Source organism: Brevundimonas sp. SORGH_AS_0993 (assembly GCF_030818545.1).
Taxonomy (GTDB): domain Bacteria; phylum Pseudomonadota; class Alphaproteobacteria; order Caulobacterales; family Caulobacteraceae; genus Brevundimonas.
In genome coordinates this window covers 1687387-1798630 of the sequence record NZ_JAUTAH010000001.1, presented here as the reverse complement: position 1 = coordinate 1798630, position 111244 = coordinate 1687387, and the positions used below count along the sequence as shown (strand labels likewise).

Genomic DNA, 111244 nt, shown 5'->3' with positions numbered 1-111244 from the left:
ATGAACCAGATGCTGCGCGGCGTGGTGACGGGCGGTTCGGGCCGTTCGGCCGCCATTCCCGGCCGCGACCTGGCGGGCAAGACCGGCACGACCTCGGACTACAAGGACGCCTGGTTCGTCGGCTACACGGGTGGTTTCGTCACCGCCGTCTGGGTGGGCAAGGACGACAACACCGCCATGCGCGGCGTGACGGGCGGCTCTTCGCCCGCCGCCATCTGGCGCGGCTTCATGTCGGCGGCCCTGCCGCGTCTGGACGCGCCGTCGATCCCCAACGGCCCGCCCATGCCCGAAGGCTGGGTGGCGCCCGATCCGGTCGGCGACCTGATCGCCGGCCTGGACCAGAACGGCCAGCCGGCCGAGCCGGTCGATCCCGAACTGGGCGAACCCTATGTGGAGGAGAACCCCCCGTCTCCGCCCAAGACCCTGGCGCCGTCCGGCGGCCTCAAACAGCCGGTCGTCCGCCCGACCTCGCCCCAGCCTGGCCAGCCCCCCGAAACCCGCGCCGCGCCCGAGAAGAAGCCGGAAGCCCTGTTCTTCTGATCTACCGCCCCACGGCGTGAAGCGCGCCGCCGTGGTCGCGCAGCCATTTGCGGCAGGGTCTGTGATCCCCGATTAAACGCTCGACCACGGCCCAATAGGCCGGGCTGTGGTCGGCGTGGACCAGATGGGCGACCTCGTGGGCGGCGAGGTAGTCGATGACCGGGGGCGGGGCCATGATGACGCGCCACGAATAGCGGATGGTGCGGTTGTGTGGGCTGCACGAGCCCCAGCGCGACCGGGTGTCGGCGATGCCCATTTTCACCGGACCCTGGCCCAGGGTGCGCAGATGGTGGTCGGTGCGTTCCAGCAGGGTATCGCGCGCCTCGCGCTTCAACAGGTTCTCGACCCGACGGGCATAGGCCTCGCCCTCGCCGCCCGAGCGGATGACGGTTCCCTCCTCGACCAGGCGGGCGGCGCCGGCGCCGGGCGCGGCCTCCAGCCGTACAGGCCGACCGCGCAGGGAGATGACCTGGCCTGGCTCCAGCGGGCGGCTCCTGGGGCGGACGGCAAGCCGTTCGCTGATCCAGACGGCCTTGGATCGGGCGAAGGCGACGGCCTGGGTCAGGCCGCGCTCGGTCGGGGCGATGACCACGGCCTCGCCGGCGCGCGCATCGATCCGCACCGACAGGCGGCGGGCGCGGGGATTGACCGACAGTCTCAGGGTCGGGCCGGAACGTTCGTCCCCGCCGGCCCCGCTTTCGTCAAGCGGCAGCCGCTGACCGTTGCGGTACGCCACCGACTGCCTCGTTCTGGGCGATGAAATCGCGGACGCGGGGATAGATTTCGTCACGGAAGCGACGGCCGTTGAACACGCCGTAGTGGCCCACGCCCGGCTGGACGTAGAGGACGCGGCGATCCTCGGGAATATTGGGGCACAGGCCGTGCGCGGCCTGGGTCTGGCCGACGCCGGAGATGTCGTCCTTCTCGCCCTCGACCGTCATCAGGCCGATGTCGGTGATCTGGGTCAGATCGACCTTGCGTCCGCGATGTTCCAACAGGCCGCGCGCCAGCAGATGCTGCTGGAAGACGATGTCGATGGTCTGGAGGTAGAACTCCTCGGTCAGGTCCAGCACGGACAGATATTCGTCGTAGAATTCCTCGTGCTTCTCGACCCCATCGCCGTCGCCGTCGATCAGGCTGTTGAAATAGTCCCAGTGGGCGTCGCGGTGACGCGCCTCGTTCATCGACATGAAGCTGTAGAGCTGGACGAAGCCCGGATAGACGCGCCGCCCGAACCCCGCATAGGGCAGGGGCACGGTGTGGATCATGTTCGACCTGAACCAGGTGAAGGGCTTTTCCTCGGCCAGCTGATTGGTGACGGTCGGCGACAGGCGCGCGTCGATCGGCGAACCCATGAAGGTCATGGACAGCGGCCGGTTCTCGTCGCCGTCCTCGGCCATCACCGCGCCTGCGGCCAGAACGGGCGGGCCGGGCTGGCAGACGCCGACGACATGGGCGCGACCGCCGATCTCGGCCAGCATCAGACGGACGTGGTCGATATAGTCGAAGAAGTCGAACCGGCCTTCGAGCATCGGAACCTGTCGGGCGTTGACCCAGTCGGTGACATAGACGTCGTGGTCCTGAAGGAATGCCTCGACCGTGCCCCGCAGCAGGGTGGCGTAGTGGCCCGACAGGGGCGCGACGATCAGGACGGCCGGGCCGGAGGCGGGCTTTTTGGCGCGCTTCAGGTCGCCGATGTTGCGGGCGAAGCGGACCAGGCGGCACCATGGGCTCTGCCAGATCACCTGTTCGGTGGTGCGCACGGGCTTGCCGCCGATGTCGATGGTCTCAAGCTTCCAGGCCGGCTTGCCGTAGCGGCGGGTGACGCTCTCGAACAATTCGGCCGAGGCGTAGGCCGTGCGGCCGATGGCGGTGTCGGAGGCGGGGTTGAGCGGCGAAGTCCAGAACTGGCGGGCCATCTGGGCGCCGATCCGGAACGGCAGGGCCGACTGATAGGCGAGTTCGTGAAAGGCGTAGAGCATGACGATCCGTGGCGGCTGAACGCCGTTTGCGCAGGGCAACATAGAACGCGCCGCCCTGCAAAAGGATTTATGAGCGGGTGCAAGAGGCTTCCCGCTCAACGCCCGTCATCCGGGGCCTCGCGCCTTGAGGATGAAGGGCGGGGGCTTCTACCCCCGCGCCATGGCGTCCTCGACGATCCTGGTCGACTTGTCGGGCCCCAGGCCATAGGCGACGGCCGTGCGGAACCGGCCGTCCGGTCCCATCAGATAGACGGTCAGGCCGTGGTTCATCGTATAGGTCTCGCCTTCGCCGACCTTTTCGTAGAAGGCGCGATAGGCTTTGGCCGCGGTCGCCACCTGGTCCGGCGTGCCGGTCAGGCCGATGGTCCCCTTGGGAAACCCGTCGGAGGACAGATAGTCCTTCAACTGCCGGGGCGTGTCGCGCTGGGGGTCCACGGTGACGAAGACGATCTGCAGATCCTTGGCCTTGTCGCCCAGCCGTTGCTGCACGGCGGCCAGTTCGGCCAGGGTGGTCGGGCAGAATTCGGGGCAGTAGGTGAAGCCGAAGAAGACCAGGCTCCATTTGCCGTTCAGGATCGTCTGATCGACCGGGCGACCGTCCTGGTTCACCAGATCGAAGTTCCCGCCGATCAGGGGCTGGCCCGAGGCGGCGACCTGGGGCCCCGACGCCGCGCGATCACGCCCGTTGACGACGACCACGGTGACGATGGCCAGGGCGGCGGCGATGGCGATGCAGGCGCCGGCGAAAAGCAGAATGGAACGGCGCGGCATGACGGCCTCTCACGAAACGGACTGCAGCGGTCTATAGAGGGGCCGTGACCCCGACAGAAGCCCGCATCGCGCCGCAGCCCGCGCCTCCTATCGCGCCCTCGTCCGATCCGCTGGACGGGTGGCGCGACACGCCGCGTCGGGGGCGGGGCTTCTCGCTGCGGACCCTGATCGTGCTGCGCTGGCTGACCATCGTGGGGCAGAGCGCGGCGGTTCTGACGGCGTCGGTAGGGTTGCATTTTCCGCTGCCGCTGTGGCCCTGCCTGATCGTCATCGCCTTCAGCGCAGCGGTGAACGTGGGGGCCATGGCGCGGGTGCGCAGGCTGGAGGCCAGCCTGCCCGACGGCCGCCAGACGGCGATCCACCTGGGCTTCGACATCTTTCAGCTGGGCGTACTGTTGGCCCTGACCGGGGGTCTGGAAAACCCCTTCTGCCTGCTGCTGGTGGCGCCGGTGACGATCGCGGCGGCCTGCCTGCCGGCGCGGCCCGCCCTGATTCTGGGTCTTCTGGCCCTGGCGGCGGTCGGCCTGCTGTTCTTCTGGTCCGAGCCCCTGCCGTGGCGCGCGCACGAACATTTCCACCTGCCGCTGCTCTATCGGCTGGGCATGGCCATGGCCCTGGTGACGGGGGTGGTCTTCACCGCCGTCTACGCCTGGCGGGTAGCGGCCGACGCCGAGAAGCTGGAGCTGGCCCTGGCCACGACCCAGGACGTGCTGCAGCGCGAACAGAGGCTGGCGGCGCTCGGCGGTCTGGCGGCGGCGGCGGCGCACGAGCTCGGCACGCCGTTGGCGACGATCCAGGTCGTGGCCAAGGAGCTGCAGCGCGCGTCCGCCCCCGACAGCGACGCAGCCGAGGATGCGGCCCTGATCCTGCAACAGGCCGAACGGTGTCGGGGCATACTGGCCCAGCTGTCGCAACAGCCCGAGGGCGACGACGCCCTATACGCCGACGTGGCGCTGAAGGCCCTGCTGGAAGAGGTGGTGGAGCCGCACCGGGGCTTCGACCTGGCGTTCGATGTCCTGGTCAGGACGCCGCCCGGCCAGCCCGCGCCGCGCGTGCGCCGGATGCCCGAGGTGGTGCACGGCCTGTCGGCCCTGGTCGAGAACGCCGCCGACTTCGCCGCCTCCACCGTGCGGGTCCAGGCGGTGGTCGACGCCGGCTGGATCGTGATCGAAATCCTGGATGACGGGCCGGGCTTCGCCGGCGACATTCTGCCCCGCCTGGGAGAGCCCTATGTGACCAGCCGGCCCCAGGGCAAGGCGCGTCAGGCCCTGGCCGCCCAGATCGCGGCGGCCGCCCGTCCGTCCAAGCCGCGCGCCACGGTCGAGCCGCCGATCGCCCCCAGCCAGGGCGGCATGGGCCTGGGCTTCTTCATCGCGCGGACCCTGCTGGAACGCACTGGCGGCGCGGTCAGCGTCGGCCAGGGCCTGGCCCATGCCGAGGGTTCGGCCGAGGCCAGGGGCGCGGGGCGCGGCGCCCGTGTCTCCGTGCGCTGGGCCCGCCCGGCCCTTGAAGTGGCCAGCTGAGCCGTTGGGTCGAAGCGTCGCAGGCGGAACCTTGGCCTTGACGCGGACGCTACCGTTCCCGACCTGAAGACGCAGGAGAGACATCCATGCCCGAACTAGAAGCCCGCATCGCCGCCCTGCCCGATAGGTCCCTGCTGCTGCTGGACGACGACCAGGCGCTGCGCACCCGCATGGGCCGGGCGCTGGAGGCGCGCGGCTTTCAGGTGACGACGGCCGAATCCGTGGCCGAGGCGACCCAGGTTCTGCGCGACAAGGCGCCGGCTTTCGCCGTTCTGGACATGCGGCTGGAGGACGGCAACGGGCTGAAGATCGTCGAGGCGGTGCGCGAAAAGCGCCAGGACGCCCGCATCGTCATGCTGACCGGCTATGGCGCCATCGCCACGGCGGTGGCGGCGGTCAAGGCCGGGGCGGTCGATTATCTGTCCAAGCCCGCCGACGCCGACGACGTGGTCAAGGCCCTCCTGGCGACCGGCGACGCACCCGAGCCGCCCGAAAACCCGATGAGCGCCGACCGGGTCCGCTGGGAGCATATCCAGCGCGTCTATGAGCTTTGCGACCACAACGTCTCTGAGACCGCGCGTCGCCTGGGGATGCACCGCCGCACCCTGCAACGCATCCTGGCCAAACGCGCGCCGCGGTAGGGGCGCGCGGCCATACGGCTGAGCGATCGCCCGGCCCGTCGTTTAAGGGCTCTTCGGCTTCGCTCAGCCTCGGGATGACGGCGCCGGCCGATCTAATCCTCGTCGTCGTCCTCGACGCTGTCGGGAATCTCCGGCGTGACGACGGTGGGGGCGATGGTCTTGATCTCGCCCAGCTTGGCGCCGGGGAAGGCCAGCAGCACCGCCTTGATGAAGGGGTCGGCCTCGACCTGTTCGCGTTCGGCGGCGCGGGCCTTCTTCTGCTGTTCGATCAGGGTTTCGCCGCCGCCCTGGCCGTTGGCGGCGATCAGCCAGGTGCGGCCGGTCCATTCCTTCAACCGGCCCGACAGACGCCGCGCCAGATCGACGGGCGCGCCCTCGACGCTTTCATAGACGATGGCGCCGGGCTTGAAGGAGACGGGTTTGACGAACCGCTCCACATCCATCTGCAGCCCGACTTCGCGCTTCTGACCGATCAGGGCGACGACCTGTTCGAAGCTCTGGGGGTCGGGCAGGGCGGGGGCCGCGACGGGCCGGGCCGCCAACTGGGCCGAGGCGCCCCCGCCCCCGCCCATGCCGCCGCCGCGCGGACCCGCGCCGCCGCCGATCGGTTCGCCGGACTGCAGCCGTTTCAGCGCCTCCTCCGGTCCCGGCAGGTCGGCGGCGTAGGCCAGACGGACCAGGGCCATTTCCACCGCGTCGGCCGGATTGGGCGCGCGCCGCACCTCGTCCAGCGCCTTCAGCAGCATCTGCCAGGTGCGCGACAGGGTGGCGGCGGGAATGGCCGCGCCCAGGGCCGCCAGCTTCTGGGCCTGATCGTTGGGCAGGCGCGTCGCGTTCGGCCCCAGCATCTTGGCCACCGAAGCCGCGTGGCAATGTTCCAACAGATCGTTCGTCACCTGCACCGGATCGGCGCCAAAGCCGTACAGGGTGCGGAAGTTTTCCAGCGCCTCGGGCGTGCGGCCGGCCATGACGCTTTCGAACAGGGCGATGGTCTGGGTCCGGTCGGCCAGGCCCAGCATGTCGCGCACCGTCTCGGTCATGACCGTCTGACCCCGCTCGGCCTGGACCAGGGCCTGGTCCAGCAACGACAGGCCGTCGCGCACCGACCCCTCGGCGGCGCGGGAGATCAGGGCCAGGGCGTCGGCCTCGATCTTCATGCCTTCGCGGTCGGCGATCCGGCCCAGGTGTTCGACCAGGATTTCCGGCTCGACCCGGCGCAGGTCGAACCGCTGGCACCGGCTCAGGATCGTCACCGGCACCTTGCGGATCTCGGTGGTGGCGAAGATGAATTTGGCGTGGGGCGGCGGCTCCTCCAGCGTCTTCAGCAGGGCGTTGAACGCCTGCGTCGACAGCATGTGGACCTCGTCCAGCACATAGACCTTGTAGCGCGCCTCGACCGGCGCATAACGGACGCTTTCCAGGATGTCGCGGATGTCGTTGACGCCGGTGTGCGACGCCGCGTCCATCTCCATCACGTCCATGTGCTGACCGGCCATGATGGCCGCGTCGTGCCGGCCATGGGCGGTCAGAGCCAGGGACGGCTTGTCGATGGCGTCCGTCTCGTTGTTCAGGGCGCGGGCCAACAGGCGGGCGGTGGTCGTCTTGCCGACGCCGCGCACCCCGGTCAGCATGAAGGCGTGGGCGATCCGGCCCGTGGCGAAGGCGTTGGTCAGCGTCCTGACCATCGCCTCCTGCCCGATCAGGTCCTCGAAGGTGCGCGGCCGGTATTTGCGCGCCAGCACCTGATAGGCGGCGTCTTCGGCCCGGGGCTCCGCCTCGACGGGTTCGGATTTGACGGCGACAGGCGCAGCCACGGGTTCGGGCCCAGGAGATGGCGCGCCGAACATGTCGTCGGTGTTCTCGTCGCGTTCGACGACGTCGTCCTCTTCCCAGGGCGGGCCGTCGAGATTCGTGTCGCTGTCCGTCATGGGAGAAAGTCTTACAGCGGGTCAGGAGCGGGAAGAAGCGATTCAATCTTCCTTCTCCCCTCGGCGGAGAAGGAATGGGCGCGTCCAAAAGCGCTCAAGCAGTGAGCCGCCGCGCGGCGAGCGATAGCGCAAAAAAGAAGGAGAGGTAGAGACCGCGACCCGAAGGGGAATTCGTTGTGGCTGCTGCCTTCCGGCCCTGACCAGGTTGGCGAAGCCTTCGCCCGCGATCTCCGAGCGGGGATATGACGGGTGCGGCCGACGGAATCAAGAGCTACAAGGTCGCATGGCCTTTCAGAACACCTTCGCCGGCAATCCGCTCGATCGGGCCGGGGACCTGCGCAACGACCCGGACTGGATCGCCGAACAGGCCGCCAAGCCCTACGCCCAGGCCATGATCCTGTGGGAAGGCCGCCCGCTGATCGAGGAGGGGCCGGACGGGCCGCGTCTGGCCTGGGTGTCGATGCCCCACGCGCGCGACCTGGTGCGCGACCGCGCGCTGTTCATGGGGCTCTGGAAGGACGAGCCGGCCTTCGCCGTCGAGTTCGAAGGCTCCCTCGACCCGGCCGAGGGGCCGGTGCGGGGCCTGGGCGTCTTTCACGAGATGCGGGCGGCGGCGGCGGTCCTGCCGGCCGGCGACGCGGCCATGGCGGGCGGGGCCAAGAGCCTGTTCGACTGGCGGCGGCGTCACGGCTTCTGCGCCAACTGCGGCGGCCTGACCCAGACGGCGTCGGGCGGCTGGAAGCGGGTCTGCCCGGCCTGCGGCGCCGAACATTTCCCCCGCGTCGATCCCGTCACCATCATGCTGCCGGTCTATGAGGGCGGGACCGAGCCGGTTTGCCTTGTGGGGCGACAGGCCGCCTGGCCCGCCGGCCGGATGTCGGCCCTGGCCGGCTTTCTGGAGCCGGGCGAGACGATCGAGGAGGCCTGCGCGCGCGAGGTCAAGGAAGAGGCCGGCCTGACCGTGGTGTCGACCGTCTATCACTCCAGCCAGCCTTGGCCCTTCCCGTCGCAGCTGATGATCGGCCTGATCGCCCAGGTGTCGGACGATCAGGCCCGGCCGGACCAGACCGAGCTGGAGGCCGTCGCCTGGCTGACGCGGGCCGAGGCCAGGGCCGTGATCGCGGGCGACCATACGACCATTCAGGCCCCGCCGCCCTTCGCCATCGCGCACAATCTGATCAAGGCCTGGGCCGAGGCGGGCTGAAGCCCCTTCCCAAGCGGAGGTGCAGCCGCCATCTAGCGGCCATGACCGACACCCTCTCCGCCGCCACCGCCTCGACCGCCGCCGCTTCCGGTAACACGGGGGGCAAGATTCCCGTCACCGTCCTCACCGGCTATCTCGGCGCGGGCAAGACGACCCTGTTGAACCGCATCCTCACCGAGGACCACGGCAAACGGTACGCCGTCATCGTCAACGAGTTCGGCGAGATCGGCATCGACAACGACCTGGTGGTCGGCGCCGACGAGGATGTGTTCGAAATGAACAACGGCTGCGTCTGCTGCACGGTGCGCGGCGACCTGATCCGCGTCGTGGCCGGCCTGATGAAGCGCCAGCGCCCCGGAAAGCCCGCCTTCGACGCCATCATCGTGGAGACGACGGGGCTCGCCGACCCCGGCCCGGTGGCCCAGACCTTCTTCGTGGACGAGGACGTCAAGGCCAAGACCCAGTTGGACAGCGTCACCGCCCTGGTCGACGCCAAACACGTCATGGCCCGTCTGGACGATTCGAAGGAGGCGCGCGAGCAGGTGGCCTTCGCCGACCGAATCATCCTGAACAAGGTGGACCTGGCGACGCCGGAAGAGCTGGACGCCGTGGAGGCCCGCCTGCGCGGCCTGAACCCCCTGGCCCCCATCGTGCGGGCCCAGCGGTCGAACGTGCCGCTGGATCAGGTGCTGGGCCTGGGCGCCTTCGATCTGGACCGGATTCTGGAGGTCAGGCCGGACTGGGTGAACCCGCCGCACGGCGCCAACGGCCATGTGCATGACGATCACTGCGGTCACGATCATGGCCACGACCACCACGACCATGACCACACGCATCACGACCACGATCATCATCATGGGGCTCGCGGCCACGCCCACCAGGACGACATCAGGGGGATTTCCCTGTCGCTGGACCGCCCTCTGGACGGGACGAAGTTCACCGCCTGGCTGGATCGGCTGCTGGGCGAGCAGGGCCAGAACATCCTGCGCGCCAAGGGCATCATCGACGTCAAGGGCGAGGATCGCCGCCTAGTCTTCCAGGCGGTGCACATGATTCTGGAAGGCGACCTGCAACGCGAGTGGGGCGTCGCCGAACGCCGCTGGAGCCGCGCCGTCTTCATCGGCCGCGATCTGGACGAGGCCGAACTGCGTCGCGGTTTCGAAGCCTGCGCGGCCTGAAAAACTTAAAGCTTCAGGCCGGCCTGGCCGGCCAGATCGGCCAGCTTGACCATGGGGCGGGGGCCCCAGTGGGCGATGACCTCGCTGGCGGCCAGCGAGCCCAGCTTGCCGGCCTCTTCCAGCGTCAGGCCGCGCGCCAGGCCCAGAAGGAAGCCGGCGGCGTACTGATCGCCGGCGCCGGTGGTGTCGATCACCTTGTCGACCGGGAAGGCCGCGACGACGACGCGGTCCTGACCCTGGATCACGACTGACCCCTGCTCGCCGCGCGTGACCGCCGCGATATCGACGAGGGCGGCCAGTCTGGCGGCGGCGGCGTCGAAGTCGTCCGTCTCGAACAGGGCGCCCAGTTCGGCTTCGTTGGCCAGGACGATGTCGGCGGACTGGGTGATGAAGTCCAGCAGTTCGGCGCGCCAGCGGGTGACGACAAAGGTGTCCGACAGGGTGATGGCGACCTTGCGCCCGGCCTGGTGCGCTGCGGCGGCGGCGCGTTCGAAGGCGGCGCGGGCCGGCGCCGGGTCGAACAGATAGCCCTCCAGATAGACGATCCGGCTGTCGCCGATCAGGCCCTGGTCGATGTCGTCGGCGTAAAGCTGGTTCGCGGCGCCCAGGAAGGTCGCCATGGTGCGCGCGCCGTCGGGCAGGACATTGATCAGGCAGCGGCCGGTGCCGAAGCCCTGGTCCGCGCCGCCGGTCAGGACCGGGGTGTCGAAATGCACGCCCGCCGCGCGGATGTCATGGGTGAACACCTGGCCCAGCGTATCGTCCGCCACCTTGCCGATATAGGCCGCGCGCCCGCCGAACGAACCGACGCCCGCCACGGTGTTGCCGGCCGAGCCGCCCGACGCCTCCACCCCCGGCGCCATGGCGTCGTACAGGGCGGCGCTGCGTTCGGCGTCGACCAGCTGCATGGAGTTGGGCGCCAGGTCCTGGGCCGTCAGGAAGGCGGCGTCGCAGGGGCTGAGGACATCGACGATGGCGTTGCCGACGGCGCAGACGTCGTATTGGGCGGTGTTCTGGGTCATGGGCGCGCCTTAGCGGTTGCAGACCGGCGCGTCACCCGAAAACCTATAAGGAAGCCCTTATATGTGTCGGCGTGGTGCGATAGGCAGGGCGCATGACCCAGATCGCCGTCCTGACCCCCGACCCCGCCGACAAATCCTACATCGGCCGCTGGCCCGAGGTGCTGGCGCGCCTGAAGGCGACGCTGGAGGGAACGGGGCCAACGGTCACGGCCACCGCCTGGACCGATCATGTCGACGACGCCTCGGGGCTTGGAGCCTACGATCTGATCCTGCCGGTCATCGCCTGGGGCTATCACCGCGATCACGGCCGCTGGCTGACGGCCTGCGAGACCTGGAGCCATGCCGGCCTGCCGGTCGCCAACCCGGCCGAGGTGCTGCGTTGGAACTCCGACAAGACCTATCTGGCGCGGCTGGAGGACAGGGGCGTGCCGATTCCGCCGACGCGCTGGACCGACCGGATCACCCAGGACCAGGTGGACGCCGCCTTCGCCGAGACGGGGGCGCCGGTGCTGATCGTCAAGCCGACCGTCTCGGCCGGGGCCTTCCGCACCCTGCGTCTGACCCCCGGTCAGCGGCTGACGGACGCGCCGGAGGGGGCGGCGATGATCCAGCCCTATCTGCAATCCATCGAGACGGAGGGCGAGACCTCGCTGCTGTTCTTCGGCGGCCGGTTCAGCCACGCGGTCAACAAGCGGCCCGTGCCCGGCGACTTCCGCATCCAGATGCAGTTCGGCGGCCTTTACCGGACCGTGACGCCGGACGCCGAGGCGACGGCCCTGGCCGAGCAGGTGCTGGCGGCCATCGCCGAGCCGCTGCTGTACGCCCGAATCGACATGGCGCGCGACGACGCCGGGCGGTGGGTGCTGATGGAGGCCGAACTGATCGAGCCCGACTTCTATCTGGACCACGATCCGGCGAACGGCGCGGGCTTCGCCGCCGCCGTGGCCGCGCGCCTGAACCTCTAGGCCGCCACGCCCAGCGCGATCAGCCCAGCGCGCTCAGCCCAGCGCGCTCAGGCCCGCGCGCGAGGGGCACAGGTCGGCGATCAGGCACGACAGGCATTTGGGCTTCTTCGCCGTGCAGGTGTAGCGGCCGTGCAGGATCAGCCAGTGGTGGGCCTTGGGCAACCACTCTTCGGGCACGACCTTGAACAGCTGGGCCTCGACCTTGTCGGGCGTTCCGGCGTTGGCCAGACCCAGCCGGTGCGAGACGCGAAAGACGTGGGTGTCCACCGCGATGGCCGCCTCGATCCCCAGTTCGTTCAGCACGACCGACGCGGTCTTGCGCCCCACGCCCGGCAGGGCCTGCAGGTCGGCGCGGTTCAGCGGAACCTGGCCCCCATGCTGTTCCAGCACGATGCGGCTCAGGGCTATGACGTTGCGGGCCTTGCCCCGGTACAGGCCGATGGAGGCGATGTAGGGGATCAGCCCCTCTTCCCCCAGGGCCAGCATCTTCGCCGGCGTGTCGGCGACCGGAAACAGACGGTCGGTCGCCTTGTTGACCGACACATCCGTGGCCTGGGCCGACAGGGCGACGGCGACGACCAGGGTGAAGGGGTTGGAGAAGTTCAGCTCGGTCTTCGGCTCGGGCATGACGCGCGCCAGCCGCTCGAAGATCGCTTCCACCCGATCCTCGTCCGGCGGCCAGCGCAGCACCGGAATCGGCGCGCCGGTCATGACGGCGGGGCGTTTGGCGGCGGTCTTTGGCCGGGTCGGCTTCATGGTCCCGCTGTCGCCGCTGGGGCCGGACGGGTCAAGGGCGCCGCAGCCCCGGTTTTTCTTTCGCGGGTCATTGATTTCTGGACGGCTGAGTCCATTTTAGCGCCGCTACAAAACGCCGCACCCTCCCCCGGAACGCCCCATGTCGCCTCAACTCAAGAAACGCCTGCCGCTGTTCGCCGCGGTCCTGGTCGGTCTCGCCCTGATCGCCGGGGGGATCGTCTGGTGGCTGAACGGTCAGCGGTGGGAGAACACCGACAACGCCTTCGTCCAGGCCGACACCACCCTGGTCAGCCCCCAGCTGTCGGGTCGGGTGGTCGAGGTGCTGGTCGGCGACAATCAGCGGGTCGAGGCCGGCCAGGTCCTGGTTCGCCTGGACGATTCCGACCAGAAGGCCCAACTGGCCCAGGCCGAGGCCAATCTGGCCGCCGCCCTCGCCGCCGTGGGCCATGTCGACGCCCAGGCCGATCAGGAGCAGGCCGCCATCGCCGCCCGCGCCGCCGCCGTAAGCCAGGCGCGCGCCCAGGCGGGCCTGGCCCAGGCCGAGGTCGACCGTTACGGCAAGCTGGCGCAGCAGGGCTGGGTCTCGCAGCAACGCATCCAGACCGAGCGCGCCTCGGCCGCCACCGCCGCCGCCGGCGTGGATCAGGCCCAGGCGGCCCTGGTCGCCGAACAGCGCACGGCCGGCGTCCTGGGCTCGACCCGCCAGCAGAGCGTGGCCGCCGTCGAACAGGCCCAGGCCCTGGTCGATCAGGCCCGCATCGCCCTGGAACGCACCGTGATCCGCGCGCCTGTCGCCGGCGTCGTCGGCGCCCGCAGCGTGCGCGCCGGCCAGTTCGTCAACGCCGGCACGCAGCTGCTGTCCATCGTGCCGCTGAGCCACACCTATATCGTCGCCAATTTCAAGGAGACGCAGCTGGCCAGGGTGCGGCTGGGTCAGAAGGTTGAGATTTCGGCCGACGCCTTCCCCGGCCGCAAGATCGAGGGTCGGATCGACAGCTTTTCCCCGGCCACGGGGGCCGAGTTCGCCCTGATCCCGGTCGAGAACGCCACCGGCAACTTCACCAAGATCACCCAGCGGGTGCCCGTCCGCATCGTTCTCGGCGGGGCCGACCGGGGCCTGGTGCTGCGGCCCGGCCTGTCGGTGGACGTCAAGGTCGATCTGAAGAGCCCGGGCGGCCAGAGCTTCGCCGAGGCGGTCGGGACGGTCGCGGCCGCCCAGGCCGGCGGCGCAGGCGCGGCTCAAGGGGCGCCCCGCCCGTGACCGACGCCGCCCCCGCCGCTTCCGGCGGGGCCCCTTCCGCCGCCAGGGCCCCCGTCGCCGGCCAGCCTGAGATCAACTGGACCATGCTGCTGCTGGGCTTCGCCGGCATGGTGGTGGGCCAGTTCATGGCCATTCTGGATATCCAGATCGTCGCCGCCTCCCTGCCGCAGATCCAGGCCGGGGTCGGCGCCTCGGCCGACGAGATCAGCTGGATCCAGACCGCCTATCTGATCCCCGAGGTGGTGATGATCCCCCTGTCGGGCTTCCTGTCGCGGCTGTGGGGCACCCAGCGGCTGTTTCTGGCGTCGTGCGCCGGTTTCGTGCTGATGAGCGTGGCGACCGGCCTGTCGACCTCCATCGACACCATGATCCTGTTTCGGGCCATTCAGGGCTTCGTCGGCGGGGCCATGATCCCGACCGTCTTCGCCGTGGCCTTCACCGCCTTTCCGCCCGAGCGGCGGGTGACGGCCAGCGTGGTCATGGGACTGATCGTCACCCTGGCGCCCACCGTGGGTCCGACCCTGGGCGGGCATCTGACCGAATGGCTGAGCTGGCGCTGGCTGTTCTTCATCAACGTCGGACCCGGACTGATCGTCCTGTTCCTGGTCGGCCGCTACGGGAATTTCGACAAGGGCGATCCATCCCTGGCCAAGGGGTTCGACTGGTGGGGCCTGGGCCTGATGGCGATCTTCCTGATGTCGATGCAATTCGTGCTGGAAGAGGGCGCCAAGAACGACTGGTTCGACGACAATCTGATCCTGATACTGACTGTCGTGGCGGCCGTCGCCGGGCCGGTCTTCGTCTGGCGGTCCCTCAGCTACCGCCAGCCGATCGTGGAGTTGCGGGCCTTCGGCAATCGCAACTTCCTGGTCGGTTTCATCATGACCTTCACCGTCGGCTTCGCCCTGTTCGGCGGCACCTTCCTGTTGCCGCTGTTCCTGGGACGGGTGCTGCAATATTCCTCGTCGGAAGTGGGCACGACCATGGTGGTGTCGGGCCTGGCCATGTTCGCCACCGGCCCCTTCGCCGGGCGGCTGGTGCGCAAGCTGGACGCGCGTGTGCTGATGTTCGGCGGCTTCATGATGTGCGCCTGGGGCATGTGGGAGGCGCGGGTCGTTACGGACAACTGGGGCTTCTGGGAGTTCGCCTCGGTCCAGGCTTTCCGCGGCGTCGGCGTCATGCTGGCCATGATCGCGTCGCAGCAGGTGACGATGGCGACCCTGCCGCCGCACATGATCAAGAACGCTTCGGGCCTGGTGAACCTGTCCCGGAACGTCGGCGGCGCCTTCGGCCTGGCGATCCTGAACACCAGCCTGACGTCCAACACCGCCCTGCACATGGCCGAACTGACCAGCGCCATCGGCCAGGGCGACCAGGCCATGCGCGGCATGCTGGCCGGCATGGCCCAGCGTTTCTCCGGCGCCATCGACCCGACCGCCTCGGCCTTGAAGGCGGTCTATGGCCTGTTGCAGAAGCAGGCGACCACCCTGGCCTTCGGAGACGCCTTCGCCCTGCTGGCGATCATGTGCGCGGGCGCGGCCTTCGTGACCCTTCTGGCCCAGCCCGTGAAGGCCCAGGCAGGCGCGCCGCCGTCGGACGCCCACTGATGGCGCGCCGGCAGGGCCAGATCGACGAACGCAAGCGCCAGGCGGTGCTGGACGCCGCCGGCACCCTGTTCGCGGACAAGGGGATGGCGGTGTCGATGGAGGAGATCGCCCGCGTCGCCGGGGTGGCGAAACAGACCCTCTACAACCGCTTCGCCTCAAAGGCCGAGATCGCCCGCGCCCTGGCCAACCAGCGGGCGGACGCCATCGTCGCGCCCCTGAAGGAAGCTGGCGAACCGGCCCAGGTGCTGGAGGCCCTGGCCCTCAGCCTGCTGGAGCGGATCTGCCATCCCGACAAGACCAGTTCGATACGAGGGGTGGTGCTGATGTCGGCGGAGGCCCCCGACATCGCCCAAGCGGTCTATGAGGGCGGGCCGCTGCGCAGTCTGAACCTTCTGTCGGCCTGGCTGGCGGATCAGACCCGCGCCGGACGGTTGGACGTGGCCGATCCCGACGACGCGGCCGAGATGTTCACCGGCATGGTGCTGGGCCACGGCCATCTGCGCGCCATGCTGAACGCCCCGCAACTGGACGCGGCGCGTCGCGCCCGCCGCGCCCGCAACGCCGCGCGTCTGTTCCTGGCCGCCTATGGCCCCAAGGTTTCTGTCGCTTCGACGGCGGCTTCCAGCGCATAGTCGGTCGTCGCCGCCACAGGTCTCCGCGAGAATGCACCCATGCTGATCCACCTTTCCGCCTGGCCCGAGATCGAGGCGCGTCTGGCCGCCGACACGCCGCTGGCCAGGACGGTGGTGGGTGCCCATCGGCTCCAACGAGCAGCACGGGCCGACGGGGCTTCTGGGCACCGACTGGATGTGCCCGGAGATCATCGCCCACGCCGCCGAGCGGGCGGACGAGGCCCTGACGGTCGCCCCGACCTTCAACATCGGCATGGCCCAGCATCACCTGGCCTTCGCCGGCACCATCTCCCTGCGTCCCTCGACCTTCATGAGCGCCATCACCGACTGGGTCTCGTCGCTGAGCCGGCACGGGTTCGAGCGGATCTACTTCCTGAACGGCCACGGCGGGAACGTCGCCACCATCGAGGCGACCTTCGCCGAGATCTACGCCGAATGGAGCTTCCGTGGCGGCCCCCTCAGGCAGCACGACGCCGCGCAACGTGCGCTAGAGCAGGAGAACGCGCCGCCCTTCGTGCTGAAGCTGCGGAACTGGTGGGACCTGCCGGGCGTGACGGGCCTGTGCAACAGCCTGTTCCCGACGGGCCACGGCATGCACGCCACCCCGTCCGAGATCGCCGTGACCCAGGCGGCCTATCCCGACCACCTGAAGTCTGCGCCGTACAGCCCGCAGATCGCGCCGAACGGGCCGATCCGCGACGCCCTGGACTATCGCGCGCGCTTCCCCGACGGGCGGATCGGCTCGGACCCGGCCCAGGCCAGTCCCGAGAAGGGCCGGCGGATCATCGACGCCGCAGCGCCGGCCCTGCTGCGCGACGTGGCCGGCTTCGCCGCCGAGGTCCGGCCCTGACCCGCCGGCGCGATCCCGCCGTCGTCGGCGCCGAACTGTTGGCCGCCTCGGCCGAGGTGATCGCCGCGCGCACCACCCGCATGGCGCTGGACCTGACCAACCCCCAGGGTCAGGATCTGGTCGAACTGTCCCTGATGGGCACGGAGAAGGCCGAGGCGGCGGCGGCCTCGGCGGCCGCCCTGGCGGCCAGCGCGGGCGTCATCGGCCGGCGGCTGGGCCAGGCGGCGCTGGACGAAGGGGCCAAGGCCCTGGATGCGGCGGAGGCGATGATGACGGCGGGCGACGCCGCGACGGCGGCCGAGGTCCAGCTGCGCTACATGGCCGGCTGGTGGGGCCGGGCGGCGGGTCAGGCCCTGGCCCTCAACGCGGCCCTGATGAAGGCCCAGGCCGAGGCCGTGGCCCCCATCCACAGGACGGCGACGGCCAACGCCCGGCGGCTGCGTAAACAGTCCTAGAGCAGCGCCTTCAGCCGATAGAGCGCCTCCAGCGCCTCGCGCGGGGTCAGGTCGTCGGGATCGACGTCGCGGAACGCCAGTTCCAGAGGCGAGGGGCCGCGCACGGGTTCCGGCTCGGCGACGGCGAACAGGGGCAGGTCGTCCAGGCGGGCGGCGGCGGCCTTTTCGCCTTCCAGACGCTCCAGCACCGAACGGGCGCGGGCGACCACGGATGTCGGCACGCCCGCCAGCTTGGCCACCTGCACGCCATAGGAGCGGTCGGCCGCGCCGGGCGCCGCCTCGTGCAGGAAGACCAGATCGCCGTTCCACTCCTTGGCCACCATCGACAGGTTGCAGACGTGGTCCAGCCGCGTCTCCAACTGGGCCAGTTCGTGATAGTGGGTGGCGAACAGGGTGCGGGCGCGATTGGTCTCGTGCAGGGCCTCGGCCGTGGCCCAGGCGATTGCCAGACCGTCGTAGGTGGCGGTGCCGCGCCCGATCTCGTCCAGCACGACGAAGCTCTTGGGCGTGGCCTGGGTCAGGATGGCGGCCGTCTCGACCATCTCCATCATGAAGGTGGAGCGGCCGCGCGCCAGGTCGTCGCCTGCGCCGACGCGGCTGAACAGCCGGTCCACCACGCCCAGCCGCATCGCGCGGGCAGGCACGAAGGCGCCGGCCTGGGCCAGAATGACCAGAAGCGCGTTCTGGCGCAGGAAGGTCGATTTACCCGCCATGTTCGGGCCGGTGACGATGGCGAGGCGCGATCCGTCCTGGCCCGACCCGTCCAGCCGGGCGTTGTTCGGAGTGTAGGGCGCGCCTTGCGCCTTGACCGCCGCCTCGACGACGGGATGGCGGCCGGCCTCGACGCAGAAGGTCAGGGTGTCGTCCACGGCGGGGCGGACGGCGCCGACCTCCTGCGCCCATTCGGCGAGGGCGGCGTGGGCGTCCAGTTCGGCCAGGGCTTCGGCGACCGCCTGAAGCGGCTGGGCCAGGGCTGCGACCTCGCGCCGCCAGGTCTCGAAGGTCTCGGCCTCGATGGCCAGGGCCCGGTGGCCGGCCTGGCTGATCTTGGCGTCCAGTTCCGACAGTTCGACGGTAGTGAAGCGGACCTGATTGGCGAGTGTCTGGCGGTGAATGAAGGGGCTGTCGGGTCCGGCGCGGAGTAAGGATTCGGCGGCCTTGGCGCTGGTTTCGAGGAAATAACCGAGGACGGCGTTGTGCTTGATCTTGAACGGCACGCCGGACTCGGCGACGGCGCGGGCTTCCAGATCGGCGACGACGCGGCGGCTGTCGTCGCGCAGGGTGCGGGCGGCATCCAGTTCGGGGCGATAGTCGGGGCGCACGAAGCCGCCGTCGCGGGCCAGGTGCGACGGCTCGTCCACCAGGCCGTCGATCAGGTCGGCCTTCAGCCGCGAGACGTCGGGCGAAAGGGTCAGGCGGTCCAGCGCCAGGGCGATGCGGCGCGGCTGGCCGGTCAGAGGATCGACCTGACCGACGAACAGACCGGCGACGCCCTCGGCGATCGACAGGCCGGTGCGCACGGCCGCCAGGTCGCGCGGGCCGCCCCGACCCAGCGCCAGTCGTCCGACGGCGCGGGCGATGTCCGACGACGCCTTCAGCGCCTCGCGCAGATCGCGACGCAGGTCGCGGCGCTCCAAGAGCCATTCGACGGCATCGAGCTGTTCGTTGATGGAGAGCGGATCGCGCAGGGGCCGGGCGATGCGTTCGGCCAGGGCGCGGGCCCCGCCCGAGGTCACGGTGCGGTCGATGCAGGCCAGAAGCGAGCCTTCCCGCTCGCCGCGCTGGGTGCGGTCGATCTCAAGACTGGCGCGGGTCGCCGGGTCGATGGCCAAAAAGCCGCTTTCGCCCAGACGGCGGGGCGGGGCCAGGGCGGGAACCTTGCCCGCCTGGGTGGTCTCCAGATAGGCGGCGATCAGGCCAAGCGCAGAGACCTCGGCTTCCTCGAAGGTGCCGAAACCGTCGAGCGCCGAGACGCCGTACAGCCGTTCGACGCGGGCGCGGGCGGCCTGGGGTTCCGCGATGGCGCCGGCGAGCGCCTGGACCACACCGCCCGAGCCATCCAGCGCATCGCGGGTCGCCTCGTCCGAATACATCCGGTCGGTGACGAGGACTTCGGACGGGCGGAAGGCGGCCAGGGCCGCGCCCAAATCCTCGATGGCGCAGGCGACGCTGTCGACCGCGCCGGACGACAGTTCCACCACGGCGACGGCGGCCCGACCCTTTCGCACCGCGACCGCCGCCAGCCGGTTGGCGCCGCGCGCGTCCAGCAGGCTGTCCTCGGTCAGGGTGCCGGGGGTGACGACCCGGACCACGCCGCGCTGGACCACCGCCTTGCCGCCGCGCTTCTTGGCCTCGGCGGGGTCTTCCAGCTGTTCGCAGATGGCGACCTTGTGGCCGATGCGGATCAGCCGGGCCAGATAGCCCTCCATCGCATGGACCGGCACCCCGGCCATGGGGATGTCCTCGCCCTGATGCTTGCCGCGCTTGGTCAGGGTGATGCCCAGCGCGGCCGCCGCGACCTCGGCGTCCTTGAAGAACAGCTCGTAGAAATCGCCCATGCGGAAGAAGAGGATGGCGTCCGGCTGGCCCGCCTTGGCCGTCAGATATTGCGCCATGAACGGCGTCGCGCCCTCCAGCGAGGCGGCGATTTCGGGGGGATGGGAGACGGGCGCGTTCATGTGGCGCGGAAAGTGACGGAAGCCGCTTCCAGGCTCAAGCAATTTGCTGGCGTGTCGGCGCCTGCCTGTCTAGCTTTGCTTTGACCCCTCAAGGTGAAGGAAGATCGGCAATGACCGAAGCCCGCCCGATCCGAAAGCTGACCAAAGCGCTGCGGATCACTTTGGCGATCAATATCGTCGCCAGCGCTGGTTGCGCCTTGGGCTATGGTCTCCACGCCGCCGTCGCGTCCCGCTACGATCCAGGAGCTTATGTAGGATCGTTCGATCTTCTAGAAGGGGCGCAGGTCGCCGATCTTCTGTTGATGTGTTCAGGGTTGGCGCTGTTGCCTGTCGGGCTGGTCGCCGGATTTCTTGCCCTGAAATGGAGCTATCGCTCAAACGCCAATGCTCACGTCTTTTCGCGGGGATTGGAGAATACGCCGCAATGGGCGATCTGGTGGTGGTTCATTCCCTTCGCCGCTCTTTTCAAGCCTTTCGCCGTCATCAGCGAGGTCTGGCGTGCGGCGTTGCAACCGGATCGCTGGAAGCCGCTGAAGGACCCGGTCCGCCTGAGATGGTGGTGGGCGGCGCACCTGCTCACGAGCGCCTTGGCGATCGCTGGGTCGGCGATGGAGCGATCGGCCGCGACTGCGAGTCAGGTAGTAATCACCGACATCGTCTCGGCGGCTGGAATGTTGGCTCAAGTGATTTCGACGCTGCTTTATCTGAGCGTGATCGGCCGTATAGAGCCGTTGCAGACCGCCCTGATCGCGCAGGGTCGTCGTCGCCCGGAAGCCACAAACACGCCGTCATGGGCGCCGTGAAACGGCAAGGCTCTTGTCCGGGAAGCTGGCCCCTGCGATAGGCCGCGTCAGGCGGTTTAGGGAACACGGTGTGACGCCGTGGCTGTGCCCGCAACTGTAGGCGGCGAGAGCGTCGTCCGTCCGGGGTCAGACGACCTCGGCGCCACTGGGTGACTGGGAAGGCGAGGACGGCGGTTTACGACCCGCAAGCCAGGAGACCTGGCCGCCAACGTCGCTCGTCGCTGTCCGGGACCAGGCAGGGGCGCGGGGACTCTTCTCGTCGCAGCGACCCGACCTTGCGCCGCCCGGACCCTTGAGGTCCGGCGGGTCGGTTCGCTCATGACGGTCTCTCGCGCGCATTCGCGGGACCGGAAACGGGGATCTCGCTCAAATGAAGCGTTCCATTCTTCTTTCGACGGCGTCTATCGCCGCCGCCTTCGCCGCGCCCGCCTTCGCCGCCCCCGCCGATTCTGGCGACGCGACCCAGCTAGACGAAGTCGTCGTCACCGCCACCCGCCTGCCGGCCATCGTCGCCGACACGCCCGGCGCCCGCGTCATCGACGGCAAGACCATCGAACAGCGCGGCGCAATCTTCGCCGCCGACATCCTGGCCGACGTGCCGGGCCTGTCGGTGACGCGCACCGGCGCCTTTGGGGGTGTCGCCCAGGTGCGGATGCGCGGCGCCGGGCCGGGCAAGACCCTGGTTCTGGTGGACGGCGCGCCGGTCAACGATGCGGCCGAGCCGAACGGCGCCTATGACTTCTCCAGTTTCGAACTAGCGGACATCGAGCGCATCGAGGTCCTCAGCGGCCCGCAGTCGTCGCTGTGGGGTTCGGACGCCATCGGCGGCGTGATCGCCTTCACGACCCGGGAGATCGACGGCCTGCGCGCCGAGGCCGAGGCCGGGAGCTTCTCGACCGTGCGGGGCCGGGTGTCGGCGGGCGTCGCCAACGACACCTACGCCTTCAACGCCTATGTTTCGCGCTTCCAGACCGACGGGATTTCGGCCGCGGACAAGGCGAACGGCAATCCGGAGGCCGACGGTTTCCGCAGCACGACCCTGGGCGCCAAGGGCCGCTACGCCCTGTCCGATGCGGTCAAGGTCGACGGCGCCGTGCGCTGGAACAAGTCCAAGGCCGACATCGACGGCTTCCCGGCGCCGACCTACGCCCTGGCCGACACCAATGACACCCAGAACAGCGAGCAGTGGTCCGGCTATGGCCGGGTGACGGCCCAGGCGTTCGGCCTGAACCATCAGTTCAGCGTCTCGGCCTCGGACCTGGACCGCACCTCCTACAGCGGCGGCTTCGGCTCGACCTTCAGCGGCGACCGTCAGGCCTATCGCTGGCAGGCGGACGGCAAGACGCAGGACGTGGATTACGCCTTCGGCGTCGAGCGCAACGAGGCCTCGGCGGCTCTGTCGTCGGGCCGGTCGCGCGACCTGTCGATCACCTCGGTGTTCGGCGTGGCCAAATACGACGTCGGCGCGCTGAACCTGACCGGCGGCCTGCGTTACGACGACACCGACCACTTCGGCTCCAAGACGACGGGGCGGGTGTCGGCGGCCTATGCCCTGTCCGGCGGCTTCATCCTTTCGGGCGCCTATGGCACGGGCTTCAAGGCGCCGACGGTCAGCCAGGCGGTCTGCGACTACTGCTATGCGCCGCTGCCCTGGCCCGAGCTGAAGCCGGAAACGGCCGACAGCGTCGAAGTGGCCCTGGGCTGGGCCTCGGCCGACGGCCGCTTCGACGGCCGCGCGACCCTGTATCGCCTGAACGTGGAGGACCAGATCACCTATTCGGCCGGCCGCTACATCAATGTGGCCAAGACGCGGTCGGACGGGTTCGAGCTGGAAGGCCGCGCTCTCTTGGGCGGCGGTTTCGACCTGACCCTGGCCTATGCCTGGACCGACGCCGAGGATCGCACGACGGGCGCGCGCCTGCTGCGCGTGCCCGAGCATGCCGGTTCGGCGACCCTGGGCTGGACGGGGGATCGCCTGTCCGGCGCCCTGACGGTTCGCGCGGAAGGCGATCAGGACGATTCCGGCGGCTTCTCCACCGTGGTCCGCAAGGGCTTCGTCACGGCCAATCTGAACGCCGCCTATGCGCTGACGGATTCCGTCACCCTGACGGCGCGGATCGAGAACCTGGCCGACGAACACTATCAGCAGGTGTTCGGTTACGGCGAGCCGGGCCGGTCCGGCTACGTCGGCATCAAGCTGCGCTACTGATCCGGGCGCGGGCGCCGGCGGTCAGGGCCGCCGGCGCCTCCAGCGCCAGGGACGCCCAGTCCAGGTCCGGGCAGGGGGCGTGGGCGGCGGCCAGGATCGCGCGCAGTTCGGCGGCCGAGGCGACGCTGGCCACCACCTTGTCCACGCCCTTCAGCGAAAGCGCATAGCCCAGGGCCGCCTGCATGGGGTCGCACCGCCGTTCCGCCAGACGCCGACGGGTGCGCGACAGGGCCTGGGCGTGGTCGGCCAGTTCGGGCGGCAGATCCTCTCCGCCCGCGAACAGGACGCCGCCGGCGAAAACGGACGACAGATGAACCGCCGCGCCGGCTTCGGCGATGGCTTCCAGAACCCCGTCCTGGGCGGCGCGCTGATCCAGAAGGCTGCACGGCACCTGGACCACGTCCGCCTCCAGCCGCCGGGCCAGAAGCGCCGGGCCGTCCTCGACGGCGGCGCAGAAACCGATGGCGCGGAACAGCCCCCTGTCCTTCAGGCTGCGCAGCCGGTCCCACAGGGCGCGGCCCTCGGCGCCCGCCAGTTCGGCGGCGTTCGAGACCAGAAGCGCCTCGCCGCGCGGCAGACCCATCCGTTCCAGGGATCGACGCGCCCGCGCCTCGATCCGGTCCAGCCCCTCGCTCAGCGGCACGGTGCGAACCGTGACCTGGAAGGGGGAGGGGAAGGGCCAGGCCTGGCCCAGGAGACGTTCGCCGTCGCCTTCGGGCCGGGTCGCGATCAGGCGAACCCCGGCGTCGGCCCCCGTCTGCAGCAGGAACCGCATCGCCTCCTCTCGCGCGCCAGCGGGCGCGGCCATGAAGGGATTGGGCGCGCGCTCGGGCTGCGTCACCACGGCCAGGGCCAGGCGATGGGTGGGCGAGGACGCCGAGGGTGTGGCGGGGGAATGCGGCACGGGCCCACCATGCGCGCACAATGCTTAAGGGACGCTGAGCGAGACCTTACGCGAACCTTACTTATACACCGTCGGTATGCGTCAGATGTCGGCGTCCGGCTGTCGGTCGGGATGGGCGTCGGCGAAGGCGGGGCGGGCCAGCGCGCGCGTCTCGATGGCGGTCAGGCCGGCCCAGGCGCCCGTGTCGACATTGAACCGCCGCGCCGAATAAAGCTGTGGAATCAAATAGCAATCCGCCAGGGTGGGGGCGTCGCCGAAGCAGAACCCCCCGCCGTCGCGCGCGACCAGGGCCTCCAGGGCGTCGAAGCCCGGCGTGATCCAGCGCGCGGCCCAGGCGTCGATGGTCGCCTGATCCGCGCCGAATTCCTTTCTCAGGGCGCCGAGCACCCGCAGATTGTTCAACGGATGAATGTCGCAGCCGACGACGGCGGCCATCGCGCGAACATGGGCGCGGTCGGCGGCGCCGGCCGGCAGCAGGGGCGGCTCGGGGTGGGCTTCTTCCAGCCATTCCAGGATGGCCGGGCTCTGGATCAGCACGGCGTCGCCGACCTGAAGCGCCGGCACCATCCCTTGCGGATTCAGGGCCACATAGTCGGCCGCCTTCTGCGCGCCCTTCCTCAGGTCGCGGGCGGCCAGGTCGTAGCCTAGCCCCTTCAGGTTCAGGGCGATCCGCACCCGGTAGCTGGCGCCCGAGCGCCAATAGCCATGCAGGATCATCAGACCACCTCGAACGACAGGGGCGCCAGGCCCTCTATGGTCACGTCCACCCGGTCGCCGCGCACCACCGGCCCGACGCCCGACGGGGTGCCGGTGAAGATCAGGTCCCCGGCCCGAAGGGTCCACAGCCGCGCCGCCGCCTCGACGATCCGCAGCGGGTTCAGGATCATGTCGTCCAGCGTCCCCGACTGTTTCGTCTCGCCGTTCACAGTCAGACTGATGGCCCCCGCCGGCGCCGGCAGCGCGCCCAGGGTCAGGGCGCCGCAGGGCGCGGACTGATCGAACCCCTTGGCGGCGTCCCAGGGGCGTCCGGTCTTCTTGGCCTCGGCCTGGAGGTCGCGTCGCGTCAGGTCGCATCCCGCCGCCCAGCCCACGATGACGCCCCCCTCGCCAATGGCCGCGACCAGTTCGGCCTCGTAATGCAGGCTCTCGGTGGCCGAGGGATAGGCGGGGTTGCGGCCGTCGCTGACCACGGCGTCGGCGGGCTTGCAGAAGAAGAAGGGCGTCTGCTTGTCAGGGTCCGAGCCCATCTCGCGCGCATGGGCGGCGTAGTTCTGGCCGACGCACAGGATACGGCGGACGGGAAAGCGTCGGTCGTCGCCGACGATGGGCAGGGACGGGGTCGCGGGGGGCGCAAACAGCCATTGGATCATGGCGCGCAAACTAGCCCGCCGAAAACGGCGTGACGAGGGGCCGCGCGCGTTCGGCGAACGGAACCCCTCAGGGGGTGTGGCGTTGGGGGACGGGGACCCCTATTCTATCGCAAAGCTTGAAACCCCGGAGCGCGCATCATGGCCACCACCAAGGCACGAGAAGACATCAAGGCCGACCTGAAGGCCCTCAAGGAGGATCTGAAGACCGGCGCCCGCGAAGAGACCCAGCGCCTGCGTGAAAAGGCCGCGGAAGCCGAGACCCGCCTGCGCGCCAAGGGCGAGGAAGTGCGCGAACAGGCGCGCGGCTATTACGAAACCGCCCGCGAGCGCGGCCGCGAATATTACGACGACGCCGCCGAGCGTCTGGACGAGGCGCAACGCTATGTCGTCGAGCGGGTGCAGGAACGTCCGCTGCAATCGACCGCCATCGCCCTGGGCGTCGGCGTGCTGCTGGGCCTGCTGCTGGCCGGCCGCCGTCGCTGATGTTCAAGGGCATCGTCAAACGGGTGGTGGCGACGGCCATCGTCGCCGCCAGTGTCTTCCTGGCCGTGATCTTCCTGGGTCTGTGCGTCTTCTATGGCCTCAGCCTGGTGATGACGCCGCTGGGGGCCGCCGCGATCACCTTCGGCGTCTTCGCCCTGGTCGCCCTGATCGTCGCCCTGATCTTCCTGCGGGGAGACAGCGACGACGAGGAGGACGAGGACGCTCCCGACGGTCTGGTCGGCAAGCTGCTTCATCTGGTGCGTGAGCGGCCGATCATCGGCGCGGTCGGCGGCCTGGGCGCGGCCTTCCTCCTGCTGCGCAACCCGGCCCTGGCCGCCATCGTCGCCAGCATGGTGGCCGATCGCAAGATGGACCAGGGCGGCTACGGCCGTCGGCGCCGTCGCTGAAGCCGGGAGCGCCTGACGCATCGACGGCGTGGACGTGGCGGCGCGACTCGGATTTAGGGCGCGGCGAAAGCCGAAGACATCATGGGGCGACGCTTCGGCGTCGCCCCATTCTTTTTGTCGCCATCGCCTCAGAAAAAGAACTTTACATCTCAAAGTAAATGGGCGAGAGTGGCGTATCGACATTCGGAGGCGCTCATGACCCGCGACACTCAAGCCGTTCAAGACGACATCGCCTATCTGCGCGGTCTGGCGCACGAAGGCCGAAACGCGCCGCTGCTGGCGGGCCCGATCCTGGTGACGGCCGGCGTCGTCTTCGGCGGGGCCAATCTGTGCCAATGGGCCATCCAGAGCGGATTGATCAACGTCAATCCCTGGGCCCAGCTGTGGCTCTGGGTCGCCGCCGGCGTGATCTTCGCCGGGGCCGTGACGGTGCTGATCGGCCGGATCAAGACCAAGCCGGGCTTCCATTCGGCCAGCAACCGTTCGGTCGGCGCGGCGTGGGAGGCCGTGGGCTACGGCATCTTCGTGACTTGGCTGTCTCTGGTCGCCTTGTCGGTGAAGACCGGCCACTGGTCGTGGATGTCGGTCATGCCGACGACGGTGCTGGTCGCCTATGGATCGGCCTGGATGGTCGGCGCGGCCATGACCCGAACCCGCTGGATGTCGCTGACGGCGCTGGCCTCCTACGCCGGGGCGGTGGCCGTGGCCTGGTTCGTGACCGATCCGCTGATCTTCCCGGTCTTCACGGCGGTCCTGATCGCGGTGGCCCTGATCCCCGGCCTGATCCTGATGCGGCAGGAACCGTCGGAGATCGTCTGATCATGGCCGACGATTTCGACATCGGCCGGATCGACGACGTCATTCACGGCCGTATCCGCCTGGGGATCATGGCCTATCTGTCGGGCGCGGACTCCGCCGACTTCAACACCCTGAAGACCCGGCTTCAGACGACGGACGGCAATCTGTCGGTCCATCTGCGAAAGCTGGAGGAGGCCGGTCTGGTCGCCGTGGAAAAGAGCTTCAACGGTCGAAAGCCCCTGACCCAGGCCCGGCTGACAGAGGCGGGCCGAACCGCCTTTCTGGACTATCTCGATGCGATGGCGGCGCTGTTGCCGACGCGCTAAGGAGCCGGGATGACCAGCCGTCTCCACAGCTTCGAACGCATCGACAATGTCCGGGACTACGGCGACTACGACACGGCGGCCGGGCGGCGCATCCGTTCGGGCCTTCTGTTGCGTTCGGCCCACCATGCCCGCGCGACCGACGCCGATCTGGCCCGGCTGAAGGCCATGGATGTCCGCACCATCGTCGATCTGCGCCGGCCCGGAGAGCGGCGGGACCAGCCGTCGCGGCGCTATGACGGTTTCGCCGGTCGGGTGATCGAAGGCGGTGTCGACGACGGGGTGGAGGCGCCGCACCTCACCTTCCTGAAGACCCAGGACCTGACGCCCGATTCCGGCCGTCGATTCATGACCCGGACCTATCGCGCCCTGCCGTTCGACGCCGCCCATCTGGACGTCTTCGGCCGTTATTTCCGGGCCCTGGGCGAGGCCGAGGGGGCGGTGCTGATCCACTGCGCGGCGGGCAAGGACCGGACGGGCGTGCTGGCGGCCCTGACGCATCACCTGCTGGGCGTGGGGCGTGACGATCTGATCGCGGACTATCTGCTGACCAATACGGCGGTCGATCTGCCGGGCCGCGCCCCCGCCATCGCCAAACAGTTGCACGCCCTGACCGGCCGCCTGGCGTCCGAGGATGCGTTGGTCGCCTTTCTGGGCGTCGAGCCCGTCTATCTTGAGGCCGCCTTCGAGGCCATCCAGACGGATTTCGGCTCCATCGACGCCTATCTGGAGCGGGCTCTGAACGTCGATGGAGCCTTGCGCGACCGGATCGTCGCCCGGCTGTCGGCTTGAACGCGCCCCTGACCGAGAGCGTCGTCCTGTCGGCGCCCTGGACCGAGCCGGTTCAGGTCGCGGCCGGCCTGGGAGACGGCGACGGCGTCCTGATCCTGCTGTCGGACGGGGGACCCGGCGGGCGCTGGTCGCACATCGGGGCCCAGCCGGATCTGACGCGGACGGGGCCGCTCGAGGACGCCGCGCCCTTCGCCGCCCTGCGCCAGGAGGCGTTCGGGCCGGGGACCGTGGGTCTGGCCGCCTATGACGCCGGGGCGCGACCGGCGACGGGGCCACGCGACACGGTGTGGCCCGACCTGATGCTGGCCCGCTATCCGGCCCTGCTGACCTTCGATCATCACGCACGGACGGTTCGCGCCGTCGGGCGGGGCGCGACGACGGAAAAGGCCCGGATCGCGGCGCGCAAGGCGCTGGCCTGGCGGGATCGGGCGACGCTGTTTCAGACGCCCTCGCCGCCGGCCGAGACCTTTGACGCCGAGGCGCCGCCCCAGGTCTATCGGGACGCCGTGGCCGACGTGGTCGCTCGCATCGCGGCGGGCGAACTGTTCCAGGCCAATGTCGCGCGCGCCTGGTCCGGCGTCCTGACGCCCGAAGGCCGACCCTTCGACGTCTTTCTGCGCCTTCAGACGCAACGCGCCGCGCCGTTCGGGGCCTATTGGCGGTTGGGCGACCGGGCGATCGTCTCGAACTCGCCCGAGCTGTTTCTGGCCTTCGACGCCCGAACGCGCCGGGTGGAGGCGCGGCCGATCAAGGGCACCCGCGCCCGCGCCGACGATCCCGCCAAGGACGCCGCCCTGGCTGCCGACCTGATCGCCAGCGCCAAGGACCGCGCCGAGAACCTGATGATCGTCGATTTGATGCGGAACGATCTGTCGCGCGTCTGCACGCCCGGTTCGGTCAAGGTCGAGCGGCTGTTCGCGGTCGAGAGCCATCCCACCGTCCATCATCTGGTCTCGACCGTGACGGGCGCCGCGACGGCAGGCGTGGGCGCGGCGGACCTTCTGGAGGCCACCTTTCCGCCCGGCTCGATCACCGGGGCCCCCAAGCATCAGGCGATGAAGGTGATCGCGGGCCACGAGCCGCCGCGCGGGCCCTGGTGCGGGTCCCTGTTTCTGATCGAGGCGGACGGCGGCTTGACCGCCTCTGTCCTGATCCGCACGGCGGGCTTTCAGCGGATCGGCGGTCGCTGGCGCTATCGCACCCTAGCCGGCGCTGGCCTGGTCGCGGACAGCGATCCCGACGCCGAGCGGCTGGAGACCGAGGCCAAGATCGAGGCCCTGCGCGACGCCCTGGTCGGTCAGCAGCCGGTGCAGGGAACGGTTTCGACGGTGCGCGGCCGCAGATAGGCCACCCGTTTGAAGTGGAAGAGGCCGGGCGCCATCTGGCTGAACGACGACTGGTAGTCGTAGAAGGTCTCCGACACGATGACCGACTCGCCGTTTTCCAGCATATCGGCCGGCACGTCGGCGTCCTGGGGCTTCAACTTGTCGCTCATGCCCTTGGTCCGGCTCCAGTCGACCTTGTAGGTGTTGGCCGAAACGCGGGTCACGCTGCTGACGCGCTGTTTCAGCGTGGCGGTCGGGAAGGGGCTCATGATCAGTTCGCCGATGGCGAAGATGTCGGAAATCTGGGCCGGGGTGGTGGCGTCGGTCTGGGACACCAGGTCCGCGACCATGGAGGCTGTGTGGCCGGTGCGCTTCAACGCCATATAGCCCTGACAATATTCGATCATGCCGAAGTAGAGCAGGATCATGATCGGCGCCAGGAAGGCGAATTCGATCGCCGCGCCGCCGCGCGTGTCGCCGCCCATGGATCGTAAGGCGCGCCTAGACATTCCACGGCTCGTTGCGGAAGGCGGTGGCGGCGCTGAGCAGCAGGGCGCCGTTCTTCAGGCGCGATCCGGCCTGGCTGAGAAGCGGCGTCACCAGGGGCTGCTGATACCAGGCCCGCACCAGGATCAGATCGCCCGGCTGGCCCCCGTCATAGATGACCTGCTTCGGATCCATCTCGCCGTCCCTGATCGGATTGGGCGGGTTGGGGGTGGTGAACTGCGGAATGACCCGCACATCGACTGTCAGCCGATCGCGGCAGTCGCTGTTGAAGACGCCCATCCGCTCGCAAACGGCGGACTTGAACTTGGTCTGGTCGAACTTCTGGCTGGACGCCTGGCCCGTGCGCACCAGGCGGCTGGTCTCCACCACGGCGTTCTCCAGCAGGGAGTCCACGACGAAGGCCAGACCCAGCTCCAGCATGGCGAAGATCATGAAGAAGAAGGGCAGGGCCACGAAGGCGAATTCCACCGCCGCCGCGCCCTCGCGCCGACGTCCGCCGCGCATCCTCGATTTGCCCCGCGCGATCACCGATCGGCTCAGGGCGCCGTCGGACCGGAGCTGGTGGAAGGCACGGTGCGAACGCTGGGCGCGCAGGTGGACGCGCAGGTCATTTCGGTCGCCTGGGCGCCGCGCCAGACCCGCACCGATCCGGTGTTGCCGCCGCTGACGACGATTTCGCGCTGGAACAGGGTGCGGCCGACGCCGTCGACGGCCACGACCTCGGTGATGCCGTAGCCCTTGCCGACGATGAACAGGGTGTTGGCGTCGACCACCGACACGTCCGCGATCTGAGGATTGCCCACGATGACGGAGGCGGCGGCGCCGCGCAGCTGCACGCGGGCGGAACGGTCGATCTCGACATTCAGCGCGCCGTCGGCGCCGCTGCGCGCCTGGGCGGCCAAAGGAAGGACGGCCGTGGCGGCGACGGTCAGGGCGGCGATCAGCGCGGCGGCGGGACGTGACATCGGCGGCTTCTTCTAAACGGCGCGCACAGGCGCGGACGCCCGCAGGATGCGCCAGACTTTCTCAACAAAGGCTGAAGCGACGGCACGAGAATTTTCTTTGGTAAATTCGAGCGTAACCACAAGTCGTGACTCAGGCTTAACGGCCGTGTGCGATTGTCATCCTGCGTTTGGGGGTCAAGCGGGCCACCGGCTCCCCCCGCCAAGTAGCTCGCTAGACATTTTTGAAAAGGAACCTACCCATGACCAAGTTCATCTCGCGTTTCGCCAACGACGAATCGGGCGCCACCGCCATCGAATACGGCCTGATCGCCGCCCTGGTCGCTGTCGCCCTGATCGGCATTCTGACGACCATGAGCGGCAAGCTGCACCAGACCTTCTCGAAGGTTTCCACGACCCTGGACAACGCTTCCAAGTAAGTCGCATCCAAGAGATCGCGGAAGGGCCGAAGCGCAAGCTTCGGCCCTTTTGCTTTGGGGCGCGTCCATCGGCGTTCACGCATAATAGACGTGAGATCAGATCGCGTTGTGTTCCGTGATCTTCGTCAAGATTTCTAGACTGCATTCTATTGGATGTTGAAATCGACCGGAGATTAATCTCCGGATTTTGGTTAATACGTCGTCACAACGCCGCATGACTAGTTTTTAAGACAAGCGTGGCAGTATGGCCTTGCTTTCGGGGGTCGGGCCATTGGCTCCCTTCCGCCAATCGAACCGCTTCGAAATATTGAATGAGGACCAATCCATGACCCAGTTTTTCTCTCGCTTCGCCAACGACGAATCGGGCGCCACCGCCATCGAATACGGCCTGATCGCCGCCCTCGTCGCTGTCTCCCTGATCGGCATTCTGACGACCATGAGCGGCAAGCTGAACCAGACCTTCTCCAAGGTCTCCACGACCCTGGACAAGGCTTCCAAGTAAGCTGCGTCGGACGATGTCCACGCAAGGGCCGAAGCGCACGCTTCGGCCCTTTTGCTTTGTCGGAAACCCAACCTTAAGTCCTGCCGGGTAAGGTCGAGGTCATGGACGCTCTTCTGCTCATTCTACTCGGCATGTTTCCGGCGCTCGTCATCGTCGGCGGTCTGAACGACCTGACGACCATGAAAATTCCAAACTGGATTTCATTGGCCCTGGTCGCCCTGTTTTTCCCGGCGGCCTTGCTGGCCGGCGTCGCACCCATGGACATTGCGGCGCATGTCGGCGTCGGCGTCGCCGCCCTTCTGGTCGGCATGGCCATGTTCGCCCTGAACTGGATCGGCGGCGGCGACGCCAAGCTGCTGGCGGCGGGCTGTCTGTGGATGGGCGTGTCCGGCGCGCTGCCGTTCCTCTTGTGGACCGGCGTGGCCGGCGGCGGTTTCTGCCTGCTGCTGATGAGCGCGCGGACCTATTACCCGGCGATCGCGCCCTTGGTGTCCCAGGCCTGGATTGTCCGCCTGATGCAGCCCAAGGGCGATATTCCCTATGGCGTGGCCATCGCCATCGGCGCCCTGATCGCCCTGCCCGAAAGCGGTGTTGCGGTCGCCTACATCGCCGGTCGATAGGGCCGCAACGTCTTAAAAAAAAGGCTGGCGAATCGGCGTTCTGGGCCGCTTAGGAAGCGTTAACCCTCTGGCGTCATGATTGTTAACGGTAGGGTGTGGGGGAACTCATCCTCGGTTTCACGCCTGCCGGAGACCTCTCTGGATGAAGCCTGCGCGCATCGTCGTCATCTGCATCGCCGCCGTGTCCGCCATCGGCCTGGCCCTGGTCGTTCGCACCATGGTCTCCTCGTCGCATCGGCCCGCGGCGCCCGCCGCGGCCGCGCCCGTCGAGAACAGGCCCATGACCCGCGTTCTGGTGGCGAACGCCGATTTGACGCCGGGCAAGCGCCTGACCGAGGCCGATCTTCAGTGGAAGGACTGGCCCATCGACGAGGTCGATCCCGCCTTCATCACCGACGGCTCCAACTCCGCGCCGGCCAAGGACGCCAAGCCGGCGGACGCCGTGGGCAAGGCCGACGCCGCCGTGCAGCGGATGGCCCGCGCCGCCTCCGACCTGGCCGGACCGGGCGTGAAGTCCGACTATATCGGTTCGGTGGTGCGCGAACGCATCCTGGCGGGCGAGCCGATCCTGCCGCGCAAGATCGTCCGCGCGGGCGACAGCGGCTACATGGCCGCCTATCTGGAGCCGGGCATGCGCGCCATGGCCATCGGCGTCACCGTGGAATCGGCGGCCGGGGGCTTCATCCTGCCGGGCGACCGGGTCGATGTGGTCATGACGCGAGAGATCGAAACCGTCACCGCCGCCGGCGGAACCTCCAAGAAGACCTTCGTGTCCGACGTGGTCATGCAGAACATCAAGGTCCTGGCCATCGACCAGACCACCCGCGCCGGTCCCGACGCCCAGTCGGTGGTCGGGGCCACCGCGACCCTCGAGGTCCGCCCGCAGGACGCCGAGCTTCTGGCCAAGGCCAAGTCGGAAGGCGAACTGTCCTTGTCCCTGCGCTCCTACGCCGACACCGGCGGACCGTCCGGATCGGTCGGCCGCGGCGCGGCCGATGCGTCCGCGCCGCGTTCGGTCCGCATCTATCGCGGCGGCGCGCCCGAGGTGGTGGTGACGCCATGAGAAATCCGATGATGCGCCCGATGATGCGAAAGACCGCCGCCCTGGCCTGCGCCCTGCTGACGGCCGGCGCCCTGGCGCCCGCCTCCGTGGCCCAGACCCGCGCAGCCGTGGCGATGGGCGCGACGCCGCAGATGATCAACCTGCCGCGCGGCTCCTCCTTCGCGGTCGACCTGCCGGCGGACGCCCGCGACGTGATCGTGTCGAACCCGCAGGTGGCCGAGGCTATGCTGCATTCGCCGCGCCGCATCACCGTGATCGGCATCGCGCCGGGAGAGACGGACGCCGTCTTCCTGGACGCCGCCGGCCGCACGATCCTGACCCTGCGCATCCGCGTCGATGCGGGCGTCAGCGCCCTGCAGGACACCCTGAATCGTTTGTTTCCCAGCGGCGCCATCCGGGCCGAAGCCGTCAACGACAGCGTCATCCTGACCGGAACGGCCGAGTCCCCGTCCGATTCGACCCAGGCGGCCCGCGTCGCCGGCGCCTTCGTCTCGGCCCCCGAGAAGGTGATGAACCTGATCACCGTGCCGGGGTCGGACCAGGTCACGCTGAAGGTCCGCGTGGTCGAGGTTCAGCGCAACGCCATCAAGCAGCTGGGTTTCAACACCTCGGCGGTGGTCGGAAGGCTGGGCGACGCGCAATGGCTTTTGGGCAACGCCGCGACCTGGGGCGTGAACGGCGCGCTTCTGGGCGGCCTTAGCGCTGGAACCTCGATCGACACGACCAAGAACTATCAGATGCAGGCGCCGTGCACCGGGCCGGGGTGGCCGGCCGGGGCGCTATGTCCTGTCACGGTCAACGGGCCGCAGGACGCCGCCAACTGGGATACGGCCCAGCCGGGCACGGGGCCTGGCTCCGACGGCCTCAACAAGGGCGAGGCCACGCTGAAGGCGTTCGAGCGGGTCGGCCTGCTGCGCACGCTCGCCGAACCCAATCTGACGTCGGTGAACGGCGAGGCCGCCAGCTTCCTGGCCGGGGGGGAGTTCCCCGTGCCGGCCAGCCGCGACTCTCAGGGCCAGATCACGGTTCAGTACAAGCCTTACGGCGTCGCCCTGTCCTTCCGCCCGGTGGTCCTGTCGGGCGGGCGCATCAGCCTGCAGGTCAAGGTCGAGGTTTCGGAACTGGCTTCCCAGGGCGGCCTGACCATCGGCGCGGGCACGGCGTCGTCGATAACCCTGCCGGGCCTGACGGTCCGCCGCAGCGAAAACACCATCGAAATCCCCTCCGGCGGATCGATGATGATCGCCGGCCTGCTCCAGGAAAACAGCCGTCAGACCGTGGACGCCCTGCCCGGCGTCACCAACCTGCCCGTCCTGGGGCAGTTGTTCCGGTCGCGGGACTATCTGATGGGCGAAACGGAGCTGGTGGTCATCGTCGAACCCTATCTGGTCAGTCCGACCGCGCCGTCGCGCCTGCAGACGCCGGCCGACGGTCTGCGTATCGCAACCGACTCCCAGACGATCTTCTTCGGACAACTGAACCAGGTTTACGGCCTGCCGAAGACGGCTCCGGCCGGTTCCGTCGGCTATGTGATCGAGTAAGCGCCATGACACGCACCCTGATTGCCGCTCTTCTGACCACCGGCGCCCTGACGCTGGGCGCCTGCGTCGGCGGCCCCGCCAGCCTGGGCGGTGAACCGCCCCTGACGCCGACGGCGCGTTACCAGCTTCAGGTCGAGCCGGATCTGGATCGCATCGCCCTGGCCGTGCACGACACCGGCCTTTCGCCCAATCAGCGGGCGGCGCTGGAGGCTTTGGTCGGTCGCTGGCGCGCGGGCGCGGACGCCGCCCTGGTCGTCGAGGCGCCGGCGGGCGAAGACCCGGTCGCGTTGAAGGCCGCCTACGATGTCCGCAACGCCCTGGCGAACCTGGGCGTGCCGACGGAGCGCCTTCAGCTGGTCAGCTACGCCGCCCCCGATCCCAGGGCGCCGGTCCTGGCCGGCTATCAGACGGTGCGCGCCGTCGTGCCGCAATGCGGCACGGCCTGGGGCAACCTGGGTCGGACCGGCGACAACCAGTCGGCCTCGAACTTCGGCTGCGCGGTGACGGCCAACCTGGCCGCACAGATCGCCGACCCGCGCGACATTCAGGCGCCGCGCGCCATGACGCCCGCGTCGGCGGCGCGCCGCACGGTGGTGTTCGACCTGTACCGCGCCGGCAAGTCGACCTCGGCCGACCGTGAACAGCTTGTCCGCGACTCGGTCGTTTCTCGGGCGGTGAACTAAGCCATGACTCCAGCCCACGCTCCTCGCCCCTTCGAAGCCTTCGACGATCCGTTCGATGCGGAGATGACGTTTGACGCGCCGCCGCAGGATCGCGCCGCAGTCGCCCCGGCGCCCTTCGGCTCCGGCCCCTTGTCCGACGGGCCTGCGGCGCCGACCGAAATCTATAATCCGGTCGGCGACGTCGTGGCCCAGGCTCAGGCCGGTCTGGCCGACGCCGGCCTCATCGCCGCGCCCGAGATCGAAACCATGCCCCCCGCCGTGGTGGGCGAAACGGGCCTGGCGCCGGTGGGCGCCATCGGCGAGGTGTCGGTGCCGCGCATCGCCATCCACGTCTTCGCCGAACGTCAGGACACCCTGGCCTCGGCCGAGCGCGCGGCCCAGGATCGTCGTCTGTCGCGCGCCACGACCCAGATTCGCGTGGGCGGCGTCGCCGCCGCCGTGGAGGCTTATCGGCACGAGCCGACCCCGCCCCTGATCATCGTCGAATGCCTGCTCGATCCGCACGGCCTGCTGGCCGAGATCGACACCCTGGCCGAGGTCTGCGATGCGGGCACCAAGGTCATCGTCATCGGCCGGACCAACGACATCCTGCTGTTCCGCGAACTGATGCGGCGCGGGGTCAGCGAGTATCTGGTCGCGCCGCTGCAGCCGCTGCAGCTGATCGCGGCCATCGGCGGCCTGTTCAACGACCCGGCCCAGCCCTTCGTCGGCCGGTCGATCGCCTTCGTCGGCGCGCGCGGCGGGGCCGGCGCCTCGGCCGTGGCGCACAACACCGCCTACGCCATCTCCGAGAAGATCGGCGCCAATACGGTGATCGTCGACTACGACCTGCCGTTCGGCACCGCCGGCCTGGACTTCAACCAGGATCCGCTGAACGGGGTCGCCGACGCCCTGGGCCAGCCCGACCGGCTGGACTCGACCCTGCTGGATCGGATGATGATCCGCTGCACGGACAAGCTGAGCCTGTTCGCCGCGCCCGCCAGTCTGGACACGGACTGGGACATCTCGACCGAGGCGTTCGAGGAGGTCACGACCCGCATCCGCTCCACCGCGCCGTTCGTGGTTCTGGACCTGCCCCACCTGTGGTCGCCCTGGATGCGCCGCATCCTGATCAGCGCCGACGAGGTGGTGGTGGTGGCGACGCCGGACCTGGCGTCCCTGCGCAACGCCAAGAACATGATCGACCTGATCCGGCACGGCCGTCCGAACGACGCGCCGCCCCGCCTGGTGCTGAACCAGGTGGGCGTGCCCGGCCGTCCCGAAATCCCGGCCAAGGATTTCGGCGCGGCCCTGGGCGTGCACCCCAGCCTGGTCATTCCGTTCGACGCCAAGACCTTCGGTTCGGCCGCCAACAACGGCCAGATGATCCTGGACGCCGGCGCCAAGACCAAGTCCGCCGAGGCGTTCCAGACCCTGGCCCAGATCGTGTCGCGGCGCGAACTGCCGGTCGCGGCCAACCCCAAGGCCAGGGCGGGCAAGGCGCCCAAGGCGGCCAGGCCGGCCGGCGAATCCAGGTCGCTGTTCGCGGCCCTGACGAAGAAGCGCTGAGCGGGTGTTCGGCAAACGCACAGCCCAGCCCGGCGGATCGGCCCCGTCCTTCGCCCCGGCCCCGACCCCGGCGTCGCCCTCGCCGGGCGTCGAGACGGTGTCGGTGTTTCAGGCCGCGCCCGCAGGCGCGCCCGGCTCCGATTTCGACGATCTGGACGGCGCCGCCCAGGTCTTCGGACGCAACGCGGATGCGGCCAGGACCCCGCCTGCGGCCGCCGACCGTCTGGACGCCCTGGCTTCGCGGCCCAAGCCGGCGCCCGAAGTCCCGCGCCAGGCCAAGCCTTCGGCCTCCGGCCCCAAGCCCACGGCCGGTCTGGAGCAGTTGAAGAAGGCCCAGGCGGTCGCCGAGATCGTCCGGGAGCAGAGCGACTATTATCACGCCACGAAGAGCATCATCTTCAATGCGTTGATGAACACCATCGACCTGGCCCAGCTGGCGCATCTGGACCAGAAGGCGGCGTCCGAGGAAATCCGCGACATCGTCGCCGAACTGGTGGCGATCAAGAACGTCTCCATGTCGGTCGCCGAACAGGAGCATCTGGTCCAGGACATCGTCAACGACGTGCTGGGCTATGGTCCGCTGGAACCGCTGCTGGCGCGCGACGACATCGCCGACATCATGGTCAACGGCGCCGGTCGGGTCTTCATCGAAGTGGGGGGCAAGGTCCAGCTGACCAATGTTCGCTTCCGCGACAACACCCAGCTGATGAACATCTGCCAGCGGATCGTGTCCCAGGTCGGCCGCCGCGTCGACGAATCCAGCCCGATCTGCGACGCCCGCCTGCCCGACGGTTCGCGCGTCAACGTCATCGCCCCGCCTCTGGCCATCGACGGCCCGACGCTGACGATCCGGAAGTTCAAGAAAGACAAGCTGACGATGAAGAACCTGGTGGAGTTCGCCTCCATCAGCCCCGAGGGCGCGCGCGTCCTGGGCGTCATCGGCGCGTCGCGCTGCAATCTGGTCATCTCGGGCGGCACGGGTTCGGGCAAGACGACGCTGCTCAACACCCTGACGGCCTTCATCGACCCGACCGAGCGCGTCATCACCTGCGAGGACGCCGCCGAACTGCAGCTGCAGCAGCCGCACGTCGTGCGTCTGGAAACCCGGCCGCCGAACCTGGAGGGCCAGGGTCAGATCACCATGCGCGATCTGATCAAGAACTGTCTGCGGATGCGCCCCGAACGCATAATCGTCGGCGAAGTGCGCGGACCCGAAGCCTTCGACCTGCTGCAGGCGATGAACACCGGCCACGACGGCTCCATGGGCACCCTGCACGCCAACAGCCCGCGCGAGGCCCTGGCCCGTATGGAGTCCATGATCACCATGGGCGGCTACGGCCTGCCGTCCAAGACCATCCGCGAGATGATCGTCGGCTCCGTCGACGTCATCGTCCAGGCCGCCCGTCTGCGCGACGGTTCGCGTCGCATCACCCACATCACCGAGGTCGTGGGGCTGGAGGGCGATGTGATCGTGACCCAGGATCTGTTCCTTTACGACATCACCGGCGAGGACGAACACGGCAAGGTCGTCGGCCGTCACCGCTCGACCGGCATCGCCCGGCCCCGCTTCTGGGACCGCGCCCGCTACTATGGGCTGGAGCGCGAGCTGGCCGAAGCCCTGGACGCGGCGGAGTAAGGACGATGCTGCCCATTCTCGCCGCCGTTCTGGCCTTCATCACCATCGGCGGCCTGGGCTGGGTCTTCGTCGGCGGAGACGATTCCTCGGCCCAGGCGGTCAAGCGCGCCCAAAGCCTGGGCGAGGGCAAGAAGTCCGCCCTGGCGGGCAAGGCGGCGACGGCGGCGTCCAACACGCCAGAGGCGCGCCGCAAACAGATCATGCTGCAATTGCAGGAGGTGGATCGCCGCGAACGCAAGGCCCGCACCAGCATGGCCTCGCGCCTGCAGCAGGCGGGGCTGAACACCAGCCCGCGCGCCTTCCATATCATCAGCGCCGTCGCCGGTGTGATCGCCTTCGCCGGCGTCGCCGTGTTCGGCCTGCACATCCTCCTGGCCCTGGGCGTCGGCCTGATCGTCGGCCTGGGCCTGCCGCGCTGGGTCGTCGGCTTCCTGGGCAAGCAGCGGATGAAGAAGTTCTCGCTGGAGTTCCCCAACGCCATCGACGTGATCGTGCGCGGCATCAAATCGGGCCTGCCGGTCCACGAATGCTTCAAGATCATCGGCCGCGAGAGCCCCGCGCCCCTGGGGCCGGAGTTCAAGACCCTGAGCGAGGGCCTGGCCGTCGGCCTGACGCTGGAACAGGCGCTGGACAAGATGTTCCAGCGCATTCCGACGCCCGAGCTGCGCTTCTTCACCATCGTCATCGCCATCCAGCAGAAGACGGGCGGCAACCTGGCCGAGGCGCTGGCCAATCTGTCGACCGTGCTGCGCGCGCGGCGGATGATGGGCGAAAAGATCAAGGCCCTGTCGTCCGAAGCTCTGGCCTCGGCCGGCATCATCGCCAGCCTGCCGCCGGTCGTCATGACCGCCGTCATGTTCCTGAGCCCCGCCTATATGATGCCGCTGTTCACCGATTATCGCGGCAACTTCCTGCTGCTGTTGGCGGCGACGCTGATGGGCACCGGCGTCTTCGTGATGAAGCGCATGATTTCGTTCAAGATCTGAGGGGCGGACCATGGAAGGCTTCGTTCGCTTCATCATCGATCCGCAGAACCTGCTCAGCATCGGCGTGGGGGTTCTGGTCTTCGCCACCGCCCTGACCCTGCTGTCGGCCATGTCGCGCGGCGCCAGCCTGGACAAGCGGATGAAGGCGGTCGCGGAACGCCGAGACGACCTGAAGCGCCGCTCGCGCGCGGCCATCGCCACCGGGGCGCAGGGCGCGCTGCGTCACACCGACGAAGGGTTCAAGAAGCGGGTCGTGGACCAGCTGAACCTGACCAAGCTGCTGGAAGACCCCAAGGTCGCCGATCAGATGGTGCAGGCCGGCCTGCGCGGGCCGGGGCCGCTGACGACCTTCTATTTCTTCCGCTTCGCCTCGCCCTTCGTCGCGATGGCGGTGGCGGTCTTCTACATGTTCGTGATCAAGGTCGTGGACTGGCCCACGATGAACAAGCTCACGCTCTGTTTCGCGGCGGCGCTGGGCGGTTTCTATGCGCCGAACATCTATCTGAAGAACCGCATCGACAAGCGCCGCGCCTCCATCATGCAGGCGTTTCCCGACGCGCTGGACCTGCTGCTGATCTGTGTCGAGGCGGGGATGTCGATCGAGGCGGCCATCGCCAAGGTCAGCCAGGAGATCGGCAGCACCTCCATCGACCTGGCCGAGGAACTGTCGCTGCTGTCGGCCGAGCTCAGCTATCTGCCCGACCGTCGCATGGCCTATGAGAACCTGGGCAAGCGCACCAACCATCCGGGCGTGAAGGGCGTCGTCACGGCCATGACCCAGGCCGATGTCTATGGCACGCCGCTGTCCGCGGCCCTGCGGGTCATGGCCAAGGAGAACCGCGATCTGCGCCTGTCGGCGGCCGAGAAGAAGGCCGCCGCCCTGCCGGCCCAACTGACGGTGCCGATGATCCTGTTCTTCCTGCCGGTCCTGTTCATCGTCATCCTGGGTCCGGCGATCCTGAACATCATCGACCTGATGAAGAACGGCGGTTGACGCGGCTGCAAGGCCGCCTTCAGGCTTCGGCCGCCGCCTTCAGGCGTTCGACCAGGTCCTGCTGGGCCTGGGCCAGGACCGACTTGTGCCTGTCCAGATACAGTTCGCCGCGCAGGCCGGCGAAGGTCAGCGCGGACGAGACGATGCAACTGCCCTTCTCCACCTCCTCGATGTCGATGTAGCGCAGGGTGCGGAACAGAAAGCCCCGGTTCTCGGTCCAGACCAGCCGCACATAAGGCCGCCAGTCGGCCACGCGCGCGGCGGCGCGACGTTCGCCCAGGCCGGGATAGGTCTCGATCAGGGTCAGGGCGGCGCCGAAGCCGATCTTGCCCTCGGGCTCGCGCTCGTAGGGGTTCCATTCGCTCCAGCGGGACAGGTCCGAAATCAGGTCCCATAGCCGGTCGGAGGTGGCCCGCACGCCGGCGCGCTTCTCGATCTTGGTGTCGTCCATGGGCTCGATCTGGCACGGCTCGGCGCCGGAAGGAAGGCGTTTTCACTCGGCCTGGTCCGCCTTCAGCCGCCGCCCGTCGTTCAGCCCCAGCAGGGCCTTGACCTCGAACAGGTCCGATCCGGCCGGCACGATCAGCAGGTTCTGCGGCCGCGCCGCGTTCACCGCCACCACCGCCCCCTTCGGGCACAGGTCGAAACAGTCGGTCCCCGTCACTGTCAACGCGCCCTTGCGACCCTTCTTGCCCGTCTTCAGGTGCAGATATTTCCGCAGCGCCTTCTTCAGCGTCAGGTCGCCGTCCGGCCCGAAACCGCCGTCCAGTTTCTTGGAGCATTTGCGGCAGACCAGCACGACATCGCGCCATTCGGTCTTCGCGCTCTTGAAGGTCTTCTCACCCATGCCGACAGAAATCGCCGTTCGTCACCGCTTGCACAAGCGGTCGCGGCGCCGTCACCTGTCGTCGGGCTGAAAATTTCACGGGACCTTCACATGCGCCGACTGTTCGCCGCCTTCCCCCTGACCCTGCTGCTCGCGGCCGGGACCGCTCAGGCTCAGGTCGATACGGCCAGCGTGGACGCCGCCGTCCAGCGGGTCCTGCCCGAGGTCGTCGCCTGGCGCCGCGACTTCCACCAGCATCCCGAACTGGGCTTCGCCGAGACCCGCTCGGCCGGGGTGATCGCCGACCATCTGCGGTCGCTGGGGCTGGAGGTCCGCACCGGGGTCGGCAAGACCGGCGTGATCGGCATCCTGCGCGGCGCACGGCCGGGTCATGTGGTGGCCCTGCGCGCCGACATGGATGCCCTGCCAGTGCAGGAGGCGACGGGCCTCGACTTCGCCTCGACCGCGACCGGGACCTATATGGGCAACACGGTGCCGGTCGCCCACGCCTGTGGCCACGACATGCATATGGCCATGCTGATGGGGGCGGCCGAGGTGCTGGCGGGGATGAAGGACCGGATCGCCGGAACCATCGTTTTCGTCTTCCAGCCGGCGGAGGAGGGCGCCCCTCCGGGCGAGCCCAAGGGCGGCGCGGCCCTGATGATCGCGGAGGGGGCGCTGAACGATCCCAAGCCCGAGGCCATCTTCGGCCTGCACGTCGTGCCGGGCCGTCCGGGCAGCATCTTCTATCGGCCGGAAGGGTTCATGGCGGCGTCGGACCGCGTGGACATCCGCCTGACGGGCAAGCAGACGCACGGCGCCTGGCCCTGGCGCGGGGTCGATGTGATCGCGGTGGCGGGTCAGGTGGTCGAGACGGTCAACACCCTGACCGCGCGCACGGTCGATCCGACCACGACCCCGACCGTCTTCACCATCGCCACCATCAACGCCGGCGTTCGCTACAACATCATCCCCGACAGCGCGACGCTGTCGGGCACCTTGCGCACCTTCGATACGGCCCAGCGCGACGCCCTGGTCGCCCGCGCCGGGACCGCCATCGACCATGTCGCCGAGGCCTACGGCGCTACCGCCGAGTTCGGCGTCAAACAGAACGCCGCCCTGGTGTTCAACGACCCCGGCCTGTCCGCCTGGCTGGCCCCGGTCCTGACCGAGGCGGCGGGCGAGGGCGCCGTCAACCCCGCCACGCCCCCGACCACGGTGGCCGAGGACTTCAGCTATTTCCAACAGGTCATCCCCGGCGTCTTCTACCATCTGGGCGCCAGCCCCGACGGCGTCGACCCCGCGACCTCCGCGCCCAACCATTCGCCGGAGTTCTCTCCGAACGAGAAGGTCCTGCCGGTGGGCGTGAAGACGCATGTGCTAACGGCGCTGCGGTTCTTGGAGCGGAGCTGAGGAGCTTAAAGCCTCTTCAGTTTGTATTTTCAGACGCGATAAATTTCATAACTGTGGCGACCTTTGCGGACGCCACCTATGGTCGGTCTCTCAACAGCAGGGGGTCGAAATGACCAAGAGTATTGCGATCTTCAACAACAAGGGCGGGGTCGGAAAGACCACCTATATGTATCACGTCGCGCACCTCCTCGCTGAGCGTGGCTGATGGTTGATGGTGATAGTCAGTGTAATCTCACGGCCTACTGCTTGAGCGATACCGGAATCAGGCAGTCATGGGCTGTTGATGGAAACAGTATCTACAGAGCTATCGAACGAGTCGCGCGCGGTATTGGTGATATTCGACAAAGACAGCCGACTGCAGTTCCCCACGCCAAAGGCAAGCTCTTCCTAGTGCCAGGCGATCTTCGCCTCAGCGATTTTGAAGATACGCTGGGCGATACGTGGAGCGCCGCAAGAGGTGGAAACGAGCCGGCAGTTCGAGCTCAATCTGCGATCCATCGATACATTCAATGGGCAAGCGCGAAGGTTGGGGCAGATTTGGTTTTGCTAGACCTTGGACCTAATCTTGGTGCCTTAAATCGCGCTGTGCTTGCATCGGCAGATTATTTTATCACTCCTTTGGCTCCTGACCTCTTCTCGATCCAGGGCACAGAAAATCTTGGCAACAAGCTCGTTGGGTGGCGCAAAGAGTGGGATCAAACAAACGCCGCATGGAAAGACCCGTCTCTTTCAATCCCTAAAGGTCGCCCTACGTATCTTGGATACGTCGTCCAGCAGCATAACGTACGTTCAAACGCAGCCGGAATGACGGAAGGCTGGCAGATTTACGGGAATGAGCTGGAGCCAGCGATCCAAGAGAATATCATCGACAAGCTGCGTCCACTGGACCAAGTCGTCAACTGGGAAGATGATGAGTTTCAGCTGGGTAAAATTCCCAACCTTCACAGCTTAGTGCCTTACTCAATGGATGCTAAGAAGCCCATTTTCTATTGCACTTCGAGCGATGGTGTTCGAGGCGCTCACATCGCAAAGGCTAGAGATTCCGCTGATCATTTCGAGGAAATCGTCGATACGCTGAACTCAGTTTCGTCATGGCCTTAATGGCAAACGTCGCGCCTACAACCGCTCGAACACCGTCTCGATCACCCGGCGATAGACCGCCGTCAGCGTCTCCAGCTCCGCCGTCGGCACGCGCTCGTCGATCTGGTGCATGGTCTGGCCGACCAGGCCCAGTTCCAGCACCGGGCACAGGGCGCGGATGAAGCGGGCGTCGGAGGTGCCGCCGGTGGTGGAGGCCTCGGGGCGGCGGCCCGCCACGGCCTCGACCGCGTCCTGAACGGCCTCCACGAAGGCGCCCGGCTCGGTCAGGAAGGCTTCGCCCGAACACAGGTGCTCCAGCGTGATCCGAAGCCCGGTCTCGGCCTGGACGGCGCCGGCCTCGCGGTTCAGCCAGTCGATCAGCCCGTCGCCGGTGTGGCTTGGGTTGAAGCGGATGTTCAGCCGCGCCGTCGCCTGGGCCGGGATGATGTTGGTCGCCGGATTGCCGATGTCGATCGTGGTGATTTCGAGGTTCGACGGGGGGAAGTTCTCGTAGCCCTCGTCCAGGACGTGGTCGTTGAGGCGGGCCATCAGACGCGCGATCACCGGGGCCGGGTTGGCGGCGCGCTCGGGATAGGCGACGTGTCCCTGTTTGCCGTGGACGGTGATCCAGGTGTTCAGCGAGCCGCGCCGCCCGACCTTGATCATGTCGCCCAGCTGTTGCGACGACGAGGGTTCGCCGACGACGCAGGCGTCGATGACCTCGCCCTCGGCGGCCAGGGCCTCGACCACCCGTTTGGTGCCGTGCAGCGCCGGGCCTTCCTCGTCGCCGGTGATCAGGAAGGAGAGGGATCCCTTCGGTTCGCCTTCGGCCAAGACTTGCGACACGGCGGCGACCCAGGCGGCGATCCCGCCCTTCATGTCCACCGCGCCGCGACCGTACAGGACGCCGTCCCTGACCTCGGCGTTGAAGGGTTGCGACGACCACTGCTCCGACGGGCCGGTCGGGACCACGTCCGTATGGCCGGCGAAGCACAGGTTGGGCGAGGCGGTCCCGCGCCGGGCGTACAGGTTCTCGATCCGCGCATGGACGCCTTCTCCCCCCGGTCCCTCGAAGGCCAGGCGGCGGCAGGTGAAGCCCAGCGCCGTCAGATGGCGTTCCAGCACGTCCATCGCCCCCTCGTCGGCGGGGGTGACGGAGGGAATGCGGATCAGGTCGCGGGTCAGTTCGACAGGATCGATAACGGGAGTTGATGCGCGGCTCATGCGGCTATGCTTTAGGGATAATCCGCGTCTTCGAGAAGACGGTGTGCTCCTGCTGAAGCCGAGACCTTGACCACAGAATCCATCGACACCGGCCCCGCCGCCCCGCCTGTTCCGCCTGCGCCGCCAGAGGGGCCGTCCAGTCCGTGGGGCATTCGCGACTTCCGCCTGTTGTGGTTCGGGCGGGGGTTGGCGGTGCTGGCGATCCAGATTCAGTCGTCGGCCCTGTTGTGGCAGGTCTATGAGATCGCCCGGCGGGACCATCCGGTCGAACAGGCCAGCCTGTATCTGGGGCTGGTGGGGCTGTGTCAGTTCCTGCCGCTGCTGGCCTTCACCCTGCCGGCCGGGGTCATGGCCGACCGGCGCGACCGCAAGCGCACGGTGTGGATCTCGATCCTGGTCGAGGCGGCCTGCGCGGGATCGTTCCTGGCCATGGCCCTGCATGGAAACCCGCCGCTGTGGGGTCTGTTGGCGGTCGCGGCCCTGTTCGGCGCGGCGCGGGCCTTCCTGGCGCCGGCCAGCCAGGCCTTCCTGCCGATGGTGGTGGGACGCAAGGCTCTGCCGCCGGCCATCGCGGCCCTGTCCATCGCCTTCCAGACCGGCGCCATCGCCGGCCCGGCCCTGGGCGGGGTGATCGTGGGGGTGAACGTGCCCCTGGCCTATGCGGTGTCGCTGGGCATGTTCCTGCTGGCCGTCGCCGCCTTCATCCTGATCCGCACCAGCGGCAAGCCCGCGCCCCAGGCCAATCCGCTGTCGCCGGTGGATTCGGTCAAGGAGGGGCTGGCCTATGTGTGGAAGACCAAGATCGTGCTGGGCGCCATTTCGCTGGATCTGGTGGTGGTGCTGCTGGCGGGCGTGGCGCTGCTGACGCCCATCTTCGCGCGCGACATCCTTCATGTCGGGCCGCAAGGGTTCGGCCTGCTGCGCGCCTCGTTCGGCGTGGGGGCCATGGTCATGGCCATCTATCTGAGCCGCTATCCGATCCGTCAGAACGGCGGGCGCTGGATGTTCGCGGCGGTGGCGGTGTTCGGTCTGTGCACCATCACCTTCGGCCTGTCGCGCATCGTCTGGCTGTCGGGACTGGCGCTGTTCATCGGCGGGGCGGCGGACATGATCAGCGTCAATGTGCGCCAGACCCTGATCCAGCTGGCCACGCCCGATCACATGCGCGGGCGGGTGTCGTCGGTGTCCATGCTGTTCATCGGCGCCTCGAACGAACTGGGCGAGGCCTATTCCGGCGTCATGGTCCGGCTGCTGGGCGCGGTCGGCGCGGCGGTGTTCGGCGGGTTCGGCGCCCTGGCCGCGACCGGGGCCTGGGCGACGATGTTCCCGGGGCTGAGGAAGGCGGACAAGCTGACTTGAGTGGCGAGTATCGAGTGACGAGTGGCGAGGACGATAGCGAACGGCTCGTCACTCGCCACTGACCACTCGCCACTCCGCGTGATCACCACGCCCGGAAATGCTTCGACAGCTTCAGGCCCTGGTTCTGATAGTGGCTGCCGCTTTCGCCATACAGGCGGCTGGGGCGCTCCGTCAGGGGCTCATAGACCAGGCGGGCGACGATCTGGCCGTGTTCCAAAAGGAACGGCGTGTCGTGGGTCCGCACCTCCAGCACCCCTTTCGAGCCCGCGCCATGCGCCTCGTCGGTGCCGAAGCCGGGGTCGAAGAAGCCGGCGTAGTGGACGCGGAACTCGCCCACCGACGGATCTATGGGGGTCATTTCGGCGGCCTGGTCGACCGGGATTTCGACGTCGTCGGACGAGGCCAGGATGTAGAACTCGCCGGGGTCCAGCAGCAGTTCGCCGCGCCGCAGCGTCAGCGGCTCCCAGAAGTCGCGCGGGTCGTGGCCGTCGATATGGTCCAGATCGACTACGCCCGCATGGCGACGGCCGCGGAAACCGACGATGTCGCCGCCCTGCAGATCGACGCCGACCGAGCGGGTCTCCAGCTTGGGCGGATCGCCCGCCTTCAGCCGCAACTGGTTCAGCCGCGTGCCGGGGCGCACCAGAATGGAGAAGGTCTGGGGCGCGACCTCCATATAGAGGGGGCCGTCATAACCTTCGGCCACATCATCAAAGCTGGCGCCTTGGTCGGTCAGCAGTCGCACGAAGACATCGACGCGCCCGGTCGAGCTTTTGGGATTGGCGCGGGCGATCAGGCCCTGCGGCAGCTTCAGCCGCTCCTGCAGGCGCACGATATAGACGCAGCCCTTTTCCAGCACGACGCCGGCGTCGGTGATCTCGATGGCGTGCATGGCCACGTCGGCGATCCGCTCCTCGACCTTGCGGCGGCCGGGCAGGAAGGAGGCGCGGACGCGCCAGGCCTGATCCGACAGGCGCAGGTCCAGGCTGGCGGGCTGGACCTGATCGGCGTCGAAAGCGGTGTCGGACGTGATGGCGCCCGTGGCGATCAGCGTCTCGATGGACTGGGCGGGAAGGATGCCGGGGCGCGGCGCCTGGAAAATGCTCATGGCGTCTGTCTCACACGGATTTCACGACTTGTCTTCAAGTCGCGCTTGCGACCCGCGCGCGGCGGGGCGAGCATATAGCCCATGCACGATGGTCCTGCCTATACCGCCGAAACGAACGGCATCCTGATCCGGGTGCGGCCATCCTATCTGGCGGGCCAGTCCGACCCTGAGGCGGGGCGCTGGGTCTGGGCCTATCAGATCGAGATCGTGAACCTCAGCGGCGTGACGGTCCAGCTGATGGCCCGCCGCTGGACCATCACCGACGGCCACGGCCATGTGGAGGAGGTCGGCGGGCCGGGCGTGGTCGGCGAACAGCCAGTGATCGAACCGGGCGGCAGCTATTCCTACGCTTCGGGCTGTCCCTTGGCGACCGACAGCGGGTCCATGGTCGGGGTCTATCTGATGACGGACGGGGAGGGACGCAGCTTCGAAGCGGACATCCCGGCCTTCTCGCTGGATACGCCGGATGCGCGACGGGTGTTGAATTAGCCTCGGGGTTCCTGGTTCGCCCTTCGGACGCCCCGGAAGGACGCGGTCAGCCAGAGGCGGAAGGGGCTGCGTCAACCCGGATGAACCGCAGCCCCGCCCCCTGGAGTCTCGCCGGCCGCTGGCGCGAACCGTCGAGGGGGATATGCGCGAAGCGCTGCGCTCAAGTCGCGAGCGCCCGCGTCGTGAGCGATAGCGCCCTTAGATGTAGCGCCTCAGGCTGCGGGCCAGGTCGGAGGCGCCGTCCTTGGAGCGCTTGACCTGGGGCTGGTAGGCGACGCGGGCGTGTTCGACGCAATAGACGCCTTCCGAGGCGCGACGGCCGCAGAAGCTGAACTCGCGCGAGGACGGGTCGCCGATCGGCCATTTGCACATATGGGCGCCCAGGGTCATGACCGTGGCGGTGCCCGGCAGGTCGGGCATCGGAGCCGGGACGGGCGCGGGGGGCTGGACCGGCTTGGGCTGCACGGCCTCCAGACGGCGCGGCGCCGAAGGCTGCGCGGGCGCAGGGGCCGGGGCCGCCGGACGCGGGCGGGCGGTGCGGAAGGTGGCGGCGGTGCGCGCCGGCTGCGACGGAGCGGCCCGGCCCGACAGGCCCAGGCGGTGCACCTTGCCGATCACGGCGTTGCGGGTGACGCCGCCGCCCAGTTGTTTGGCGATCTGGCTTGCGGACTGGCCTTCCAGCCAGAGCTTCTTCAGGGCGCCTACGCGGTCGTCGGTCCAGCCTGCGGTCATGCCGTCCTCCAGCGATTCAAGATTCAACATCTAGGTTTTCGCCTCCCCTCCGGGGGCTTGACCCACAACTAATCGTAAACCAGCGGTTAAGAGGCGCAAGATGTGCGAATCATCCTGTCCACAGAAACCAGATATTGAATCTTAGTTAAGGTTAGCGAGACAGTGGCGAGTGGCGAGTGGCGAGTGGCGAGTGGCGAGTGGCGAGTGGCGAGTGGCGAGTGGTCCGCGCTGTGTCCGCCGTCTCTGGGGTCCCTCCGGTCGCTGGGGTTCGCACTGTGGGGGGGGCTGCCTATCTCGTCACTCGCCACTAACCCCTCGCCACTCCCTTGCGCCGCCACGGCGCAAGGAGCATCTGGCGGGCCATGTCCGATACGCCCGACCTGATCTCCACCCGTCCCTCTGGTCTGCCGCAGCCGCGCCGCTATCCGGGGATCAACTGGATCGGAGTGCAGACCCTTTATCTGCGCGAGGTGCGGCGGTTCTGGAAGGTGGGCGCCCAGACGGTGGCGGCGCCGGTGGTGACGACGCTGCTCTATATGCTGGTGTTCGTGGTCGCGCTTCAGAACGCGCGGCCGCCGCTGCACGGGACGCCGTTTCCGTTGTTCGTCGCGCCCGGCCTGATCATGATGGCCATGTTGAACAACGCCTTCGCCAACGCCTCGTCCAGCCTGATCCAGGCCAAGATCATGGGCACGGCGACCGACTTCCTGACCCCGCCGCTCAGCCCGCTGGAGCTGACGCTGGGCTTCACGCTGGGCGCCGCGACGCGCGGTTTGGCGGTCGGTCTGGTGACGGCGATCTGCGTGCTGCCGTTCGCGCCGCTGGGCATCGCCAATATCTTCGCCATCGTCTGGTTCGCCCTGGCCGCCTGTTTCATCATGGGCATGACCGGCGTGCTGGCGGGGCTGTGGAGCGAGAAGTTCGACCATTTGTCGGCGGTTCAGAACTTCATCGTCATGCCGATGACCTTCCTGTCGGGCACCTTCTATCTGGTCGACAACCTGCCCGAACCGTTCCGGGCGATCAGCCACTACAACCCCTTCTTCTATCTGATCGACGGCTTCCGCTATGGCTTCATCGGCCATGCCGAGAGCAATCTGACGGTCGGGGTCGTGGGTTCATCCGTGCTGATGGCCGTCATGGGCGTGGTCTGCTGGCTGGTGTTCCGCTCGGGCTGGCGTCTCAAGAGCTAGATCGCTACCTGTTGCGGATCGCTCCCCGAGAGGTCCGCTCCATGCTGTTCCGTTCGCTCGTCGCCGCCACGGCCCTGGGCGCCGCCGCCACATCCGCTTTTGGGCCCGCCTTCGCTCAGGAAGCGACGCCCCAGGCCGGCGACCGCCCCGACATCGCCGCCGGCGCCGCCCAGTTCATCAAGCCCACCAACGCCGAGCGCACCCAGGTCCTGGTCGGCTTCCTGACGACGCTCGGCTTCACGCCCGAAATCCAGACCTTCGAAGGCGGCAACCAGGCCACCGGCCCGATGGAAGGCGCCAATGTCGTCGTCACGGTCGGCGAGGGCGACAAGGACATCGTGCTGACCGCCCACTATGACGCGGTCAAACTGCGTGACGGCACCCTGTCACACGGCATCGTCGACAACGTCGGCTCCGTCATGGCGATGATGGAGGCGGCCAAGACGCTGGACATGGCGCTGGAAGGCCAGCCGGTCGCCCACCGCTTCGTCTTCGTCTTCACCGATCAGGAAGAACTGGGCCTGCTGGGCGCCAAGGCCTTCCTGGCGAAACACGGCAAGGACCGGATCGCCGCCGTCATCAACGCCGATGTCGCGGCCTATGGCCAGACGGTCATGTATGGCGAGAACAATGGGCCGCAGTCGGCCTTTGTGCTGGAGACGCTGCGCCGCCTGTGCGCCGAGCGCGGTTTCGACTGCATGCCCTATCCGACCTATCCGCCCAGCGACGACCGCGCCTTCTCGGCGGCGGGCGTGCCGGTGGTGTCGATGGGCACTCAAGATGCGGTCGGCGCCCACCAGATGTGGCTGGCCTTCAACGGCGGCAAGGACAACGGCCTGAAGGAAGGCTTTGTCCCGCCCGTCTTCCAGCGCATCCATTCGACCGAGGATAAGCTGTCGTACCTGAAAGGCGTGGACGTCGCCCGTTTCGGCCTTTTCATCGCCGACCTGGGCCTGGCCCTGGACAAGCGTCTGGTCGAGAACCAGGCCAAGGCCGACGCCGTCGCCGCCGAAACCGCGCCCGCAGCTGCGACGCCGGGCGCCGGTGTTGACTAACGCCGTCGCCCATCCGACAAGACCGTCCCTGTGAAAACCGGCTCCGTCGCGCTCGCGGCGGGGCCGTATCGCTTTTGGAGGTCTTGGTCCCGTGTCCACTGAACATCTGATGGGTGTCTACAATCGCGCGCCGCTGGAAGTGGAACGCGGCCGAGGCGCGCGTCTGTGGGCGACCGACGGGACCGAATATCTCGATTGCGTCGCCGGCATCTCGACCAACGGCCTGGGCCACGCCCATCCCGAACTGGTCCAGGCGGTCAAGGACCAGGCCGAGAAGCTGTGGCACGTGTCCAACATCTTCCGCATTCCGGGGCAGGAAGCCCTGGCCGACGCCCTTTGCGACAGCAGCTTCGCCGACGTGGTCTTCTTCACCAACTCGGGCACGGAGGCGGTCGAGTGCGCGCTGAAGACGGCGCGCAAATATCATTCGGCCAACGGCGCGCCTGAGCGGATCGACATCTACGGCTTCGACGGCTCGTTCCACGGTCGGACCTATGGGGCCATCAACGCCGCCGCCAACCCCAGCTACACCGAGGGCTTCGGCCCGCCGATGCAGGGCTTCCACCAGCTGACATGGGGCGACAAGGAGGCGCTGAAGGCCGCCTTCGAAAACCCGACAACAGCCGCCGTCATCCTGGAGCCGGTTCAGGGCGAGGGCGGGTGCCGCGAAACGCCGGTCGAGGATCTGCGCTGGATGCGCCAGATGGCCGACGACAACGGCGTTCTGCTGATCTTCGACGAGGTCCAATGCGGCATGGGCCGGACCGGCAAGCTGTGGGCGCATGAATGGGCCGGGATGGCGCCGGACATCATGGCGGTGGCCAAGGCCCTGGGCGGCGGCTTCCCCATCGGCGCCTGCCTGGCCTCGGCCAAGGCGGCCAAGGGGATGACGGTCGGCGTCCATGGCTCGACCTTCGGCGGAAACCCCCTGGCCATGGCCGTGGGGCAAAAGGCGCTGAGCCTGATCAATACGCCCGAGACGCTGAACAATGTCGCCGAGATCGCCGGCTATCTGAAGCAGCAGTTGGCGGGCCTTCAGGCGCGCTTCCCCGATGTGATCGTGGACGTGCGCGGCAAGGGGCTGCTGATCGGGGTCAAGCTGGTCCCGAACAATCGCGAGTTCATGGCCCTGGCGCGCGACACGCAACAACTGCTGATCGCCGGCGGCGGCGACAACTGCGTGCGGATGCTGCCGCCGCTGAACCTGACGCTGGACGAAGCCCGTGAGGCCATCGCCCGGTTCGAGGGCGCTTGCGAAGTCGCCCGCGAAAAGCTGGCGGCCTGAACCCGACATCCGCTCATCCCCGCGAAAGCGGGGGTCCCGTTCTTTTGATCCAAGAACGCTGGATCGACGGATGAAACACACAACGGGCGCTTGTCGCCCACAGCACTAGGTCCCCGATTTCGCGGGGATGAGCGGAGCTAGACATATGGTCCGGCACTTCCTCGACATCCACCGGCTGGAGGCGGCGGACCTTCGCGCCATTCTTGACGACGCCCATGCCCGCAAGGCCGCCCGCAAGGGCTGGCCCCAAGGGCGCGCCGACGCCGATGCGCCGGGCAAGGACCGCGTCCTGGCGATGATCTTCGAGAAGAACTCGACCCGCACCCGTTTCAGCTTCGACGCGGCGATCCGCCAGTTGGGCGGCGCCTCCATCATCGCCACCGCCTCTGACATGCAGCTGGGCCGGGGCGAGCCGGTCGAGGACACCGCGCGCGTTCTGTCGCGCATGGTCGACGCGGTGATGATCCGGGCCAACAATCACGAGGACGTCGAACGCTTCGCCCGCGTCTCGACCGTGCCGGTGGTCAACGGCCTGACCGACCGCAGCCACCCGTGCCAGATCCTGGCCGATCTGCAGACCATCGAGGAGCATGTCGGTCCCGTCGCCGGCAAAACCATCGCCTGGATCGGGGACGGCAACAACGTCTGCCACAGCTTCATGCACGCGGCGCCCAAGTTCGGCTTCCATCTGAACGTCGCCTGCCCGGCCGAATACCATCCGGACCTGCGCGATCTGGAGAAGGGCGGGGCGTCCGTGACCCTGACGTCCGATCCGCGCGAGGCGGTTCAGGGCGCCGACGTGGTCGTGACCGACACCTGGGTTTCCATGGGCGACCAGGACTATGAGGCTCGCCTGGCGGCTTTCGAACCCTATACGGTCGACGAGGCCCTGATGGAGGCCGCTGCGCCCGACGCCGTCTTCCTGCACTGCCTGCCCGCCCACCGGGGCGAAGAAGTGACCGACGCTGTCATCGATGGACCTCGCTCCCTGGTCTGGGACGAGGCCGAGAACCGCATTCACGCCCAGAAGGCCGTCCTGGCCTGGTGCTTCGGGGGATGAGCAAAAAAGGGCGACCTGATCGGGTCCGCCCTTTCTCCATCTGGAACGCGGTCGCCTACAGCTTGACGTCCGACACGCCGCCCACGTCGGGGGTCGACTTGGTGATGTTGGCCTTCAGCACCTCATAGCCGAAGCCCAACGCACCCTTGTCGGACACCCAGACGCGGCCGTCGTCCGCGTCGAAGCGGATCAGGGTCAGGTGCGGGTCGTCCTTGCCGTCCGGATACCAGGCGGCGACCACGGGGTTCCAGTACTTGTCGATGCGGCTGCGGTCCTGGTCGATGGCCAGGCCGCCGTGGATGCAGGCCTGAACCTTGCCGTCCTTGGCCTGGTAGCAGAACATCCCCCGCTGGCCGCCGGCGGCCACGTCGCGGGCGAAATCGGTGTCGTCGCGGGTGAAGAACCAGATGGTCCCGGTCTCGGGTTCGCCGAAGCCGGTCATCGGCTGGTGATGATGACCGGGCCGGTCGATTCCCAGCATCCCGGTGTTCGACTCCTTCAGGCTTTTCCAGAATTCCTTTTCCGCCTCGGCGGGCGTCAGATCGTCGGCCATGCTCGTCTCCTGTTCGAACGAGCAGGATCAACCGACCGGCCCCCATCGGGTTCCGCCGCTTCAGCCGCCGGGGACCCAGGGCGCCCGATCCGCGCCGAACAGGGTGGTCAGGTGGATCAGAAGCAGCAGGGCGACCGCCGCCGCCCCGATCATCAGGAACCGCCAGGGGATCATGCGCGGCCCCTTGAACGGGTCGGGCGGCCGGGCGCCGCGCCAGCCGCAGAAGACCATGGCGGCCAGGGCGGCGGTCAGCAGGATCAGCGTCGGGATCAGGTCCATCTGACGCCAGTGGCGAAACCCGCCGCGCCTGGCAAGCATAGGGTTTCGGAAAGGTTAAACTTAAGGCGCCGTTAACCCCGTTGGCGGAATAGATCGGGTCATGTCGGCGCGCTGTCCACAGCTTGAACGACCGCCGCTAGATATTGCGGTTAACGACGCATTTACACCCTCGATATTGACGGTATAGCGTGGCCGCATAGGGTCGGGAGACGAATCAGTGAGCGCAGCGGCGCCTTGGAGCGTAAAGGGTATTGATCCCAAGGCCCGCGAGGTCGCCAAGGATCTCGCGCGGCGATCCGGCATGACGCTGGGCGAGTGGCTCAACTCCATGATCATGGACGACGAGGAAGAGGGTTACGCCACCCTGCCGCGTCGGTCCGCCGGTCACGACGCCTATGACCGCCGCAGCCGCAGTCGACGGTTGGACGACGCTTATGACGCCGACGACAGCCTGCATCGGATCAGCGCCTCCATCGACGTGATCGCCTCGCGCCTGGAGGCGGCCGAGCGCCGCTCGACGCTGGCGATCCAGGGCGTGGATCAGGCGGTGGCGGGCCTGGTGCGCCGCCTGGACGGCCAGGAGGCCGAGGGCAAGGCCCAGGCCGAGCGCCTGGACGAAATCGCCGAGGAACTGCGCGAAGGCCATCGCCGCCTGCGTGCGTTCGAGCGCGACACCGGCCCCAAGACCCAGGAAGGGTTCGGCAAGGTCGAGGCGTCTCTGGGCGCCCTGGCGGGCCGCCTTTACGACATCGAGGAGCGTCAGCGTCTCAGCGTCACCGATCTGCGCGACCGAATGGACGCCGCGGAAAAGGCCGCCGGACCCGGCGCCGGAACCGACGTCCTGGCCCAGGTCGGCGCACGTCTGGACGAGGCGCAGAGCCGCACCAGCGAGGCCCTGCGCGGGCTGGAGCGGTCGTTCGCCGAGCTGGACCGCCGCATGCGCGCCGCCGAGGGCCGCATCGAGCCCGAGGGCGTGCGCGACGCCGCCCGTTTCGAAAAGCTGGCCGAAAGCCTGTCGCGTCAGATCGACAGCAACCGCGCCGAAATGATCCAGCGGCTGGACGCCGCCGAGGTCGGCGCCCGGATCGACCGTATCGAACGCGCGGTCCAGTCGGTCGGCGAACAGGTCAAGAGCGCCGAACAGAAGGGCGTCCTGGGCATCGAGGCCATGGGCCGCGAAGTGCTGCGCATCGCCCAAAATCTGAGCGGCCGCCTCAACGCGGTGGAAACCGGCGAGAACGACCGCGCCGAAGCCTCCGCTCGCACGGCCGCCGCGCGCCTGAACCAGGAGTTCGCCCGCCATGTGGAGCGGGTCGATCAACGCCTGACCGCCGCCGACGACCGCAACGCCCTGGCGCTGGAGAAGCTGGGCGGCGAGATCACGCGCATCTCGGATCGCCTCAGCGACCGGATCGCCCAGTCCGAGCGCCGCTCGCAGCAGGCGCTGGAAGACATCGGCCGCCGCCTGGCCGAAAGCACCGACAAGATCGAGCAGCGTTACGACCGCGCCTCCGGCGAACTGGCCGAACGCATGCGCCTGAGCGAGGAGCGCACGGCTCGACTTCTGGCCGACGCCCGTGACAGCCTGCAATCGCGCGGTCCTTCCGAAGCGGCGGCCCCGCGCGTCGTCGCCGAACGCGCCGCCTCCGCGCCGCGCGCCGCGTCGCCGGCCTTCGCCATGCCTGAGGCGCCGGCCCAGACGGACGCCGCCCAAGGCGACTGGCGCGCCGCCGCCTTCCCCCAGGATTCGTTCGACGCCGAGACCTGGTCTTCCGATCCCGTCACGCCCGAGGCCGAGGGGGCTTCACCCTTTCCGACGGCCCTGTTCGACGAGACCGCGACCGCGTCGGTCGCCGAGGCGGCCTTCGTCGTGGAGCGGACTGTCGACGAGACGCCCGTGATCCAACCCTTCAGCGGGTTCGGCGGCGCCGATGTGGACGACGCCCTGGAAGCCCTGTCTTCGGACAAGGACGCCCACGGCGCGGCCAAGACCCCGACCAGTCGTCCCGCGCTGGACGATGAAGCCGGGGATTTCGACGGCGAGACCGATTTTGTCGATCCGCGTCGTCTGCAGGCCCAGATGGGTGCGGCGGCGGCGGCCGGTCGGGCGCCCTCCACGCGCGGCGCCATCGACGCGGCCCGCGCCGCCATCGCTTCGGCGGCCGAAGCCGAAGAGCCCGCGCGCGGGGCCTTCGGCCTCAAGACCAAGCGCGGCGGCAAATCCAAGCTGCAGGAACGGTTGGACAGGCAGGCGGCCCGCGAAAGCTCGACGGTCAAGAAGGCCTTTCTGGCCTCCGTCACCGCCGTGGCCCTGACCGGCGGCGTCTATGGCTACGCCGAACTGAGCGACGGAACGGACCTGCCGCATTTCGACCTGTCGCAGTGGGGCGGTCAGGCAAAGCCGGCCCTTTCGGCCAAACCGACCGCGCCCGCCGCCGGCCTGCCCATCGCCGCCTCGGCCGTCGTCACCGACGCCATTCCGCCGCTGAACCTCGCCGGGCCGGGGGCGGCGGAATACGAACAGGCGGTCGGTCGTCTGGAATCGGGCGACAACGGCGGCGTCGAGCTGCTGAAGCGCGCGGCCGACCTGGGGTACGCCCCGGCCCAGACCTATCTGGGCCAGCTCTATCTGGCGGGCGGCAACGGCTTGAACGCCAATCCGGCCGAAAGCCGCCAGTGGGGCCGGCGCGCCGCCCAGGGCGGCGACCCGCGCGGCATGCATCTGTACGGCATGCAACTGTTCGAAGGCGACGGCGGCCCGACCAACCAGACCGAGGCCCTGACCTGGCTAAAGCGCGCGGCCGAACGCGGCCTGCCCGACAGCCAGTACAATGTCGCGCGCATCTATGAGACCGGCGCCGACGGCGTGGCCAAGAATTCGGCCGAGGCCCTGAAGTGGTACATGATCGCCGCGCGCGCCGGCGACAGCGAGGCCCAGGCCGCCGTGACCCGGCTGCGTCCCACGACCAACGCCGTCGATCAGCGCGCCGCCCGCACGGCCGCCGACGCCTTCGTGGCCCAGAACCGCGCGTCGTCGACGGCCGCCCGCTGACCCCCTTGACGGGCCGGGTGGCGGACGACCGCCCGGCCCGCTAAGACCGCTCATCGTCGCCGTCCGGCGCCTGTCGTTCCGTTCCAGCCAAGGCCCGCGCTTTGGATATCTATCTGCCGATCGCCGAGGTTTCGGTGAACTGGCCGACCCTGGTGATGCTGGGGGCGGTGGTCGGATTCGTGTCCGGCCTGTTCGGCATCGGGGGCGGCTTCCTGATGGCGCCGATCCTGGTCTTTCTGGGCATCCCCCCCACGGTGGCGGTGGCCAGCCAGGCCAGCCACGTCGTCGCCTCCTCCACCTCGGGCGTGATCCGCTACGCCGGCCAGGGCGCGGTCGATTTCAGGATGGGCGCGGTCATGGCCATGGGCGGCGCGGCCGGCGCCCTGATGGGGGTCGAACTGTTCCGCTATCTGCGGTTGCTGGGCCAGGCGGACCTGGTCATCGCCCTGTCCTATCTGGTCTTCCTGGGGGCGATCGGCGCCCTGATGCTGAACGAAAGCCTCGGGGAAATCCTGCGCCGTCGCCGCGGCGCGCCTGCGCCGCGCAAGGAGCGCCGCCGCCCGATGTGGCTCTATGGCCTGCCGCTGAAGATGAAGTTCCCCAAGTCGGGCCTCTATATCAGCGCCCTGCCGCCGTTCGGCCTGGGCGTCTTCGCCGGTGTCCTGTCCGCCATCATGGGGGTGGGCGGCGGCTTCATCCTGGTTCCGGCCATGCTGTACGTCTTGCGGATGCGGGCCGGGGCGGTGGTCGGCACCAGCCTGTTCCAGATCATCATCACCACCGCCATCACCACCATTCTGCAGGCCGGGCGCAACCAGACGGTCGACGTCGTCCTGTCCACCATCCTGCTTCTGGGCGGGGTGGTCGGGGCCCAGCTGGGCGCGCGGTTCGCCGGCCGCTTCCGGGCCGAGGAACTGCGCGCCGCCCTGGGCCTGATCGTTCTGCTGGTCGGCATCCAGATGGGGCTGGAGCTGTTCGTGCGCCCCAGCGACATCTTCATGCTGGCGCCGGGGGTGGGCGACTGATGCAGGCCCTGCCTCCGCCCCCGCTCCCCGCCGTCGCGCCCCTCGTCGTCGCGCCCTCCCCCGACCGTTCCGTGGCGACGACCGGCGACCTGCGCGTCGCCGCCGCCCTGACCGACGCCCAGGTCCGGGTCGATTCCAGCTTCCGCGGCGCCTCCATCGTCCTCTACGGCGCCGTGTTCAATCCGACGACCGAGCCAGCGGATGTGGTGGTGGTGGTGCGCGGCCCGGACGCCCCCGTTCGCCTGGTCAAGAAGACCCGCAACATGGGCGTCTGGCTGAACAGCCGCCCGGTCCTGTTCGAAGGGGCGCCCGGCTTCTACATGACCGCCTCGACGCGGCCCCTGTCCGATATCGCCGACTTCGGCCAGTTGCGCCGCCTGGGCGTCGGCGTCGATCACCTGCGCATCGACGCGCCCGAGGAAAGCCGAACCGTCACGCGCTATGGCGTGCGCGACGTCGTGGTCAGCCGGCTGGGCGACGACTATCTGGACTGGCGCCGGGCCGTGATCCGGCTGAAGGAGGCCGCCGCCCTTTACGACACCGATCCGCAAGGGGTGGAGTTCGTCGACAAGGGTCTGTTCCGCGCCGAGGTCAAGCTGCCGACCGTGGCGCCGACCGGCAAATACTACGCTGAGGTCTGGCTGTTTCAGGACGGAGAGCCGCGCTCGGTTTCGAACCTGACCCTGACGGTCGAGAAGGTCGGGCTGGAGCGCGACATCTACGAGTTCGCCCACCGCCGGCCGTGGCTTTACGGGGTGCTGTGCGTGGTTCTGGCGGCCCTGACCGGCTACGGCGCCTCGCGCATCTTCAGCCGACGGAGCTGAAGCCCAATTCGGCGCGCAGGGCCCGGGCCGTAAGGCCGCCGGCGCGCAGTTCGGCCAGGGTCACGGATCGGTCCCGCTTGGCGTAGCGCCGACCGTCAGGCCCCGCCAGCAGCCGATGATGGCGATAGGTCGGGGCGGGCCAGCCCAGCAGCGTCTGGATCAACCGCTGCACATGGGTCGCCTCGAACAGGTCCTGGCCCCGGATGACGTGGTTGATCCCCTGCCGGGCGTCGTCGTGCGTCACCGCCAGATGATAGGCGACGCCCGCATCCTTGCGCGCCAGCACCACGTCGCCGGCGACCTCGGGCCGCACCGCGATACGGCCGGTTTCGCCCTCCGGTCCCTGACCTTCCTCGATGAAGCTCAGCCCGGTCCAGGTGGCCTCTCCCAGCGCCTCGCGCGCTCGGTCCAGCCACAGCCGCCAGGCGAAGGGCTGGCCCTGGCGCAGCCGTTCAGCCTCTTCCGCCGGATCGTGCGGGCCGGGCCGCACCGCCTCCATGGCCCCGTGCGGCGCGTCGCCCAGGCTGTCGAGAATGGTCTTTCGAGTGCGGAAACAGCGGTAGAGCAGGCCCCGTCCCCTCAGGTCCGCGATCGCGGCGGCGTAATCGTCCAGATGATCGGACTGGCGCCGCACCGGCGTTTCCCAATCCAGCCCCAGCCAGGCCAGGTCCTCCAGGATGGCGGCCTCGTATTCGGGCCGGCAGCGGGTCGGGTCGATGTCCTCGATCCGCAGCACGAACCGCCCACGCGCGGCCTTCGCCGCCGACCAGGCCGTCAGGGCCGAGAAGGCGTGTCCCTTGTGCAGGCGGCCGGTAGGGGAGGGGGCGAAACGGGTGGCGAACATCGCCCCGATCCTAGCCGTTTCCGGCCCCGAGCGGCGCCCCGCTCTTTCGGAGGGCGGCGCCTTCGTCATAAGCTTCAACCATGCCCGTCGCCCCGACCCTTGAGGACATCGCCGCCGCCCGTGAAGCGTTGGCCCAGGCCGATCCGGCCCTGGCGCGCGCCCACGCCGCCCTGCCGCCGTTCGAATGGCGGCTGCGGCCCGGCGGCTACGAGGGGCTGTTTCGCATGATCGTGGAGCAGCAGGTGTCGGTGGCCGCCGCCGCCTCCATCTGGGCGCGAACCGTGGCCGGCCTGGGGGGCGCCGTGACGCCCGAGGCGGTTCTGGCCCACGACGTCGAGACCCTGCGCGCTTTCGGCCTGTCCGGCCAGAAGGCGCGTTACGGCCGCGAGATCGCCCTGGCCCAGGTCGAGGGGCGCATCGACCTGGAGCATATGCAGACCCTGTCGGACGAGGCGGCCGTCGCCGCCCTGACCGCCATCAAGGGGGTCGGCAAATGGACCGCCGAAACCTATCTGATGTTCTGCGAAGGGCGGCTGAACGTCTTTCCCGGAGGGGACGTGGCCCTGCAGGAGGCGATGCGCTGGGCCGACCGGGCCGAAGTGCGGCCCAACGAGAAACAGGCCTATGCCCGCGCCGAAATCTGGCGGCCCCATCGCGGGGTTGCGGCGCATCTGCTCTGGGGATGGTATGGGGCCGTTCGGCGCGGAGAGGTCGCGCTGGAGGCCGCCTGTCCGTGACCCCGATCGATCCCACCCTGACCGAGCCCTTGCGCAATCCCGACACCGTTCTGGCGGCGCTGGATTTCGCCGGGGTGGGCGTCTTCGCCGCCACCGGCGCCCTGGCCGCCGCGCGCCAGAAGCACGACGTCGTCACCTTCGCCTTCTTCGGGGCCATCACCGGCGTCGGCGGGGGCACGCTGCGCGATCTGCTGCTGGGCCTGCCGGTCTTCTGGGTGCAGGACTGGCGCTATGTGGCCGTCTGCCTTCTGGCCGCCGTGGCCGTCTGGCTGGCGGGTCAGCGCGACTGGCGGTTCCGCGCCCTCTTGTGGCTGGATGCGGTGGGTCTGGCCGCCTATGGCGTCATGGGCGCCGCCAAGGCCGAGGCGGCGGGGGCCGCTCCTCTGATCTGCATCGTCATGGGCACGCTGACCGCCTGTTTCGGCGGGGTGGTGCGCGACATCCTGGCCGGTCAGCCCTCCATCCTGTTGCGACGAGAGATCAACGTCTCGGCGGCCATCGCGGCGGCCACCCTCTATATGGGGCTAAGGATGGTCGAGACGCCGGTGTGGCCCGCCGCGGCGGTCGCGGCCCTGACGGGGTTTCTGGTGCGGGCCGGCGCCCTGCGCTGGGGCTGGAGCCTGCCGGGTTTTCCCGAATGCAAATGAGCGCGATCCGTCGCCTGTTCGTCATGGCGGCGTCTTCGAATCGGGGTTAGTCTGACGCCATCGGACTAGGGAAGGAGATGCGTCTTCAATCCTGTCGCCTTGGCATCCTCCGTCGCAAGAAGGAGGGCCTGATGCAGGTCCTCCACCGGCCGCCGTCCGGCTATCCGGCCCTTGTCCTGAACGCCGACTTCCGGCCCCTGTCCTACTATCCCCTGTCGTTGTGGCCGTGGGAGGAGGCGGTCAAGGCGGTCTATCAGGACCGCGTGGACGTGGTGTCCCTGTACGACAAGGTCGTGCGCTCGCCCTCGATGGAGATGCAGCTGCCCAGCGTGATCGCGCTGAAAAGCTATGTCGATCAGGACCGCAGCCCCGCCTTCACCCGCTTCAACGTCTTCCTGCGCGACGGCTTCGCCTGCCAGTACTGCGGCGAATCGACGGACCTGACCTTCGACCACGTCGTTCCGCGCTCGCACGGCGGCCGCACCACCTGGGAGAACATCGTCGCCGCCTGCGGTCCCTGTAATCTGAGGAAGGGCGGACGAACGCCTCAGCAGGCGCTGATGCCCATCCACCGCCACCCCTACCGCCCCAACGCCTGGCAGCTGCAGGAGGCCGGACGGCGCTTCCCGCCCCACTATCTCCACCAGAGCTGGCTCGACTACCTCTACTGGGACATCGAGCTCGAACCTTAGGGTTTGCCGCTGTTTTCCCGTTAATGCTCTGATGCGGGTGCAGAGCGATATTTGCGTGTTGCGCGACGTGCGCCAACCGCGTTGGCTCCATCCAGCCCGGGCGGCGGCGCAGCCGAGCCTTCGTCCTAGAAACGACGGCTGATGCTCACGCGAAGGGTGCGACCCAAAGGATCCTGCGCGTTTCGGGCGTAGCCGGGGGCGGGACGGCCGTCCCCAAGGCGCGCTTCGGGTCGGTTGTCGAACAGGTTCTCGACCTCGACCTCCAGATGGAAACCGTCATTGCGACGACGCTCACCTTCGCGGGTCGCGCCCGGCGCATCGAACGTCATGCTTATCCGGACGCCCGCCGTCAGAAGGTCCGACAATCGGATGTCTTCCGGGCCGTCCCGGCCCAGCTCGCGACGGAGGCGCGCGGGGCCTTTCCAGTTCACGACCGCATTGACGCCCCATCGTGCGTAACGACCGTCCAGTTTGACGATCAGCTGGTGACGAGGGACGCCGCCTCCATCGCCCGCCAGCTGGTCGAGCCTGGGGAGGTCGTCCCGAATGACGAGGCTGTCGCCCAGTCGCCAGATATGGGAAATCCCCACCTGTATCGACCCAGGCCGCGTCGATCCGTTCGCGTCTGCCCCGAGCGGGATGTTGGCCGACAGACCCGAGGACAGGGTTTCGGACTTCGACTGCGCCAGATTGATGGGGCGCTGATCGACGCCGATCAGCCGACCTTCCGCATCTCTGACGATGCGGTCCGGAAAGGCGGCTTCGACGGCCGGAGTCAGCGTCGGCAGGGCGCCGATGGCGTTCGAGGCGCGTACAGTCTGGAGATCAAAATTGCCTTGAACGCCCCAACGACCGAAGGGGGCGGCGGACGCCGACAGCGACGTGGTCTGCGTCGTCTGCGGCGCCAAGTCCGGATTGCCGCCAAGCAGGGGCGTGATCTCTACGGCCTGTCCGGATCGGAAGTCATAGACGGGCCGAGACGGACCGTATTGAAGCGGGGCGAACCTCTGCTCTCGCGTCGGCGCATCGGTCGCCTGCGACCACTGGGCCGATAGCCTCAGCCTGCTCAGCGGCGTCCAGGCGAAGCCGGCGTTCAGACCGCCATTTGCGCCTGCATCGGTCTGACGGTTCAACCGGCCGCCCAGATTGACGGACAGGTCGCCCCAACGCCGGGTTCGGTCCGAAAAGCCGGAGAGGATGGGCAGGTTCACATTGGATCGTAGATCGAGCGTCTGGGCGGTGTGGGTCGGCGTTTTGGTCGCGTTTCGCGTCTCGGATCGCGACGCGGTATAGCGGGCGTCTGCCGTGACCAGGATCGGCCCGGTCGGCAGCTCCATCACGGGGCGATCCGCTGACACGGTCGCCGACAGAACCTGGGTGCGCGAGGCGAACCTGGTCAGCCCCGATTGCCGGCTCCGGGCGATCAGACCGTCCATGCCGGCGCGAAGGGACCAGCCTAGCACGCGACCGCTGACGCCGCCCGCGGCGGTCAGGCTGTCCACGGTCTGGCGGGTTTCGAGGACATGGCCCGCCGTCGTGGTGGTGAAGGCGTCGCTCTGTCTCCGGGCCGCGCCGGTGAACGACGTCGTCCAGTCCCCGACGGCGCCGGTCGCGGAGACCGTGGCCGAGGCGACCCTGATCTCTGGCCGCAAGGTGTCGGCCTCGCCTGCCGACGGGCTTCGATCGTCCGCAGGGCGCTCGTCCGCGCGCAGCGAGGTCGTGCGCGAGGCCTGGACGCCCAGCTGGAAGGTGTTGTTGTCCTCGATGTGCGACTGACGCGCATCGCCGACGACGGACGAGGTTCCGCCCGCGTTAGGCCGGGCCATCTTCGCCTGCGCGTCACGGCTCTTGAACGCGGCCTGCAGCACGATGTTGACCACGCGGCGCGAGGGATCGCCGCCATAGAGGGCGCCGGCCTGCGGCGGCAGGGTTTCCACGCGGACCAGGGCGTCTGGCGGGAAGCCCATGAAGTTTCTGGCGTCCACGACCTGACGCCCATTGACGATGACCACGGGCGGCTGCTGCAGGCCCAGGCGTTCGCTCAGGCGGGCGATCACTTCGCCGATGTCATAGGCGCCGAGATTGTCGATCTCTTCCGGAACCAGCTCCTGCTCCGGCGCGACCTTGGCCGCGCCGCGCCGGCCGACGACCTCGACCTCTTCCAGTTGCACGGGGGGCGGCAGGGGAGAAGGTTCGGCCTGGAAGGCGATGAGGATCAGATGGGCCAGCATGAATCCCTCGTCCCTGCGAACGGATCACAGGCGCGATGTGCGGGCGAGACGTGAAAAAGGCCGGGCGTCGCAGACACCCGGCGAGGCTTTTCAGGTTGAGGAGCCAGGCCCGCCCGGCTTAGAGAATTTGCAGGCCGGGGATGCGGATGGAGCCGCTGCGGATCGTGCAGCTTCGCCCGCCCGCATTGACGGGGGGCAACACATTGTTGCTGAAGGTCGCGGTGCTGGTCGCATTGTTCCAGGCGACCACGACCGTGCCGTAGCAAGGATCGTTGGCGACGGTGTTCGCGCCGATCGTCAGGGCGATCGAGGTGGTCGAACCCGGCACGACCGCGGCGCTCCAGGCCCCGCTGGGCGCCACGGCGGCGCACAGAATGCTGCCGGCGGTAATGCTGCGGGTCGGGATAGGCGCGCTGGTCGCGCTCAGCGGGCTGGCGGTGACGGAGACGTTGCACGTCACCGTCGTCGTCTGGGAAAGGGTGACGGATCCCGATCCCGACACGCTGCCGGAGCTGGGCGAGAAGGATTGCGCGAAGGATGGCGAAGCCAAAGCGACCGTCGCGAGGGCTGCGGCGGCGAAGGAAAGCGTCTTGATCATGATAGTCCTCCCTTGAGCGGGCCTTGATGGCCCTTGTGAAATTTGGACCGTCCTAATGTTCGGACGCCTATTTACAGCGCCGTCAGCATGAGGGAGTCAAGAATAGAATTGTTATTTTTCAATGCATTAATGACGTGTTAGCGCTCTGTCCCCGGCCGCGGGAGCGACCGGGGTGATGCGATAATCAGCCGCGCATCGGCGGAGCCGAGCCGTCAGAAGCTCTTCGTCAAACGCACGGCGATCAGCCGTGGATCCAGGGTGAAGACATTGGTGGTCAGGCCCGTGTCGTCCGAATTGGTGAAGGCGTCGACGATGGGCGCATCGTCGAAGACGTTCTTGACGTAGGCCTGAAGCGTCAGGCCCCGCTGGGCGTCCTTCAGGGAGACGGAAAGGTTGAGATTGTCCCATCCGCGCAGGTGGTCGTACTCGGTGTTGTAAATTCGGAAATAGCTCTCGGCCTGGCGGTAGTAGTCGCCACGCACGGTCAGGTCCCAGTCACCCAGGAACCAGGTGTACTGAGCCCCGATATTGGCGGTCCAGTTGGGCGAATTGGGCAGTTCGTTGCCGCCCAGGTCCGCCTCGAAGCCGCGTCCGCCGTTCGGCGCCTGGGTCAGGGGGTCATAGGTGAAGCCGTAGAACTGCCAGAAGGGCAGGCTCGACGCGAGGGCGGGGTTGAAGGTGCCGAACCGGGACGATCCCGCACACAGGGCGCTGAGGGAGAAGACGGCGGTCTGCGGGCCGAAAGAGCTGTTCAATATACGTTCAGCCAGATCCCTTGGCGCGATGCAGTTGGACGGCACCTGGATCCAGGGACGCAGCGTGATCCAGTCCTCATTGCCCTGGGTCCGGTTCATCACGTCGATTGACCCCTCGCCGTCGGCGACGCGGGTCTTCAGATATCCGAAGTTGGCGTCGATCTGGAAGTTGGGCGTGGGCTGGTAGACGGTCTCGAACTCAAGCCCCCAAATCTTGGCGTCGAAGTTCTCGTTCAGCGAGATGCGGTCGACGATCTGAGAGACCTGATAGTCCTTGTAGTCGTAGTAGAAGGCGGTTGCGTTCAACCGAAGCCTCCCGTCCAGCAGGGTGTTCTTGGTCCCGATCTCGAAAGCGTTGACGTATTCGGGCTCGAAGGTGCTGGCGAGCGGCTGATACTGGACGACCGTTGGGTTCAGGTCCAGGCGCGGCGGGTTGGTGCCGCCGCCCTTGTAGCCGCGCGACAGCGACGCATAGATCAGGGTGTCGTTCGTGAACGACAGATCGGGCGTCCAGTCCAGAACGACGCGGCCCGTCAGCGCCTCCCACTTCTGTTCGATGTCCGGCAACGCATAGTAGCCCTCTCGCACATAACCGCCGGTGGCGAGGCCAGGATCTCCGTTAAGGTTGGCGCCGAGAAGCAACTGGCTGGGGTAGGGCGTCGTATCCTTGCGATCCTCGGTATAGCGCAGGCCGGTGGTCAGGCGCAGCTCGGGACTTAGATCCCAATATCCCTCCCCGAAGACGGCCCAGGACCGCGTGTGAACGACGTTCTTGCTGCGGAAATAGTTATGCCCCTCCTCGTTGATCTCGCTGAGCGGGTTGGGATCGACATAGACGCACTCGAAGGGCTGCGTACTGTCGCACGGCCGCGTGCCGTAACCGCCGTTGGGCAGGAAGTCGAAGTTGTAGAAATATTCGGCGATGAGCGAAAAGGTGTTGTTGAAGACGAAGTAGTCATCCTGAGATTTGAAATTCAGGTAGTTGGCCCCAAGGCTGAAGTTGAAGCCGCCGTCCCTGTCCGATTGCAGCCGGAACTCCTGATACCACTGGCGACTGTCGGAACGGCTGATATCCGCCGACAGAATGCGATCCGATGGTCCTAGCTGAGGGTCCGTGTAGATCCCGCCCGGCGTCGCCGTTGATGGGGTCAGATCCCCGAAGAAATCATAGACATTGTTGCTGTCGACGAAGGTCGGGTTGGACACGTATCGCGCGTAGTCTTGCGACGCATAATAGTCGTCCTTCGCATAGGCGGTCTGGGAGTACAGAGTGAGGGTGTCGGTGAGATCGAATTCGAGATTCACCTGAGCCACGTCGTTCTTGGCGCGGAACACCGGGTCGTAATTGGTGGCGATCTCCCTGAGATTCCGGGACTGGACGACGCCCTCGTAAGGGTCGAAGCCGAGGGGGATCAAGTTGACCGGCTGGAAGTTGAGGTCGAGGCCGATGCTGGGGGCTGTCCCCAGCAGTCGAACGGGTCCGAACGATCCGCCATTCGGCGCGCCATAGGCTGCGTCGCTATACAGAGAGCCGGGCAGGCAGCCCTGGCTCAGCTGATCCTGGGTGTAGGGCGTCGTGATGGTCGCCGACCCAACCTGGGTCGGGCCCGGATCGGTGGTGCAGAGCTGCTTGCCGGTGCGCGAGCGGTTGTCGTCCTCTTCGAAATGTTCCCAGATCGCATTGGCGCGGAACCGCCTCCGTGGGCTCCCAGCGCGCCGACAAACGGGTGGTGAACAGGTCGCGGTCGTTTACATGGGTGTCGTTGAAGCTGTTGTAGTCGAAACCGTCGCGCTTGGTCAGGGCGAAGGCGCCCCGGACGGCGAAGGTCTCCCCAAGCGGGATGTTGACCATGGCCTGCGCGCGTTTGCTCTCGTAGTTGCCGAGTTCGCCGGTCACGAATCCCTCGGACGCGAAGCGCGGCAGTTGGGGGAACATGTTCACCACCCCGCCGGTGGCGTTGCGGCCGTAGAGGGTGCCCTGCGGCCCGCGCAGCACCTCGACCCGATCGACGTCCAGATACTCCTGCTCGAACAGCCGGTTCCGAATCAGGGGCGTGTTGTTGAAACTGACGGCGACCGCCGGGTCGCTGGAGGCCGAAACGGCCTTGGTCCCGATCCCGCGGATCGAGAAGTTGTACATGCTGAAGTTGGCCTTGGAGAAGGTGACGTTCGGCACCGCGCGCAGCAGTTCCGAACCGCCTTCGATCTGACGCGACTGCAGGGCTTCGGACGACAGGGCGGTGACGGCGATGGGCACGTCCTGCACGGACTGCTCGCGCTTCTGGGCGGTGACGATGATGTCGTCCACGACAGCGGGGGCGGGGGCGGGGTCGGTCCGAGGCGTCGATGTCTGCGCCAGCGCCGCAGGCGCCCAGGTCATCAAGAGGGCTGTCGCCGACACGGAGAGCGCGAGGCGCGCGCGAATACAGGCCGCTGGAGCCATGAAATCCTCCCGAAGCGCGACGCCATGCCGACGGCGCGCGATGTGCGTTTCCTCCCGCCTGATGTGTCCGCTCGGCGAGGCGGGGCCGCCGGCGGTTGTCGCCAACTTCGCACTACTCACCGACATGTCAATACCTATTGACAGCGATGTTGGTTGATCGCCGCCTGAGAACGGAGCAGCGTGAAGGCGGACCGAGTGGCGAATTCGGGCGATGCCTATGACGGCAGCTTTCTGAGGGGCTGCATCTTCACCGACCACGCCGCCGGTCGGGCCATAGCGTGACCTGTCGCCCTAAGGCGATCGGGTCCAGGTCTGGGTGCGGCACATGAGGGGCGCGATGCAGCCGCGCACCGAAAGCCGTCCGCCCTCGACCAACGTCAGACTGCCCCGACCGGCGCGCTGTCCGCTGGCCGGATCATAGAGCGAGCCGCCGCTCCAAGTCGTGGGACCGCCCGTAAAATCGTCCAGAACCCGCAAGCCGCGCAGGGGACGGGATCGCAGGGCCGGATCGGGATTGCGGACATCCGTCTGATCCGGATTGCGCCGCAGGCGCGCCGCATCGACGACGCGACCGCAAAGCGCCGCGCCGCACCTGTGGATTTCGACCACGCCGCCTTGGACGGCGGTGCGCCACCGACCCAGGAGCGGGCTCTCCTGCGCCGCTGCCGGGTCGACCGCCGCCAGACCAAGGATCACGGCGCCCGCAACGCGGAGCATTAGGGCGCGACCAGAAGGGTGTTGCGAACCTCGACGGGAATCTGATCGTAAAGCGTGGTTTCGCCCAGACCCAGGCGGGCGCGGGCCTGATCCAGCGGTTCGGCCATCAGCGCCTCGTAATCCAGTCCTGGCAACCAGGCCGCTCGCCGTCCCCGGCGCCAGGCCTGAAGAATGGCGCGGGCGCAGGGATAACCCGTGCGCGCCCGGGCCGCTTCGACGGCGACGCCCGCCGCGATCAGCCCAAATCCGGTGCTGCGCGTCTGCGGCAGGGAGAAGGCGACCACGCAGGCCTCGCCCAAGGCGTCGGTGCGATAGCCGGTCAGGATGTGCCATAGATCATGAACGTCGCGCAGGCGGCGCGCATACCAGGCATAGGGATGGGCGGCTTCGATGTCCGTATCGGCGACTTTTCGGCTCTCCCCGGCCAAGCCGTAGGCCGACAGATTGCGTTCGTCGATGAAGTCCAGATAGGCGCGGCCCACCGAACCGGGGGGCAGGGATTCCAGCCAGGCGCGGTCTTGCAGACGATCCGCCAGTTCAACCATGAGGAAGGCTTGGCGAGAGCCTTCGGCCTCTTCCAGCATCCTGTGATAGCCGCGCCGGACGGACCCCCCAGCCAGGGCGTTCATGATCTCGAACACCTGAGCGGTGTCTTCCTTGTCGGCGATCAGGCGACGCAGCGCGCGCAAGGCGCGGAACGGCTGGACGCGCCGGGGTTTGAGCCGACCGGCCGTTCGCGTCGGCGCAGGCGCGGCTACAGGCGCCATCGCATCGTCGATCAATAGTTCCGCCGTCACTTGCTCTCTCCCTGTCGGTGCGCTTAACCAATCTTCTATCTACATGACTGTAATTAACAACGATGTCAATAGAGCGTGTCCGTCGTCGCCGACGCACTCCAGATGAGGCCCGGCTGGAAGCGCTGGCGTCCGCCCGTGCAAGGCTGCTGGGAGGGGGGCCGGATTCCGTCACCCTCAAGGCTGTGGCCGATGATCTGGGCGTGACGCACGCCAATCTGATCCACCATTTCGGATCGGCCGAGGGTCTTCAGTCGGCGCTCATGGGGTCGATGGTGGCGGACCTGTCCAATGCGCTGGACACGGCGATCGCGCGCCTGCGGACAGACGAAGGCGCGCCGCTCGAACTCATCAACGCCGTTTTTGACGCCTTCGCGGAAGGCGGGGCGGGAAAGCTGGCCGCCTGGATTGTTCTCAAAGGCGATCTCACCCATCTCGAACCAGTCAGGGCCGCCGTAAACAACCTTGTTCACGCCATCGAGGACAAACTGGGCGACCCGTCCAATCCCTCCCGCAATCAGCTCTCGTCCGCCGTTCTGTTCATCGCCCTGAGCGCATTCGGCGACGCCCTGATCGGCGCGCCCCTCCGAGACATGCTCGATCAGGAGGACGATGCCAGCCGAAAGGTCGTCGCGGGCCTGCTGCCCTATTTTCTGCTGAAGGCGGAACGGTGAATCCCTGAGCATGACGCTCTTCGTGCCTAAGCCACCGATGTCAGGTGTGAAGACTGTGGGTCGCTTCGGCAGGTAGGAATTTTTTCCACCTGCATGTCGCCCTTTGGCGCGATCAAGTCGAACCCGACGCAATGCCCGCTCTGTCAGCCCGACGTCGTCGGTCGCGGGGAACCGTTTTCGACAGACGCTCTGAAGCCGCCTTTGCGTCGCAGGGCGAGCGGCGTGGTCTGATAGCGCGCTTTGAACGCGGTCGACAGATTGCATTGATAGCGAAAGCCCACCTTGTTGGCGATGTCCGACAAAGGCGCGTCGGTCGTTGTGACGAGGTGGTGGGCCAGGTTGATCCTCTGTTCCTGGACATATTCCGCAACGCTGACGCCGAAGAGGGTCTTGAAGCCGTAGAAGAGTTTGTTTCGGTTGACGCCGACACGCTGGCTTAGAGCCTTGACCGTGGGAGGTGCGGCCATCTGTCGGTCCAGAATGTCGCGAGCGACATGCAAAGCCTCGACGTCGCGCTCGCTGAGCCGAACCTGCAAGCTGTTCAGATCATGGTCGTGCAGAAGGTGGTCGAGCGCCAGGATCATCAGTTCGTCGGCCTTGCGGGCGAGATAGGACCGGGCCAGTCCGCCCCGAGGCCGCAGTCCGCCGATGACGTGAGAGGTCAGCGTCTTCAAGGGCGGGCTGAGCGGAAAGGGGCGGTAGATGACGTCGTCGTCCGCGGTCTGGGCGCCGTTGAGACGGAAAGGCAGATCGTCGGGCGTTACCCCGCAAAGCTGGGCCAGGCGTTCGGGTTTGCAGCATATCGTCACCCATTGCAGGCGCGCGTCGGCGGGCACGACCTCGACGACGTTCTGCGCTTGGGGCATGCGGATTAGGCGCCATGACGGCTCAAGCTCATGGACGGTGAGCGCGCCGCCGAACGTCATATCGATCGTCAGGTCCAGGCTGAAGTTCAGCCGCACCCAATCGCCGTCGTGAACCTCGAAGGCGCGGCGCCGACGGAACGCGCAGTTGAAGATCATGATCCTAAGATCGTCGCCACAGTAGTATTCGATGAAGCCGGTTCCGTCCTGGGCGTCCAGCAGGATACGAGACAGGGTGGCGGCCTCGTCGCCATCTGTCGTCAAGACGCCGAGGCCGGAAAACGCTTCCGACAGATCTTGGGATCCGCCCCAATGGAACTGGTGCGTCATGGCCGCCCTCCATCCACGGCGACAAGAGGATCATGGCCCTTCCGTCAAGACAACGAAAAACGACAAAGACTGCGCATTCCAAAAAACTCAGTGCGCCGGGCAAAAGACACGCGCCCGTCATCCGCATCATCGTTCGGCCTTCGGAACGGGGGTTCGACTATGAAGCGGCATCTTAGTTATTCGGAAGACTGTCGTCGGCTGCTGATGGGCGGGGTCGCGGCGAGTGTTCTGGTGGCAAGCGTTCTGGCGGCGGGAGGACAGGCTGTCGCCCAGGAGGCGACGGCGTCGCCGCCTGTCGTCGGTCATGTCGAGGACATCGTCGTCACCGCGCGCAAGGTGGCGGAACGGGCGCAGGACGTTCCCGCCTCCATCAGCGTCACGACGGGCGAGCAGTTGCAGGCGGCGGGCGTCAACGACATCCAGGGCCTGACCCAACGTTTGCCGAACGTGGCCATGAGCGGCGGGATCGCGGGAACCTTGCAGGGGCAGGTCGGAATTCGGGGCATTTCGACCCTGGTGCGTAATATCGGAGTCGAATCCGGCGTCGGCTTCTATGTGGACGGCGTCTATCTGGGGCGGCCCGAGGCCTATAATCAGGAACTGATCGACATCGACCGGATCGAGGTCTTGCGTGGGCCGCAGGGGACGTTGTTCGGCAAGAACACCATCGCCGGCGTCTTCAACATCGCCACGAAATCACCGGGAGACGTCCTGCAGGGCGAGGGACGGGTCGAGGTCGGGAACTACGATCTCTATCGGTTGCAAGCCTATGTGATGGGGCCCCTGTCGGATCAGTTCGGGTTCAAGCTGGCGGCGGGTTACGTCAAACGCGACGGGGTCTATGAAAATCTGTCGGGCGGGCAGAACGGGGACGCCATCGACACCGCCTCCTATCGCGCGTCGCTCTATTATACGCCGCGAGACACGACCAAGATCGTACTGTCGTTCGACGGGCTGAATGATCGGGGACATCCGGCCTTCTTCCAGGTGGTCGATCTCGCCGGCTACACCAGCGCCGATGTCGTGACCCAGAAGACGACGCCGCATAGGATCGACAACAACCGTCCAGACAGCTTGACGCGGGACAACTATGGCCTCTCGCTGACGGCGGAGCAGGATGTGGCGCTGGGAGCCCTGACGTCGATCACGGCCTGGCGGCGAAGCCGATACGACGCTTCTCTGGACGACGATCAAAACCAGGTCGACTATTTGTCTTCGGACCTGTGGAGCGACACGACGGAGATTTTCTCCCAGGAACTGCGCCTTGCCGGCCGATTGGGCCCGAAGAGTCGCTACACGGTCGGCGCCTACGCCTACAATCAGAAGGTGGATACGGATCGCATACTGACCTTGGGGGCGGGGTTCGGCATTCCCGGGAACCCCGGCCTCACCACCATCGGCTCGGTCAAGTCCGAAGGCTACGCATTGTTCGGCGACATCGACCACGACTTCAGCGACCGCCTGAGCGGTTCGCTCGGCCTGCGGTATTCCAAGGAGGACAAGACGGTCCAGTTCGGACAGAACGATCAGGCTGGCGTCTTCAGCCTGCTGGGTCTGCCGACGCTGAACTATGCTGCTGATGCGTCCGACGGCGATCTGTCGCCGACGGTCTCTCTCTCGTACAAGGCGACGCCTTCCATCCTGCTTTACGGACGGATCGCCAAGGGCTTCAAGAGCGCGGCCTTCAACGTCGATCTGGTCAGTTCCGTCAATGGACTGTCGGCGGGGCCGGAGAGCGCCACTAGCGGCGAAGCGGGGGTGAAGAGCGACCTGTTCGACCGGCGTTTGCGCGTGAACGCCGCCGTCTTCACCACACGCTACGACGACCTTCAGGTGTCGCAACTGCTGGGCTCGGGGGTCACGCTCAGCAACGCGGGCAAGGCGACCATCAACGGGGCGGAGCTGGAGTTGACGGCCTTCGTTGCGCAAGGATTGCGATTGGATTTTTCCGGCGGATACACGGACGCGACCTACGATCGTTTCGAGAACTGCAGCGTGCCGACGTCGCTGGGCGGCGGTTCGGCGGACTGTTCGGGCAAGCGCGTGATCGGAGCGCCCAGGTTCACGGTTCACGCCTCGGCCGAACAGGTCTGGCCGGTCTCTCTGGGTGAACTGGTGGCGCGCATCGATTTCAGCGGTCAATCGGAGGTCTATTACGAGGCGACCAATTCGGATCGTTTCAAGGGGGACGCGCGCAGCGTGGTGGACTTTCGTTTCGGTCTGAGAACCAGCCGCTGGGACGCCTTCGCCTGGGTCAAGAACGTCGGAGACGAGGCCTATGAGACCTATATGGACGATCGTTCCGCCATCGGCGTCTTGAAGACCACGGCCTATGGCGAACCCCGCACCTTCGGCCTGACCCTGACGGCGCGATTCTGAGGGCATGACGATGAGTTCTGCGCTTCCCGCCGGCGTCGAAGCGCGCGACGTGGAAACGGCGGCGGGCCGCATCGCGGTCTGGAATCGTCCGGGGGAAGGCGCGCCCCTTGTCCTGGTCCACGGAAACAGCGCCTCGAAGGCGGCCTTCGCCGACCTTATGGTCGAACCCGCTCTGGACGGTCGACGGTTGGTCGCCCTGGATTTACCCGGTTGCGGAGAGTCCGAGGACGCGCGCGACCCGCAAACCTTCTACACCATCCCCGCGATGGCTCGGATCGTCGCCGAGACGGTCGAGCGGCTGGCGCTCCCGGCGCCGGTGGTGCTGGGCTGGTCGTTGGGGGGACACATCGCCATCGAGGCCATCGGTCAGGGCATGGCCATGTCCGGCCTGGTCCTGACGGGCACGCCGCCGTGCGGACCGGGCCATGACGAACTGCCGGGGTCTTTCCGTGACACCGAGGTCATGGCTGTCGCCTTTATGGAAGAGCCGCCGGAGGCGATGCTGCAGTCCTATGTCGAGGCGCTCTACGGCGGTCGACGGGCCAAGCCGGAGGCGTTTCTGGTCGATGCGCGAAGGACCGACGGACGATTGCGGGCGACCTTTTCCGCCAATTGGCTCAAGGGGCAAGACGGCTTTCATCAGCGTTCGGTGGTCGCCGGATGGGATGGCCCGATCGCCGTTCTTCAAGGCGAGGAAGATCCCTTCCTGCATGTCGAGGTTCTTCAGAGCCTGGCGTGGGGACGGCTGTGGCGAGACGCGGTCCAGCTTCTGCCGGCGGGTCACGCGCCCTTCTTCGAACACCCCGCCCTGTTCGCGGCCGAACTCGCGTGTTTTCTGCGCGACATCGAAGGTTGAGGCGCCATGTCTGAAACGCGGGACTGGTTCGCTCGGCATGGCGGCGAGATCGTCGAGTGGCGGCGGGATATCCACGCCCATCCTGAACTGGCGTTTCAGGAACGCAGAACCGCCGGTTTCGTCGCCGAACGCCTGCGGACCTGGGGGCTGGAGGTTCACGAAGGGATCGCCGAAACCGGTGTGATCGGCGTGCTGCGCGGCGCGGAAGGGACGCAGGCCCCCGCCATCGGTCTTCGTGCGGACATGGACGCCCTGCCGATCGAAGAAGCGACGGAGATCGCCTATCGGTCGAAACATTCCGGCGTCATGCACGCCTGCGGTCACGACGGCCACACGGCGCTTTTGCTGGGCGCGGCTCGTCGCATCGTCGATCTGACGAGAACGCGCGGCCCGTTCCCCGGAGACATCGTCTTCATCTTCCAGCCTGCGGAAGAGAACGAGGGCGGCGGCCGACGCATGGTGGAGCAGGGCCTTTTCGACCGCTTTCCCGTCCGCCAGGTCTTCGCCCTTCACAATATGCCCGATCTGGAGATCGGTCGTTTCATCACGCGCGCCGGGGCCATGCTGGCGGGATTTGACACCTTCGACGTCCGCGTCGAGGCCGAAGGCGGCCATGCGGCGTTTCCCGCGGTCGGCGGGGACGCTGTTGTCGCGGCCGCCGCCCTGGTCATGGGGTTTCAGACCATCGTGCCGCGTCAGACGCCCGCCAGCGCCGCCGCTCTCCTGGCGGTAACGATGATCGCAGGCGGATCGGCGCATAACGTCCTGCCCGATGTGGTGACGCTGGGCGGCTCCCTGCGCTGGTTCGAGCGCCCGGTGATCGAAGAGATTCGGTGTCGGATGCAGGCGCATTGCAGAGGGGTGGAGACCGCCTACGGCGTAAAGGTCATCCTGGATTACCAGGAACGCTATCCCGCGCTGGTGAACGATGTCGCCTCAACCGATCTGGCGGCGCGGGCCGCGCGTCGCGCCGTGGGCGAAGACCGTGTTGCGACGGATATAGCGCCCATCATGGGGTCGGAAGACTTCGCCTTCATGCTGGAACGGACGCCGGGCGCCTATCTGGGCTTTGGGAATGGGCCGGGGACGGGCGGATGTCTGCTGCACAATCCCCGCTACGACTTCAACGACGCCGCCCTTGAAACGGGCGTCGCCTTCTGGACCGCTCTGGTCGAGACCTTCTTCGAGGACATGCAGACGGCGTGAGCGCGCTGGACGCCATCGGCCGTCGTCTTGTCGCCGAACTGACCAAGGACGCCCGGCTGCCGGTTCAGACCCTGGCCCATCGCGTCGGTCTGTCTCGCAACGCGAAGACTGCGGCGGCCAAGCCCTGCGAGTGGGCGCCGCTCAGCGCCATCTCCCTGGTTCGTGCTCCCTGGTTCGTGCGAAGGCGTCCGCTTCGCCTTGCAGGCAATGACCCCGACCAACGTCTTTGCGATCGCGCGCGATCACGACTTCTAGTCGTGTTCTCGGTGGACGGGAACGACCGGAAGAGGGCCCTGAGCGGATCGCTCATTCCGCTGTCTGGCGCGCCTCGGTGATGTGGGTGACGCCGTTGGCCGCCAGGCTGTCGCGGCTCCAGGTCGGGGGGACAGCGTGAACCAGGATGTTGGAGCGGCGCTTGCGGACGCGGGCGGCGGCGGCCTCGGCCTGGCGCTGGGTGAAACCGTCGGCGTCGAGGGCCACGCCCCCCGCCCCGTGATCGGCCCACAGTATTTCAGAGGACTGGGGGTCGTGGATCGACACCATCCGCACCCGGCCGAAGGGGCGACACATCGAAAGGGTGTCGCTGATGCGGCTGTCGGGCGCGCCGAGCCTCAGGCCATCGATCTCAAGTACGACGGCTTTGCCCATGACCTCGATGAAGGGCGCGCAGCGGTCCAGGAGGCGCAGACGCGACCCCCGCGCCGACATCGTGGTGAAGGTGAAGGGGCAGAAGATGGCGAAGGCGGCGCCGTTCCGCCGATAGTCCTGCATGATCGGTTCGAGAAAGTCGGCGACGCCAAGATCGATGGCCGACAGGTCCCGATCGGTAAAGGTCTCCAGGCCGCGTGGCAGGCCGCGCCGCACCGCGTAGGCGCCGACGAGGCCGAGATCCAGACGCCAGACAGGACTGACCCAAAGGTCGATGTCGGCCGGGCCGTCCCGTTCGGTCACGAAGGTCGTGCGGGTCCGACGCGACTCCAGGGGCGGAATCCAGTTGGTAGGCCAGGCGGCTGCGGCCCTTTCGTTCGTGGCGGCTGGCGGGGGCGGGGGCGGCGGCGGCGCGGCCGGATCGATCTGTTCAGCGACCACGGCCTGGGCCGTCAGGGACGAAACGCGCGCCATGGACAGGTCGCTGTCCTGATTGCGGCCCAGGAAGAAGGCCAGGACCTGACGGAAGACCTCCGCGCATTTGACCTGGCCGGCGTAGGCGTCGGCCGAGGCGATCGCCGCGATGATGGTCGTCTCGTTGAGGCGAAGGAACTGGTCGGGCGGAGGCAGGGCGCGGGCGAGGTCGCGTTCGAACGTTTGCCAGACGATCTCTTCACGGTTGGGCCAGCGGTCGCCCAGCTCCTTGCGGATGGCGTCGAACGACAGAAGGAAAACGCGGCCCTGACGCACCAGGCCGGCCTGGGCGATCCGTTCCAACTGTTCCGTGCGGCCCGCTCCGAGGTGGCCCAGCGGCAGATGACCCAGGTCGATATTCGGCAAGGACGGCCTTCAAACACGGCGTTCACGGTCGCCAAGAGTGGAAGACGGCGGGGCCGGGTGCAAGGGCGTTCGTTTCAGCCAGAGCTTCAACGCCTCCCAATGAATGGCGCCGACAACCTTGAGTGTCAGGGCCGGCATCGATAGCGCGGCTTCCAGCAGGGCGGCGTCCGTCAAAGGCCGGCGACGCCCCTTCATCGCGGCGACGATCAGCAGGCCCTCGCTGTCGAAACCATCGATGGCGAGGTCCAACCGCTCCGACGGCGCATGGCCGCGAAAGGCATAGCGCATGTCCATCCCCATGAAGGGGGAGACGTGGAGCGCCTTGGCCGCACCCTGACGAAAGCGGCCGCCACGGGCGTCTTCATCGGCGACCGGCAGAACATAGGCGTGACGCTGGCCGAAGGTGCTGGTCACTTCATAGATCACCGCCGCCAGACGACCATCCGGAGCATGGCAGTAATACAGGCTGATGGGGTTGAAGACGTAGCCGAGGATGCGCGGCATGGTCAGGAGTCGTATGGCGCCGTCGCCGATGTCGACGCCTGCGCAGTCCAGATGAGCCAGGATTTGATCCCGCAGCGGGATTTCGGAGCCGTCGCCGTGGTCGCGGTCGTGGAAGCCCAGCAGGTTGAAACGGTTGCGCGAGAACAGCCGCAGGCGGCGATCGATGGCCTCCAGTTCGCCCAGGTCCAATAGCAGCCAGAACACCCGATACCGCAGCCGATGCTCGCGCGGACGCAGCCGCCGATGCATCACCTCGCCGCGATAGAGGGCCGAGATCACGCCGCGCGGGCCAGGTCGACAGCGGTGGGCGCGATATGGATGCGTCCGCTTTCGTCGGCGACGGTCCATGGACGACGCACGCCGCCCAGTTGTTCCGCGACCGCGAGGCCGGATTGGAGGCCGTCCTCGTGAAAACCCGCGCCGAAGTGGGCGCCGCAGTACCATACGCCGCCCTGGCCCTGGAGGCTCCACAACATTTTCTGCGCCTGGACGGCGGCCGGGTCGAAGATGGGGTGTTCGTAGATTTCAGTGCGCAACAGCATCTCGGGTCGGGGCGGGCGCGGCGGATTCAGGGTGACGAACAGGTCGGGTCCAGTCAGGCCCTGAAGCCGGTTCATCCAATAGCTGACGCACAGGCCGCCCTCGACCCCGATATAGTTCCAGGCCGCCCAGGCGCGGCGCCGACGCGGCATAAGGCCGGCGTCCGAATGTAGAACGGTGAGATTGCGGCTGTAACGGAAGGCGCCCAGCAAGAGACGTTCGGCCGGCGTCGGTTCGGCCAGCATGGCCAGGGCCTGATCGGCATGGGCGCCGATGACGACGTGGTCGAAACGCTCGATTCCGCCGTGGGAATCCAGAACTTCGACCCCGTCGTCCAGTCGCCGGACCCGCGCCGCGCCGCGTGACAGGCGAATCCCGTCGCCCAGATCCTGGACCAGCCGGGCCACATAGGTCCGGCTGCCGCCCTGGACCGTGCGCCAGACGGGACGGCCTGTCAGATTCAGCAGACCGTGATTGCCGCAGAAACGGATGAAGCTCTCGGCCGGATAGTCCAGCAAGGTGTGGGCGGGCGAGGACCAGATGGCGGCGGCCATCGGCAGCAGATGATCGTCGCGGAACGCCTCGCTGAAGCCCTCGCGCTTCAGATAGTCGCCCAAGGTCAGGTTGGGATCGCTCAGAGACGACAACTGCGCCGGGGCCATGCGGTAGAAGCGCAGAATCTCGCGCAACATGTTCCAGAAGCGCGGGCGGAAGGCGTTGCGGCGCTGGGCGAACAGGGCGGGGGCGGCGTATTCGAAACGCCCTTCGTCCAGGGAGACGGCGAAGGACATGTCCGTGGCCCGGCTCTGGACGCCAAGATGGTCGAACAGGGCCACGAGATTGGGATAGGTGGCGTCGTTGAAGACGATGAAGCCCGTATCGACCGGCGTTGCGGCGGCTGCGGTCTGGACCTCGACCGTATTGGTGTGGCCCCCCAGACGGTCGGCCTGTTCATAGACCGTCACCTCATGGCGCCGGGACAACAGCCAGGCGCACGACAGCGCCGATATGCCAGAGCCGACGACGGCGATCCGCAGCGGGCGGCCGTCTTCGCCTGCGCGCGCGGTCGAGGGGCGCGCGGTCGATTGGCCTGTCATCGGCATGGAAACTCCCGTCATGTTTTCCGTTTCGATACGTCGCGCGCCGACGCTCGGATGCCGCAATCCGGATTCGGCCAAGTCGCGTATAAAAGCCATGCATGAAACGGTCTTCGCATCGCCGGAACTTCGAACCATGAGCGCCTCGACGGGCGCCGGAGACGAGAACAGCCGTCTGATCCAGGCGGTGGCGATGACCCGCGACCGAGAGGCTTTCGCCCGGCTGTTCGGCTATTTCGCACCTCGGTTGAAGGCCTATCTGATGCGGGCCGGCGCCACGGCCAGCGCGGCCGAGGATTTCGCGCAGGACGCCATGCTGACGGTCTGGCGCAAGGCCGATTTGTTCGATCCGACAAGAGCCAGCGCGGCGACCTGGATTTTCACCATTGCGCGCAACCGGCGCCTGGACATGCTGCGCAAGGAATCGCGCCAGCCCCCCGCGCCCGAGTTCAGCCTTCTGCCCGAGGAGCCCGAACGCCCTGACGACCTGTTGTCGGGAGCCGAGGAGGCGGCTCGGCTGAACGCCGCCCTGCGCCAGTTGTCGCCCGATCATATCGAGGTGCTGCGCCTGGCATTTTTCCAAGGCGACACCCATTCCGAGATCGCCCGTCATTTGAACCTTCCTCTGGGAACCGTGAAGTCCCGCATCCGCAAGGCCATGATCAAGCTCCGCATCGCCCTGGAACCGCTGCGAGGTCCGCAATGACTTTGGCGCGCCATACCGTGTCCGACGACCGTTTGCTGGCCTATGCGGCCGGTACGCTGAGCCCGCCCGAGGCGGTGGTCGTGGCCGCGCACCTTGCGCTGCGGCCGCGTGCGGCGGCCTTCGCTCGCACCTTGCAGGCTGTGGGCGGACGGATGCTGGACGACGTGGACCCCGAACCCCTGGCCTCGGATGCCCTGGCCCGGATCATGGCGCGCGCCGAGACAGACGCCGGCGTGGTCCAGACGCCGCGCCCGCTGAACGACATGCCGCAACTGCCCGAGCCGTTGCGGCGCTACGCCCTGGGGCCCTGGCGCTGGAGGGGGCCAGGCGTGCGCATCCGTGACGTCCACGCGCCCCGCGACGGGGATTGCCGCGTCATACTGCTGGACATCCAGCCCGGCCGCGTCATGCCGCGACACACCCACGGCGGGGTGGAGCTTACCTGCGTCCTGTCCGGCGCCTACGCCGTCGAGGACGAACGGTTCGACGTCGGCGATCTGGAAGAGGCGGATCACGAAACCCTGCACCAGCCGCGCGTGATCTCGGATGAGGCTTGTCTGTGCGTGGCGGCCCTGGACGGTCAGATCCTGCTGGACGGCTGGCTGGGCAAGGTTCTCCAGCCCTTCGTCAAATTGTAGGCGCATCCGCAACCGTCCCTCGCGGGTCGGGTTTCCCAAGCGAAGGAGACGGCGTTTTGGTTCTGATCGTCTGCGCGATCCTGGCGGCGGTCGCCCTGACTCTGGCCTGGCTGATCGTGCGTCTGGCGGGGGATGGCGGCTGGACCGACGTGGTCTGGACCCTGTCCGTCGGCGCGATCGGCGCCCTGGCGGCTCTGTGGCCCGCGCCTGAAGCGGTCTGGACGCGCCAGGGGCTGGCCGCGTTGCTGATCGGCCTGTGGGCGCTGAGGCTGGGCGGCTATATCGCCCTCAGGACCGCGCGGTCCAACACGCCCGACCCGCGCTACGAGGACTTCAAGAAGGAATGGGGCGGCTGGGAACTGAAGGCTTGGGGGTTTCTGATGATCCAGGCCGCTACGGTCGTCGTCCTGGCGACATCGGTGCGCGCGGCGGCCGTTCGCCCTGAGGCGGTCTTGGGATGGCGCGACGCCTTGGCGGCGATCATCGTCCTGGTCGCGGTCGGGGGCGAGGCTCTGGCGGATCGTCAGATGGCCGCCTTCCGCCGAAATCCGTCGAACAAGGGCAAGGTGGCCGACACGGGACTGTGGGCCTGGTCCCGGCACCCGAACTACTTCTTCGAATGGACGGTGTGGCTGGCGTGGCCGATCATGGCCCTGGCCGACGGCTATGTCTTCGGCTGGCTTTCGCTGCTGGCGCCGATCCTTATGTGGTGGCTGCTGAACCATGTCAGCGGCGTACCGATGCTGGAGGCCCAGATGCTGAAATCCCGGCCCCAGGCCTACCGCGCCTATCAGGCCCGCGTGTCGCGCTTCCTGCCCTGGCCGCCCAAGGCGCGCTGAGAGGAGCTCAGTCCTCGGCGGCGTCCGGGGCGACCAGAGCGTCCAGGGCCCGGGCCACATTTTCCAGCGTATAGGGTTTTTGCAGTATGGGGCGGTCGGCGTGGGCCGCCGGCAGCTTGGCCTGCTCGCCATAGCCCGAGGCGAAAAGGAAGGGCACGCCCAGTTCCTTCAGCCGATTGGCGACCGGATAGCTGGTGTGGTCGCCCAGGTTGATGTCCAGCACGGCCAGGGTGGGGGGCGAGGCGGCGATGAAGTCCAGGGCCGCATCGACCGTGGAGGCGGTCAGCACCGAGGCGGCGCCCAGGCGGTTCAGCACGTCTTCGGCGTCCATGGCGATGATCAGACTGTCCTCGACCAGCAGCATGCGCTGCCCCTTCAGGATCGTCGTGGGGGGCGGGGTCGGGTGGCCGATCGAGGTGCGGGGAAAACGGATACTGCGCGCCTGATCGCGCCCGCGTTCCGAGACGTGACGGGCCGGAATGCGCAGGCGCACGATCACGCCTTCCGGCGGATAGTCGATGCTAGACTCGCCGCCCAGGTCATAGGGCACCGAACGGTCGATGATGGTGGAGCCGAAGCCCTTGCGCGACGGGGGCCTGACGGGCGGTCCGCCCTGCTCTCGCCATTCGACCAGAAGATCGCCCGCAGGGTTGAACCGCCAGTCGATGTCCACCAGTCCGCTGTCGGACAGGCTGCCGTATTTGGCCGAGTTCGTAACCAGCTCATGGATGACCAGGGCCATGGTCGAATAGGCTTGGGGGTTCAGGAGAACGTGGCCGCCGGTCGAACGAATCCGTTCCGGCCCCTCGGCCAGGAAGGCGGCGGCTTCGGCGTCGATCAGAGCCTGCAGCGGGGCAGGTCCCCAGTGATCGTCCGTAATCTGATTATGGGCGCGCGCCAGGGCGTGGATTCGGCCGTCGACCATGGTGACGAAGCTCTCGATGGAGTTGTCGTGCGGCTTGGACTGGCGGATCAGGCCGCGAATGATGCCCAGGATGTTGCGGACCCGGTGGTTCAGTTCGGCGATCAGCAATTCCTGCCGCTCGTTCGCCTGTTGGCGCTGGATGGTGGCCTCGTCGGCCATGCGCAGCACGACCTCGATCAGCGTGGCGCGGAGGGTCTCGGCGACGCGCTTTTCCGAGGCGGAGAAGTCGCGCGCCCGGCCCACGACCGTCTCTTTCCACTCCTCGAAACTGGCGCGGGGGGTCAGCCGGGGGCCGTTGGGGCCGTATTCGACGGGCTTGTGCGGATCGCCGCCCCACCTGACAGAGCGGATCAGCTCCTGTCGGAACAGGATGACGAAGTTCGGCGCCGCGCGAGAGATCGGAATGGCCAGGAGGCCCGCCGCCTCGGACGGCGGCGCGTCGGGAACCAGGCGGCTGATCTGGTCGGCGCCATAGACGCGGTCGGGGCTGATCTCGGTCAGTCTGGCGACGATGCGGCGGAAGGTGCCGGCGTCGGGCGTGACGCCCGAGAAGGCGTGGCTGCCGTTGATCCAGACGCCCACCCCATCCGCCGGAATGGCGCTGGTCAGGATTTCGCTGAGCCAGTCCGGATCGTTCAACAGGGTGTCGTCGGAGGCTACGGCGCCCAGCAGCTGGTCGGCGATGTCGCGCGCGCGACGTTCGAACTCGACCAATTCCTTGCGTTCCCGACTCTCCAGCCGCATCGAGAACATCTGGGCCAGCAGCTCATAGACCGAGCGGCGCTCGAAACTGGGCGCCATCGGGCTGTAGTGGTGGCAGGCGAACAGCCCCCACAGCCTGTCGTCCACGATGATCGAGATCGACATGGAGGCGCGCACGTCCATGTTGCGCAGATATTCGATGTGGATCGGCGAGACGCTGCGCAGCACCGAAAGGGACAGGTCCAGCAGACGCCCCTCGCCGTCGCGGGCCGGCAGGACGGGCACGGGTGCGGCCTCGATGTCGCAGATGATGCGCAGCAGGTTCCGCCGGTAGAGCTCCCTGGCCTGACGCGGGATGTCGCTGGCCGGATAATGAAGGCCCTTAAAGCTGCCGATTCCGGCCTTGGCGGATTCGGCCGCCACTTCGCCCGAGCCGTCCTCGGCGAAGCGATAGATCATGACGCGGTCGATGCCGGTCAGGGCGCGGACAAGGCGCGCGCCCTCGTCGAGGAAGCGCATGAGGTCCGGCGCCTGATCTAGGCGGGCGATCATGGAGCGGACGGTGTTGGTGGCGTCGCCGCTCAGTTCGCTGGAAGGCTGGGCCTCGATGACGATACGGCCGTCCGACACATGAACGGCGATGTCGAACGGGGGCCGGCCCGGCATCAGCGGGTGGTGGAACATCCGCTCTACCGCATCGACGCCGCGCAGCATGGTCACGCGATTGCGCAGCGTGTGAATGGCCTCGTCGTCGAACAGGCCGTCCAGAGGGCGGCCTATGACCTCTTGGGCGGTCAGCCCAAGGAATTCCTCGATATTGGCGGAGGCGCGTTCGACCATCCAGTCCTGAGTGAGGACGAGCAGGAAGCCGATCGGCTGGATCGCGCCCAGCAGATGGATCGGTTCGCGGTCGCAGTTGGTCAGATCGACCGATCCAAAAGGTGAATCGGTCATTGGCCGTGTTCCCGCTGCGCGGCGGCCAGAAAAATCTGGAACACCGCACGGGCCGCCGTCACGGCGTCGTCGATATCCTGGGGGCGGGTCAGGCGTCGGTCGATCAAATCGACCAGGGCGCGCCAGCGGGCGGCGCGGTCGTCGTCGATCAGAAAGCGGGTGGGCGCGCCCTGGGGCGCGCTGCGGCTCAGAAGGGCGCCGCCCAGACGCGAGCCTTCAAGCACGTAAAGCGCGCCGAGGACGGCGGCGGGGCCGGTCAGGCGCAGGTCGATGTCGCCGAAGACGGTCGGCCGACCCAGACGCGCGAGATCGTCCGACAGGCGATCCGCGCGCCGGCGCAGAGGCCAATCGGGGACCAGGGCCTCGACGCCGGCGGCGTCCAAAGCCGTCTCCACCGGGGCGAACACCCGGGCCTGGGCCGCCAGGAAATCTGCGTAACCGTCCGCATGGGTCAGGTCGTAGCGAGAGAAGGCGGCGTCGACCGCATCATGGTCGGGACGTGTCGCCTCACGCAGCGCCTGACGGGCGTGAACAGGCGGTTCGCCCAGGCCGAATTGCTCTTGGAACGAACCTCTCATCTCCTTCGTCTAGCAGAACGCGCCTGCAAGGCAACGCTGCGTTATCTTGTGTACGGTACAGGACAAAGTCTTGTTGCAGCTAAGAAATATCTGACGCGCCGAATGTCCGCCGCTCAAATTTCGAACACGCGGTAGGGCGTGTCGCTCAGGGTGCGAAGGACCGGCAGGGCGACGTTGTAAACGGGCACGCCGCGCGCCGTGCGGCCCTGGGGCGCGCCGCGATGGGCGTGGCCGTGGACCACCAGCTTGACGTTTTCGTAGCGGTCGATGACCTCGGCCAGGCGCGAGGAGCCCAGGAAGGGATGAATCTCTGGCGGCTCGCCGACCACCGTGTCGACAACAGGCGAATAGTGCAGCAGGACGACGCTGCGTTCGGTGCGCAGGGTGCGGATCGAGTTCTCGATCAGATTGGCGTCCTCCACCGCCTCCTGAACGAAGGTCTTGATCGAGGTCTCTCCGAAGGAGCTCAGCATGTAGCGGCCGAAGCCGCCGACGAAGCCCTTGCCGCCCGCGAAGCCGACGCCTTCGATCTCGTAGGCTTCGCCGGTCAGCATCCGGACGCCGGCGTCGGTCAACAGGCGTGTCACCTCTTCCGGCTGGCCGCAGTCGTGTTCGTGATTGCCCAGGACGCCGACCATGGGAATGCGGCAGGCGCGCAGGTCCTCCAGCAGATTCTCGACCTCGACACTCTTGCCGAAATTGACCAGGTCGCCGCACAGGCACAGCACGTCCGCGTCTTCATGCACCCGCTCGAACAGGTCGCGGTAGACGCGCTGGGTCGTCTCGCCGACGTGCAGGTCGCCGACGGCGGCGACGCGCAGCCGCTGTCCGGGTCCGGCGTCCATGCCGGGCTGGGGCGTCTGGCCTGCGGGTGAGGCTGCGGGTTCGGCCGGCATATCAGGCGACGGGGTCATGACGTTCCTCGAGACCCTTGCCGACCACATCGCCGAAGCCCCATTCGGAGATGTCGGCCACATAGTCGCGCGGGCTGAACAGGCGGCCGCGACAGACCTTGACGCGCGGCGCCGGCAGATCGACCTGGGCCTGGAGCCGCTCGCTGAGTTCGGTCATCAGCCAGGCGGGCACGCTGTCGCGCTCGGTCGGATAGGCGAAGCGAAAGTTCAGCAGGTGCGCCATCAGCACCTCCCAGTACAGGTCCATCTGGTTCAGCAGCGACTTCCAGTCCATGGCGTCGGCCTGTTTCAGGATGACGTGGTTCACGTCGGCGCCGTCGTAGCGGTAACGATCCTGGATGAAGACCTTGGACAGGATCAGGGCGGTCGGCGGGGTGATGCCGACCGTGTGGCCATAGACGTCGATCGTGTCGTCCCCGAACCAGCTGTCGGACACGGCGATCGTGCCGTTCGACATGGCGAAGATGACGTCGAAGAAGTGTTTCTCGTCCTTCCAGACCTTGGCGATCCAGCGTTCGTCCTCGACGTCGGTGCGATAACCGCGCGCCTGGAAGAAGGCCAGGATGCGGGGATAGTCGCCCGGCTTGCAGAAGACGTCCAGGTCCTTGGTCGGCCGTCGGATGCCGGTGTAGGCGGCGACCGCATAGGTGCCCGACAACAGGAATGGAATGCCGCTTTCCTTCAGCAGGCGCAGGGATTCGGCATAGAATTCCTGGGCGTCGGGCGGGGGCTCGAAAGCGGGGGCGGCGACGGTGTCGGACATGGCGAACTCATTGAAACAGCGCGCCTTCGCCGAGATGGGTCTGGCTGTGGAACCCGATCTGAACGACGCCGGCGCCCCCGGGTTCCGCCAAAGCGGGAGCCTTAGCGACGGCGCGACGTTGGGTCTCACGAGCGACGCAAGGCGATGACCCACGGAGGGGTGGATGTCCGACAAGCTGGCGCCTTACCGCGCCAAACGCGACTTCAACCGCACCGCCGAGCCGCGCGGGAAACAAGGGCGGACCAAGGGCGAGGGCGGGGCCTATCTGATCCAGCGGCACGCCGCGACGCGCCTGCACTACGACTTCCGCATCGAACACGACGGAGTGCTGAAGTCCTGGGCCGTGACCAAGGCGCCGTCGCGCGATCCGGCCGTCAAAAGGCTGGCGGTGGAGGTTGAGGATCACCCCCTGGCCTATGGGACGTTCGAGGGGACGATCCCTCAAGGCGACTACGGCGGCGGCACGGTGCAGCTGTGGGATCGGGGGGCCTGGACCCCGCAGGAGCCGGACGTGGAGGCGGCGCTGAAGCGCGGCTCCCTGAAGATGACTTTGGACGGGGAGCGGCTGTCCGGAGGCTGGGCCCTGGTGCGGCTGAAGTCCGATCGCGGCAAGCCGTCCAAGCGCAACAACTGGCTGCTGATCAAGGAAAAGGACGAGCATGCCGTCCCCGGCGAGGGCGACGCCAATATGGAGATCGACGCCTCGGTGACTACGGGCCGCACGCTGGCCGAGATCGCGGCCGGGAACGTCAGCTGGCCGACGCGGCCCAAGGCCGGGGCCGCCAGGACCCAGGCGAAATCGGCGCCCAAACCGAAGCCGGCGGCCAAGCCGACAGCCAGGAAGAAGGCGTCGGGGCCGCACGCCTTTTTGCCGTTGCAGCTCTGCAAGACCGCCGACCATCCGCCCGGCGGCGCGGGCTGGGTCCATGAGATCAAGTTCGACGGCTATCGCATCCAGATTTCGACCGGCGGCGGCCAGGCGCGGCTCTATACACGCAAGGGTCTGGACTGGAGCGACCGTTTCCCGGAACTGGCGCGCGACGCCGCCGCCTGGCCCGAGGGCGTGTGGGACGGCGAGGTCTGCGCCCTGAACGCGGAGAACGCTCCTGACTTTTCGGCCTTGCAGACGGCCCTGTCGGAACAGAAGACGGGGAGCCTGGTCTTCTTCGCCTTCGACCTGCTGCGGGACGGGGACGAAGACCTGCGCGACCTGCCCCTGGCGCGCCGCAAGGCCCGGCTGGAGGCTCTGGTCGATCGCGTCCCGGCCAAGGCGCGCGGACGCCTGCGCTATGTCGATCACTTCGGCGCCTCGGGTCAGGCCGTGCTGGAAAGCGCCTGCCGCATGGACCTGGAAGGGGTGATCTCCAAACAGCTGGACGCCCCCTATCGCGGGGGCCGGTCCGCAACCTGGGTGAAGTCGAAATGCCGAGGGCGCGACGAGGTGGTGATCGGTGGCTGGTCGTCCGAGGCGGGGCGGTTCCGCTCCCTTCTGGTCGGGACGATGAAGGGGGGCGGCCTGACCTATCTGGGCCGGGTCGGCACGGGCTATTCCGCCGCCCTGATGAAGACGCTGCGCCCGGCCTTGGAGGCGGCGGCAGCCGATGCGTCGCCTTTCGTGGGCCGGACGGCGCCGTCGGGGCGCGGGGTCCATTGGGTCAAGCCGATCCTGATCGCGGAGGTGGAGCACGGGGGCTATACCGAGGCGGGGGCGCTGCGTCAGGCGGCGTTCAAGGGCCTGCGCGAAGACAAGACGGCGAACGAGGTGACGGCCCGGCCCCAGGCTCCGACGACGACCCGGTCAGGCCGCACCGTAGTCGCGGGCGTGACCCTGTCCAATCCGGACAAGGTGTTGTGGCCGGCCACGGATCGCACGCCCGAGGTGACGAAGGTCGAGCTTGCGGCTTTTTACGAAAAGGCGGCGGCGCGGCTTCTGGCCCATGTCGGCGACCGGCCCCTGTCGATCATCCGCGCGCCCGACGGCATCGCGGGCCAGACCTTCTTCCAGCGCCACGCAGGGCCCGGCGGCGGCCCGCGCCTGAAGCGGTTCGAGGTGGGGGATCGCCAACCCTATGTCGGGGTGACGGACGTGGGCGGCCTGGTCGCCCTGGCCCAGTCCGGCGGGCTGGAGCTGCATCCCTGGGGCTGCCGGCCCGACGACCCAGAGACGCCCGACCAGGTGACATTCGACCTGGACCCCGACACGGCCGTCGATTTCGCCGCCGTGATCGCAGCGGCGAAGGCGGTGAAGGCCAGGCTGGAGGATCTGGGTCTGACGCCCTTCGTCAAGACCACCGGGGGCAAGGGGCTGCATGTCGTGGCGCCCATCCGCTCCGACAGCCGCAGCCGGGTGGACTGGGACCAGTGCAAGGCTTTCGCCAAGGCCGTGGCCGAAGCCATGCGTCAGGACGCGCCCGAGCGTTTCACCACCACCTTGGCCAAGAAGGCGCGAGGCGGGAAGATCTTCATCGACTATCTGCGGAACGGGCGGATGGCCACGGCGGTCGCGCCTTGGTCGCCGCGCGCGCGGCCCGGCGCGCCCCTGGCCATGCCGATCGGCTGGAGCCAGGTGAAGGCGGGCCTCGATCCCCGCGTCTTCACCCTGCCCGAGGCGGACAAGCTGCTGAAAAAGCCCGACCCTTGGGCTGATTTTCGCAAGGCCGAGGCCAGCCTGCGGCCGGCGTTGAAAGCCCTCCGACTTTAAGCCGCCTGGGCGCGAAATCCTGATCCCCGGAAATCTTCCCCCCGGGGTTCGCCCTGCCGGACGCCTCGGAAGGACGCGGACTCTAGGCCGCCTTGCCCGCCGAGGTCTTCTTGCGCGCGGCAGGCTTCGCGGCCTTCTTCGCAGCCGTCTTCTTCGGCGCGACCGCCTTGGCGGTGGGACGGGCGGCGCCCTTCAGGCTGTTTTTCAGAGCGGCCATCAGGTCGATGACATTGGTGTCGTCCGGTTCGGGCGCGGCGACCACGCCCTTGCCGCCCTTCTGCTTGGCCTTGATCATGGCGCGCAGGGCGTCGTCGTAACGATCGACGAATTTGGACGGATCGAACGGGGCTTCCTTCTGGGCGATGATCCGGCCGGCGATCTCGACCATGTCCTTGTCGGCCTTCACCGACGGGATGTCGTCGAAATAGTCGTCGGCGTCGCGCACCTCTTCGTGGGACCGCAGCGACCAGGCGATCAGCCCCTTGTCGCGCACCTCCAGGGCCAGTTGGCGTTCGCGTCCGCGCAGGACCAGGCTGCCGATGGCGACCTTTCCGGCCGACTTCATCGCGTCGCGGATGACGGCGAAGGCCTCCACCCCCACTCCCTGGTCGGGCACGACATAGAAGGGGGCGTCCCAATAGACCCGGTCGATGTCGGCCACGTCCACGAACTGGTCGATGCCGATGGTGCGCGTACTGTCTAGCCGGACCTTGTCGAAGTCGGCGTCGCTGAACAGGACGTATTCGTCCTTGGACACCTCATAGCCCTTGACCAGGTCCGATCGCTCCACCGGTCCCGCGTCGGGGTCGGTGGGGACCATGCGGATGCGGTTGTTGGTGTCGGGATTGATCAAGTGAAAGCTGACGTGGGCGCTGGAGTTGGTCGCGGGATAGAGGGCGACCGGGCAGGTCACGAGCGACAGTTTCAGATGGCCCTGCCACAGGGGGCGGCCGGGGGTGCGTCCGGGCATGGCGGTCTCCGCGCGCTTCGATCCGCGACCAACGCGCCGAGCCGCCGATCCGTTGCCGCCTGACGCCTGAGTCACGCTTGAATCAGGCTCTAGCGCAGCACCTTCCAGTCCAGGGCGTGGACGCGGTCGCGGCCCAGGGCGGCGGCCATCGGCGGGGCGGCGAACAGGCCGGCGACGACCGGATCGCGCACGTTCAGACCGCCTGTGAAGGCCCCAAAGGCCGGCAGGACGATCCGCGATCCGTCCGTCACGAAACAGGGCCTCCAGACGCCCGAGCCATAGGCGGCCACGCGGGCGGCGGGGTGCAGGTGGCCCGCCACCTCGCCGAAACGGGCGTCCTGATCCGTGCGGGGCTCCGGCTCGTGCGTCAGGCGCAGATCGCCCAGAGACAGGTCGCCAATCACCATGCCAGGCAGCCCCACGTCCTGAGCCTTGCTTCGGTTCAGGGCGTCGCGGTCGTGGTTGCCTTCCAGCCACAGCCAGGTGCGGCCTTCCGCCAGGACATCGAGGCGGCGGCGGTCGTCCTCGGCCATGCGGGCCAGGGCGCGGGTGTCGTGGAAGCTGTCGCCCAGCAGGACGACCACGGCCGGGTCCAGTTCGGCGATCTCGCCCGCCAGCCGGTCCAGGGTCGCGCGGCTGTCATAGGGCGGCAGCATCTGGCCCCGCGCGGCGAAGGCCGAACCCTTCTCCAGGTGCAGGTCGGCGGCGATCAACACGCGCCGGGCCGGCAGCCACATCGCCCCTGAACAGCGCAGCACGCACGGCTCGCCCGCCACCTGCACGTTCAACCCGCCGCAAGGCCGGCGCGACAGGGATTGTCGCAGGGCCGCGTTCATGCGTCGTCTTCCAGAACCTCGGCGATCAGCATTTCGGCGCTTTCGTCCAGGATCATCTCGGCGGCGTCCCCGCCCACCCGCTCGCGCCCGATCTGGACCAGCACCGGCACGCTGAAGGGCGACGGTCGCGTCAGGGGCTGATGCCGGATGCGGCCCTCGATCCGCGTCAGCATCTGGCCCAGGCGCCCGACATCCAGCAGGCCCGACGCGGCGTCGGCGCGGGCGGTCTTCAGCAGCAGATGGTCGGGTTGGTGGCGGCGCAGCACGTCGTAGATCAGGTCGGTGGAGAAGGTCACTTGCCGGCCGGTCTTCTCGGCGCCGGGCTGGCGGCGTTCGATCAAGCCCGAGATCAGGGCGCAATTGCGGAAGGAGCGCTTCATCATGAAGCTTTCCTCCAGCCAGGCTTCCAGATCGTCGCCCAGCATGTCGGGCTGGAACAGGGCGTCCAGATCGATCCCGTCCATCGGCTTGATCGACCAGATCGCCAGCGAATAGTCGGTGACGACGAAGCCCAGCGGTCCCACGCCCATCCGGTCCAGCCGCCGGGTCAGCAGCATGCACAGGGTGGTGTGGGCCAGATTGCCCTCGAACGGATAGGCGACCAGGAAATGCCGGCTGCCGCGCGGGAAGGTCTCGACCAGCATGGATTCGGCGTCGGGAATGACCGACCGCGTCTCCTGCAGCCCAAGCCATTCCTGCACGTCGGGCGGCAGGACGCGCCAGTGGTCGCGGTCGTGCACCATGTCGCGCACCCGGTCCGCCAGGGACGTCGACAGCGGGAACTTGGACCCGCCCCAGGACGGAATCTTGGGATCCTTGTCATTGGCGTGCGTGACCAGGGCGTCGGTCCCGGTGATGCCTTGAAACGCCCAGACCTGACCCGCGAACTGAAAAGTGTCGCCGGGCGTCAGCTGTTCGAAATACCATTCCTCGGCCTCGCCCACCTTGCGGCCGCCGATCAGCCGGCGCGCGGCGCCGCCGCGTCGGCTGGCGACCCGCACGTTCAGCGTGCCCGCCGAAACGATGGCGCCGACGTTCATGCGGTGGCGCTGGGCGATCTGCTGGTTCCTGACCTTCCAGCGGCCGTCCGGCGTTCGGACGATGCGGGCGAAACGGTCGTAGGTCCGCAGGGCGTAACCGCCGGTCGCGACGAAATCGACCACCTCCTCGAACTGCTCCCAGGTCAGGGCGCGATAGGGGCCGCAGCCGGTGATCTGGTCATACAGGACCTGCATGTCGAACGGCTCGGAACAGGCGACACCCATGATGTGCTGAGCCAGGGTGTCCAGCGTGCCGATATGGATCGGCTCCCAGTCGAAGGCATTGTCGGCCACCGCCTCGCGCGCCGCCTGGCACTCCAGCATCTCGAACCGGCTGGCGGGCACCAGAAGGGCGCGCGACGGTTCGTCCAGCCGGTGGTTGGCCCGGCCGATCCGCTGGACCAGGCGGCTCGATCCTTTCGGCGCCGCCATCTGGATCACCAGGTCCACGTCGCCCCAGTCGATGCCGAGGTCCAGCGTCGAGGTGCAGACCACGGCGCGAAGATCGCCCCGCGCCATCGCCGCCTCTATCTTGCGCCGCTGTTCCGCCGCCAGCGAGCCATGGTGAAGGCCGATGGGCAGGTTCTCGTCGTTGATGGCCCAAAGCTGCTGGAACACGAATTCCGATTGCCAGCGGGTATTGACGAAGATCAGGGCCAGGGTCGAACGCTGGATGGCGGCATAGACTTCGGGGATCGCGTGCTGGCCGGTATGGCCCGCCCATGGCACCTTGCCCTCTGAGATCAGCACGTCGATGACGGCGGGCGTGCCGGGGTCGCCACGGACCAAGATCACGTCCTCGACCTGCGGCGATGGACTGAGCCATCGCCGGATCAGATCCGGGTCTTCGAGGGTGGCGCTCAGCCCCACCCGGCGCATATCGGGGGCGAAGCTCTGAAGCCGCCCGAGACCCAGCGACAGCAGGTCGCCGCGCTTGCCGCTCCAGATCGCGTGGACCTCGTCCAGCACGACGCATTTCAGATCGGCGAAATAGGCCCGCGCGCCCTCCCAGGCGCAGAACAGGGCCAGCTGTTCGGGCGTGGTCAGCAGGATGTCGGGCGGGAAGTCCCTCTGTCGTTGGCGCTTGGACTGTTTGGTGTCGCCGGTGCGCGTCTCGACATGGATGTTCAGCCCGATCTCGCGGATCGGGGTCATCAGATTGCGCTCGACGTCTGTGGTCAGGGCCTTCAGCGGCGACAGATACAGGGTGTGAACGCCGGACCCCGGCCCGGTCGCTGGCTTCGGCCCACGTTCGGCCAGGTCGATCAGACTGGGCAGGAACCCCGCCAGCGTCTTGCCCCCGCCGGTCGGCGCGACCAGCAGGGCGTGTGATCCCGCCTGGCCCGCTGCGACCATCTCCAACTGATGCCGTCGGGGCGCCCAGCCGCGCGACGCGAACCAATCGGCGAAGTGAGGGGGAAGCGTTGCGGGATCAGTATTTGCCACGGATGGCGTGTAGCATGTTCTCGTTCCGTTTCGCTCTGTGCGATGATACGATTTCGCCATGAGCGACGTTCACATGCCTGATTCCACGCCCGGCGGTCCGGTCACGCTGAGAGAAGACGGGGATACGGGTGATCGGTTCCTTGTCTATGCCGCCAAGGATGGCGTCAGGGCCGAACTTCGCGTGCTGGGCGACACCTTCTGGGCCACACAGGCGCAAATGGCGCATATGTTTGGCGTCGATGTCCGCACGGTCAGCGAGCATATCCAGAACATTTTTTCGGATGCCGAATTGCTCCCGGATTCAGTTATCCGGGAATCCCGGATAACTGCCGCAGACGGCAAGACCTACCGCACCAATCTCTACAGTCTCGATGTGGTGATCGCGGTGGGCTACCGCGTCAGTTCGCGGCTTGGAACAATGTTCCGCATCTGGGCGACCCGGGTGCTGATGTCCTATCTGACCAAGGGCTTCGTCATCGACGATGATCGCCTGAGGAATCCGGGCGGGCCGGATGTCTTCGACGAGCTGTTGGAGCGCATCCGCGATATCCGCTCATCAGAAAAGCGGATGTGGACGCGCATTCTGGAACTCGCGACCTTCTGCGCGGACTATAGTCCGGCCGACAAAAGCCTGCACGCGGAATTCTTCGCCGACATCCAGAACACCCTGCATTGGGCCGTTCTGCAAAAGACCGCCAGCGATCTGGTCGTTGAGCGCGTGGACCATCGCAAGGAGACGGCGGGCGTCCTGAGCTTCAAGGGCAAGTCGCCGACAGTCGAAGAGGCCAAGGTCGCGAAAAACCTGATGCACGAGCCTGAAATCAAGGCGCTCAATCACATCACCAGCCTGATGCTGGAGTTCTTCGACAGCCAGGTCGAACAACGGCGCATGACCACACTTGCCGAGTTTCAGTCGAAACTGCGGGATCTGATCAAGCTGGACGGTCGGCCGCTCAAACCCCTGGGGGCGTCCACTTCGGTCAGCCATGCGTCTGCGGCGGCTCACGCATCCAAGGAAATCAAAGCCTATAAGGATCGCCGCAGGCTGGAAGCCGAGAAGGCGGGCGAAGAGCAGCTTCGAAAGATCGCCAAAGACCTCAAGGACAAGAAGCGGCCGAAGTGATCGCTCTGCAGATAGACGCTGAAACCCGCCCGATGGGCGCCGAGCCTTGGGCGGACCTGCCGCCGGCGCTGGCAACGCCGCCGGGAGCGGGGGCGGTGTGCGACGAAGCGGGGACCCGGAAGATCGGGCGCGGAGCGGCTGAGGGGTTCTTCAGCACCGGGCCGGTGCTGGTGGCCCATGCGTCGCTGACGGCGCGGCGGCTGGGGCTGACGCCGCCAGCGCGGTCGTCCGATCTGATGGATGTGCTGGAGCTGTACGCCTTCGTGCGGCCGGCGCGGTTCTGCGCGCCATCGCCGGCGGGGCTGGCGCTTTCGTTGGGATTGGCCGAACCGAAGTCGGCGGAGGAACAGGCGGCGGCCCTGCGCGAGGCTGCGGGGCTGCTGCTGCGCGAACTGGCCCAGCCGGCCTATGCCGAGCGTGAGGCCGCCTATGTTCTGGCCCTGACGATGCAGCGTGCCGGCTGGGCCTGGGGCGAGCGGGTGGTGCAGGCGCTGGAGGCGGGCGGGGTGCGGGCGCGCCAGCATCGCGGATCGGGTCTGGACGTCTGGTCGCGCCTGACCGAATGGGAGGACGAGGCGCCGCGCGGCGAAGCGGGATCGGCCCCGGTCGACAGCGAGAGCGCCCGCATCCGGCTGGAGAAACTGCTTCAGGCCTCGGGCCTGGACGAGACGCGGCCGACCCAGTCCGACTACGCCGCCGAGGCGGCCTTCGCCTTTTCCCCCCGCAACGAGGAGGGGCGGCCCCGCGTCCTGCTGGCGGAAGCCGGCACCGGCACCGGCAAGACCCTCGGCTATCTGGCGCCCGCCTCCCTGTGGGCCGAGCGGAACCAGGGGGCGGCCTGGATCTCCACCTATACCCGCGCCCTGCAGCGCCAGATCGACCGCGAGAGCCATTCGCTGTGGCCCGATCCGGCCGAGCGCAAGAAGAAGGCGGTGATCCGCAAGGGGCGCGAGAACTATCTGTGCGTCCTGAACCTGCAGGACATGGTCCAGGCGGCGCAACTGGGGAATGGCGACCTGATCGGCCTGGCGCTGGCCGGGCGCTGGGCCTTGCATACGCGCGACGGCGACATGACGGGCGGGGACTTCCCCGGCTGGCTGCCCGGCCTGTTCGCCCTGCCGGTGGCCCATGCGGCGAGCGCGGCCAATCTGGTGGATCGGCGCGGCGAATGCGTCCACGCCGCCTGTCCGCACTATCGCACCTGTTTCGTGGAGAAGACCATCCGCGCCAGCCGCCGCGCCGACCTGGTCATCGCCAACCACGCCCTGGTCCTGACCCAGGCCGCGTTCGACGGCGCGCGCTCGGCGCGGGGCCAGAAACAGGACGGCGAGACGGCGGCCCTGAAGCGGATCGTCTTCGACGAGGGCCACCATCTGTTCGACGCGGCCGACAGCGCCTTTTCCGCCTGCCTGTCGGGCCAGGAGGCGGCCGAGCTGCGGCGCTGGATCCGAGGGCCGGAGGGGCGGGGGCGTCGCGGGCGCGGGCTGGAGCAGCGGCTGGGCGATCTGGTCAACGACAACGAGGCGGCGATGAAGGCGCTGCAGGACGCCATCCGAGCCGCCGCCGCCCTGCCGGGCGAAGGCGTGTCGGGCCGCGTCGCGCCGGCCTCGGGCGAAGTGAACCCCATCGGCCCGATCGAAGCCTTCCTTGCGGCCGCCCTGGACCAGTTGCGGGCCCGCACGGCCGAGACGAACACCTATGGCGGGTCCGATTTCGGCATGGAGTGCGCGCTGAAACCCGTCACCGATCCGGTGGCCGAAACCGCGCGGGCGGCGGCCCAGGCCCTGGCCGCCATCGAGGCGCCGCTGCTGGCCCTGGCGCGGCATCTGGAGGACGTGCTGGACGACGAGGCGGCGGAACTGGACGGGTCGCAGCGGTCGCGGATCGAGGGGGCGTTGCGCGGGCTGGACCGGCGCGCGCGCATGACCCTGCCGGGGTGGCGATCCATGTTGGCGGCGCTGGAGGACGGGGGCGATCAGCCCGATCCCGACTTCGTCGACTGGCTGTCAGCCGAGACGGCGTTCGGCCGCATTCACGACGTGGCCCTGCGTCGTCACTGGATCGACCCCACCGTGCCGCTGGAGGCCGCCGTGATCGCGCCGTCGCACGGGGTGCTGGTGACGTCCGCCACCCTGTCCGATCCGTTGCAGGACGATCCATTCGATCTGGCGCGGATGCGGACCGGATCGGCGCGTTTGATCGAACCGCCCCGCACCCTGAAGGTCGAGAGCCCGTTCGACTATGCCGCCAACAGCCGGGTCATCGTCGTCAACGATCTGGTCAAGGACGATCCGCGCCAGACGGCGGCGGCGATGCGCGAACTGTTCCTGGCGGCGGGCGGCGGGGGTCTGGGCCTGTTCACCGCCATCCGCCGGCTGAAGGCGGTCTATGAGCGGCTGGGCCCGGACCTGGCCCGGTCAGGCGTGCCGCTCTACGCCCAGCACGTCGATCCGTTGGAGGTCGGGGCGCTGGTGGATATGTTCCGGGTGGAGGAGAATTCCTGCCTCTTGGGCACCGACGCCGTGCGCGACGGGGTGGACGTGCCGGGCCGCAGCTTGCGGGTCCTGGCCTTCGACCGCGTGCCTTGGCCGCGCCCGGACCTGCTGCACAAGGCGCGGCGCGAGCGGCTGGGTGGAAAAGGCTATGACGACGCCCTGGCCCGCGCCCGCATCGCCCAGGCGTTCGGCCGGCTGATCCGGCGCGGCGACGACAAGGGGGTGTTTCTGATGCTGGACGCCGCCACCCCCACCCGCCTGTTCGCCAGCCTGCCGCCGGGCGTGGAGGTTCAGCGCATGGGCCTGGCCGAGGCGGTAGACCTGACCAGCGCCTTTCTGAACCCCGAGACGACCTGAGCCCGAGACGACCAGCCATGTCCAAGACCACGCCGGCGACCCTGGCCCTGAGCCGGGCCGGGATCGCCTTCACCCTGCATCCCTATGACTACGACCCCGAGGCGCCGCGCACGGGCCTGCAGGCGGCCGCAGCCCTGGGACAGGCGCCGGAGCAGGTGTTCAAGACCCTGATGACCCTGATCGACGGGGCGCCCGCCTGCGTGGTCGCGCCTTCGGACGGCGAGGTCAGCATGAAGAAGCTGGCGGCGGTCTTCGGCGGCAAGTCGGCCCAGATGATGAAGCCCGCCGAGGCCGAACGCCTGACCGGCTACAAGGTCGGCGGGGTCAGCCCCTTCGGCCAGCGCAAGGCGGTGCGGACCGTGATCGACGAGACGGCGATCCTGTTCGACCAGCTGATGATCAACGCCGGCCAGCGGGGGCTGCTGCTGGCCATCGCGCCCGAGGACGCGGTGAAGGCCGCCGGCGCCGTCCTGGCCGATGTCGCCGCCTAGAAGCCGCCCGCCGCCCGCGCTATAGGACAGCCGAACACCGGAGCCCGCATGACTGACGCCCCCGCCAAGCGACACAACCGTCGGGGCCTCTATGCGCCGTTTATCCTGGTGGTGGTCGTCCTGACCGCCTGGAGCGTCTGGTGGCTGTATCTGACGCGCCAGATCGACAGTCGGCTGGAGACCCAGGCCCAGACCCTGCGTCAGTCGGGCTGGGACGTGCGCTATGCCGGAAAGTCGATCACCGGCTGGCCCTTTCGCACCCGGCTGGGCCTGACGCAGTTGGAGCTGAAGGCGCCGTCGGGCCACGCTCTGGACTTTCCCGTCCTGAACGCCGAGGCCAACGCTTATCAGCCGACCAAATGGGTGCTGGTCGCGCCCGAGGGGCTGATGCTGACCCGCGCAGGCAAGGGGCAGGTGGCGGTCAAGGGCGACGCCATCCGCATGAGCGCCAGCGGCATCGGCCAGACTTGGCCCGATCTGGCGCTGGAGATGGTCAATCCGGTCTTCACGACCCAAACCCAGGCCGAGCCCTTTCCCATCGCGCGGGCGGCGAGGGTGGAGGTCTACGTCCGGCCGCATCTGGAGGCGGCGGCTACGCCCGCTGACGCCTCGGGCGACGCCATCGACGTGCTGTTTCGCCTGGTCGACGGCCAGGGCCGGGCCGACGGGCCGGTGGAAGGCTTCGCCCAGGACGGCAAGCTGACGACCCAGTTGGAAGCTACGCTGGACAAGGCCGGCCTGTTGAAACGGGGCGGGGACGCCGCCGGGGTGTTCGCCGCCTGGGCCAGGGCAGGCGGCGCCTTCCGCGCCGTGCGGGGCGATCTTCAGGCGGGCGAGAGCCGCGCCACCCTGTCCAGCCCGGTCTTGGGCGCGGATGGGAACGGTCGTCTGGCCGGCGTCCTGACCCTGCAGGCGCAAAAGCCCCTGCCGGCGCTGGCCGGCCTGACCGCCAGTCGTCAGGGCGCGGTCAACCGCATCGGCGCGGCCGGGGCGGTCGCCGCCGCCGGGGCCGCCCAGATAGCGGGTCAGGCGGCGGGCCAGACGGCGAGTCAGACGACGGAACAGGCGCAGACGCCCCTGACCCTGGTGTTCCGCGACGGCCGCACTTGGCTGGGTCCTTTCCCTCTGGCCCCTGCGCCCAAGCTGTTCTGATGACCCTGCTCGACGCGCCCGAACCCGACGCCGCCCTGACCGCCCTGGACCGCGCCCTGGTCGAGGCGGTGCGGGCGCGGATGGCGGCGGAACCGCGCGCGCGGCTGGACGATGCGGCCATCGCCCTGCGTTCGCTGCTGGCCGATGTCGGCCCGGCCGAGGCGGCGGCGGTCAAGGCGGTCTTGGGACGGGTGGAGGCGACGACCGGCCCGGCCCTGGTCGTCAGCGGCGGTCTGGCCCAGGCGCTGGCGACGGATCGGTTCGGCCTGGGCGCGCGCCCCCTGTCGGCCGACGACGCGCTGAAGGCGGCCGAGGCCGGATCGCGCGCCCTGATCGACCTGACGCCCGACCGGCCCTGGTGGGGTCGGCTGCTGGCGCGGCCCGACATCCGCATCGTCTGGTCTCTGCCCGACGACCGGCGGGGACGGCCGCAGGCCTATATGGTTTCACGCGAGGCGTCGGGTCCGACCGGCGAGGACCGCAGCTTCTGGGTCACGGACAGCGGCTGGTCCGAGGCCAAGATCACGGCCGCCCTGTCGGACCTGGGGCTGGTCGGAGAACCGCTGGCGACGGCCGGCGGCTTGAAGCTGTTCATGCTGGCGGGCTATGTGCAGGTCGACGACGGGCGGCTGCAGGCCGCGCCCGGCCGTCTGAATGGCGTCATCGGCGCTGCCCCCGTTTTCTGAGATCAAGGCTTCCCATGACCGACGCGACCGCGCCCCACGCTCCTGCGCAACAGAGCCCTGCACCCCAAAGCCCTACGCCCAAGCCCGGCATCCTGGACATCGCCCCCTATGTCGGCGGCAAGTCGTCCATCGCCGGCGTGGCCGAGCCGATGAAACTGTCGTCCAACGAGAACATGCTGGGCGCCGGGGAGAAGGCGCGCGCGGCCTATGAGGCGGCGGTCCGCAACATCCACATCTATCCCGACGGCCGGGCGGCCAAGCTGCGCGCCGCCGTGGCCGAGGTGCATGGTCTGGAGCCCGAACGCCTGATCTTCGGCAATGGCTCGGACGAGGTGTTCGCCCTGTTGAACCAGACCTATCTGACCGCCGGGGACAATATCGTCTCGGGCCAGTACGGCTTTCTGGCCTATCGCATCAGCGCCAAGGCTTGCGAGGCCGAGGTCAAGCTGGCGCCAGAGCCGAACTACAAGGCCGAGATCGACGCCCTGCTGGCCCAGGTCGATGACCGGACCAAGATCGTCTATGTCTCCAACCCGTCGAACCCGACCGGCAGCTACAATTCGGGCGAGGAAATCCGCCGCCTGCACGCGGCCCTTCCAGCCCACGTCATTCTGGTCGTGGACGAGGCCTATGCCGAATATGTGACCGAGCCGGACTGGGAGACCGCCTTCCCCCTGGCGCGCGAAGCGTCGAACATCGTCGTCACCCGCACCTTCTCCAAGATTCACGGTCTGGGCGGTCTGCGGATCGGCTTCGGCTATGCGCCGGTCGCGGTGGCGGAGGCCATCGACCGCATCCGTCTGCCGTTCAACGTCTCGGTTCCGGGGCTGGAGGCCGCGACGGCCGCCCTGTATGATACGGCCCACCAGCAGGTGTCGCGCGACCTGATCACGACCTGGAAGCCGCGCCTGACCCAGGCCGTGCGCGGCTTCGGCTTCGAGGTCCTGCCCAGCGCGGGCAACTTCGTGCTGGTGCTGTTCGACGGAGCAGAGCGGGCCGCCGCCGCCAACGACTATCTGAACGCCAAGGGCATCATCGTGCGCCCCGTCGGCGGCTATGGCCTGCCGCAAGGCTTGCGCGTCACCATCGGCACGGAAGACCAGAACCGCGCGGTGATCGACGCCCTGAGCGAGTTCGCGGCGACCTGATCGGGGTCGCCGTCGTTGTGGATCAGCCGCCGAAGCGGCGGGCGACGAAGACGCCGGCGCGAACCGCGTCGTCGCTTTGGGACAGGGGACTGTCGGCCACGTCGCCCAGGCGGCGCTCGTAGTTGATCAGACCGCCGGCGCCCCACTTGTCCCCGATCGGGACCAGCAGGAACAGGCTGACGCCCGCCCCTTGCACGCCGCCGCCCGGGGAATAGGCGCTGATGCCGTTCGCTGTCGCCTCGGTCGAGCTGACGCCATAGTAGGCGTCGGCCAGCTTGGAATCGCCGCCGCGCACATAGACCGAGGCGTTCAGCAGGCCGACCGGCGTGATGCGCTGGTGGCCGATGGAGGCGTAGTATTCCACGCCCTCGCTGACGTCGGTGACGTCGCGGCTGACCCGGCCGCCGATCACGACATTGCCTGGCAGACGTTTGAAGGCGTAGGCGGCCAGGTCGGCGCCGAAGCCCGGACGATCCAGCGTCAGCCCCTCGATGTCGTCGGCCGAGAAGCGCGGGCGCAGCTGCACCCCGGCGCGGAAATCGTCGGCCTTGACCACGTTCCAGCCCAGGCCGTCGATGGGCGTCAGATAGACGATGTCGCGGTAGTTGGCCGAGATCCACGGCGCGACGGTGGTCTTGGAGCCCGTGTCGCCGTTGCTGTCGTTGCGATAGAGGACGCCTGCGCCCAGATCGACGGTCCAGCCCTGGGGCGCGGGACGGATCTGCTCATAGGGCTGCGACTGGGCGAGGGCGGAGCCGGCGAAGGCGGTGCAGGCTGCGACGGCGTAGAGGGCCTGAAGGCGCAGGGTCATGAAGGTTTCCTGAAAAGACGAACTCGGAACCCTTCATACGTTTCAGCTAGGGTTTCGGGTCCAGCAATGCGGTCGAAGCCGTTTCGATGCGACTTTCCAGCAACGCCATCATGGCCCCGCGCTTCAGCCCGGCGGGGATCGGCTCCAGAAAGTCGAACACCACCACGCCCGGATAACGGCGAAAGCCGTGGGCGGGCCAATGGACGCCCGAGTTGGTGGCGACGGGCCAGCACGGTCCTTCCAGATCGCGATAGATGGCGGCGACGCCGGGCTTGTAGTCTCCGGGCGCGCCCGGATCGTTGCGGGTGCCCTCGGGGAAGATGACGATCTGGCGGCCTTGGCTCAGACGATCCCTGGCCTGGCGGGTCATGTCCTTCAGCGCCTTGGCGTGACCGGCGCGGTCCACGGGGATCATCCCGGCCTTCCAGGCGAACCAGCCGAAGAAGGGCAGGGGCATCAGCTCCTTCTTCATCACGAAACAGGCGTCGGGCAGCACGGCCAGCAGGGCCACGATGTCCAGCATCCCCTGGTGTTTAGAGGCGACCAGGGCGGCGCCCGAGGGCCTGTTCTCAAGCCCCCGCACCTCGACCCGCACGCCCGCGATCCAACGCAGGCCGAACAGGGCGGACCTGGCCCACAGCTTGACCACCCCCATGGCGAACCGATGGGGCATCAGAAGCGCCGGCGACAGGCCGATGGCGAAGACCGCCATCGACAGATAGAGCCAGGCCGTGAACAGCAGGGAGCGCAGGGTCAACACTTAGGCAGGGGCCTTTTCGGTCGGAACGGAGGACGGGTCCTGGGCCGGCCGCTCGCGCAGGATGCGGCGCATCCCCTCGCGGCCCAGGACGGCCAAGTATTTCATATATTCCAGCGTCATGCGACGAGCCGTCACCGCTGCGCGCCACCAGCGGGCGTTGTCCAGCGACGGTGTGGAGACGGCGTAGGGAATCAGCTTCACGCCCGGCAGCTGGCCCCGGATCTCCACCAGCGACCGGGGCATATGATAGTCGGAGGTGACGACGATCAGGCTGTGATAGTCCTTGTCGCGGGCCCAGGCGGCGATCTCCTGGGCGTTGCCGACCGTATCCTCGGCCTCGAAGCCCAGATCGACGCAGCAGTTGAACAGACGGCTGGAGCCCGGCACCAGTTCACGCAGTTCGCGCCGCCGCACGTCGCGGTTCACGCCCGAGATCAGCACCCGCTCGCCCTTGCCCTGCTCCAGCAGGCGGACGGCCGCATTGACCCGTTCGGACGATGGGCCGGTCAGGGCCACGATGGCGTCGGCGGGGGGCGGGTCCTCGGCCGGCGTCAACTCGCGCACCCGGTGGGCGAAGGCGAACAGGCCGACCAGCCAGATCAAGGCGACGATGGCGATGACGGTCAGCAGCCTCATGCCTCTCCCCTGCCTGAGGACAGTACGCGCATGGCGGCGAATCTGGCCGCCAGAAGCGCCACCGTAGCGGCCAGCAAGGGGCATGGCGAGAGCAGCAGAAGGTCGCTCCACGCCACCGGCAGGGCCTGGGTCAGGCCGCCCGATCCGCCCAGGAACCGCAGAAAGGCCAGGATCAGGGCCGCGGCGCCCGCGCCGAGGGCGCCGGCGACGGCTGCGATCAGGGCGAAGCGCCGCTGGAACAGCCAGGCGATGCCGCCGTCGGTGGCGCCGTTCAGGCTCAGGGTCTCGATCACCCCGCGTGCTGCGGCCAGTCCGGCGCGGGTCGCATAGGCGATGGCGGCGGCGGCGGCGAAGGCCGTGGCCAGAAAGGCCGCGCCGGCCAGGGCGGTGATCAGGGCGGCCGAACGCTCGACCTCGCCGCGCCACAGGCTGTGGTCGTCCACGGTGGCGTCCAGGCCCGCCTCGGCCAGGGCGCGGCTCAGGGTCGCGGCGCCGGCGGGCGCATCGGGGTTCAGCCGCACGGCGACCAGATGGGGCAGGGGCAGGTCGGGCAGGACGGCGTCGCCCAGCCAGGGCCGCACGAGATTTTCGGCCGTCTTGCGGTCCAGGGCGGCGGCTTCCTCCACCCCGTCGACCCCGGCCAGGGTCTCGGCCGCGCGGGCGGCGGCGGTGTCGCCCGTCTCGCCTACGCGGGGGCGGACCTGCACGGTCGCCTCGGCGCCCAGGCGGCGCGCCCAGCCATGGGCGGCCCGGTCGGCGGCCGAGGCGGCGACGGCGGTCAGACAGGCCAGGAAGCATAGGACCGCGATCACCGTCATCAGCCAGGGCTCGCCCGCCGCGGCCGGGGGCAAGAGGCCCGGTCGCGCCCGGGGTCGAAAATCGGACAGACGGATCATGCGGCGACCCGTCCCGTCTGCGACAACAGACCGCCCTCCAGCCGCAGCACCTGCGCCCCGGAGCGTTCGGCCAGGGCCTGGTCGTGGCTGGCGATCAGGACGGTGGCGCCCAGTCGGTTCAGCGACTGGAACAGCCGCAGCAGCTTGTCGGCCATGGCGGCGTCCACGCTGCCCGTCGGCTCGTCGGCGACGATCAGGCCGGGGCGGGTGATGACGGCGCGGGCGATGGCCAGGCGCTGCTTTTCGCCGCCCGACAGGGTCGGCGGACGCGCCGCCATCCGTTCGCCCAGCCCGACCCATTTCAGCATCTCTTCCACATCGGCGGCGTAGCGGCCCCGTTCCTGTCCCGCCAGACGCAGCGGCAGGGCCACGTTCTCGAAGGCCGAGAGATGGTCCAGCAGGCGGAAGTCCTGGAACACCACCCCCATGCGCCGGCGAAAGGCGGGGATGTCGCGCCGCTGGATCGGGGTGACGTCGGTTCCGAAAAGGCGGATCGTTCCCTTGGTCGGCCGATCCGCCAGGGTCAGCAGACGCAGCAGCGAGGACTTGCCGGCCCCGGAGGGTCCGGTAAGGAAGTGGAAAGAGCCGCGCGGCAAAATGAGGTTAACGTCTTGCAGCACGTCGGGCGCGCCCGCATAGCCGAAGCCCACGCCCGACAGGCGGACGGTCTCGGTCACGGCGGATGAAACGGCGGCGCTTGCGGACGGGGACGACATCGAGTTTGTTTCAGGAACGGGCGCGGGGTCGCGCCTTACGGGAGGGGGCGACAGCCTCGCAGTCAGCCATATGATACTGACCTGCCCGGCCTGCGCCACCAGCTATTTCATTCCCGACGACGCCATGGGGCCGAACGGCCGCAAGGTGCGGTGCCAGGCCTGCGGCGAGGTGTGGCGCGCCACCAGCGAGGATCCGCTGGAGCTGACCCTGTCGCCCGAGCCGCGCGCCGTCGCGTCGGCCGAGTCTGCGACGCCGCCCTCGTCGGCCGACCCGGAGCCGGAAAGCCTGGCGGAAACGCCCGCCCCCGAACTGCCCAAGGCCTTTCGCGCCCGGGCCGAGCAGCAGCGCCGCCTGCGCCGCGCCGCCGCCCACGGGGTCGTCTGGGCGGGGCTGGCCGCCGTCTTCATCGGCCTGATCGTCTCGGCCTTCCTGTTCCGGGTGGAGATCGTCAGACTGTTGCCGCGCGCGGCCTCGGCCTACGCCCTGGCGGGGATAGAGGTGAACACCGTCGGCCTGGACTTCGAGGCCCTGTCGGCCAAGCCCGCGCCGAACCTGCCCGGCATGGTCGTGGTCTCGGGCGCCCTTCGCAACGTGCGCGACGCCGAGATCACCGCCCCGCCCGTGCGCGTGGCCCTGCTGGACGATCACGGGGCGGAGGTCGGGGTCAAGATCGTCCGCATCGACGCGGCGCCCGTCCTGCCGGGCAAGGTCCAGGGTTTCGCCGCCCTGATTCCCGACCCCAGCGGCCACGCCGCCGGGATCAAGGTCGATTTCGTGGAGCCCGCGCCCGCGCCTGCGCCAGGGCCTCACGCCGTCGTCGCCAGGCCGGGCCCTCACGCCGAAGCGCCCGCGCAGGCGCCGGCCAAGACCGAGAGCGCCGCCCCCGCCACCGGCCTGCGTTCAGCCGTGTCGCCAGGCGTCACCGCCACCGCGCCCGTCGACGCCAAGCCCGTCGCTCCGGCCGAGGCGGCGGTGGACAAGGGCCATGGGTCGGCGGTATCGGCCGGCCATCATGGTTGACGCCCCGCCCAAGCCCACGGTCCTTCTGGCCGAGGCCGACATCGCCCGCATCGTGGCGGACCTGGCCGAACGAATCGCGCCCGTCGTCGATGACGACACCGTCGCCGCTGTGTTGCTGACGGGCGGCCTGTGGTTCGCCGCCGACCTGACGCGCGCCCTGGCCCGGGTCGGCCGAAACGTCCGCTTCGACGCCCTGTGGCTGGCGTCTTATGGCGACGACAAGACCAGCCGGGGCGCGATCGACGTCTATGCGCCGTTCCAGCGGCCTCTCGCCGGGCGTCGCGTTCTTATCCTGGACGACGTGTTCGACACGGGACTGTCGCTGGCCGAGGCCGTGCGTATCGCGCGCGAGGCCGGCGCCGCCGAGGTGCTTACCTGCGTTTTCGCCCGCAAGCCTTGGCCCAAGCCCCGCGCGCCCGAGCCCGACTTCGTCGGCTGGGAGGCTCCGAACCGTTTCCTGGTCGGCTACGGGCTGGATCATGCGGGCGGCCTGCGCGGTCTTCCCGACATCTGCGCGCTGGACTGAGCATAAAGCGGCCGGTTCGGCGTTGACTCTCGGGCGGCCTTCCGTATATGTCGCCGCTCTTCGCCCGCGGGGGTCCCTCCGGCGGGCGCATTCTTTTTTGCGTTTGCGCTGAGGCTTCAACATGTACGCGGTGATCAAGACCGGCGGCAAGCAGTACCGGGTCCAACCGGGCGACACCATCGTGGTCGAAAAGCTGGACGGCGACGCGGGCTCCGAGCTGAAGTTCGACAGCGTGCTGATGCTGGGCGGCGACAAGGGCGTCACCGTCGGCGCCCCGCTGATCGACGGCGCCTTCGTCGGCGCGACCCTGATCGAGACCCGCAAGGGTGAGAAGATCAAGATCTTCAAGAAGACCCGTCGCCAAGGCTATCGCCGCACGAACGGCCACCGTCAGCTGGAATCGGTCCTGCGCATCACCGGCATCGAAGGCGCCGGCGAAACCGCCAAGTGGGACGGCAAGGTCGAACTGACGACCAAGGCCGAAATCAACCTGCGGGCCCGCGGCCTGGCCACGCGCGGCGCGACCTCCTTGCTGGGTTCCACCGAGACGGTCGTGACCCAGGGCGAAGGCGCCGACGTCAAGGCCGCCGTGGTCGAGAGCTCGGCTCCCGCCAAGAAGGCCCCGGCCAAGAAGAAGGCCGAGCCCAAGGCCGAAGCCGTCGGCGACGAAGCCTGAGACTTTTCACCGGCGCCCAAGGCGCCAGATCAGATTGCAGGGACGTCCTCAAATAGGCCGACAGGCCGGTAGGACACCCAAGAGAGACGGAGCATTACGATGGCTCACAAGAAATCCGGTGGTTCGTCGCGCAACGGTCGCGACTCCGAGTCGAAGCGCCTTGGCGTGAAGAAGTTCGGCGGCGAGCGCGTGCTGGCCGGCAACATCATCGTGCGTCAGCGCGGCACCACCTTCCACCCGGGCGAGAACATCGGCATCGGCCGCGATCACACCCTGTTCGCCCTGACCAATGGCGCGGTGAAATTCACGACCAAGCGTGGCGGCCGCTGTTACGTGTCGATCCTCGCGGCCAATGACGACGCCCAGGTGGCGATGGCCGCCGAGTAACGCAGTCTGGGTTTCACCGGATCGCGTTGCTCTCCAAAGCAGCCGATCCGGACCAGGGAAGTATTCCGCGGGGAGTCTGGATCACCAGGCTCCCCGTTTGCGTTTCCCCGCCTCGAAGACCGCCCGAGCCCTCCAAGGAGGCGGTTCGACCAAGAGGCGAAGCCTATGTGCGTCATCGAAACCTCCCCCGTCGTCGAAACGCGGCGCCTGCTGCTGCGCGCCCCTGCGCCCCAGGACGCGCCGCGCATCGCGGCCCTGGCCAACGACCTGGACATCGCGCGGATGACCAAGCGGATGCCGCACCCGTTCCGTATGGCCGACGCCGACGCCTTCGTGTTGCAGGTCGCGGCCCAGGACCCGGCGCGGGCCAACACCTTCGTCATCGAGCACGAGGACCTGGGGCCGGTCGGGGTCATCGGCCTGTTCGAGGGCGAGGATCGGGTTCCCGAGACGGGCTACTGGATCGGGCGGCCTTACTGGGGGCGGGGCTTCGCCACCGAGGCCCTGGACGGCGCCCTGGCCTGGGCCAGCCGCAAGTGGAGGCGTCGGGCGCTGATCGCCGGCCATTTCGCCGACAACCCGGCGTCGGGCCGTGTGCTGGAGAAGGCGGGCTTTCTCTATACCGGCGAGACGCGACGCGCGTGGAGCCAGGCGCGCAGGGCCCAGGCCGACACGCGGATGATGGTCTGGCTGGCCTGACGGTCCGCTTAGGGCAGGACGGCGCCGAACACCGCGACGGCGCCGACCGCCCCGGCCGCCAGCATGGCGCCGGCTCCGGCGACGAAGGCCATGGCGGTACGGGCGCGGCGGCGGCGCATCCCGCCTGGCCGATACTGGCGGATGATGACCGAAGGCCCGCGCGTGAAGGCTTCGGAGCCGATGATGTTGTGCTGGGACAAGAACGCATTCCCCGACTGTGACCTGAAAGGGATCACTCCGGGGCGCTGACGGCCAGAAGATGGCGACCCGCGTTACCGGGGTCGCATCTTCGTGAGGCGCGGGGTCAGAGCGTAAGGTTGACCGTGCGGCCGCCGCGCGTCTCGACCCGCCGCATCAGGACGACCGGCCCTTCGGCGCCCGGCGCCGTCACCGGCACGATCAGGAACCAGCCGCCGTCGGGCAGGCCGGTGAAGGCGAACCGGCCGTTCTCGCACCGGACCGAGCGGACATAGTCGCTGTAGTTGGCGTTGGCGTCGGCGACTGTGCGGGCGCGCACCACGGCGGCGGGCACGGCGGCCCGGTCGGTCGAGCCGTACAGGGTGCGGAAGCGCGCGCGGGTGTAGGCGGTGTCGGGCGTCAGCCCGGCCGAGCCGACGCAAGCGTAGGCCCTGCCGTCCTGGGCGTAAGTCACGCGACCCTCGACGGCGGCCTGGCCGCTGCGCCGGGACCAGGCGAACTCGTTCTCGTTGAAGACGGCGGCGGCGACGGGCGTGCGGGGCGAATAGGTGGCGGGGGCGCAGGCGGCCAAGGCGGCGGTCAGGGTCGTGACGACCAGGCCGGCGGGGGCGAGGGGGCGGATCGACATGAGGATTCCTCTGGTTGGCGGCGGCGGGGGCCGGATCGCCTCGGCCTTATCGCACGACCGGGAGGGGCCGCGCCATCGGCCTCGACGCGACCTCTGGACCGGGGAGCGACAACGCGCGAAAGAGGCGGAAGAAAATTCGCCGCCCCCCAGCGGCGACAGATCGGGAACGCCCCATGACCGTCAGTTTCGCCGATATTCAGGCGGCCCGCGCACGAATCGCGGGTCAGGTCGACCACACGCCCACCCGCTACTCTCGCCGGCTGTCGGAGCTGACGGGCGCGCAGGTATGGGTGAAGTTCGACAATCTTCACTACACCGGCAGCTTCAAGGAGCGGGGCGCCCTGAACCGCCTGCTGCTGCTGAGCGACGACGAGCGGCGGCGGGGCGTGGTGGCGGCCAGCGCCGGCAACCACGCACAGGCCCTAGCCTATCACGGCGGGCGGCTGGGCGTGCCGGTGACGATCGTGATGCCCGAGGGCACCCCCTTCGCCAAGATCAACGGCACCCGCCAGCACGGGGCGACGGTGGTGATCCACGGCCTGGACTTCACCGCCGCGACGGAAGAGGCCAAGCGGCTGGAGGCCGAGAAGGGCTATGTCTTCGTCTCGGCCTTCGACGACGAGGGGATCGTGGCGGGCCAGGGCGTCTGCGCGATCGAGTTCCTGGAGGACGCGCCCGAGATCGAGGCCATGATCGTGCCGATCGGCGGCGGCGGCCTGATCGCCGGCTGCGCCATCGCCGCCAAGGCGATGAAGCCCGACATCAAGGTCTATGGGGTGGAGGCCGCCCGCTATCCGTCCTTCACCGCCAAACGGGCGGGCCAGCCGCCGGTCTGCACCGGCCAGACCATCGCCGAGGGCATCGCCATCAAGGCGGTGGGCGACATCCCCTTCGGCCTGGCGGATCCGTTGATCGACGAGGTCTTCGTGGTGGACGAGGCCGATTTCGAACGGGGCGTCTCATCGATGGCGACGATGGAGAAGACGGTGTGCGAAGGCGCCGGGGCCGGCGGCCTGGCGGTGCTGCTGCGCCATCCCGAGCGGTTCGAGGGGGTGAAGGTCGGGATCGAGCTGACCGGCGGCAATATCGACGCGCGGATGCTGGCCGTGGTGCTGAACCGCGAGATGGTCCGTGAACGGAGATTGTTGGTCTATCGCATCCTGGGCGACGACCGGCCGGGGATGCTGTCGGCCATGGCGGCGGTGATCGGGGGGCTGGGCGGCAACATCATCGACGTGGTCCACAACCGCCTGGCTCTGGACGTGCCGGCCAAGGGGGCCGAGTTCGACATCATGGTCGAAACACGCGATAGCGCCCACGCTGACGAGATCGGCGGGGCCTTGAAGGAGCGCGGCTATGAACTTCGGATGGGGTAGGGCGGCGCTGCTCTCCGGCCTGGTGGGCGCGTTGCTGCTGACGGGCTGCGGCCAGGCTCAGCCGATGGACCCCAACGTAGGCAAGGCCGAGGCGGCCGCCTTCATGGCCAAGAACGCCAAGGAAGAGGGCGTCCAGACCCTGCCCAGCGGCCTGCAGTACAAGGTGGTGCAGGCGGGGCCGGTGGGGGGCGTCAGCCCCGACCGCAACGACCTGGTCAAGGTCGACTATGAAGGCAAGCTGGTCGACAACACCGTGTTCGACAGTTCGTTCGCGCGCGGGGCGCCGGCCATTTTCACCCCCGAGGAGGTCGTCAAGGGCTGGACCGAGGCGCTGCAGAAGATGCACGTCGGCGACGAATGGATTCTCTATGTCCCGCCCGAGCTGGGCTATGGCGCCACGCCGCGTCCCAAGATCCCGGCCAATTCGGTGCTGATCTTCCGACTGAAGCTCCTGGACGTGGCGCCGGTGCCGGGCGGCGGATCGGGCGTCGGGACCGCGATGGGTTGACGGCCGAGGTCGGACGCGAAAAACGCAGTCCGACCAGTCCGACCAGTCCGACCAGTCCGACCAGTCCGACCAGTCCGACCAGTCCGACCAGTCCGACCAGTCCGAACAGTCCGACCAGTCCG

At 68.2% G+C, this 111244-nt stretch carries 108 protein-coding genes, 1 other RNA gene, 3 pseudogenes and 1 riboswitch (1 of these 113 cut by a window edge); of the genes and pseudogenes, 66 read left to right on the top strand and 46 right to left on the bottom strand.

Features of this window, described 5'->3' with window-relative positions; translation table 11 throughout:
- Positions 1–540 carry the final stretch of a transglycosylase domain-containing protein gene (locus QE389_RS08955; protein WP_307366490.1) on the top strand. The gene continues 1557 nt to the left of window position 1, outside the view, so the window shows 540 of its 2097 coding nt (coding positions 1558–2097); its start codon lies beyond the left edge, outside the window; it ends in the stop codon at positions 538–540.
- A 1-nt stretch (position 541) separates the two neighbouring features.
- Here the strand turns inward: QE389_RS08955 and QE389_RS08950 are convergent, their stop codons facing one another.
- The 3 genes from QE389_RS08950 to QE389_RS08940 all read right to left on the bottom strand — a co-directional run bounded on the left by QE389_RS08950 (position 542) and on the right by QE389_RS08940 (position 3293).
- Positions 542–1276, bottom strand: coding sequence for a M48 family metallopeptidase (locus QE389_RS08950; RefSeq protein WP_307366488.1), 735 nt, complete (start codon positions 1274–1276; stop codon positions 542–544).
- Complete coding sequence (locus tag QE389_RS08945; protein WP_307366487.1) at positions 1242–2522, bottom strand: polyhydroxyalkanoate depolymerase; 1281 nt, start codon at positions 2520–2522, stop codon at positions 1242–1244. The genes QE389_RS08950 and QE389_RS08945 overlap by 35 nt, the downstream gene beginning before the upstream one ends.
- Positions 2523–2669: 147 nt before the next feature.
- On the bottom strand, positions 2670–3293 hold the full coding sequence (locus tag QE389_RS08940) for an SCO family protein (RefSeq protein WP_307366485.1): 624 nt from the start codon (positions 3291–3293) through the stop codon (positions 2670–2672).
- Positions 3294–3337: 44 nt separating this feature from the next.
- Here QE389_RS08940 and QE389_RS08935 point away from each other — a divergent pair, with 44 nt between their 5' ends.
- On the top strand, positions 3338–4816 hold the full coding sequence (locus tag QE389_RS08935) for an ActS/PrrB/RegB family redox-sensitive histidine kinase (protein WP_307366483.1): 1479 nt from the start codon (positions 3338–3340) through the stop codon (positions 4814–4816).
- 86 nt (positions 4817–4902) lie between these two features.
- The gene (locus QE389_RS08930) at positions 4903–5457 is read left to right on the top strand and encodes an ActR/PrrA/RegA family redox response regulator transcription factor (RefSeq protein ID WP_307366480.1); all 555 of its coding nucleotides are present in this window, start codon (positions 4903–4905) and stop codon (positions 5455–5457) included.
- 92 nt (positions 5458–5549) lie between these two features.
- Here the strand turns inward: QE389_RS08930 and QE389_RS08925 are convergent, their stop codons facing one another.
- Both QE389_RS08925 and ffs read right to left on the bottom strand, forming a co-directional pair.
- Positions 5550–7385 carry a DNA polymerase III subunit gamma/tau gene (locus QE389_RS08925; protein ID WP_307366479.1) on the bottom strand — a complete coding sequence of 612 codons (1836 nt, stop codon included), beginning with the start codon at positions 7383–7385 and terminating at the stop codon, positions 5550–5552.
- A gap of 141 nt (positions 7386–7526) precedes the next feature.
- An RNA gene (gene ffs / locus QE389_RS08920) (signal recognition particle sRNA small type) lies at positions 7527–7620 on the bottom strand.
- Positions 7621–7668: 48 nt separating this feature from the next.
- Here ffs and nudC point away from each other — a divergent pair.
- Complete coding sequence (gene nudC, locus QE389_RS08915; protein WP_307366477.1) at positions 7669–8589, top strand: NAD(+) diphosphatase; 921 nt, start codon at positions 7669–7671, stop codon at positions 8587–8589.
- 41 nt (positions 8590–8630) lie between these two features.
- Positions 8631–9767: a GTP-binding protein gene (locus QE389_RS08910; protein ID WP_307366475.1), complete on the top strand. Its 1137-nt coding sequence runs from the start codon at positions 8631–8633 to the stop codon at positions 9765–9767.
- Between the two features lie 5 nt (positions 9768–9772).
- Here QE389_RS08910 and QE389_RS08905 read toward each other — a convergent pair whose 3' ends face one another.
- The gene (locus tag QE389_RS08905) at positions 9773–10789 is read right to left on the bottom strand and encodes an adenosine kinase (protein WP_307366473.1); all 1017 of its coding nucleotides are present in this window, start codon (positions 10787–10789) and stop codon (positions 9773–9775) included.
- Positions 10790–10881: 92 nt separating this feature from the next.
- Between QE389_RS08905 and QE389_RS08900 the strand changes: the two genes are divergently transcribed.
- Positions 10882–11754, top strand: a complete 873-nt coding sequence (locus QE389_RS08900) for a RimK family alpha-L-glutamate ligase (RefSeq protein WP_307366471.1) — start codon at positions 10882–10884, stop codon at positions 11752–11754.
- 33 nt (positions 11755–11787) lie between these two features.
- Here QE389_RS08900 and nth read toward each other — a convergent pair whose 3' ends face one another.
- Positions 11788–12510 carry an endonuclease III gene (gene nth, locus QE389_RS08895; protein WP_373458304.1) on the bottom strand — a complete coding sequence of 241 codons (723 nt, stop codon included), beginning with the start codon at positions 12508–12510 and terminating at the stop codon, positions 11788–11790.
- Between the two features lie 139 nt (positions 12511–12649).
- Between nth and QE389_RS08890 the strand changes: the two genes are divergently transcribed.
- From QE389_RS08890 to QE389_RS08870, 5 genes and pseudogenes are all read left to right on the top strand, one after another.
- Positions 12650–13771, top strand: a complete 1122-nt coding sequence (locus tag QE389_RS08890; RefSeq protein WP_307366469.1) for an HlyD family secretion protein — start codon at positions 12650–12652, stop codon at positions 13769–13771.
- Positions 13768–15378, top strand: a complete 1611-nt coding sequence (locus QE389_RS08885; protein WP_307366467.1) for a DHA2 family efflux MFS transporter permease subunit — start codon at positions 13768–13770, stop codon at positions 15376–15378. Before QE389_RS08890 ends, QE389_RS08885 begins: the two co-directional genes overlap by 4 nt.
- The gene (locus QE389_RS08880; RefSeq protein ID WP_307366465.1) at positions 15378–16010 is read left to right on the top strand and encodes a TetR/AcrR family transcriptional regulator; all 633 of its coding nucleotides are present in this window, start codon (positions 15378–15380) and stop codon (positions 16008–16010) included. Before QE389_RS08885 ends, QE389_RS08880 begins: the two co-directional genes overlap by 1 nt.
- Positions 16011–16049: 39 nt before the next feature.
- Positions 16050–16860: pseudogene (locus QE389_RS08875) on the top strand (creatininase family protein).
- 38 nt (positions 16861–16898) lie between these two features.
- Positions 16899–17315, top strand: a complete 417-nt coding sequence (locus tag QE389_RS08870; RefSeq protein WP_307366463.1) for a phasin — start codon at positions 16899–16901, stop codon at positions 17313–17315.
- Here the strand turns inward: QE389_RS08870 and mutS are convergent.
- Positions 17312–19993, bottom strand: a complete 2682-nt coding sequence (gene mutS / locus QE389_RS08865; protein WP_307366461.1) for a DNA mismatch repair protein MutS — start codon at positions 19991–19993, stop codon at positions 17312–17314. The two genes, QE389_RS08870 and mutS, sit on opposite strands and share 4 nt — an antisense overlap.
- Before the next feature lie 110 nt (positions 19994–20103).
- On the opposite strand from mutS, the gene QE389_RS08860 reads away from it, so the two are divergent.
- Positions 20104–20796, top strand: a complete 693-nt coding sequence (locus QE389_RS08860; RefSeq protein ID WP_307366459.1) for a DUF4328 domain-containing protein — start codon at positions 20104–20106, stop codon at positions 20794–20796.
- Positions 20797–20853: 57 nt separating this feature from the next.
- Positions 20854–20996: riboswitch (cobalamin riboswitch) on the top strand.
- 170 nt (positions 20997–21166) lie between these two features.
- Positions 21167–23005, top strand: coding sequence for a TonB-dependent siderophore receptor (locus QE389_RS08855; RefSeq protein ID WP_307366456.1), 1839 nt, complete (start codon positions 21167–21169; stop codon positions 23003–23005).
- Here the strand turns inward: QE389_RS08855 and QE389_RS08850 are convergent.
- The 3 genes from QE389_RS08850 to QE389_RS08840 all read right to left on the bottom strand — a co-directional run bounded on the left by QE389_RS08850 (position 22989) and on the right by QE389_RS08840 (position 25279).
- The gene (locus QE389_RS08850) at positions 22989–23909 is read right to left on the bottom strand and encodes an aldo/keto reductase (RefSeq protein WP_307366454.1); all 921 of its coding nucleotides are present in this window, start codon (positions 23907–23909) and stop codon (positions 22989–22991) included. The genes QE389_RS08855 and QE389_RS08850 overlap by 17 nt on opposite strands.
- A gap of 81 nt (positions 23910–23990) precedes the next feature.
- Positions 23991–24626, bottom strand: coding sequence for a maleylacetoacetate isomerase (gene maiA, locus QE389_RS08845; protein ID WP_307366452.1), 636 nt, complete (start codon positions 24624–24626; stop codon positions 23991–23993).
- Positions 24626–25279, bottom strand: a complete 654-nt coding sequence (locus tag QE389_RS08840) for a fumarylacetoacetate hydrolase family protein (protein WP_307368996.1) — start codon at positions 25277–25279, stop codon at positions 24626–24628. The genes maiA and QE389_RS08840 overlap by 1 nt, the downstream gene beginning before the upstream one ends.
- Positions 25280–25417: 138 nt before the next feature.
- Between QE389_RS08840 and QE389_RS08835 the strand changes: the two genes are divergently transcribed.
- The 6 genes from QE389_RS08835 (at position 25418) to QE389_RS08810 (ending at position 29428) form a co-directional block, all read left to right on the top strand.
- Positions 25418–25762, top strand: coding sequence for a DUF883 domain-containing protein (locus QE389_RS08835; protein ID WP_307366449.1), 345 nt, complete (start codon positions 25418–25420; stop codon positions 25760–25762).
- Positions 25762–26169, top strand: coding sequence for a hypothetical protein (locus QE389_RS08830; protein WP_307366447.1), 408 nt, complete (start codon positions 25762–25764; stop codon positions 26167–26169). Before QE389_RS08835 ends, QE389_RS08830 begins: the two co-directional genes overlap by 1 nt.
- A gap of 195 nt (positions 26170–26364) precedes the next feature.
- Positions 26365–26988, top strand: a complete 624-nt coding sequence (locus tag QE389_RS08825) for a hypothetical protein (protein ID WP_307366445.1) — start codon at positions 26365–26367, stop codon at positions 26986–26988.
- Between the two features lie 2 nt (positions 26989–26990).
- Entirely contained in the window at positions 26991–27293 is a 303-nt protein-coding gene (locus QE389_RS08820) for a transcriptional regulator (protein ID WP_307366444.1), read from the top strand.
- A 9-nt stretch (positions 27294–27302) separates the two neighbouring features.
- Entirely contained in the window at positions 27303–28082 is a 780-nt protein-coding gene (locus QE389_RS08815) for a tyrosine-protein phosphatase (RefSeq protein WP_307366442.1), read from the top strand.
- On the top strand, positions 28079–29428 hold the full coding sequence (locus QE389_RS08810; RefSeq protein ID WP_307366440.1) for an anthranilate synthase component I family protein: 1350 nt from the start codon (positions 28079–28081) through the stop codon (positions 29426–29428). Before QE389_RS08815 ends, QE389_RS08810 begins: the two co-directional genes overlap by 4 nt.
- Here the strand turns inward: QE389_RS08810 and QE389_RS08805 are convergent.
- Genes QE389_RS08805 through QE389_RS08795 form a run of 3 tightly spaced genes read right to left on the bottom strand, consistent with a single transcriptional unit; the run spans position 29380 to position 30879 of the window.
- Positions 29380–29916 carry a TadE/TadG family type IV pilus assembly protein gene (locus QE389_RS08805; RefSeq protein ID WP_307366438.1) on the bottom strand — a complete coding sequence of 179 codons (537 nt, stop codon included), beginning with the start codon at positions 29914–29916 and terminating at the stop codon, positions 29380–29382. The genes QE389_RS08810 and QE389_RS08805 overlap by 49 nt on opposite strands.
- Positions 29909–30418 carry a TadE/TadG family type IV pilus assembly protein gene (locus QE389_RS08800; RefSeq protein ID WP_307366436.1) on the bottom strand — a complete coding sequence of 170 codons (510 nt, stop codon included), beginning with the start codon at positions 30416–30418 and terminating at the stop codon, positions 29909–29911. Before QE389_RS08800 ends, QE389_RS08805 begins: the two co-directional genes overlap by 8 nt.
- A gap of 32 nt (positions 30419–30450) precedes the next feature.
- Entirely contained in the window at positions 30451–30879 is a 429-nt protein-coding gene (locus QE389_RS08795; protein ID WP_307366434.1) for a pilus assembly protein N-terminal domain-containing protein, read from the bottom strand.
- A gap of 239 nt (positions 30880–31118) precedes the next feature.
- Here QE389_RS08795 and QE389_RS08790 point away from each other — a divergent pair, with 239 nt between their 5' ends.
- From QE389_RS08790 to QE389_RS08745, 10 genes are all read left to right on the top strand, one after another.
- Complete coding sequence (locus tag QE389_RS08790) at positions 31119–31295, top strand: Flp family type IVb pilin (protein ID WP_307366432.1); 177 nt, start codon at positions 31119–31121, stop codon at positions 31293–31295.
- A 325-nt stretch (positions 31296–31620) separates the two neighbouring features.
- Complete coding sequence (locus QE389_RS08785; protein ID WP_307366430.1) at positions 31621–31797, top strand: Flp family type IVb pilin; 177 nt, start codon at positions 31621–31623, stop codon at positions 31795–31797.
- 101 nt (positions 31798–31898) lie between these two features.
- A complete protein-coding gene (locus tag QE389_RS08780) occupies positions 31899–32417 on the top strand; it encodes a prepilin peptidase (protein ID WP_307366428.1) in 519 nt (172 codons plus the stop codon).
- Positions 32418–32559: 142 nt separating this feature from the next.
- Positions 32560–33480: a Flp pilus assembly protein CpaB gene (gene cpaB, locus QE389_RS08775; protein ID WP_307366426.1), complete on the top strand. Its 921-nt coding sequence runs from the start codon at positions 32560–32562 to the stop codon at positions 33478–33480.
- Positions 33481–33488: 8 nt separating this feature from the next.
- Entirely contained in the window at positions 33489–35021 is a 1533-nt protein-coding gene (locus QE389_RS08770) for a type II and III secretion system protein family protein (RefSeq protein ID WP_307366425.1), read from the top strand.
- Between the two features lie 5 nt (positions 35022–35026).
- Positions 35027–35704 (top strand): CpaD family pilus assembly protein, encoded by a 678-nt coding sequence (locus QE389_RS08765; RefSeq protein ID WP_307366423.1) that lies wholly within the window; start codon positions 35027–35029, stop codon positions 35702–35704.
- Positions 35705–35707: 3 nt separating this feature from the next.
- Positions 35708–37252: a cellulose synthase operon protein YhjQ/BcsQ gene (locus QE389_RS08760; RefSeq protein ID WP_307366421.1), complete on the top strand. Its 1545-nt coding sequence runs from the start codon at positions 35708–35710 to the stop codon at positions 37250–37252.
- A gap of 151 nt (positions 37253–37403) precedes the next feature.
- On the top strand, positions 37404–38888 hold the full coding sequence (locus tag QE389_RS08755) for a CpaF family protein (protein ID WP_373458345.1): 1485 nt from the start codon (positions 37404–37406) through the stop codon (positions 38886–38888).
- 5 nt (positions 38889–38893) lie between these two features.
- Entirely contained in the window at positions 38894–39874 is a 981-nt protein-coding gene (locus QE389_RS08750) for a type II secretion system F family protein (protein ID WP_307366416.1), read from the top strand.
- A gap of 10 nt (positions 39875–39884) precedes the next feature.
- Positions 39885–40868, top strand: coding sequence for a type II secretion system F family protein (locus QE389_RS08745; RefSeq protein WP_307366414.1), 984 nt, complete (start codon positions 39885–39887; stop codon positions 40866–40868).
- A gap of 19 nt (positions 40869–40887) precedes the next feature.
- Here QE389_RS08745 and QE389_RS08740 read toward each other — a convergent pair whose 3' ends face one another.
- Complete coding sequence (locus QE389_RS08740) at positions 40888–41319, bottom strand: SRPBCC domain-containing protein (RefSeq protein ID WP_307366412.1); 432 nt, start codon at positions 41317–41319, stop codon at positions 40888–40890.
- Between the two features lie 42 nt (positions 41320–41361).
- The gene (locus QE389_RS08735) at positions 41362–41715 is read right to left on the bottom strand and encodes a hypothetical protein (RefSeq protein WP_307366410.1); all 354 of its coding nucleotides are present in this window, start codon (positions 41713–41715) and stop codon (positions 41362–41364) included.
- Between the two features lie 90 nt (positions 41716–41805).
- Here QE389_RS08735 and QE389_RS08730 point away from each other — a divergent pair, with 90 nt between their 5' ends.
- Both QE389_RS08730 and QE389_RS08725 read left to right on the top strand, forming a co-directional pair.
- A complete protein-coding gene (locus tag QE389_RS08730) occupies positions 41806–43107 on the top strand; it encodes an amidohydrolase (RefSeq protein ID WP_307366408.1) in 1302 nt (433 codons plus the stop codon).
- A 109-nt stretch (positions 43108–43216) separates the two neighbouring features.
- Positions 43217–44208: pseudogene (locus tag QE389_RS08725) on the top strand (ParA family protein).
- Between the two features lie 15 nt (positions 44209–44223).
- On the opposite strand, the gene dapE reads toward QE389_RS08725, so the two are convergent.
- A complete protein-coding gene (gene dapE / locus QE389_RS08720) occupies positions 44224–45411 on the bottom strand; it encodes a succinyl-diaminopimelate desuccinylase (RefSeq protein WP_307366406.1) in 1188 nt (395 codons plus the stop codon).
- A 66-nt stretch (positions 45412–45477) separates the two neighbouring features.
- On the opposite strand from dapE, the gene QE389_RS08715 reads away from it, so the two are divergent.
- Positions 45478–46770: an MFS transporter gene (locus QE389_RS08715; protein WP_307366404.1), complete on the top strand. Its 1293-nt coding sequence runs from the start codon at positions 45478–45480 to the stop codon at positions 46768–46770.
- Positions 46771–46852: 82 nt separating this feature from the next.
- Here the strand turns inward: QE389_RS08715 and QE389_RS08710 are convergent, their stop codons facing one another.
- On the bottom strand, positions 46853–47878 hold the full coding sequence (locus QE389_RS08710) for a 2'-deoxycytidine 5'-triphosphate deaminase (protein WP_307366402.1): 1026 nt from the start codon (positions 47876–47878) through the stop codon (positions 46853–46855).
- Between the two features lie 81 nt (positions 47879–47959).
- On the opposite strand from QE389_RS08710, the gene apaG reads away from it, so the two are divergent.
- Positions 47960–48367, top strand: coding sequence for a Co2+/Mg2+ efflux protein ApaG (gene apaG, locus QE389_RS08705; RefSeq protein ID WP_307366399.1), 408 nt, complete (start codon positions 47960–47962; stop codon positions 48365–48367).
- 198 nt (positions 48368–48565) lie between these two features.
- Here apaG and QE389_RS08700 read toward each other — a convergent pair whose 3' ends face one another.
- Entirely contained in the window at positions 48566–49099 is a 534-nt protein-coding gene (locus tag QE389_RS08700) for a GcrA family cell cycle regulator (RefSeq protein ID WP_307368993.1), read from the bottom strand.
- Positions 49100–49461: 362 nt separating this feature from the next.
- Between QE389_RS08700 and QE389_RS08695 the strand changes: the two genes are divergently transcribed.
- The 4 genes from QE389_RS08695 (at position 49462) to argF (ending at position 53692) form a co-directional block, all read left to right on the top strand.
- Positions 49462–50292 (top strand): ABC transporter permease, encoded by an 831-nt coding sequence (locus QE389_RS08695; RefSeq protein ID WP_307366397.1) that lies wholly within the window; start codon positions 49462–49464, stop codon positions 50290–50292.
- 11 nt (positions 50293–50303) lie between these two features.
- Positions 50304–51347, top strand: coding sequence for a M28 family metallopeptidase (locus tag QE389_RS08690; protein ID WP_307366395.1), 1044 nt, complete (start codon positions 50304–50306; stop codon positions 51345–51347).
- Positions 51348–51438: 91 nt separating this feature from the next.
- Positions 51439–52632: an aspartate aminotransferase family protein gene (locus QE389_RS08685; RefSeq protein ID WP_307366393.1), complete on the top strand. Its 1194-nt coding sequence runs from the start codon at positions 51439–51441 to the stop codon at positions 52630–52632.
- A 145-nt stretch (positions 52633–52777) separates the two neighbouring features.
- A complete protein-coding gene (argF, locus tag QE389_RS08680; RefSeq protein WP_307366391.1) occupies positions 52778–53692 on the top strand; it encodes an ornithine carbamoyltransferase in 915 nt (304 codons plus the stop codon).
- Positions 53693–53747: 55 nt separating this feature from the next.
- Here the strand turns inward: argF and QE389_RS08675 are convergent, their stop codons facing one another.
- Entirely contained in the window at positions 53748–54245 is a 498-nt protein-coding gene (locus tag QE389_RS08675) for a pyridoxamine 5'-phosphate oxidase family protein (protein WP_307366389.1), read from the bottom strand.
- Positions 54246–54305: 60 nt separating this feature from the next.
- A complete protein-coding gene (locus QE389_RS08670; protein WP_307366387.1) occupies positions 54306–54563 on the bottom strand; it encodes a hypothetical protein in 258 nt (85 codons plus the stop codon).
- A 178-nt stretch (positions 54564–54741) separates the two neighbouring features.
- Here QE389_RS08670 and QE389_RS08665 point away from each other — a divergent pair, with 178 nt between their 5' ends.
- From QE389_RS08665 to QE389_RS08655, 3 genes are all read left to right on the top strand, one after another.
- Positions 54742–57576, top strand: coding sequence for a hypothetical protein (locus tag QE389_RS08665; RefSeq protein WP_307366385.1), 2835 nt, complete (start codon positions 54742–54744; stop codon positions 57574–57576).
- Between the two features lie 101 nt (positions 57577–57677).
- Entirely contained in the window at positions 57678–58601 is a 924-nt protein-coding gene (locus tag QE389_RS08660) for a sulfite exporter TauE/SafE family protein (protein ID WP_307366383.1), read from the top strand.
- Positions 58601–59425: a TIGR02186 family protein gene (locus QE389_RS08655; RefSeq protein WP_307366381.1), complete on the top strand. Its 825-nt coding sequence runs from the start codon at positions 58601–58603 to the stop codon at positions 59423–59425. The genes QE389_RS08660 and QE389_RS08655 overlap by 1 nt, the downstream gene beginning before the upstream one ends.
- Here QE389_RS08655 and gluQRS read toward each other — a convergent pair.
- Entirely contained in the window at positions 59409–60269 is an 861-nt protein-coding gene (gluQRS, locus tag QE389_RS08650; RefSeq protein WP_307366379.1) for a tRNA glutamyl-Q(34) synthetase GluQRS, read from the bottom strand. The two genes, QE389_RS08655 and gluQRS, sit on opposite strands and share 17 nt — an antisense overlap.
- Before the next feature lie 80 nt (positions 60270–60349).
- Here gluQRS and QE389_RS08645 point away from each other — a divergent pair, with 80 nt between their 5' ends.
- The 3 genes from QE389_RS08645 to QE389_RS08635 all read left to right on the top strand — a co-directional run bounded on the left by QE389_RS08645 (position 60350) and on the right by QE389_RS08635 (position 62345).
- Positions 60350–61006 (top strand): DNA-3-methyladenine glycosylase, encoded by a 657-nt coding sequence (locus tag QE389_RS08645; protein WP_307366377.1) that lies wholly within the window; start codon positions 60350–60352, stop codon positions 61004–61006.
- Positions 61003–61653, top strand: coding sequence for a trimeric intracellular cation channel family protein (locus tag QE389_RS08640; RefSeq protein WP_307366374.1), 651 nt, complete (start codon positions 61003–61005; stop codon positions 61651–61653). The genes QE389_RS08645 and QE389_RS08640 overlap by 4 nt, the downstream gene beginning before the upstream one ends.
- Before the next feature lie 131 nt (positions 61654–61784).
- Positions 61785–62345: an HNH endonuclease gene (locus QE389_RS08635; RefSeq protein WP_307366372.1), complete on the top strand. Its 561-nt coding sequence runs from the start codon at positions 61785–61787 to the stop codon at positions 62343–62345.
- Positions 62346–62470: 125 nt separating this feature from the next.
- Here QE389_RS08635 and QE389_RS08630 read toward each other — a convergent pair whose 3' ends face one another.
- The 6 genes from QE389_RS08630 to QE389_RS08605 form a co-directional block, all read right to left on the bottom strand.
- Positions 62471–64576, bottom strand: coding sequence for a TonB-dependent receptor (locus QE389_RS08630; RefSeq protein WP_307366369.1), 2106 nt, complete (start codon positions 64574–64576; stop codon positions 62471–62473).
- 118 nt (positions 64577–64694) lie between these two features.
- On the bottom strand, positions 64695–65174 hold the full coding sequence (locus tag QE389_RS08625) for a hypothetical protein (RefSeq protein ID WP_307366367.1): 480 nt from the start codon (positions 65172–65174) through the stop codon (positions 64695–64697).
- A 212-nt stretch (positions 65175–65386) separates the two neighbouring features.
- A complete protein-coding gene (locus QE389_RS08620) occupies positions 65387–67345 on the bottom strand; it encodes a TonB-dependent receptor (RefSeq protein ID WP_307366365.1) in 1959 nt (652 codons plus the stop codon).
- A gap of 103 nt (positions 67346–67448) precedes the next feature.
- A complete protein-coding gene (locus QE389_RS08615; protein ID WP_307366363.1) occupies positions 67449–68309 on the bottom strand; it encodes a TonB-dependent receptor in 861 nt (286 codons plus the stop codon).
- A gap of 354 nt (positions 68310–68663) precedes the next feature.
- Positions 68664–69068 (bottom strand): DUF2147 domain-containing protein, encoded by a 405-nt coding sequence (locus QE389_RS08610; protein ID WP_307366360.1) that lies wholly within the window; start codon positions 69066–69068, stop codon positions 68664–68666.
- A gap of 20 nt (positions 69069–69088) precedes the next feature.
- Positions 69089–69856: a Coq4 family protein gene (locus QE389_RS08605; RefSeq protein ID WP_307366359.1), complete on the bottom strand. Its 768-nt coding sequence runs from the start codon at positions 69854–69856 to the stop codon at positions 69089–69091.
- Between the two features lie 92 nt (positions 69857–69948).
- Between QE389_RS08605 and QE389_RS08600 the strand changes: the two are divergent.
- Together QE389_RS08600 and QE389_RS08595 are read left to right on the top strand one after the other, a co-directional pair.
- Positions 69949–70122, top strand: a pseudogene (locus tag QE389_RS08600) (TetR family transcriptional regulator); the annotation flags it as partial.
- Between the two features lie 36 nt (positions 70123–70158).
- Positions 70159–70557 (top strand): hypothetical protein, encoded by a 399-nt coding sequence (locus QE389_RS08595; RefSeq protein WP_307369124.1) that lies wholly within the window; start codon positions 70159–70161, stop codon positions 70555–70557.
- A gap of 143 nt (positions 70558–70700) precedes the next feature.
- Here the strand turns inward: QE389_RS08595 and QE389_RS08590 are convergent, their stop codons facing one another.
- Positions 70701–71750 (bottom strand): AraC family transcriptional regulator, encoded by a 1050-nt coding sequence (locus QE389_RS08590; RefSeq protein WP_307366357.1) that lies wholly within the window; start codon positions 71748–71750, stop codon positions 70701–70703.
- A gap of 159 nt (positions 71751–71909) precedes the next feature.
- Between QE389_RS08590 and QE389_RS08585 the strand changes: the two genes are divergently transcribed.
- From QE389_RS08585 to QE389_RS14690, 4 genes are read left to right on the top strand one after another with little or no spacing between them, the layout of a single operon-like run.
- Positions 71910–74129, top strand: coding sequence for a TonB-dependent receptor (locus tag QE389_RS08585; protein WP_307366355.1), 2220 nt, complete (start codon positions 71910–71912; stop codon positions 74127–74129).
- Positions 74130–74139: 10 nt separating this feature from the next.
- Positions 74140–74985: an alpha/beta fold hydrolase gene (locus QE389_RS08580; RefSeq protein ID WP_307366353.1), complete on the top strand. Its 846-nt coding sequence runs from the start codon at positions 74140–74142 to the stop codon at positions 74983–74985.
- 6 nt (positions 74986–74991) lie between these two features.
- The gene (locus tag QE389_RS08575; protein WP_307366351.1) at positions 74992–76191 is read left to right on the top strand and encodes an amidohydrolase; all 1200 of its coding nucleotides are present in this window, start codon (positions 74992–74994) and stop codon (positions 76189–76191) included.
- Positions 76188–76526: an AsnC family transcriptional regulator gene (locus tag QE389_RS14690; protein WP_373458303.1), complete on the top strand. Its 339-nt coding sequence runs from the start codon at positions 76188–76190 to the stop codon at positions 76524–76526. The genes QE389_RS08575 and QE389_RS14690 overlap by 4 nt, the downstream gene beginning before the upstream one ends.
- Here the strand turns inward: QE389_RS14690 and QE389_RS08570 are convergent.
- Genes QE389_RS08570 through QE389_RS08560 form a run of 3 tightly spaced genes read right to left on the bottom strand, consistent with a single transcriptional unit; the run spans position 76498 to position 79820 of the window.
- Positions 76498–77679 (bottom strand): hypothetical protein, encoded by a 1182-nt coding sequence (locus QE389_RS08570; RefSeq protein WP_307366349.1) that lies wholly within the window; start codon positions 77677–77679, stop codon positions 76498–76500. The genes QE389_RS14690 and QE389_RS08570 overlap by 29 nt on opposite strands.
- 9 nt (positions 77680–77688) lie before the next feature.
- Positions 77689–78462, bottom strand: coding sequence for a DUF1365 domain-containing protein (locus tag QE389_RS08565; RefSeq protein WP_307366347.1), 774 nt, complete (start codon positions 78460–78462; stop codon positions 77689–77691).
- Positions 78459–79820: an NAD(P)/FAD-dependent oxidoreductase gene (locus QE389_RS08560; RefSeq protein ID WP_307368990.1), complete on the bottom strand. Its 1362-nt coding sequence runs from the start codon at positions 79818–79820 to the stop codon at positions 78459–78461. Before QE389_RS08560 ends, QE389_RS08565 begins: the two co-directional genes overlap by 4 nt.
- 136 nt (positions 79821–79956) lie before the next feature.
- Here QE389_RS08560 and QE389_RS08555 point away from each other — a divergent pair, with 136 nt between their 5' ends.
- Genes QE389_RS08555 through QE389_RS08545 form a run of 3 tightly spaced genes read left to right on the top strand, consistent with a single transcriptional unit; the run spans position 79957 to position 82003 of the window.
- Positions 79957–80526 carry a sigma-70 family RNA polymerase sigma factor gene (locus QE389_RS08555; protein ID WP_307366345.1) on the top strand — a complete coding sequence of 190 codons (570 nt, stop codon included), beginning with the start codon at positions 79957–79959 and terminating at the stop codon, positions 80524–80526.
- 17 nt (positions 80527–80543) lie between these two features.
- Positions 80544–81164 (top strand): ChrR family anti-sigma-E factor, encoded by a 621-nt coding sequence (locus tag QE389_RS08550; RefSeq protein ID WP_307366343.1) that lies wholly within the window; start codon positions 80544–80546, stop codon positions 81162–81164.
- Between the two features lie 56 nt (positions 81165–81220).
- Positions 81221–82003, top strand: coding sequence for a DUF1295 domain-containing protein (locus QE389_RS08545; RefSeq protein WP_307366341.1), 783 nt, complete (start codon positions 81221–81223; stop codon positions 82001–82003).
- Positions 82004–82010: 7 nt separating this feature from the next.
- On the opposite strand, the gene QE389_RS08540 is transcribed toward QE389_RS08545, so the two are convergent.
- The 4 genes from QE389_RS08540 to QE389_RS08525 all read right to left on the bottom strand — a co-directional run bounded on the left by QE389_RS08540 (position 82011) and on the right by QE389_RS08525 (position 86839).
- Positions 82011–84584, bottom strand: coding sequence for an HWE histidine kinase domain-containing protein (locus tag QE389_RS08540; RefSeq protein ID WP_307366339.1), 2574 nt, complete (start codon positions 84582–84584; stop codon positions 82011–82013).
- Entirely contained in the window at positions 84581–85162 is a 582-nt protein-coding gene (locus QE389_RS08535; protein WP_307366337.1) for a biliverdin-producing heme oxygenase, read from the bottom strand. Before QE389_RS08535 ends, QE389_RS08540 begins: the two co-directional genes overlap by 4 nt.
- Before the next feature lie 113 nt (positions 85163–85275).
- On the bottom strand, positions 85276–86076 hold the full coding sequence (locus QE389_RS08530; protein ID WP_307366335.1) for a metallophosphoesterase: 801 nt from the start codon (positions 86074–86076) through the stop codon (positions 85276–85278).
- Positions 86060–86839, bottom strand: a complete 780-nt coding sequence (locus QE389_RS08525; protein WP_307366333.1) for a hypothetical protein — start codon at positions 86837–86839, stop codon at positions 86060–86062. Before QE389_RS08525 ends, QE389_RS08530 begins: the two co-directional genes overlap by 17 nt.
- Positions 86840–87002: 163 nt before the next feature.
- Here QE389_RS08525 and ligD point away from each other — a divergent pair, with 163 nt between their 5' ends.
- Positions 87003–89540 (top strand): DNA ligase D, encoded by a 2538-nt coding sequence (gene ligD / locus QE389_RS08520; RefSeq protein WP_307366330.1) that lies wholly within the window; start codon positions 87003–87005, stop codon positions 89538–89540.
- 82 nt (positions 89541–89622) lie between these two features.
- Here the strand turns inward: ligD and QE389_RS08515 are convergent, their stop codons facing one another.
- The 3 genes from QE389_RS08515 to QE389_RS08505 all read right to left on the bottom strand — a co-directional run bounded on the left by QE389_RS08515 (position 89623) and on the right by QE389_RS08505 (position 93832).
- Positions 89623–90510, bottom strand: coding sequence for a Ku protein (locus tag QE389_RS08515; protein ID WP_307366328.1), 888 nt, complete (start codon positions 90508–90510; stop codon positions 89623–89625).
- A gap of 89 nt (positions 90511–90599) precedes the next feature.
- Positions 90600–91346, bottom strand: a complete 747-nt coding sequence (gene pdeM / locus QE389_RS08510) for a ligase-associated DNA damage response endonuclease PdeM (RefSeq protein ID WP_307366326.1) — start codon at positions 91344–91346, stop codon at positions 90600–90602.
- Complete coding sequence (locus tag QE389_RS08505; protein WP_307366324.1) at positions 91343–93832, bottom strand: ligase-associated DNA damage response DEXH box helicase; 2490 nt, start codon at positions 93830–93832, stop codon at positions 91343–91345. Before QE389_RS08505 ends, pdeM begins: the two co-directional genes overlap by 4 nt.
- Positions 93833–93890: 58 nt before the next feature.
- Between QE389_RS08505 and rhuM the strand changes: the two genes are divergently transcribed.
- From rhuM to hisC, 6 genes are read left to right on the top strand one after another with little or no spacing between them, the layout of a single operon-like run.
- Positions 93891–94955, top strand: coding sequence for a RhuM family protein (rhuM, locus tag QE389_RS08500; protein WP_307366322.1), 1065 nt, complete (start codon positions 93891–93893; stop codon positions 94953–94955).
- 32 nt (positions 94956–94987) lie between these two features.
- A complete protein-coding gene (locus QE389_RS08495) occupies positions 94988–97807 on the top strand; it encodes an ATP-dependent DNA helicase (RefSeq protein ID WP_307368987.1) in 2820 nt (939 codons plus the stop codon).
- A 17-nt stretch (positions 97808–97824) separates the two neighbouring features.
- Positions 97825–98298, top strand: a complete 474-nt coding sequence (ybaK, locus tag QE389_RS08490; protein WP_307366319.1) for a Cys-tRNA(Pro) deacylase — start codon at positions 97825–97827, stop codon at positions 98296–98298.
- Positions 98299–98346: 48 nt separating this feature from the next.
- Positions 98347–99450 (top strand): DUF2125 domain-containing protein, encoded by a 1104-nt coding sequence (locus tag QE389_RS08485; RefSeq protein WP_307366317.1) that lies wholly within the window; start codon positions 98347–98349, stop codon positions 99448–99450.
- Positions 99450–100136 carry a hypothetical protein gene (locus tag QE389_RS08480; RefSeq protein ID WP_307366315.1) on the top strand — a complete coding sequence of 229 codons (687 nt, stop codon included), beginning with the start codon at positions 99450–99452 and terminating at the stop codon, positions 100134–100136. Before QE389_RS08485 ends, QE389_RS08480 begins: the two co-directional genes overlap by 1 nt.
- A 14-nt stretch (positions 100137–100150) precedes the next feature.
- Complete coding sequence (gene hisC / locus QE389_RS08475; protein WP_307366313.1) at positions 100151–101284, top strand: histidinol-phosphate transaminase; 1134 nt, start codon at positions 100151–100153, stop codon at positions 101282–101284.
- 22 nt (positions 101285–101306) lie between these two features.
- Here the strand turns inward: hisC and QE389_RS08470 are convergent, their stop codons facing one another.
- Genes QE389_RS08470 through QE389_RS08450 form a run of 5 tightly spaced genes read right to left on the bottom strand, consistent with a single transcriptional unit; the run spans position 101307 to position 105103 of the window.
- Positions 101307–102095 (bottom strand): MipA/OmpV family protein, encoded by a 789-nt coding sequence (locus QE389_RS08470; RefSeq protein ID WP_307366311.1) that lies wholly within the window; start codon positions 102093–102095, stop codon positions 101307–101309.
- Between the two features lie 46 nt (positions 102096–102141).
- Complete coding sequence (locus QE389_RS08465) at positions 102142–102855, bottom strand: 1-acyl-sn-glycerol-3-phosphate acyltransferase (protein ID WP_307366308.1); 714 nt, start codon at positions 102853–102855, stop codon at positions 102142–102144.
- Complete coding sequence (locus QE389_RS08460; RefSeq protein WP_307366307.1) at positions 102856–103491, bottom strand: YdcF family protein; 636 nt, start codon at positions 103489–103491, stop codon at positions 102856–102858.
- Entirely contained in the window at positions 103488–104387 is a 900-nt protein-coding gene (locus QE389_RS08455) for an ABC transporter permease (RefSeq protein WP_307366305.1), read from the bottom strand. The genes QE389_RS08460 and QE389_RS08455 overlap by 4 nt, the downstream gene beginning before the upstream one ends.
- Complete coding sequence (locus tag QE389_RS08450; RefSeq protein ID WP_307366303.1) at positions 104384–105103, bottom strand: cell division ATP-binding protein FtsE; 720 nt, start codon at positions 105101–105103, stop codon at positions 104384–104386. The genes QE389_RS08455 and QE389_RS08450 overlap by 4 nt, the downstream gene beginning before the upstream one ends.
- A 70-nt stretch (positions 105104–105173) precedes the next feature.
- On the opposite strand from QE389_RS08450, the gene QE389_RS08445 reads away from it, so the two are divergent.
- The 5 genes from QE389_RS08445 (at position 105174) to QE389_RS08425 (ending at position 108412) form a co-directional block, all read left to right on the top strand.
- On the top strand, positions 105174–106124 hold the full coding sequence (locus tag QE389_RS08445) for an MJ0042-type zinc finger domain-containing protein (RefSeq protein WP_307366301.1): 951 nt from the start codon (positions 105174–105176) through the stop codon (positions 106122–106124).
- Complete coding sequence (locus tag QE389_RS08440; RefSeq protein ID WP_307366300.1) at positions 106117–106650, top strand: phosphoribosyltransferase; 534 nt, start codon at positions 106117–106119, stop codon at positions 106648–106650. Before QE389_RS08445 ends, QE389_RS08440 begins: the two co-directional genes overlap by 8 nt.
- Positions 106651–106771: 121 nt before the next feature.
- A complete protein-coding gene (gene rplU / locus QE389_RS08435) occupies positions 106772–107326 on the top strand; it encodes a 50S ribosomal protein L21 (RefSeq protein WP_307366298.1) in 555 nt (184 codons plus the stop codon).
- Positions 107327–107425: 99 nt separating this feature from the next.
- Positions 107426–107713, top strand: coding sequence for a 50S ribosomal protein L27 (gene rpmA, locus QE389_RS08430; protein WP_307366296.1), 288 nt, complete (start codon positions 107426–107428; stop codon positions 107711–107713).
- 165 nt (positions 107714–107878) lie between these two features.
- Entirely contained in the window at positions 107879–108412 is a 534-nt protein-coding gene (locus QE389_RS08425; protein WP_307366294.1) for a GNAT family N-acetyltransferase, read from the top strand.
- Positions 108413–108420: 8 nt separating this feature from the next.
- Here QE389_RS08425 and QE389_RS08420 read toward each other — a convergent pair whose 3' ends face one another.
- Both QE389_RS08420 and QE389_RS08415 read right to left on the bottom strand, forming a co-directional pair.
- Entirely contained in the window at positions 108421–108612 is a 192-nt protein-coding gene (locus QE389_RS08420) for a hypothetical protein (RefSeq protein ID WP_307366292.1), read from the bottom strand.
- A 104-nt stretch (positions 108613–108716) separates the two neighbouring features.
- The gene (locus tag QE389_RS08415) at positions 108717–109238 is read right to left on the bottom strand and encodes a hypothetical protein (protein WP_307366290.1); all 522 of its coding nucleotides are present in this window, start codon (positions 109236–109238) and stop codon (positions 108717–108719) included.
- Between the two features lie 173 nt (positions 109239–109411).
- Between QE389_RS08415 and QE389_RS08410 the strand changes: the two genes are divergently transcribed.
- Complete coding sequence (locus QE389_RS08410; RefSeq protein ID WP_307366288.1) at positions 109412–110614, top strand: threonine ammonia-lyase; 1203 nt, start codon at positions 109412–109414, stop codon at positions 110612–110614.
- On the top strand, positions 110595–111122 hold the full coding sequence (locus tag QE389_RS08405; RefSeq protein ID WP_307366286.1) for an FKBP-type peptidyl-prolyl cis-trans isomerase: 528 nt from the start codon (positions 110595–110597) through the stop codon (positions 111120–111122). The genes QE389_RS08410 and QE389_RS08405 overlap by 20 nt, the downstream gene beginning before the upstream one ends.
- The last annotated feature ends 122 nt before the right edge of the window (positions 111123–111244 follow it).

What these genes read in the sequence shown, in the direction of transcription:
- QE389_RS08730 (WP_307366408.1), top strand. Translation starts at nt 41,806, where the DNA reads ATGCGCCGACTGTTCGCCGCCTTCCCCCTGACCCTGCTGCTCGCGGCC.
- QE389_RS08575 (WP_307366351.1), top strand. Translation starts at nt 74,992, where the DNA reads ATGTCTGAAACGCGGGACTGGTTCGCTCGGCATGGCGGCGAGATCGTC.
- QE389_RS08670 (WP_307366387.1), bottom strand. Translation starts at nt 54,563, where the DNA reads ATGCTTGCCAGGCGCGGCGGGTTTCGCCACTGGCGTCAGATGGACCTG.
- QE389_RS08740 (WP_307366412.1), bottom strand. Translation starts at nt 41,319, where the DNA reads ATGGACGACACCAAGATCGAGAAGCGCGCCGGCGTGCGGGCCACCTCC.
- nudC (WP_307366477.1), top strand. Translation starts at nt 7,669, where the DNA reads ATGGCCTTTCAGAACACCTTCGCCGGCAATCCGCTCGATCGGGCCGGG.
- nth (WP_373458304.1), bottom strand. Translation starts at nt 12,510, where the DNA reads ATGAAGCCGACCCGGCCAAAGACCGCCGCCAAACGCCCCGCCGTCATG.
- gluQRS (WP_307366379.1), bottom strand. Translation starts at nt 60,269, where the DNA reads ATGTTCGCCACCCGTTTCGCCCCCTCCCCTACCGGCCGCCTGCACAAG.
- pdeM (WP_307366326.1), bottom strand. Translation starts at nt 91,346, where the DNA reads ATGAACGCGGCCCTGCGACAATCCCTGTCGCGCCGGCCTTGCGGCGGG.
- QE389_RS08900 (WP_307366471.1), top strand. Translation starts at nt 10,882, where the DNA reads ATGACCCAGATCGCCGTCCTGACCCCCGACCCCGCCGACAAATCCTAC.
- QE389_RS08890 (WP_307366469.1), top strand. Translation starts at nt 12,650, where the DNA reads ATGTCGCCTCAACTCAAGAAACGCCTGCCGCTGTTCGCCGCGGTCCTG.
- QE389_RS08560 (WP_307368990.1), bottom strand. Translation starts at nt 79,820, where the DNA reads ATGACAGGCCAATCGACCGCGCGCCCCTCGACCGCGCGCGCAGGCGAA.
- QE389_RS08925 (WP_307366479.1), bottom strand. Translation starts at nt 7,385, where the DNA reads ATGACGGACAGCGACACGAATCTCGACGGCCCGCCCTGGGAAGAGGAC.
- hisC (WP_307366313.1), top strand. Translation starts at nt 100,151, where the DNA reads ATGACCGACGCGACCGCGCCCCACGCTCCTGCGCAACAGAGCCCTGCA.
- argF (WP_307366391.1), top strand. Translation starts at nt 52,778, where the DNA reads ATGGTCCGGCACTTCCTCGACATCCACCGGCTGGAGGCGGCGGACCTT.
- QE389_RS08735 (WP_307366410.1), bottom strand. Translation starts at nt 41,715, where the DNA reads ATGGGTGAGAAGACCTTCAAGAGCGCGAAGACCGAATGGCGCGATGTC.
- QE389_RS08460 (WP_307366307.1), bottom strand. Translation starts at nt 103,491, where the DNA reads ATGAGGCTGCTGACCGTCATCGCCATCGTCGCCTTGATCTGGCTGGTC.
- QE389_RS08525 (WP_307366333.1), bottom strand. Translation starts at nt 86,839, where the DNA reads ATGTCCGACACCGTCGCCGCCCCCGCTTTCGAGCCCCCGCCCGACGCC.
- QE389_RS08825 (WP_307366445.1), top strand. Translation starts at nt 26,365, where the DNA reads ATGACCCGCGACACTCAAGCCGTTCAAGACGACATCGCCTATCTGCGC.
- QE389_RS08630 (WP_307366369.1), bottom strand. Translation starts at nt 64,576, where the DNA reads ATGCTGGCCCATCTGATCCTCATCGCCTTCCAGGCCGAACCTTCTCCC.
- rpmA (WP_307366296.1), top strand. Translation starts at nt 107,426, where the DNA reads ATGGCTCACAAGAAATCCGGTGGTTCGTCGCGCAACGGTCGCGACTCC.
- QE389_RS08790 (WP_307366432.1), top strand. Translation starts at nt 31,119, where the DNA reads ATGACCAAGTTCATCTCGCGTTTCGCCAACGACGAATCGGGCGCCACC.
- QE389_RS08555 (WP_307366345.1), top strand. Translation starts at nt 79,957, where the DNA reads ATGAGCGCCTCGACGGGCGCCGGAGACGAGAACAGCCGTCTGATCCAG.
- QE389_RS08785 (WP_307366430.1), top strand. Translation starts at nt 31,621, where the DNA reads ATGACCCAGTTTTTCTCTCGCTTCGCCAACGACGAATCGGGCGCCACC.
- QE389_RS08675 (WP_307366389.1), bottom strand. Translation starts at nt 54,245, where the DNA reads ATGGCCGACGATCTGACGCCCGCCGAGGCGGAAAAGGAATTCTGGAAA.
- QE389_RS08905 (WP_307366473.1), bottom strand. Translation starts at nt 10,789, where the DNA reads ATGACCCAGAACACCGCCCAATACGACGTCTGCGCCGTCGGCAACGCC.
- QE389_RS08625 (WP_307366367.1), bottom strand. Translation starts at nt 65,174, where the DNA reads ATGATCAAGACGCTTTCCTTCGCCGCCGCAGCCCTCGCGACGGTCGCT.
- QE389_RS08455 (WP_307366305.1), bottom strand. Translation starts at nt 104,387, where the DNA reads ATGATCCGTCTGTCCGATTTTCGACCCCGGGCGCGACCGGGCCTCTTG.
- QE389_RS08830 (WP_307366447.1), top strand. Translation starts at nt 25,762, where the DNA reads ATGTTCAAGGGCATCGTCAAACGGGTGGTGGCGACGGCCATCGTCGCC.
- QE389_RS08880 (WP_307366465.1), top strand. Translation starts at nt 15,378, where the DNA reads ATGGCGCGCCGGCAGGGCCAGATCGACGAACGCAAGCGCCAGGCGGTG.
- QE389_RS08840 (WP_307368996.1), bottom strand. Translation starts at nt 25,279, where the DNA reads ATGATCCAATGGCTGTTTGCGCCCCCCGCGACCCCGTCCCTGCCCATC.
- QE389_RS08540 (WP_307366339.1), bottom strand. Translation starts at nt 84,584, where the DNA reads ATGACCGATTCACCTTTTGGATCGGTCGATCTGACCAACTGCGACCGC.
- rhuM (WP_307366322.1), top strand. Translation starts at nt 93,891, where the DNA reads ATGAGCGACGTTCACATGCCTGATTCCACGCCCGGCGGTCCGGTCACG.
- QE389_RS08405 (WP_307366286.1), top strand. Translation starts at nt 110,595, where the DNA reads ATGAACTTCGGATGGGGTAGGGCGGCGCTGCTCTCCGGCCTGGTGGGC.
- QE389_RS08480 (WP_307366315.1), top strand. Translation starts at nt 99,450, where the DNA reads ATGACCCTGCTCGACGCGCCCGAACCCGACGCCGCCCTGACCGCCCTG.
- apaG (WP_307366399.1), top strand. Translation starts at nt 47,960, where the DNA reads ATGCACGATGGTCCTGCCTATACCGCCGAAACGAACGGCATCCTGATC.
- QE389_RS08940 (WP_307366485.1), bottom strand. Translation starts at nt 3,293, where the DNA reads ATGCCGCGCCGTTCCATTCTGCTTTTCGCCGGCGCCTGCATCGCCATC.
- mutS (WP_307366461.1), bottom strand. Translation starts at nt 19,993, where the DNA reads ATGAACGCGCCCGTCTCCCATCCCCCCGAAATCGCCGCCTCGCTGGAG.
- QE389_RS08855 (WP_307366456.1), top strand. Translation starts at nt 21,167, where the DNA reads ATGAAGCGTTCCATTCTTCTTTCGACGGCGTCTATCGCCGCCGCCTTC.
- QE389_RS08695 (WP_307366397.1), top strand. Translation starts at nt 49,462, where the DNA reads ATGTCCGATACGCCCGACCTGATCTCCACCCGTCCCTCTGGTCTGCCG.
- ybaK (WP_307366319.1), top strand. Translation starts at nt 97,825, where the DNA reads ATGTCCAAGACCACGCCGGCGACCCTGGCCCTGAGCCGGGCCGGGATC.
- QE389_RS08800 (WP_307366436.1), bottom strand. Translation starts at nt 30,418, where the DNA reads ATGCGCGGCGGACGTCGGCGCGAGGGCGCGGCGGCGGTGGAATTCGCC.
- QE389_RS08765 (WP_307366423.1), top strand. Translation starts at nt 35,027, where the DNA reads ATGACACGCACCCTGATTGCCGCTCTTCTGACCACCGGCGCCCTGACG.
- QE389_RS08835 (WP_307366449.1), top strand. Translation starts at nt 25,418, where the DNA reads ATGGCCACCACCAAGGCACGAGAAGACATCAAGGCCGACCTGAAGGCC.
- QE389_RS08535 (WP_307366337.1), bottom strand. Translation starts at nt 85,162, where the DNA reads ATGAGAGGTTCGTTCCAAGAGCAATTCGGCCTGGGCGAACCGCCTGTT.
- QE389_RS08930 (WP_307366480.1), top strand. Translation starts at nt 4,903, where the DNA reads ATGCCCGAACTAGAAGCCCGCATCGCCGCCCTGCCCGATAGGTCCCTG.
- QE389_RS08410 (WP_307366288.1), top strand. Translation starts at nt 109,412, where the DNA reads ATGACCGTCAGTTTCGCCGATATTCAGGCGGCCCGCGCACGAATCGCG.
- QE389_RS08910 (WP_307366475.1), top strand. Translation starts at nt 8,631, where the DNA reads ATGACCGACACCCTCTCCGCCGCCACCGCCTCGACCGCCGCCGCTTCC.
- QE389_RS08805 (WP_307366438.1), bottom strand. Translation starts at nt 29,916, where the DNA reads ATGTCTAGGCGCGCCTTACGATCCATGGGCGGCGACACGCGCGGCGGC.
- QE389_RS08750 (WP_307366416.1), top strand. Translation starts at nt 38,894, where the DNA reads ATGCTGCCCATTCTCGCCGCCGTTCTGGCCTTCATCACCATCGGCGGC.
- ligD (WP_307366330.1), top strand. Translation starts at nt 87,003, where the DNA reads ATGTCCGACAAGCTGGCGCCTTACCGCGCCAAACGCGACTTCAACCGC.
- QE389_RS08605 (WP_307366359.1), bottom strand. Translation starts at nt 69,856, where the DNA reads ATGGCGCCTGTAGCCGCGCCTGCGCCGACGCGAACGGCCGGTCGGCTC.
- QE389_RS08495 (WP_307368987.1), top strand. Translation starts at nt 94,988, where the DNA reads ATGGGCGCCGAGCCTTGGGCGGACCTGCCGCCGGCGCTGGCAACGCCG.
- QE389_RS08780 (WP_307366428.1), top strand. Translation starts at nt 31,899, where the DNA reads ATGGACGCTCTTCTGCTCATTCTACTCGGCATGTTTCCGGCGCTCGTC.
- rplU (WP_307366298.1), top strand. Translation starts at nt 106,772, where the DNA reads ATGTACGCGGTGATCAAGACCGGCGGCAAGCAGTACCGGGTCCAACCG.
- QE389_RS08745 (WP_307366414.1), top strand. Translation starts at nt 39,885, where the DNA reads ATGGAAGGCTTCGTTCGCTTCATCATCGATCCGCAGAACCTGCTCAGC.
- QE389_RS08470 (WP_307366311.1), bottom strand. Translation starts at nt 102,095, where the DNA reads ATGACCCTGCGCCTTCAGGCCCTCTACGCCGTCGCAGCCTGCACCGCC.
- QE389_RS08515 (WP_307366328.1), bottom strand. Translation starts at nt 90,510, where the DNA reads ATGCCCGGACGCACCCCCGGCCGCCCCCTGTGGCAGGGCCATCTGAAA.
- QE389_RS08635 (WP_307366372.1), top strand. Translation starts at nt 61,785, where the DNA reads ATGCAGGTCCTCCACCGGCCGCCGTCCGGCTATCCGGCCCTTGTCCTG.
- QE389_RS08530 (WP_307366335.1), bottom strand. Translation starts at nt 86,076, where the DNA reads ATGACCCCGTCGCCTGATATGCCGGCCGAACCCGCAGCCTCACCCGCA.
- QE389_RS08445 (WP_307366301.1), top strand. Translation starts at nt 105,174, where the DNA reads ATGATACTGACCTGCCCGGCCTGCGCCACCAGCTATTTCATTCCCGAC.
- maiA (WP_307366452.1), bottom strand. Translation starts at nt 24,626, where the DNA reads ATGATCCTGCATGGCTATTGGCGCTCGGGCGCCAGCTACCGGGTGCGG.
- dapE (WP_307366406.1), bottom strand. Translation starts at nt 45,411, where the DNA reads ATGAGCCGCGCATCAACTCCCGTTATCGATCCTGTCGAACTGACCCGC.
- QE389_RS08585 (WP_307366355.1), top strand. Translation starts at nt 71,910, where the DNA reads ATGAAGCGGCATCTTAGTTATTCGGAAGACTGTCGTCGGCTGCTGATG.
- QE389_RS08770 (WP_307366425.1), top strand. Translation starts at nt 33,489, where the DNA reads ATGATGCGCCCGATGATGCGAAAGACCGCCGCCCTGGCCTGCGCCCTG.
- QE389_RS08590 (WP_307366357.1), bottom strand. Translation starts at nt 71,750, where the DNA reads ATGACGCACCAGTTCCATTGGGGCGGATCCCAAGATCTGTCGGAAGCG.
- QE389_RS08450 (WP_307366303.1), bottom strand. Translation starts at nt 105,103, where the DNA reads ATGTCGTCCCCGTCCGCAAGCGCCGCCGTTTCATCCGCCGTGACCGAG.
- QE389_RS08710 (WP_307366402.1), bottom strand. Translation starts at nt 47,878, where the DNA reads ATGAGCATTTTCCAGGCGCCGCGCCCCGGCATCCTTCCCGCCCAGTCC.
- QE389_RS08760 (WP_307366421.1), top strand. Translation starts at nt 35,708, where the DNA reads ATGACTCCAGCCCACGCTCCTCGCCCCTTCGAAGCCTTCGACGATCCG.
- cpaB (WP_307366426.1), top strand. Translation starts at nt 32,560, where the DNA reads ATGAAGCCTGCGCGCATCGTCGTCATCTGCATCGCCGCCGTGTCCGCC.
- QE389_RS08440 (WP_307366300.1), top strand. Translation starts at nt 106,117, where the DNA reads ATGGTTGACGCCCCGCCCAAGCCCACGGTCCTTCTGGCCGAGGCCGAC.
- QE389_RS08700 (WP_307368993.1), bottom strand. Translation starts at nt 49,099, where the DNA reads ATGACCGCAGGCTGGACCGACGACCGCGTAGGCGCCCTGAAGAAGCTC.
- QE389_RS08615 (WP_307366363.1), bottom strand. Translation starts at nt 68,309, where the DNA reads ATGACCTGGGCGCCTGCGGCGCTGGCGCAGACATCGACGCCTCGGACC.
- QE389_RS08795 (WP_307366434.1), bottom strand. Translation starts at nt 30,879, where the DNA reads ATGTCACGTCCCGCCGCCGCGCTGATCGCCGCCCTGACCGTCGCCGCC.
- QE389_RS08655 (WP_307366381.1), top strand. Translation starts at nt 58,601, where the DNA reads ATGCAGGCCCTGCCTCCGCCCCCGCTCCCCGCCGTCGCGCCCCTCGTC.
- QE389_RS08580 (WP_307366353.1), top strand. Translation starts at nt 74,140, where the DNA reads ATGAGTTCTGCGCTTCCCGCCGGCGTCGAAGCGCGCGACGTGGAAACG.
- QE389_RS08815 (WP_307366442.1), top strand. Translation starts at nt 27,303, where the DNA reads ATGACCAGCCGTCTCCACAGCTTCGAACGCATCGACAATGTCCGGGAC.
- QE389_RS08645 (WP_307366377.1), top strand. Translation starts at nt 60,350, where the DNA reads ATGCCCGTCGCCCCGACCCTTGAGGACATCGCCGCCGCCCGTGAAGCG.
- QE389_RS08820 (WP_307366444.1), top strand. Translation starts at nt 26,991, where the DNA reads ATGGCCGACGATTTCGACATCGGCCGGATCGACGACGTCATTCACGGC.
- QE389_RS08860 (WP_307366459.1), top strand. Translation starts at nt 20,104, where the DNA reads ATGACCGAAGCCCGCCCGATCCGAAAGCTGACCAAAGCGCTGCGGATC.
- QE389_RS08415 (WP_307366290.1), bottom strand. Translation starts at nt 109,238, where the DNA reads ATGTCGATCCGCCCCCTCGCCCCCGCCGGCCTGGTCGTCACGACCCTG.
- QE389_RS08485 (WP_307366317.1), top strand. Translation starts at nt 98,347, where the DNA reads ATGACTGACGCCCCCGCCAAGCGACACAACCGTCGGGGCCTCTATGCG.
- QE389_RS08945 (WP_307366487.1), bottom strand. Translation starts at nt 2,522, where the DNA reads ATGCTCTACGCCTTTCACGAACTCGCCTATCAGTCGGCCCTGCCGTTC.
- QE389_RS08425 (WP_307366294.1), top strand. Translation starts at nt 107,879, where the DNA reads ATGTGCGTCATCGAAACCTCCCCCGTCGTCGAAACGCGGCGCCTGCTG.